This is a genomic window from Thiomonas sp. (assembly GCF_034007205.1).
In the GTDB taxonomy this organism is placed as follows: Bacteria; Pseudomonadota; Gammaproteobacteria; order Burkholderiales; family Burkholderiaceae_C; genus Thiomonas.
In genome coordinates this window covers 1-93,219 of record NZ_JAVERI010000014.1, presented here as the reverse complement: position 1 = coordinate 93,219, position 93,219 = coordinate 1, and the positions used below count along the sequence as shown (strand labels likewise).

88 protein-coding genes, 3 tRNA genes and 3 pseudogenes are annotated in these 93,219 nt (G+C 64.8%); 55 read left to right on the top strand and 39 right to left on the bottom strand.

Annotated elements, in window-relative coordinates:
* Window positions 1–229 (bottom strand): annotated as a pseudogene (locus RBR52_RS12205) (hypothetical protein); the annotation flags it as partial.
* 29 nt (window positions 230–258) lie between these two features.
* Here RBR52_RS12205 and RBR52_RS12200 point away from each other — a divergent pair.
* The 9 genes from RBR52_RS12200 (at window position 259) to rlmD (ending at window position 7,799) form a co-directional block, all read left to right on the top strand.
* Complete coding sequence (locus RBR52_RS12200) at window positions 259–402, top strand: hypothetical protein (RefSeq protein WP_177257309.1); 144 nt, start codon at window positions 259–261, stop codon at window positions 400–402.
* 849 nt (window positions 403–1,251) lie between these two features.
* A tRNA-Cys gene (locus tag RBR52_RS12195) sits at window positions 1,252–1,325 on the top strand.
* 22 nt (window positions 1,326–1,347) lie between these two features.
* Window positions 1,348–1,440: transfer RNA gene (locus RBR52_RS12190), tRNA-Leu, on the top strand.
* A 288-nt stretch (window positions 1,441–1,728) separates the two neighbouring features.
* A complete protein-coding gene (surE, locus tag RBR52_RS12185; protein WP_320377543.1) occupies window positions 1,729–2,484 on the top strand; it encodes a 5'/3'-nucleotidase SurE in 756 nt (251 codons plus the stop codon).
* A 143-nt stretch (window positions 2,485–2,627) separates the two neighbouring features.
* Window positions 2,628–3,344 (top strand): protein-L-isoaspartate(D-aspartate) O-methyltransferase, encoded by a 717-nt coding sequence (locus tag RBR52_RS12180; RefSeq protein ID WP_413818322.1) that lies wholly within the window; start codon window positions 2,628–2,630, stop codon window positions 3,342–3,344.
* A gap of 190 nt (window positions 3,345–3,534) precedes the next feature.
* Window positions 3,535–4,452 (top strand): peptidoglycan DD-metalloendopeptidase family protein, encoded by a 918-nt coding sequence (locus RBR52_RS12175; RefSeq protein ID WP_320377541.1) that lies wholly within the window; start codon window positions 3,535–3,537, stop codon window positions 4,450–4,452.
* 14 nt (window positions 4,453–4,466) lie between these two features.
* Window positions 4,467–5,522: an RNA polymerase sigma factor RpoS gene (rpoS, locus tag RBR52_RS12170; protein ID WP_320377540.1), complete on the top strand. Its 1,056-nt coding sequence runs from the start codon at window positions 4,467–4,469 to the stop codon at window positions 5,520–5,522.
* Window positions 5,523–5,538: 16 nt separating this feature from the next.
* Complete coding sequence (locus RBR52_RS12165; RefSeq protein ID WP_320377539.1) at window positions 5,539–6,336, top strand: 3'-5' exonuclease; 798 nt, start codon at window positions 5,539–5,541, stop codon at window positions 6,334–6,336.
* A 62-nt stretch (window positions 6,337–6,398) separates the two neighbouring features.
* On the top strand, window positions 6,399–7,799 hold the full coding sequence (gene rlmD, locus RBR52_RS12160; RefSeq protein ID WP_320377538.1) for a 23S rRNA (uracil(1939)-C(5))-methyltransferase RlmD: 1,401 nt from the start codon (window positions 6,399–6,401) through the stop codon (window positions 7,797–7,799).
* A 93-nt stretch (window positions 7,800–7,892) separates the two neighbouring features.
* On the opposite strand, the gene RBR52_RS12155 is transcribed toward rlmD, so the two are convergent.
* From RBR52_RS12155 to RBR52_RS12090, 14 genes are all read right to left on the bottom strand, one after another.
* Window positions 7,893–8,594 carry a Bax inhibitor-1/YccA family protein gene (locus RBR52_RS12155; RefSeq protein ID WP_320377537.1) on the bottom strand — a complete coding sequence of 234 codons (702 nt, stop codon included), beginning with the start codon at window positions 8,592–8,594 and terminating at the stop codon, window positions 7,893–7,895.
* 145 nt (window positions 8,595–8,739) lie between these two features.
* On the bottom strand, window positions 8,740–9,684 hold the full coding sequence (locus tag RBR52_RS12150) for a carbohydrate kinase family protein (protein ID WP_320377536.1): 945 nt from the start codon (window positions 9,682–9,684) through the stop codon (window positions 8,740–8,742).
* Between the two features lie 5 nt (window positions 9,685–9,689).
* Window positions 9,690–11,210 (bottom strand): lysine--tRNA ligase, encoded by a 1,521-nt coding sequence (lysS, locus tag RBR52_RS12145; RefSeq protein WP_320377535.1) that lies wholly within the window; start codon window positions 11,208–11,210, stop codon window positions 9,690–9,692.
* A 99-nt stretch (window positions 11,211–11,309) separates the two neighbouring features.
* Window positions 11,310–12,569 carry an MgtC/SapB family protein gene (locus tag RBR52_RS12140; RefSeq protein ID WP_320377534.1) on the bottom strand — a complete coding sequence of 420 codons (1,260 nt, stop codon included), beginning with the start codon at window positions 12,567–12,569 and terminating at the stop codon, window positions 11,310–11,312.
* 313 nt (window positions 12,570–12,882) lie between these two features.
* Window positions 12,883–13,320 (bottom strand): type IV pilin protein, encoded by a 438-nt coding sequence (locus RBR52_RS12135; protein WP_320377533.1) that lies wholly within the window; start codon window positions 13,318–13,320, stop codon window positions 12,883–12,885.
* Between the two features lie 4 nt (window positions 13,321–13,324).
* On the bottom strand, window positions 13,325–17,380 hold the full coding sequence (locus tag RBR52_RS12130) for a pilus assembly protein (RefSeq protein WP_320377532.1): 4,056 nt from the start codon (window positions 17,378–17,380) through the stop codon (window positions 13,325–13,327).
* A gap of 17 nt (window positions 17,381–17,397) precedes the next feature.
* Window positions 17,398–17,979, bottom strand: coding sequence for a PilX N-terminal domain-containing pilus assembly protein (locus RBR52_RS12125; protein WP_320377531.1), 582 nt, complete (start codon window positions 17,977–17,979; stop codon window positions 17,398–17,400).
* A gap of 29 nt (window positions 17,980–18,008) precedes the next feature.
* Window positions 18,009–18,767: a PilW family protein gene (locus RBR52_RS12120; protein WP_320377530.1), complete on the bottom strand. Its 759-nt coding sequence runs from the start codon at window positions 18,765–18,767 to the stop codon at window positions 18,009–18,011.
* On the bottom strand, window positions 18,764–19,303 hold the full coding sequence (pilV, locus tag RBR52_RS12115; RefSeq protein WP_320377529.1) for a type IV pilus modification protein PilV: 540 nt from the start codon (window positions 19,301–19,303) through the stop codon (window positions 18,764–18,766). Before pilV ends, RBR52_RS12120 begins: the two co-directional genes overlap by 4 nt.
* Entirely contained in the window at window positions 19,300–19,854 is a 555-nt protein-coding gene (locus tag RBR52_RS12110) for a GspH/FimT family pseudopilin (RefSeq protein WP_320377528.1), read from the bottom strand. Before RBR52_RS12110 ends, pilV begins: the two co-directional genes overlap by 4 nt.
* Window positions 19,855–19,972: 118 nt before the next feature.
* Entirely contained in the window at window positions 19,973–20,785 is an 813-nt protein-coding gene (locus RBR52_RS12105; RefSeq protein ID WP_320377527.1) for a UDP-2,3-diacylglucosamine diphosphatase, read from the bottom strand.
* Window positions 20,786–21,074: 289 nt separating this feature from the next.
* Window positions 21,075–21,566, bottom strand: a complete 492-nt coding sequence (locus tag RBR52_RS12100; RefSeq protein ID WP_320377525.1) for a peptidylprolyl isomerase — start codon at window positions 21,564–21,566, stop codon at window positions 21,075–21,077.
* Between the two features lie 22 nt (window positions 21,567–21,588).
* A complete protein-coding gene (locus RBR52_RS12095; RefSeq protein WP_320377523.1) occupies window positions 21,589–22,191 on the bottom strand; it encodes a peptidylprolyl isomerase in 603 nt (200 codons plus the stop codon).
* Window positions 22,192–22,506: 315 nt separating this feature from the next.
* On the bottom strand, window positions 22,507–23,121 hold the full coding sequence (locus RBR52_RS12090) for a tetratricopeptide repeat protein (RefSeq protein WP_320377522.1): 615 nt from the start codon (window positions 23,119–23,121) through the stop codon (window positions 22,507–22,509).
* Window positions 23,122–23,306: 185 nt separating this feature from the next.
* On the opposite strand from RBR52_RS12090, the gene cysS reads away from it, so the two are divergent.
* The 7 genes from cysS (at window position 23,307) to RBR52_RS12055 (ending at window position 30,315) form a co-directional block, all read left to right on the top strand.
* The gene (gene cysS, locus RBR52_RS12085; RefSeq protein ID WP_320377521.1) at window positions 23,307–24,689 is read left to right on the top strand and encodes a cysteine--tRNA ligase; all 1,383 of its coding nucleotides are present in this window, start codon (window positions 23,307–23,309) and stop codon (window positions 24,687–24,689) included.
* Window positions 24,689–25,354, top strand: a complete 666-nt coding sequence (locus RBR52_RS12080; protein ID WP_320377520.1) for a DNA-3-methyladenine glycosylase — start codon at window positions 24,689–24,691, stop codon at window positions 25,352–25,354. Before cysS ends, RBR52_RS12080 begins: the two co-directional genes overlap by 1 nt.
* 67 nt (window positions 25,355–25,421) lie before the next feature.
* Entirely contained in the window at window positions 25,422–26,399 is a 978-nt protein-coding gene (locus tag RBR52_RS12075; RefSeq protein ID WP_320377519.1) for an acetyl-CoA carboxylase carboxyltransferase subunit alpha, read from the top strand.
* A gap of 19 nt (window positions 26,400–26,418) precedes the next feature.
* Window positions 26,419–27,435 (top strand): tRNA lysidine(34) synthetase TilS, encoded by a 1,017-nt coding sequence (gene tilS, locus RBR52_RS12070; RefSeq protein WP_320377518.1) that lies wholly within the window; start codon window positions 26,419–26,421, stop codon window positions 27,433–27,435.
* An 87-nt stretch (window positions 27,436–27,522) separates the two neighbouring features.
* Window positions 27,523–28,776, top strand: coding sequence for an aspartate kinase (locus tag RBR52_RS12065; protein ID WP_320377517.1), 1,254 nt, complete (start codon window positions 27,523–27,525; stop codon window positions 28,774–28,776).
* 103 nt (window positions 28,777–28,879) lie between these two features.
* Window positions 28,880–28,970, top strand: a tRNA-Ser gene (locus RBR52_RS12060).
* Between the two features lie 373 nt (window positions 28,971–29,343).
* Window positions 29,344–30,315, top strand: a complete 972-nt coding sequence (locus RBR52_RS12055; protein ID WP_320377516.1) for a JmjC domain-containing protein — start codon at window positions 29,344–29,346, stop codon at window positions 30,313–30,315.
* Window positions 30,316–30,353: 38 nt separating this feature from the next.
* Here the strand turns inward: RBR52_RS12055 and RBR52_RS12050 are convergent, their stop codons facing one another.
* Window positions 30,354–31,763: a sigma-54 interaction domain-containing protein gene (locus tag RBR52_RS12050; RefSeq protein WP_320377515.1), complete on the bottom strand. Its 1,410-nt coding sequence runs from the start codon at window positions 31,761–31,763 to the stop codon at window positions 30,354–30,356.
* A gap of 207 nt (window positions 31,764–31,970) precedes the next feature.
* On the opposite strand from RBR52_RS12050, the gene RBR52_RS12045 reads away from it, so the two are divergent.
* Both RBR52_RS12045 and RBR52_RS12040 read left to right on the top strand, forming a co-directional pair.
* On the top strand, window positions 31,971–33,344 hold the full coding sequence (locus RBR52_RS12045; protein WP_320377514.1) for an NAD(P)-binding protein: 1,374 nt from the start codon (window positions 31,971–31,973) through the stop codon (window positions 33,342–33,344).
* 151 nt (window positions 33,345–33,495) lie between these two features.
* Complete coding sequence (locus RBR52_RS12040) at window positions 33,496–34,212, top strand: Rieske 2Fe-2S domain-containing protein (protein ID WP_320377513.1); 717 nt, start codon at window positions 33,496–33,498, stop codon at window positions 34,210–34,212.
* Between the two features lie 174 nt (window positions 34,213–34,386).
* Here the strand turns inward: RBR52_RS12040 and glp are convergent, their stop codons facing one another.
* From glp to murJ, 5 genes are all read right to left on the bottom strand, one after another.
* On the bottom strand, window positions 34,387–35,673 hold the full coding sequence (gene glp, locus RBR52_RS12035; RefSeq protein WP_320377512.1) for a gephyrin-like molybdotransferase Glp: 1,287 nt from the start codon (window positions 35,671–35,673) through the stop codon (window positions 34,387–34,389).
* Window positions 35,670–36,275 carry a molybdenum cofactor guanylyltransferase MobA gene (mobA, locus tag RBR52_RS12030; RefSeq protein WP_320377511.1) on the bottom strand — a complete coding sequence of 202 codons (606 nt, stop codon included), beginning with the start codon at window positions 36,273–36,275 and terminating at the stop codon, window positions 35,670–35,672. Before mobA ends, glp begins: the two co-directional genes overlap by 4 nt.
* A 1-nt stretch (window position 36,276) precedes the next feature.
* Window positions 36,277–36,630 carry a hypothetical protein gene (locus tag RBR52_RS12025; protein WP_320377510.1) on the bottom strand — a complete coding sequence of 118 codons (354 nt, stop codon included), beginning with the start codon at window positions 36,628–36,630 and terminating at the stop codon, window positions 36,277–36,279.
* Between the two features lie 10 nt (window positions 36,631–36,640).
* Window positions 36,641–37,027 (bottom strand): TraR/DksA family transcriptional regulator, encoded by a 387-nt coding sequence (locus RBR52_RS12020; protein WP_320377509.1) that lies wholly within the window; start codon window positions 37,025–37,027, stop codon window positions 36,641–36,643.
* A gap of 68 nt (window positions 37,028–37,095) precedes the next feature.
* On the bottom strand, window positions 37,096–38,634 hold the full coding sequence (murJ, locus tag RBR52_RS12015) for a murein biosynthesis integral membrane protein MurJ (RefSeq protein WP_320377508.1): 1,539 nt from the start codon (window positions 38,632–38,634) through the stop codon (window positions 37,096–37,098).
* Window positions 38,635–38,748: 114 nt separating this feature from the next.
* Between murJ and rpsT the strand changes: the two genes are divergently transcribed.
* Window positions 38,749–39,093: a 30S ribosomal protein S20 gene (rpsT, locus tag RBR52_RS12010; RefSeq protein WP_320377507.1), complete on the top strand. Its 345-nt coding sequence runs from the start codon at window positions 38,749–38,751 to the stop codon at window positions 39,091–39,093.
* 124 nt (window positions 39,094–39,217) lie between these two features.
* On the opposite strand, the gene RBR52_RS12005 is transcribed toward rpsT, so the two are convergent.
* A complete protein-coding gene (locus RBR52_RS12005; RefSeq protein WP_320377505.1) occupies window positions 39,218–39,619 on the bottom strand; it encodes a DUF3579 domain-containing protein in 402 nt (133 codons plus the stop codon).
* A gap of 232 nt (window positions 39,620–39,851) precedes the next feature.
* Between RBR52_RS12005 and RBR52_RS12000 the strand changes: the two genes are divergently transcribed.
* Window positions 39,852–41,039 (top strand): aspartate aminotransferase family protein, encoded by a 1,188-nt coding sequence (locus RBR52_RS12000; RefSeq protein ID WP_320377504.1) that lies wholly within the window; start codon window positions 39,852–39,854, stop codon window positions 41,037–41,039.
* Window positions 41,040–41,058: 19 nt separating this feature from the next.
* Complete coding sequence (argF, locus tag RBR52_RS11995; protein WP_320377503.1) at window positions 41,059–41,994, top strand: ornithine carbamoyltransferase; 936 nt, start codon at window positions 41,059–41,061, stop codon at window positions 41,992–41,994.
* 151 nt (window positions 41,995–42,145) lie between these two features.
* Here the strand turns inward: argF and RBR52_RS11990 are convergent, their stop codons facing one another.
* The 4 genes from RBR52_RS11990 to RBR52_RS11975 are packed head-to-tail and all read right to left on the bottom strand — an operon-like array spanning window position 42,146 to window position 45,118.
* Window positions 42,146–42,466: a putative signal transducing protein gene (locus RBR52_RS11990; protein WP_320377502.1), complete on the bottom strand. Its 321-nt coding sequence runs from the start codon at window positions 42,464–42,466 to the stop codon at window positions 42,146–42,148.
* Window positions 42,463–43,440: a ribosome small subunit-dependent GTPase A gene (rsgA, locus tag RBR52_RS11985; protein ID WP_320377501.1), complete on the bottom strand. Its 978-nt coding sequence runs from the start codon at window positions 43,438–43,440 to the stop codon at window positions 42,463–42,465. The genes RBR52_RS11990 and rsgA overlap by 4 nt, the downstream gene beginning before the upstream one ends.
* An 11-nt stretch (window positions 43,441–43,451) precedes the next feature.
* On the bottom strand, window positions 43,452–43,796 hold the full coding sequence (locus tag RBR52_RS11980; protein WP_320377500.1) for a 4a-hydroxytetrahydrobiopterin dehydratase: 345 nt from the start codon (window positions 43,794–43,796) through the stop codon (window positions 43,452–43,454).
* A gap of 11 nt (window positions 43,797–43,807) precedes the next feature.
* On the bottom strand, window positions 43,808–45,118 hold the full coding sequence (locus tag RBR52_RS11975) for a M48 family metallopeptidase (RefSeq protein ID WP_320377499.1): 1,311 nt from the start codon (window positions 45,116–45,118) through the stop codon (window positions 43,808–43,810).
* Between the two features lie 95 nt (window positions 45,119–45,213).
* On the opposite strand from RBR52_RS11975, the gene orn reads away from it, so the two are divergent.
* On the top strand, window positions 45,214–45,825 hold the full coding sequence (orn, locus tag RBR52_RS11970) for an oligoribonuclease (protein ID WP_320377498.1): 612 nt from the start codon (window positions 45,214–45,216) through the stop codon (window positions 45,823–45,825).
* Here orn and RBR52_RS11965 read toward each other — a convergent pair whose 3' ends face one another.
* On the bottom strand, window positions 45,826–46,524 hold the full coding sequence (locus tag RBR52_RS11965) for a class I SAM-dependent methyltransferase (protein WP_320377497.1): 699 nt from the start codon (window positions 46,522–46,524) through the stop codon (window positions 45,826–45,828). It abuts the gene before it with no gap.
* A gap of 72 nt (window positions 46,525–46,596) precedes the next feature.
* Entirely contained in the window at window positions 46,597–48,339 is a 1,743-nt protein-coding gene (locus RBR52_RS11960; RefSeq protein WP_320377496.1) for an AMP-binding protein, read from the bottom strand.
* 226 nt (window positions 48,340–48,565) lie between these two features.
* Between RBR52_RS11960 and RBR52_RS11955 the strand changes: the two genes are divergently transcribed.
* Window positions 48,566–50,026 carry an esterase-like activity of phytase family protein gene (locus tag RBR52_RS11955; RefSeq protein WP_320377495.1) on the top strand — a complete coding sequence of 487 codons (1,461 nt, stop codon included), beginning with the start codon at window positions 48,566–48,568 and terminating at the stop codon, window positions 50,024–50,026.
* A gap of 41 nt (window positions 50,027–50,067) precedes the next feature.
* Here RBR52_RS11955 and RBR52_RS11950 read toward each other — a convergent pair whose 3' ends face one another.
* On the bottom strand, window positions 50,068–50,922 hold the full coding sequence (locus tag RBR52_RS11950; RefSeq protein WP_320377494.1) for a symmetrical bis(5'-nucleosyl)-tetraphosphatase: 855 nt from the start codon (window positions 50,920–50,922) through the stop codon (window positions 50,068–50,070).
* 89 nt (window positions 50,923–51,011) lie between these two features.
* Here RBR52_RS11950 and RBR52_RS11945 point away from each other — a divergent pair, with 89 nt between their 5' ends.
* The 3 genes from RBR52_RS11945 to RBR52_RS11935 are packed head-to-tail and all read left to right on the top strand — an operon-like array spanning window position 51,012 to window position 54,734.
* The gene (locus RBR52_RS11945; RefSeq protein WP_320377493.1) at window positions 51,012–52,388 is read left to right on the top strand and encodes a phosphomannomutase/phosphoglucomutase; all 1,377 of its coding nucleotides are present in this window, start codon (window positions 51,012–51,014) and stop codon (window positions 52,386–52,388) included.
* 16 nt (window positions 52,389–52,404) lie between these two features.
* Window positions 52,405–53,424 (top strand): lipopolysaccharide heptosyltransferase I, encoded by a 1,020-nt coding sequence (gene waaC / locus RBR52_RS11940; RefSeq protein WP_320377492.1) that lies wholly within the window; start codon window positions 52,405–52,407, stop codon window positions 53,422–53,424.
* Complete coding sequence (locus RBR52_RS11935) at window positions 53,421–54,734, top strand: 3-deoxy-D-manno-octulosonic acid transferase (RefSeq protein WP_320377491.1); 1,314 nt, start codon at window positions 53,421–53,423, stop codon at window positions 54,732–54,734. The genes waaC and RBR52_RS11935 overlap by 4 nt, the downstream gene beginning before the upstream one ends.
* A 9-nt stretch (window positions 54,735–54,743) precedes the next feature.
* Here the strand turns inward: RBR52_RS11935 and RBR52_RS11930 are convergent, their stop codons facing one another.
* Both RBR52_RS11930 and RBR52_RS11925 read right to left on the bottom strand, forming a co-directional pair.
* Entirely contained in the window at window positions 54,744–55,088 is a 345-nt protein-coding gene (locus RBR52_RS11930; protein WP_320377490.1) for a rhodanese-like domain-containing protein, read from the bottom strand.
* A 20-nt stretch (window positions 55,089–55,108) separates the two neighbouring features.
* On the bottom strand, window positions 55,109–55,759 hold the full coding sequence (locus tag RBR52_RS11925; RefSeq protein ID WP_320377489.1) for a protein-L-isoaspartate O-methyltransferase: 651 nt from the start codon (window positions 55,757–55,759) through the stop codon (window positions 55,109–55,111).
* 197 nt (window positions 55,760–55,956) lie between these two features.
* On the opposite strand from RBR52_RS11925, the gene RBR52_RS11920 reads away from it, so the two are divergent.
* The 3 genes from RBR52_RS11920 to RBR52_RS11910 all read left to right on the top strand — a co-directional run bounded on the left by RBR52_RS11920 (window position 55,957) and on the right by RBR52_RS11910 (window position 59,506).
* Complete coding sequence (locus tag RBR52_RS11920) at window positions 55,957–57,234, top strand: Nramp family divalent metal transporter (protein WP_320377488.1); 1,278 nt, start codon at window positions 55,957–55,959, stop codon at window positions 57,232–57,234.
* A 121-nt stretch (window positions 57,235–57,355) separates the two neighbouring features.
* On the top strand, window positions 57,356–58,612 hold the full coding sequence (locus tag RBR52_RS11915; RefSeq protein WP_320377487.1) for a divalent metal cation transporter: 1,257 nt from the start codon (window positions 57,356–57,358) through the stop codon (window positions 58,610–58,612).
* A gap of 45 nt (window positions 58,613–58,657) precedes the next feature.
* Window positions 58,658–59,506 carry an undecaprenyl-diphosphate phosphatase gene (locus RBR52_RS11910; protein WP_320377486.1) on the top strand — a complete coding sequence of 283 codons (849 nt, stop codon included), beginning with the start codon at window positions 58,658–58,660 and terminating at the stop codon, window positions 59,504–59,506.
* A 7-nt stretch (window positions 59,507–59,513) separates the two neighbouring features.
* Here RBR52_RS11910 and trmB read toward each other — a convergent pair whose 3' ends face one another.
* A complete protein-coding gene (gene trmB / locus RBR52_RS11905; RefSeq protein WP_320377485.1) occupies window positions 59,514–60,224 on the bottom strand; it encodes a tRNA (guanosine(46)-N7)-methyltransferase TrmB in 711 nt (236 codons plus the stop codon).
* Window positions 60,225–60,472: 248 nt separating this feature from the next.
* On the opposite strand from trmB, the gene RBR52_RS11900 reads away from it, so the two are divergent.
* The 13 genes from RBR52_RS11900 to RBR52_RS11840 all read left to right on the top strand — a co-directional run bounded on the left by RBR52_RS11900 (window position 60,473) and on the right by RBR52_RS11840 (window position 75,984).
* Window positions 60,473–62,404, top strand: a complete 1,932-nt coding sequence (locus RBR52_RS11900) for a type IV pili methyl-accepting chemotaxis transducer N-terminal domain-containing protein (RefSeq protein ID WP_320377484.1) — start codon at window positions 60,473–60,475, stop codon at window positions 62,402–62,404.
* Complete coding sequence (locus tag RBR52_RS11895) at window positions 62,394–63,074, top strand: response regulator (RefSeq protein ID WP_320377483.1); 681 nt, start codon at window positions 62,394–62,396, stop codon at window positions 63,072–63,074. The genes RBR52_RS11900 and RBR52_RS11895 overlap by 11 nt, the downstream gene beginning before the upstream one ends.
* 22 nt (window positions 63,075–63,096) lie before the next feature.
* Window positions 63,097–63,501 carry a hypothetical protein gene (locus tag RBR52_RS11890; protein ID WP_320377482.1) on the top strand — a complete coding sequence of 135 codons (405 nt, stop codon included), beginning with the start codon at window positions 63,097–63,099 and terminating at the stop codon, window positions 63,499–63,501.
* A gap of 140 nt (window positions 63,502–63,641) precedes the next feature.
* The gene (locus tag RBR52_RS11885; protein ID WP_320377481.1) at window positions 63,642–64,961 is read left to right on the top strand and encodes a nitrate/nitrite transporter; all 1,320 of its coding nucleotides are present in this window, start codon (window positions 63,642–63,644) and stop codon (window positions 64,959–64,961) included.
* Between the two features lie 18 nt (window positions 64,962–64,979).
* Complete coding sequence (locus RBR52_RS11880) at window positions 64,980–66,365, top strand: NarK family nitrate/nitrite MFS transporter (protein ID WP_320377480.1); 1,386 nt, start codon at window positions 64,980–64,982, stop codon at window positions 66,363–66,365.
* 25 nt (window positions 66,366–66,390) lie between these two features.
* Window positions 66,391–70,203, top strand: coding sequence for a nitrate reductase subunit alpha (locus tag RBR52_RS11875; RefSeq protein WP_320377479.1), 3,813 nt, complete (start codon window positions 66,391–66,393; stop codon window positions 70,201–70,203).
* A gap of 185 nt (window positions 70,204–70,388) precedes the next feature.
* The gene (gene narH, locus RBR52_RS11870) at window positions 70,389–71,912 is read left to right on the top strand and encodes a nitrate reductase subunit beta (RefSeq protein ID WP_320377478.1); all 1,524 of its coding nucleotides are present in this window, start codon (window positions 70,389–70,391) and stop codon (window positions 71,910–71,912) included.
* Between the two features lie 2 nt (window positions 71,913–71,914).
* Window positions 71,915–72,667, top strand: coding sequence for a nitrate reductase molybdenum cofactor assembly chaperone (narJ, locus tag RBR52_RS11865; RefSeq protein ID WP_320377477.1), 753 nt, complete (start codon window positions 71,915–71,917; stop codon window positions 72,665–72,667).
* 4 nt (window positions 72,668–72,671) lie between these two features.
* Window positions 72,672–73,358 (top strand): respiratory nitrate reductase subunit gamma, encoded by a 687-nt coding sequence (gene narI, locus RBR52_RS11860; protein ID WP_320377476.1) that lies wholly within the window; start codon window positions 72,672–72,674, stop codon window positions 73,356–73,358.
* A gap of 21 nt (window positions 73,359–73,379) precedes the next feature.
* On the top strand, window positions 73,380–74,060 hold the full coding sequence (locus RBR52_RS11855) for a peptidylprolyl isomerase (protein WP_320377475.1): 681 nt from the start codon (window positions 73,380–73,382) through the stop codon (window positions 74,058–74,060).
* Between the two features lie 28 nt (window positions 74,061–74,088).
* The gene (locus RBR52_RS11850; RefSeq protein ID WP_320377474.1) at window positions 74,089–74,742 is read left to right on the top strand and encodes a nitroreductase family protein; all 654 of its coding nucleotides are present in this window, start codon (window positions 74,089–74,091) and stop codon (window positions 74,740–74,742) included.
* Complete coding sequence (locus RBR52_RS11845; protein WP_320377473.1) at window positions 74,732–75,418, top strand: carbonic anhydrase; 687 nt, start codon at window positions 74,732–74,734, stop codon at window positions 75,416–75,418. Before RBR52_RS11850 ends, RBR52_RS11845 begins: the two co-directional genes overlap by 11 nt.
* Window positions 75,415–75,984: a nitrate reductase associated protein gene (locus tag RBR52_RS11840; protein WP_320377472.1), complete on the top strand. Its 570-nt coding sequence runs from the start codon at window positions 75,415–75,417 to the stop codon at window positions 75,982–75,984. The genes RBR52_RS11845 and RBR52_RS11840 overlap by 4 nt, the downstream gene beginning before the upstream one ends.
* 148 nt (window positions 75,985–76,132) lie before the next feature.
* Here the strand turns inward: RBR52_RS11840 and RBR52_RS15450 are convergent, their stop codons facing one another.
* The 3 genes and pseudogenes from RBR52_RS15450 to RBR52_RS15440 form a co-directional block, all read right to left on the bottom strand.
* Window positions 76,133–76,345, bottom strand: a complete 213-nt coding sequence (locus RBR52_RS15450) for a hypothetical protein (protein WP_413818324.1) — start codon at window positions 76,343–76,345, stop codon at window positions 76,133–76,135.
* Window positions 76,342–76,722: a hypothetical protein gene (locus tag RBR52_RS15445; protein WP_413818323.1), complete on the bottom strand. Its 381-nt coding sequence runs from the start codon at window positions 76,720–76,722 to the stop codon at window positions 76,342–76,344. The genes RBR52_RS15450 and RBR52_RS15445 overlap by 4 nt, the downstream gene beginning before the upstream one ends.
* Window positions 76,723–76,747: 25 nt before the next feature.
* Window positions 76,748–76,825 (bottom strand): annotated as a pseudogene (locus RBR52_RS15440) (hypothetical protein); the annotation flags it as partial.
* Window positions 76,826–77,199: 374 nt separating this feature from the next.
* Here RBR52_RS15440 and RBR52_RS11830 point away from each other — a divergent pair.
* The 4 genes and pseudogenes from RBR52_RS11830 to RBR52_RS11815 form a co-directional block, all read left to right on the top strand.
* Entirely contained in the window at window positions 77,200–78,060 is an 861-nt protein-coding gene (locus RBR52_RS11830; protein WP_320377471.1) for a DUF2934 domain-containing protein, read from the top strand.
* Window positions 78,060–79,739 (top strand): ABC1 kinase family protein, encoded by a 1,680-nt coding sequence (locus tag RBR52_RS11825; RefSeq protein ID WP_320377470.1) that lies wholly within the window; start codon window positions 78,060–78,062, stop codon window positions 79,737–79,739. The genes RBR52_RS11830 and RBR52_RS11825 overlap by 1 nt, the downstream gene beginning before the upstream one ends.
* Before the next feature lie 4 nt (window positions 79,740–79,743).
* Window positions 79,744–80,760 (top strand): polyprenyl synthetase family protein, encoded by a 1,017-nt coding sequence (locus tag RBR52_RS11820; protein ID WP_320377469.1) that lies wholly within the window; start codon window positions 79,744–79,746, stop codon window positions 80,758–80,760.
* Between the two features lie 138 nt (window positions 80,761–80,898).
* A pseudogene (locus RBR52_RS11815) lies at window positions 80,899–81,060 on the top strand (transposase domain-containing protein); the annotation flags it as partial.
* A 106-nt stretch (window positions 81,061–81,166) separates the two neighbouring features.
* On the opposite strand, the gene RBR52_RS11810 reads toward RBR52_RS11815, so the two are convergent.
* From RBR52_RS11810 to RBR52_RS11795, 4 genes are all read right to left on the bottom strand, one after another.
* On the bottom strand, window positions 81,167–81,538 hold the full coding sequence (locus RBR52_RS11810) for a DUF3742 family protein (protein WP_320377468.1): 372 nt from the start codon (window positions 81,536–81,538) through the stop codon (window positions 81,167–81,169).
* A gap of 56 nt (window positions 81,539–81,594) precedes the next feature.
* Window positions 81,595–82,008, bottom strand: a complete 414-nt coding sequence (locus tag RBR52_RS11805) for a putative toxin-antitoxin system toxin component, PIN family (protein ID WP_320377467.1) — start codon at window positions 82,006–82,008, stop codon at window positions 81,595–81,597.
* A complete protein-coding gene (locus RBR52_RS11800) occupies window positions 82,008–82,226 on the bottom strand; it encodes an AbrB/MazE/SpoVT family DNA-binding domain-containing protein (RefSeq protein ID WP_320377466.1) in 219 nt (72 codons plus the stop codon). The genes RBR52_RS11805 and RBR52_RS11800 overlap by 1 nt, the downstream gene beginning before the upstream one ends.
* Before the next feature lie 291 nt (window positions 82,227–82,517).
* Window positions 82,518–82,877: a hypothetical protein gene (locus RBR52_RS11795; RefSeq protein WP_320377465.1), complete on the bottom strand. Its 360-nt coding sequence runs from the start codon at window positions 82,875–82,877 to the stop codon at window positions 82,518–82,520.
* 265 nt (window positions 82,878–83,142) lie between these two features.
* Between RBR52_RS11795 and RBR52_RS11790 the strand changes: the two genes are divergently transcribed.
* The 9 genes from RBR52_RS11790 (at window position 83,143) to RBR52_RS11750 (ending at window position 92,742) form a co-directional block, all read left to right on the top strand.
* Window positions 83,143–84,780, top strand: coding sequence for a Cas10/Cmr2 second palm domain-containing protein (locus RBR52_RS11790; protein WP_320377464.1), 1,638 nt, complete (start codon window positions 83,143–83,145; stop codon window positions 84,778–84,780).
* A complete protein-coding gene (locus RBR52_RS11785) occupies window positions 84,777–85,376 on the top strand; it encodes an RAMP superfamily CRISPR-associated protein (RefSeq protein WP_320377463.1) in 600 nt (199 codons plus the stop codon). The genes RBR52_RS11790 and RBR52_RS11785 overlap by 4 nt, the downstream gene beginning before the upstream one ends.
* On the top strand, window positions 85,373–86,920 hold the full coding sequence (locus RBR52_RS11780; protein WP_320377462.1) for a hypothetical protein: 1,548 nt from the start codon (window positions 85,373–85,375) through the stop codon (window positions 86,918–86,920). Before RBR52_RS11785 ends, RBR52_RS11780 begins: the two co-directional genes overlap by 4 nt.
* Before the next feature lie 3 nt (window positions 86,921–86,923).
* Window positions 86,924–88,423: an RAMP superfamily CRISPR-associated protein gene (locus RBR52_RS11775; RefSeq protein WP_320377461.1), complete on the top strand. Its 1,500-nt coding sequence runs from the start codon at window positions 86,924–86,926 to the stop codon at window positions 88,421–88,423.
* Window positions 88,420–88,956 (top strand): hypothetical protein, encoded by a 537-nt coding sequence (locus RBR52_RS11770; RefSeq protein WP_320377460.1) that lies wholly within the window; start codon window positions 88,420–88,422, stop codon window positions 88,954–88,956. The genes RBR52_RS11775 and RBR52_RS11770 overlap by 4 nt, the downstream gene beginning before the upstream one ends.
* 113 nt (window positions 88,957–89,069) lie before the next feature.
* Window positions 89,070–91,268, top strand: a complete 2,199-nt coding sequence (locus RBR52_RS11765) for a TIGR03986 family CRISPR-associated RAMP protein (RefSeq protein WP_320377459.1) — start codon at window positions 89,070–89,072, stop codon at window positions 91,266–91,268.
* 102 nt (window positions 91,269–91,370) lie between these two features.
* Entirely contained in the window at window positions 91,371–92,105 is a 735-nt protein-coding gene (locus tag RBR52_RS11760) for a hypothetical protein (RefSeq protein ID WP_320377458.1), read from the top strand.
* Window positions 92,106–92,177: 72 nt separating this feature from the next.
* Window positions 92,178–92,456: a type II toxin-antitoxin system RelB/DinJ family antitoxin gene (locus tag RBR52_RS11755; protein ID WP_320377457.1), complete on the top strand. Its 279-nt coding sequence runs from the start codon at window positions 92,178–92,180 to the stop codon at window positions 92,454–92,456.
* Window positions 92,428–92,742, top strand: coding sequence for a type II toxin-antitoxin system YafQ family toxin (locus tag RBR52_RS11750; protein WP_320377456.1), 315 nt, complete (start codon window positions 92,428–92,430; stop codon window positions 92,740–92,742). Before RBR52_RS11755 ends, RBR52_RS11750 begins: the two co-directional genes overlap by 29 nt.
* Window positions 92,743–93,219: the final 477 nt, after the last annotated feature.

Below are 93,219 nucleotides of genomic sequence, written 5' to 3'. Positions count from 1 at the left end.
CCCGCCCGAAGGGCAGCTCCCCATTGAGGATGCCGTCATAGATGCGTTCGGTGTACAGCCGCAGTTCGCCCCAGCGTGGGCAGTCCAGCGAAAGTGGCAGGTTCCGGGGCGACGAAATCGAGGCCAGGATCACCTGCTCGTACCGCAGCAGCCCGGTCCAGCGGATGGACGCTTCGATCGGGCGATAGAACACCTTTGATGTGGGTGCATCATTCTTGTTCTCTTGCATGCTCCGTCTCCTTCCAGGAGAAGAACTACATGGCCGACTCCTTTGCCGCCGACCTCATGGCCGGCGTGTTGTTGTCTGTGCAGGAAGCGAGCCCCAAGGGCGGCTTCGTCATTGGGCTTGAGTACCTCTTACCAGTCGGCGCTACTGGTAGCCGTCGTGTGCTCGATGTGTAAAAATTCATCGATTAGAAGGTCGAGCATCAGGACGCAGGCTCGACAGTGACGCTCACGCTATCAGGGTCGTAAGAAGTTGCGGCCCCTGCAAAACCGTCTGGGTATGGCCTGATATGCCAACGGTCTCAAGGGGTGCGAAGGGGATGGCAATCGTCATCCAACGTCCAGCCGGACGCAGCGAATGCGCTCCCGTCATGCTCATCCCGGCATCCTGATATATCCATAAAGAATCGCGCGCCGACGCACCATGGCTAGGGTGTGCGTTCTTCCGGCGTGGCTTGCGCAGATGGGCGCCGCGATGTGCGGTGCGCGCCTTTCCACCGTGGCATCCGAACTGCCCCGACATCGGAAGCCTGCTGCCTAGTCGGCATCGCGGTGAAGACGCAGAAGCAGAGAACGGGATATGGGTGGCTAGTTCGAGTCCACGCGGATGGCGATGTGCGGGGTGCGGGTCTGGTGCGCGGAGTGTGCGTCTCTGGACGTCGATGGATTTCTTTGGACGAACTTGTTGCCGGGGACGAAAAACAAGGCTACAATTGAGGTCTTCGCTGGCCACCTCGGCGAAGAAAGTGTTCGGGAAACAACGACTTACGCGCTTAGTAAACGTCTCGTTTCCCGCTCCAAATACCCCGCAAAAAAGGGAAGCCACGCTTCCCTTTTTTGTGCCCGGTGTGCATCGTCATGCGCCCAGCCATGCGTGGTCCAATAGTCCATTGACCCAATAGCAAACAAGGGCAAACAAGGCAAAGCAGGGCCTAACCCCAGGCAGGCTACGCCGGGGCGAGCGCTGCGGCGCCTAGCAGTTTTGCGTACGATCACCCCAGTCTTCGCGCAAAAGCCAAATCACCCGGCGGGGTGGCAGAGTGGTTATGCAGCGGCCTGCAAAGCCGTCTATGCCGGTTCGATTCCGACCCCCGCCTCCAAGTTCAGCATGCGCAACTGCCAGCCCGGATGGCGAAATGGGTAGACGCAGCGGACTTAAAATCCGCCGCTTTCCTGAAAAGGGGCGTGCGGGTTCGACCCCCGCTCCGGGCACCACGGTGCTATGCGGCCCTGCTGATGAAAAACAAGGCTCGTCAACCGATGGGCATGCTTTAGGGCCTGTTCACCCCATTTCTGCACCCGCGTTGCCCCCAGACGGGGCGTCTGGAGGCAACCCTGCGGGCCGGGGGTCTGGGCGGCGCACTGCCACGTTGCAGTCCGCTTGTGGTGGAGACCACCACGGGGCGCAGCCTGCGCCTCGCATTGCCTCCGCCCAGACCCCCGGCGCGGGTGCAGAAATGGGGTGAACAGGCCCTAGTCGCAATGACCCGATAAGATGCGGTCATGCGAATTCTCCTAGCCAACGATGACGGGTATCTGGCCCCCGGTCTTGCCGCGCTCTACGAGGGGCTGCGGGCGCACTGGGATGTGACGGTCATCGCGCCCGAGCAGAACGCGAGCGCGGCATCGAATGCGCTCACCCTGAACCGGCCGCTGTCGGTCTATACCGCCAGCAATGGTTTTCGGTATGTCAACGGTACGCCGTCGGATTGCGTGCATATCGCGCTGACGGGCCTGCTCGATTACCGCCCGGATCTGGTGGTGAGCGGGGTGAACAATGGGGCCAATCTCGGCGATGACACCATTTATTCAGGCACCGTGGCCGCCGCGACCGAGGGCTATTTGTTCGGCATTTCCGCCTTGGCCGTCTCGCTGACCGAAAAAGGCTGGAGGCATCTGGACACGGCGGTCGCGGTGGCGGTCGAAGTGGTGGCCAAGCTGGCCGAAGACCTGCCGCAACAGGCGCAGTTGCTGAACCTGAACGTCCCCAGCCGCCCTTTGAGTGAACTCGGCGGTGTGTATGTGACGCGCCTGGGCAAGCGGCATCCGAGCCAGCCCGTGGTGGTGCAGAAGAATCCTTACGGCGACACGATCTATTGGATCGGCGGAGCCGGCGCGGCGCTGGACCAGCAGGCGGGCACCGACTTCGACGCCATCGCACAAGGGTGCGCTTCGCTCACACCGCTGCAACTGGATTTGACGCACCATGCGCAGATTCAGACCTGTGCCGCCCGGTTCGAGAAGCGAGGCGATGCATGAGTGCGGGCAGCAAGTCACCGCAGCGCTTTGTGCACTGGCCTGCACGTCAGACGGTGGATGCCGCGCCGAATCAGGCGCCTTCAACCTCACCGCCGCTTAGGGGTGAGCAGGGGCGGGCGCGAACTGCTTCAATGCCCGCTTCAATGCCCATCTCTCGCGCAGTCCAAGCGCGCAGCGCAGCGCAGGGGCCATCGCGCTGCCTGCCGCGTCAGGCCGGGCTCGACTCGGACGCGGTGCGCCGCGGCATGGTCGACAAACTGCGGCAGTTTGGCGGCTTTGACGAGCGGGTGCTGCAGGCCTTGCAGGAGGTGCCGCGCCATCATTTCGTCGATCCGGGTCTGGCCGCCCAGGCCTATCTCGACAACGCACTGCCCATAGGCTATGAGCAAACCATCTCCAAGCCCTCGGTCGTGGCTCGCGGTCTGGATGCAGCGCTCAGGGCCCTGGCGCCGCGTGCCAATCTGGGCAAGGTGCTCGACATCGGCACAGGCTGTGGTTACGCCGCGGCTGTGACGGCGCGGATTGCCACAGAGGTCTACAGCGTCGAGCGCATTCGTGCCTTGCACGATCTGGCGCGCAACAATCTGCGCGCGCTGCGGGTGCCAAACCTGCGTTTGATTCTGGGCGACGGCATGCTGGGATGCCCGCAGGGCGCCCCGTTCGATGCGATTGTGTCGGGTGCTGCGGCGCTGACCTTGCCGCAGGCCTGGCTCGATCAGTTGGCGGTGGGCGGGGTGCTCATTGCGCCCATCGGCGATCCGCAGCAACTCCTGCTGTACCGCAAACGCTCCGCCACCAAGTTGGATGTGCTGCCGCTCGAAGGCGCCAGATTCGTCCCCTTAAAATCCGGTTTGACCTGAGAGGGTGCGAACCAATCCGCCATGACCGCTCATCTCGCCCAAAGCGTTCCCTGCAGCGTTGCAAATGCGCGCCGTGCCGACGGGCACGGCTGTGCTTTGCGCCTTGATGGAAACCCTTTGGACGCACTGCTCGACCACGCCGGATTCATTCACACCCTCTGAATCGACATCGCCCATTGACATTGTCACCATGCGGATTGCCCTGCTCGCTCTCATTCTTTCTGCCGCTGCCGTGCTGGGCGCCTGCTCTTCGGTGCCGCTGGCTCCCGTGCCGGTCGAGTCCAAGACCTTCCAGGATGTCGGCCCGGTCTATGCGCCGCCCGCACCTGCCACGGTGGCCGCGGCGCCCGCAGGCATCGCGACAGCCGCGTCGTCGTCCCTGGCTGGGCAGCCGGGGTATTACACGGTGCAGCCCGGTGATACCTTGCGGCGCATCGCCCTGCAGTACGGCACGACCTGGCAGAACCTGGCGCAATGGAACGATCTGAGTGATCCCAATGTGATCGAGGTCGGTCAGGTGCTGCGTGTCGTGCCGCCGCAGGGCGCAACACAGGCGGCCGGTGCGACGACGCCTGCCGCCTCGGCGCCGCCGGTCGCGGGTGCTGCGCAGAGCTTTGCCGTCACACCACAGGCGCCTGTGGCCTCGGCCACTGCTGCACCCCCGGCGCCCGTCGCCTCGGCAAGCCCGGCGCCCGCGGGTCCTGCGGTCATGGCCGGCAATCTGGCCACAGCGACGCATGATGGCATCACCTGGTCGTGGCCGGCCAGTGGCAAGATCATTCAGGGCTTCAATGGCACGACGAGCAAGGGCATCGACATCGCCGGCAATCTGGGCGACCCGGTCTACGCGGCGGCGGCGGGGCGGGTGGTGTATGCCGGCTCGGAGTTGCGCGGCTTCGGCAAGCTCATCATCATCAAGCACAACGCGGATTACATCAGCGTATACGCGCACAACAATGTCATGCTGGTAAAGGAAAACGAGGCGGTGAAGCGTGGTCAGAAAATCGCCGAAATGGGTTCGACTGATGCGCCGCGCGTCGAACTCCACTTCGAAATCCGGCTGCGCGGCAAGTCCGTCGATCCGATCGGGCTGCTGCCCAAGCAATAAGCCTGAACGCCTGCATGCCGCGCCATTCCAAGCAGGTTTCCGCTACGCCCGCCGAACAGGGGGCGTCTGCCTCAGCGCAGGCGGATCGCGCAGTTCGCCCCACTCGACAGGTCGACGCACAAACCGGGCAAGCCATCGCACAAGACAGCCCCGCTGCGCCCCCCGCGCAAGCTGCGCCGGCGCCGACAGGCCTGCCCTGTCCGCCCGCGTCGATCGGCGCCATCGACGACGAGTCGGGCGTCAGCGCCCTGCAGTCCTATCTCAACCATATCCGGGCCAAGCCGCTGTTGACTCCCGAAGAGGAATTCAATACGGCGACCCGCGCCAAAGCCGGGGATTTCGAGGCGCGTCAGGCGATGGTGGAGCACAACCTGCGGCTGGTGGTGAGCATCGCCAAGGCTTATGTCGGCCGCGGCGCGGCTCTGGGCGACTTGATCGAAGAGGGTAACCTCGGGCTGATTCATGCCATCGAGAAATTCGAGCCCGAACGCGGATTTCGTTTCTCCACCTATGCGAGCTGGTGGATTCGCCAGAGCATCGAACGTGCGCTGATGCTGCAGGTGCGCACCATCCGCCTGCCGGTGCATGTCATTCGTGAGCTCAATCAGGTGTTGCGGGCGCGCAAGCACCTGGAACAGGCGGCTGACTACCGCGGGCAATCCTCCGACGAGGATGTGGCCGCGCTTCTGGGGCGCAGTCCAGAGGAAGTCGCCGATCTGCTTGCCCTTGCCGAGCAGCCGATTTCGCTCGATGCCTTGCGCGAGACGCAAAACGGGGAGAGCTACGCTGACCAGTTCGCAGACCAGGATGCGCTGAGCATGGAAGAGCAGACGCAGATGCGCGAAATCGAGGCCCTGGTTGAATCCTGGGTGGGCGCGCTGTCCGAACGGGAGCGCGAAGTAATCGAAGCGCGCTTTGGCTTGCACGGACGCGAGCTGGAGACGCTGGAATCGCTGGCGCAGCGCTTGGGCCTCACGCGCGAGCGCGTGCGCCAGATCCAGCAGGAGGCCTTGCTCAAGCTCAAGGGACGTCTCGCTCGCAATGGCGTGGACCGGGGTTCAGTGCTTTAGAGACCTGCCACAGGCCATGATCCGCACCCCCATCGTCACCTTCGATATCGAAACCATCCCCGACCCTGCCGCCTTGCGCGCCGCAGGTCTGGCCGATGCCGATCTCGATGACCACGCCGCTGTGCTGCAGGCGCAGGCGCAGCGCCTGGAAAAGACGGGCAGCGATTTTCTCCCGATCCATTGTCAGCGCGTGCTGGTGATTTCGTGCACCTTTCGCCATCACGAAGGGCTGAAAATCCACTCCTTCGTCGATCGCGGCGGGCAGGAGGGCAGGGTGGTGCAGGGTTTTTTCAACATCATCGAAAAACATGCGCCCCAGCTCGTGTCGTGGAACGGCGGCGGCTTCGACCTGCCGGTGCTGCACTACCGCGGTCTGGTGCATGGCGTGACCGCACCCAAATACTGGGACATGGGCGAAGAGGATCGCGAGATGAAGTGGAACAACTACATCTCCCGCTATCACACCCGCCATCTCGACCTGATGGACCTGCTCGCGCTCTACCAGCCGCGCGCCAACGCGCCGATGGATGTGCTGGCCAAACTGTGCGGCTTTCCCGGCAAGCTGGGCATGGACGGCAGCAAGGTCTATGAGGCGTGGAGGGCCGGGCAGACGGGTGACATCCGCCGCTATTGCGAAACCGATGTCATGAACACCTACCTGCTGTATTGCCGCTATCAGCTCATGCGTGGGGCCCTGTCCGCGAATGAGTATGCCGACGAGATCGACCTGGTGCGGCATACCCTGGGCACCCTCGCGGCGCAGGAATCACATTGGCAGGAATACCTCGCTGCCTGGCCTGACCAACCTCTTTGAAAGAGCCTTCAAGGTTGTCATCACGCGGCTTTCATCTGTTGCGCATCTGTTCCAATAGGCGGATGGAACAACGACTCGAATGGTTGCAGATCGACAGCCTGGATCTGCAGGCCCGCGGCGTCGGGCGCAGCGAGAACGGCAAAGTGGTGTTCGTCGACTATGCGCTGCCCACAGAGCGGGTGCAGACGCGCATCACGCGCAGCAAGCGCAACTGGGAATCGGGTGAGGCCGTGGCCTGGGCCAACACGGCCAGCAGCCGGGTGACGCCGCGCTGCCCGCATTTTGGCGTCTGTGGGGGCTGCAGCATGCAGCATGTCGATCCCGCGGCGCAGTTGGCGTTCAAGCAGCGCATTCTCGAAGACGATTTCTGGCACTTGAGTCGCCTGAGGCCGCAAACCCTGCTGCGGCCCATTGCCGGGCCGAACTGGGGCTATCGCGCCCGCGCGCGGTTGACCGTGCGGCTGGTGCCGAAAAAGGGTGGAGTGCTGGTCGGCTTTCATGAAAAGGGCTCCAGCTATGTGGCGGACATGCGCAGTTGCGACATCTTGCCCAAGGCGGTTTCCGATTTGTTGCTGCCTTTGCGCGAGCTGATTGCGGGCCTGTCCCGACCTGAACGCGCGCCGCAGATCGAACTGGCGATGGGCGATCGGGTGACTGCGCTGGTGCTGCGACACCTGGAGCCCTTGACCGATGCCGATCGGCAGCGACTGCGCGACTTTGGCCGCAAGCACGGCGTGCAATGGTGGCTCCAGCCCAAGGGGCCCGATTCGGTGGTGCCGCTCGACGACGATGTCGAACCTCTGAGCTATGTCCTGCCGGAATTCGGCGTCGTCATGCCGTTTCGCCCCACCGATTTCACTCAGGTGAACCCGCAGATCAACCGCGTGATGGTGGCGCGGGCCTTGCGTCTGCTCGGTGCCCGGCGCACCGACCGGGTGATCGACTGGTTTTGCGGTCTGGGCAATTTCACCCTGCCGATCGCCACGCAGGCCCGGCAGGTGCTGGGCGTGGAGGGCAGCGCCACGCTGGTGGCCAGAGCGCTGGACAATGCCCTGTACAACGGCCTGCAGGACAGGGTCAGTTTCACCGCCCGCAACCTGTTCGAGATGAATGCGGACGATCTGCGCGCCTACGGCGAGGCCGACCTGTGGTTGGTGGACCCGCCGCGCGACGGCGCGCTGGCGCTGTGCAAGGCGCTGGCCGAGGCGGTGAATGGGCCGTTGCACGCTGATGAGAAACAGGCTGTGGAGAATTCACAGGCGATGCCCGAGCACGCCACGCTGCCCGAACCGTTCAGGCCCCCGCGCCGCATCGTTTATGTGTCCTGCAATCCGGCCACCCTGGCGCGCGATGCCGGTCTGCTGGTGCATCAGGCCGGATACACCCTGCGCGCCGCCGGGGTGATGAATATGTTTCCTCACACCGCGCATGTGGAATCGATGGCGGTGTTCGAGCGCGATTGAGTTTGACGCGCCCATGAACAAAACCTGCCCATAACAAAACCCACCCATAAAAAAGCCCGCATTCGCGGGCGTTTTGCAAGGGGCCAGCTTCGCTTACCGACGCCCGCCGCCGCTGAAAAAGCTCAGAATGGACAGCAGGTTGACGAACACGTTGTAGATGTCGAGGTAGATCGCCAGCGTGGCGGTGATGTAGTTGGTTTCACCGCCGTTGATGACGCGCTGCACATCGATCAGCATGAAGGCCGAAAAAATCACGATGGCCACGACCGAGAAGGTCAGCATCAGCGCGGGCAGTTGCAGCCAGATGTTGGCGATGCCCGCGAGGATGAGCAGGATGACGCCGACGAACAGCATTTTCGCCAGTCCCGACAGATCACGCTTGACCACATTGGCCAGCGTGGCCATGGCGCCGAAAATCACTGCCGTACCGCCGAAGGCCAGCATGATGAGCTGCGGGCCGTTGCCCATGCCCAGCACGAAGCCGAGCATCTGCGACAGCATCACGCCCATGAAGAAGGTGAACAGCAGCAGCAGGCCGACACCGGTGCTGGAATTCTTGGTGCGCTCGATGGCGAACATCAGGCCGAAGGCGCCGACCAGAAACACGATCATGGTCAGCCCGGGGCTTTGCATCATCGCCAGGTTCAGGCCGGTGGCCATGCCCAGCCAGGCGCCAAAAACCGTCGGGATGAGCGACAGGGCCAGCAGCGAATACGTCTGGCGCAGCACCTTGTTGCGCACTGAAACCGCGCCGCCGGGTTGGGCATAGAGGGTGTAATCGCGTTGTTCATTCATGGCAAAACTCCGTTCCTGGAAGTGGACGCTGTTGTTCAGACTAACACAGGCCAAATACGTTCCACCACGTGCATTTCAATCCCCCACGCATGAATTTGCAAGTCATGTGAGTGCGGTTTAAGCCCAGGTTCAGGCCGTCAGGCCGTCAGACCGGTTGCGGCGTGCTGCCGTAGGCGGTTTGCAGGCGTTCGAGCGCGCTCGCCAGGGTGATTTGGTGATTCTGCGGGCCGTGGACGGCGATTTTTTCCGCTCCGAGCACATTGCCCAGGCGCGCGCTGTCGGTCAGACTCCAGCCTTTGGATAGACCGAACAGCAAACCGGCGCGGAAGGCGTCGCCGCAACCCGTGGGGTCGAGCACTTGGTGGGCGGGTACGCCGGGAATGTCGATGACGCTGCCGCCCCCCTTCCAGATGCGGCAGCCGTGCTCGCCGCGGGTGACGACCACCCCGCGCACCTGGGAGGCGATGTGCTCCAGGCTCCAGCCGGTGCGCTCCACCAGCAGTTCGGCCTCGTAGTCGTTGACGGCCACCCAGCTCGCCTTGACGATGAAATCGCGCAGTTCGGCGCCGTCGAACAGCGGCATGCCCTGGCCCGGATCGAAGACGAAGGGAATGCCCGCCGCGGCAATCTGCGCCGCATGGTCGATCATGGCGGCGCGGCCGTCCGGTGCGACGATGGCCAGATCGACCCCGGCGTCCAGCGGCACCGGCAGCTCGTGCGCCCGGCCCATCGCCCCGGGATGGAAGGAGGTGATCTGGTTGTTGTCGCGGTCGGTGATGATGTGCGCCTGCGCGGTGAAACTGTCGGCCAGTTGGCCGACGTAAGTGCGCGGAATGTGCAGCGCGTCGAGACGGTCGAGATAGCTCTGACCGTCCGCCCCCAGCGCGCCGAGAATCAGCGGCTTCCCCCCCAGCAGCGCCAGGCTGTAGGCGATGTTGCCCGCGCAGCCGCCGAACTCGCGCCGCATCGTCGGCACCAGAAAACTGATGTTGAGAATGTGCACCTTGTCGGGCAGGATGTGCTCGGCAAAGCGGCCGTCGAAGGTGGTGATGGTGTCGAACGCGAGCGAACCGCAGATCAGGGTGGACATGAGGTTCAGCCTTCGAAGCGCAGCGCGGGGAAGAGAATGACGTCGCGGATGCTGGGCGCGTCGGTCAGCAGCATGACCAGCCGGTCGATGCCGATGCCGCAGCCGCCCGCAGGCGGCATGCCGTATTCGAGCGCGCGGATGTAGTCGGCGTCGAAATACATGGCTTCGTCGTCGCCGGCTTCCTTGGCCTGCACCTGTGACTGAAAACGGGCGGCCTGGTCTTCGGGGTCGTTGAGTTCGGAGAAGCCGTTGGCGATTTCACGTCCGGTGATGAACAGCTCGAAGCGCTCGGTCGTGTTCGCATCGGCATCGCAGGCGCGCGCCAGCGGCGACACTTCCAACGGGTAATCGACGATGAAGGTCGGCTCCCACAGCAGATGCTCGGCCACCTCCTCGAACAGCGCCAACTGCAAGGCGCCCAGCCCCATGCCCTTGAGCTTGTGCGTCGGCAGCTCGGTGCCCAGGCGGCGCAACTCGCCGCGCAAGAAACCGTCGTCGGCCAGTTGTTCGTCGGAGTAATCGGGGGCGTGTTTCTGGATGGCCTGCGTCAGGGTGAGCCGCGCAAACGGCGCGCTCAGATCCAGCGTGCGGCCCTGGTGCGTGAGCGTGGTCGTGCCGCAGGTGATTTGCGCGGTATTGCGGATCAGCGCCTCGGTGAAATCCATCTGGTCGCGGTAGGTCCACCAGGCGGCGTAAAACTCCATCATGGTGAACTCGGGGTTGTGCCGCGGGCTCAGACCCTCGTTGCGGAAATTGCGGTTGATCTCGAACACGCGCTCGAAGCCGCCGACCAACAGGCGCTTGAGGTACAACTCGGGGGCGATGCGCAGATACATCTGCTGATCGAGCGCGTTGTGATGGGTGACGAAGGGCTTGGCCGCGGCGCCGCCTGGAATGGGGTGGAGCATCGGCGTTTCCACCTCCATGAAGCCGGCGGCCAGCATTTCGCTGCGCAGCGTCGCAATCGCCTTGCTGCGCAGCGCGAAACGCTCGCGCGATTCGGGGGTGACGATCAGATCGACATAGCGCTGGCGGTAGCGCATTTCCACGTCTTCCAGGCCATGAAACTTGTCGGGCAGGGGACGCAGCGACTTGACCAGCAGCCGCACCTGCTCGGCGCGGATGGTCAGCTCGCCGGTGCGCGTCTTGAACAGCACGCCTTCGCAGCCGATCCAGTCGCCCAGATCCCAGTGCTTGAAAGCCGCGTGCGCTGCTTCGCCGGTGATGTCGTTGGAGACGTGGATCTGAATGCGCCCCGTTGCGTCCTGCAAGGTGGCGAAGCTGGCCTTGCCCATGATGCGCTTGAGCATCATGCGGCCCGCCACCCGCACGCGCACTCCCGCCGCTTCGAGCGCTTCGGGCTCGTCACCTCCGTGTTGCGCCTGCAGGCTCATGGCCTGATGCGCAGGTTTGAAATCGTTGGGATAGGCGGGCGCCGTACCGCGTAGCGCAGCGAGCTTGGCGCGGCGCTCGGCGATGAGGTGGCTATCGTCGGTGACGGGCGGGTGAGGGGCGTCGGTATTCATGCGGGATGGGGCTCGGGGCTGGCCACGATGTCGAAGGAGGGCGGACAGCGCAGGCGGCTCACGCGCCGCATCACGCTTTCCACGCCAAACCGACCGATTCTAGCCACCGCCCCAGGCGTTGCCGGTTCCGAGCCACAAGCCGAGCCAGAACAGGCCGATCAGAACGAATTGAGCCGCCACATTGGCCCAGCCAAACGCCCACTGCGCTCCGGCAAATCCGGCGACGATCTTGCTCACCGCGTTGGTCGTCAGGGCCAAGCCGATGGCGAGCAAGGCCTGCCAGGGCGAAAAAGCGCCGTTGGCCGCCATTTGCGCGGCAGAAGCAGCGGCTGCATGTGCATCGGCAAACCCCGCCATGCCCGTCGCCGCCAGCGCGGCATCGCTGCCCAGCATACGTCGCGCCCATTCGGCGGCCAGCAGCACGCCCGCCAGAACGGCGGCAAACAACAAAGCCTGCAGCGGTTGAAACGGACGGTGTGCCGCCAGCTCAGACGAAGTCGAATCTCCCGTAGCGCCAAGCCTCCGGCGCCAGGTCGCCCCTACAGCCAGCAACGCCCCCGCCCCGTACAGGCCGACTGCCGGCAGCAGGCCGGGAAGCAAAGCCGGTTCGAGCAATGCGACGAGCAGGCTCAACTCCACCACGGTGGCGACATTCGACAGCAAGGCCGCCCGCAGGCAATCGCCCTGCATGGCGACATTCAGGCGTGCGCGCTGCGCCATGCTGGCAATGGTGGCCGTGCTGGAGACAAATCCGCCAGCCAGCCCGGAAAGCGCCAGGCCCCGCTGGCTGCCGAAGGCGCGCACGGCGATATGCCCCATCGACTCAATCGCCATGACCAGCACGGCGAGCAGCCACAGGGTGTGGAGATTGAGCCCCGCCAGCCAGTCGATGGGCTGATCGGGCAGCAAAGGCAGCACGACCAGCGCCGCCGTGGCCAGCAGCAGGCCCGATTCCATCTCCTTCGCGCTCAACACATGGCGCGCGAATTCGTGCAGCATGGTTTTGGCCGCCAAAATACCGGCAACGACCACGCCCAAGCCAGCAGCCCAGCCGGGGGATTGCTGAGCGAGTGCGCCGATCAGCACGGTGAGCAGCAGGGCGAATTCGGTGGTCAACCCGGGGTCGCTCTGCCGGGTGTGCAGATAACCGGCCAGGGTCAGCAGGGCGAACGCGCCGATGCTCACCGCGACCGCGGCGGCGCCGATCGCTCCCGCGACCGCTCCGGCAAGCGCCGCCAGCACAAAGCTGCGCAGCCCTGCGGGCGATTCGGGCGGCTGGCTGCGCTCGCGCTCGATGCCGATCAGCAGACCGACGCCGAGCGCGGCGGCCCAGGGAAGGAGGGTTTCGAGAGGAAGCATCTAAAAAAACATCCTCTGCACGGGGGGAGGGATGGGGAGGGAAGGATCGAGGTGAATCAAATAGTTATCTCACCATCCTAACCTCGCCCGCAAGCGGGGGGAATTTTTCTGGTTCGACTCCTGGGAGCCTGTCGGACTTGAGGATCGCGGGCTGCAAATGGACGTTGGGACGTTGCGGCGCCCCGCGGCAGCGGCTTCGCCCCATAGCTTCGGCCATGGGGCTGCAAATCCGCCGCCACATGGCATCCACACCGCCCATTTTCGCTTTCCGCGCCCCAAGCCCGACAGGCTCCCAGGCGGGCGTGAGTGGGCATTATTTCCAGCAGTCGGCAGTCGAAGTGGTGTTTCCCGAATTGCCTTGCACACCCAGATTGTTCAGGGTGTAGGTGCCGCAAGCGTCGCCGGTTTGTGAGCCAGTGGGGACGGCTTGCAGGGAATAGGCGTTGCCGCCACTGACCACGCTGACCTGGTAATAAGGATCAGAACCGCTGGGTACAGTGACCGTGGCAGCCGAATAACCCAGAGAGGTCGCGACGGATGGATACGCGTTGTTCATCGTGTAATAGCGCTCCTCCCGGCTGGCCATTTCCATCAAGGTCGATTTGGCGACGCTGCGGTGTGATTTCATGACATATTGCCGGTAAGACGGAATGGCAACCGCGGCAATGATGGCCGCAATGGCCACCACGATCATCAGCTCGATCAAGGTGAAGCCAAAATGCCTCAGTTGCGGGGTCATCGGTTTGTTCATGGTGTTATCTCAGTTGTATCCAGGAGATTCGCCCGCCGGGGCCGGTGCCGCCCAGGGTTCTTTGCTGGTTGAAAACGATGCCGCCGCTTTGTTGATTGAGGATGGCGAAAGTTTTGCCTTGATCGCGGATGATGCCTACGCTGCCTGTGGCGCCCAGGCCGATGCCCATGATGGGCTGGCCTTCATAGTCAAGCTTGTTGTTTTTATCGGCGAAAAAGTTGATGCCTGTGTTGTTGACGGTGAAGAGTCCCCCACTTGCCGGGTTGAACGCCATGGTGAAGCCCGAGGCGGGCGTGATATTGCACATCAACCCAATCCCTGCGGAGGGAATGCTCGTGTTGAGTTGCAAGGCGCCGTTGAGCAGGACGGGGTTGTAAATCACGCGCTCACCCGACGCAGGCAGATCGACATACCAGCCGTATTGTGAACTGCTGACCTCGTTATTGCTCAGGCTGCGGTAAGACAGGCCATCCTGCGTGCCCAGATCGATGATCGTCTGCTGCTGCAGATTGCTCCGGCCCAGCGAGGCGGGCGTGGAGGCCCAGGCCGCATACTTGACCGACGACTTGCTATTCCAATTGGCCATATCGCCGTCCCAGATGCCATAGACCGTCTGCGTCTGCCGACCATCGAGGTCGGTCTGGGTCAGCGAAGAGCCGGTGCCGAACATCACCATCACGCGGGGGTCTCCCGAAGATTGCGGCACCGAGGCCACGGCGAGCTGGGTGGTGATGGGCTGCGCAGTGCCGCTGGCGTCCTTGGCGCTGTAGAGCGGCTGCGCAGGCGCAGTCCAAGCCGACGAGCTGGATCCGGTGACATCGACGCGCCACACATGGCCGTAAAGATCGGCGGCATACAGATAGTCGGCAATCCTGTCGCCGTCGAGATCTGCTGCGCTGACGTAGGCGACGCCGTTGGCTTTTTGATAGGTGTTGCCGTTGGCGTCCACTGCATCGACCGGTCCGGCGAGTTGGATTTTCTTGATTTGCCAATCGCCTGTGCTCGGATCGATCAGGGCGATGAAAATCGAGGCATTGCCCGAAGGGCTGTTGTAGCCGTTGCCTGCGATGACGGCCCATTTGCCGTCGTGCATGCGACGAATGATCGGCGTGCCGAAGGTGTCGCCCAGATCGTTGCTGCACGAACCGTCGGAGACGCCACACAATGCGTCGATATTGCCGGGGTTGACCTCGGCCTTGACCAGCGACGTGGGGTTGGAGGAAGAAAACTGCGATGGATCGGTGATGTCCAGCGCGTAAAAGCCGCGCCCACCCGCGCCCAGTCCGCCGACCAGCCAGGTGTGCCAGGCATTGTCAAAGAACAGGTCGCCCGTGCCCGGCGTGGCATTGACGTAATACTGGTGCACGTAATTGGGCGAGGCGTAGTTGCCTATGGTGCTGGCGAGCACCGAGGGGAAGTAGGCCAGCACTTCATGGCCGTCATTGTTTGCCGCATCGAAATCGCCGTTCGCATCATTACTCCCGGCGCGAAAACCGTGCACCAAACCGTCATTCGCGCCGACGTAAACGATATGTTCGCGCTGCGCTTGGGCGGTCTGGAAGCTGGCATAAGACGTTTCCGGGCCAGTGGTTCCACTGAGCAAGTCTTTGATGTTCGTGCCGTAACCATAGCTGGGCGCGCCGACCCACAAGGGGCTGGAATCGACGATGTCGCCCAGCACGCCGGTGCGCTTGCGATACGTGCTGCCTTCCAGGGTGCGGGAGCCCGCCAAATAGGCCGCAAGGTTGCTGTCCAGCCCGGTGGAGCTGGCGTCGAACACCGCGCCGGCGTTGTTGTGCCAGGTCAGCAGCACGCGGCTGGTCTGGGGCGTGACCTGTGGGCTGTTCTGCATCGACGGGCAGGCGCCGCCGGTGAGCACGCACGAGGCGTTCCAGTTGGCATACTGCCCCTGCGCCAGCCCGCCGTTGGTGGTGCGCACGATGGGGTAGGCCAGCAGCTCGCCCCACCAGCCGTTGGGGTGATAGAGCGCGGCGAAGGCCTGGGTCGTGGTCTTGTATTCGCCCGCCGGCTGGGCGCTGACCGCCGCCGAAGTGCTCGACGCCACGCGGTTGGCGATGTCGGACAGGGTGGTGGTCAGCGCGCTGGCAAACGCACTGGGGTCTGCGGCGCTGAGATAGCCGCCGCGGGTGTCCAGACCGGCGTGGGCCAGATCGTCGATGCGATACAAGGAGCCACTGCTCGGGTTGGGCCAGGCGGTCGTGCCAGCGAGCATCTGCGGCAGATCGCTGGTGCCGTTCACCCCCAGGCCCACGCCGAACATCACCATATGCTGCCAGAAGGCCGGGTCCTGGCTGTTGGTCGGCACGTCATTGGGCAAGCCGGTCTGGATGTCGTTTTTCCAGAATTTCATGGCATTATCGGCCAGGGTGTCGGAATACGTATCGGTATAGGGTGCCACTGCGGCATAGGTATAGCTCTGCCCGCCCGGGCCGGTAATCGTCGATCCCGCCGTGCCGTCCTGGTTGCCTGTGCCGCTGCCGTCGCCATTCCAGTCGCCATCGGTGGCGAAAAGCAGATAGTTCTGGCGGCAGCTCAGGTTTTGCAGCATCTCGGCTTCGCTGGTCACGCCCGCAGCATTGAGCGCAGTGCGTTCGGCATCCCGCGCTCCCCAGGGAGCGGATTGATTGGGCGCTTGAGATAGCCACTCGCCAATGTTGTACACCGCAATCCGCGACGGCGTGCCCTGAGTAGGAATAGGGGTTTGAAACAGGCGCTGAAGAAAATTCTGCCTGACGTCGAGGTTGAACTCATGGACGGTTGAATATTGAACCTTATCGGGTCCGTCCGCCATGTCGTTGAGCAGGGCGAAATTGACACGGAAATTCTCCGGCAGTTTCATGAAAGCCTGGCTGACCCCGGCGCGGGCGAGCAGAATATGCGAGCGGTCATATTGATACCAGTTGGCGAAATTCTGGATTTCCTGCGCATAAGTGCGCACGACCATGCTACCGTCGCCGTTGACATGCACATAGCAGGCCGCGGCATCGGCGCCGCAGGTGATGCTCTGCCCTTCGGGGTTGGTATAAGTGCCGCTGGTGGCGATATAGGTGCGATAGGGAGCAGGGCTGGCGGGCAGCGCGGGGGGCTGGGTGCAGGCGGTCAGGGTTGTGTTGCCGGTTGGATTGCCCGATGAATCATAGGTCGGGGTGGTGGCCGAATAGGAAGCGGCGGGGCAGATCTGGATGCGCTGGTAATTGTCGATTTCGCTCAGATTGCTGTCGCTGGGACTGGTGACGGGCTGGGAGCCGAAATAATTGAAATAAGTCGCGGGCCAGAAACCTGTGGTCTGTGCATATGTTTTCCGCCTAGTCGAAGCGATGGTGTTCGGGTAGCGGCCAGGCCACCAGCTATAGCCAGAGCCGGTGCGAACAAGCCACTGTGTACTGGCGTAACTGGCGCCGATATAGCCATTGTCAGCGGTGTTGTCGTTGGCATTATCGGAATCATTCCAGTGAATCAATGAGCGCCAGCCTTTGCCGGTGTCGTATGGATTCAGATAGGCCTTGTTGGGATCGGCATTGGGGAAAAGCCATAGTTTTTCTTCGTCGTTCCATTGGCAGGAGCCGAGATCGCTGGGGGGCATGCCGTTGGTGCCGCTTGGCGGATGACTGGGGTCTTCAGGATAGGCCGCGCAGGCCCAGGGGAGGTAGGTGACTGCCGGGTTGTAATAATTGGGATTGACTGCGGCTGCACGAAACTGCGCGGCATAGATATTGTCTGATTCAAAACCTGGAATGACGTCTTGATAATTCTGGATTCCATACACCACGGAAAATCCAATGGGGAACCCGTAGTTGAAGGATTCGATCGACCCGTTCGTTCCCAGATATTCCCATTGCATCGACCCCGAGTCGTCGAGCATGAAGGTGAGATTGGGCGCGATGCTCTTGAAAGAACTGGTCGGCGGGGCCTGCAGCAGGTCGAGCGGGGTCGCAGCGAGCGCGGCACCAGCGGAAAATGCCAGGCAGGACAGGGCGAGCAGACTGGATGTCAACCGCGATGAGGCCCAAACCGCAGGTTTTGATAAAAGGCGTTTCATGATGAAGCTCCCTGATTTCAATAAACACTGGTCAAATCCCTGGCGGTGGGATTAGCCCCGAGTGCATAAATGCTTTGCACGATGGCCACGGCACTGTCATTGCCTCCCCAGCCGATGGCGGTGAGGCGGTAGAGCGGGTTGCCCGTGCCGGCTTGATTGCCGATGGATTGAATGAACAGGCGCGGCAGGGCGTAAACCGTGTCGTTGCCTCCGGTCGTGCTGACCGTCAACGCCGCCTTGCCGCTGGGGGTGTAGGGGGTTCCGGCGGCTTGGGCCTGCAGATCGGTCATCAGGGCGTTCGCGTCGATTGGATAGACGCTCGTCTGCGTGCAGACCACCGGGGTATTGTTGGCGCCTCGGGTGGCCGCCGCGTCGGTGCAGTCTATCGGCGCGGGTGTATTGACGCTGAGCCAGTTTTGTCCAAACGTCAGCGTGTTTTGCGCAATGTCGAAGGCGCGCTGTTTTTCGCGCAGATTGCCGGCGATTTTTTCCTGCTCGCCACCGCCGCGAAACATGGCCACGGCGATCAGGGTGAGCACGACCATGAGGATCAGGCTGGCGATGAGCACAAAGCCGCTTTGCCGATGGGGTGCGGTCAAGGAGCGCATGGGGAATTGAAAGGGGAATTTCATGTCTGCCCCTGCCCGATGAGGTTGACAAAAAAGGTGAAGGGCAGTTCATCGGCCGCGCAGGGCGCCACGGCCGGCGCGGGCTGGTTCTTCTTGAGGGGATTGGCGAAGCACAGGGTGATGCGCAGGTTCTTCACCGCGTTCCAGCCGCCGTTGGCTGCGACGTTGTCGGCGGGGACGTAGCGATTGACGGACTTCGCGTCGCTGGCCGCGCCGAGCAAGGTATCGACGCCGTAAAGCAGGTGCATGCTGGTGACACCGTCCACAATGGGCTGCGCTGCGGCGCCATCAAGGGAGCATTGCAGTTCATCTTGGTCTGTATCGACAGAAAAGGCGTTGGTGTAGGTCACGGGAGCGTTTGTCGTATTGCTTCCTCCCTGGCAGTTGATCACGCTGTCTGTGACGTCGTTTGCCGGGGCGACAAAGCGGTTGGTGACCGAACTCGCCGTGGCGACAAGACCTTGCGCCGCGCTGCCAAATGGAGAAGGTGCGGAAGTAGTCGAAGCCGGCAGCATATCGGCGGCGGTGCTGGCTGTCGGATTGGGGTAATAACCGGACTGCTGGAGGGTTTTGCTCAGAATCGTGGCGGCCAGCAATTGGCGCTGCTGCAGGTCGGACAGGGCATTGCGCGTCTGCGAAGATTGCAGCATGGCGGCGAAAATCGCCGCCAGCCCAGAGAGCAGAAAAAGCGCGATGGCCAGCCCGACCAGGACTTCGACCAGGCCGAGGCCGCGTTGTTTGAAGGGACGTGCGTTCATGGCGTGACGGTCAGGACGTAATTCTGGGGTTCGGTGGCGGCTGTACTGGCGGTCGAGCCGGGGGCTGCGGCGCGGTTCTCGCTCCAATTCACCGTGACGCTGCAGGCGACGCTGCCGCCAACCGGGGCGGCGCATTGCACCGTGCCGTGACCGCCGGGCAGCACGCTGAGCGAGCGCCCCCACTGCTGCATCTGCCAGCCGGCCATTTGCGCCGGGGAGCAGGTGTTGGCCTCACAGTCGCCGGCGGTGAGGCCGGTCAGGCTGCCCTGGGCATCGACGGTGAGTTCGGTCGGGTTGCCAGGGTCGATGGAAAAATTTCCTGCCGCCTGCCAGTAAGCCGGGTTGGCGCGCATGAGGCTGACCATGCTGGCCGCCTGGAATGCGGCCAGACCCCGCAGCCGTGATTGGTTGCTTTGCATCACGCCCAAGGCCTGCATGCCGGCGATGCCCAGCAGTCCGATGGAAATGACCACGAGCGCGACCAGGGCCTCGATGAGGCTGAAACCGCCTTGTTTTTTCAAACGCGGGAGATTCATGGTTGTTTGCAGTTGGTGTCGTCGATCGCCGCGCTTTCGGCCATCATGTCGCTTCGCACCTTGCCGGTTTGCGAAATCACGATGCAGGGCGCTTCGGCGCCGCCAGTGTTGCGCAGCGCTATGGTTTGGAAGTTGGCAGTAAAGCCGTAGCGGTCGAAAGTGACGACAGTAGGCGGTTTATTGCTCGTCAGTGCGTCAGCGCTGCCGAATGCTTCCTGAAAGCTTTTCTGGATGCGCAGCGGCGTGCTGGCTGGGTCTGTGGGCTTGCCGATGAGCACTGCCCAGCCGCCTTGCCAGTCGGAGCCGCTGTTCAGGCATTGATAGTTCGCCCCTTGCTGCTGTGCCGGGCAGAGGGTGACGTTGACGCCGCGCTTGATCGCTTCGCTGCGGGCGAAGGCGAGGTCGCCAACCAGGGCATTGGCTTCCGCCGCGGTGCGGTTGGAGCGCAGGATGGACTGGTAGGAGGGCAAGCCAATGGCCGTGATCACGGCAACGAGCGCGATGACCACGAGCAGTTCGATGAGCGTCAGACCTTGTTCTGGGGTGGACATGGGATGGGCCGTTCAGGGTTTGATGCCAGTATGGAAGGGCTTCGAGCGCTCGCGGCGTTCCAGCCGACGAACGGTCGTTTTCAGCCGACGAACGGTAACGAAACGTTTGATTCGTTGATCAGACGCAACAGCGGGGGCTGACTTCGACGCCTCGCCCCTGGGCGATCAGCCAAAGCGCCTGGGCGCGAGCTTGGGCGCCGTGGGCGGCGTCACAGTCCCAGTCGGCGAGCACTTGCCGCAGCAGGCCGCTGCCCCAGTGGTTGCGCGGGCGGTGGGTGTGGCCGTGGATCATCCAGGCGCTGCCTGCTGCGGTGAGCCAGCGGCGGGCCTCGGCGGGATCGGCGTCGGCCCAGTTTTCGGGGCGGGCTTGCGCGGCGCTGCTGGCCGTGCGCAGGGCCAGCGCCTGCTGCGCGCGTGCGGCCAGCGGCCGGGCCAGCACTTGCCGCTGCCATGCGGCGTTGCGGACGGTGGCGCGGAATTGCTGGTAGGCGGTGTCGGCGGTGCACAGCAGGTCGCCGTGGGTGAGCACGATGCGCTGGCCTTGGAAGGTGAGCACCACGGGGTCGGGCAGGAGGTGCGCGCCGGTGGCTTGAGCGAACTGGCCGCCCAGCAGGAAGTCGCGGTTGCCGTGCTGGACGAACAGGGCGTGGCCGGAATCGGCAAAGTCGCGCAGCGCGGCGGCGATGTCCTGGGCGCAGGCGGCCTCATCCGGCGCCACGCCGAGCGCGGCAGGGTCGAGCAGATCGTCGCCGATCCAGGCTTCGAACAGGTCGCCGAGTATGAACAGGGCGTCGGCCTCTCGCGCCACGTCGGCCAGCCAGTCGATGAAGGTCTGCGTGGTGCGCGGGGCCTGTGCGCCCAGGTGCAGGTCGGAGACGAGGGCGATGCGCCGCCAGGCGGGCGGGGCGTTCAGGCTGGGGAAGTGCGACATCTATCTCTCTGCCCACGGCTTGAGGCGGGGCTGGCTGACAAGCCAGCCATTCGATGGGTTGGGGCGGGCCTCTCCCCCTCCCAACCTCCCCCAGCAAGTGGGGGAGGAGCAAACGACGCTGCGCAAGACAAAGGATGCCCCTCCCAACCTCCCCCAGCAAGTGGGGGAGGAGAAAACAGCGCGGCGTGATGCAATAGACATCCCTCCCAACCTCTTCCGCGAGCGAGGGAGTCTTTGCGCGTTTGCGCAGGCGTTACGGAGGGTTCAAAACGATTTTGTGACCGTCTTCTCAAACCTCGACTGCCTTGAGGATGACCACGTCTTCCTGCGGCACGTCGTCGTGGAAACCTTTGCGGCCGGTTTTCACGCCCTTGATTTTGTCGACCACGTCCTGCCCTTCGACCACTTTGCCGAACACGGCATAGCCCCAGCCCTGCGCCGTCGGGGCGGTGTGGTTGAGGAAGGCGTTGTCGGCGACGTTGATGAAGAATTGCGCGGTAGCCGAATGCGGATCGGAGGTGCGCGCCATCGCCAGGGTGTAGCGCTCGTTTTTCAGGCCGTTGTTGGCTTCGTTCTGAATCGGCGCGAGGGTGGGTTTTTGCTTCATGCCGGGCCCGAAGCCGCCGCCCTGAATCATGAAGCCGTCGATCACGCGGTGAAACACGGTGCCGTCGAAATGGCCCGAGCGCACATAGGCCAGGAAGTTTTCGCTCGACTTGGGGGCGTGCTCGGTATCGAGTTCGATGCGGATGTTGCCGTGGTTGGTTTGGAGTTCGACCATGATGGGCTTTCTGTTTTCAGGTTCAGTTGAGGAGTCTGGCGTCTTCGATGACGATGGGCTTGACGGGCACATTCTGGAACATGCCTTCAGTCTTGGTTGGCACGGCGACGATTTTGTCGATCACGCTCATGCCCGAAATCACCTTGCCGAACACGGCGTAGCCATAGCCGTCGGGCTTGGGATAGTCGAGGCTGGGATTGTCCACCACGTTGATGAAGAACTGCGAGGTGGCCGAGTTGGGGTCGGACGTGCGCGCCATGGCGATGGTGCCCTTGAGGTTGCGCAGGCCGTTCTGGCTCTCAAGCGGAATGGGCGCGCGGGTGGGTTTTTGCTGCATATCGGCGGTGAAGCCGCCGCCCTGCACCATGAAGCCGGGAATCACGCGGTGAAAAATGGTGCCCTTGTAGAAGCCGCTTTTCACATAGTCGAGAAAGTTGGCCACGGTCTTGGGCGCGCGGACCGGGTCGAGCTGCACCACGAAACGGCCCATGGTGGTGACGAATTCCACCTTGGGTGGTGCGGCAGGCGTCTCGGCGGCATGGGCCGCGGGCAGTGCGGCTGCCACAGCCAGGCCGAACGCGGCCAGCAGGGGGGCTGTCAGACGTACCAGACGCTGCCGGACCATGCGCAGTAAGCGGGAGGGATCGAGAGGGGCGGTTTGAGCGAGGTTGAAATGCATTATGAGAGGCTTCCTTGAAAAATGAGTTGCCATGGCGCGCGCCGGCACCGGACTGTGCCCGGTACTGATGGTAGAGCGGGCCGGAGGCGCGCCAGCTGCACTGTACTGCAGCCATTCTTTTCCCCGGGTATTGCAGGAAGGCCAGCGCCGGGGGCGATGGAGGGGTTGCGCGCAGGCGTCTGCGCGGCATTCGGCGCGGGCCCGGCTGGGTGGCGGGTTTTTCTGCGGCGACCGCCACCGGCTAGTGCAGTGTTCACTGCACTAGGGCGCGGGCGCAGCAGCGGGTTTGGACTCGGGTTTGACCGCAGGTTGAGCTTCCGTGACGGGCTGCGCCGGGGTCCCCTTCTTGGGCGTTCCAGCCGGATTCTTGCCCTGCTCGAACAATTCGCGGATCAGATTGAGCTTGACTCGGGCGCTGGCGTTTTCGTCCGGGGCGAGTTGCAGCGCCTTCTGGTAGGCCTGGCTGGCGAGTTTGACGTAAATATCGCCCAGATTGGCCAGCGCCGTGGCGTAGCTCGGGTTGGTGCGCAGGGCCATCTCCAGCGCGGCGCGGGCCTTTTCATAATGCCCTTGCTGGGCATAGAGCACGGCCAGATTGTTGTAGGGCTCGGGCAGTTCGGGGTATTGCTCGGTGAGCGACTGGAAGATCTGGATGGCCTGCGCGTCCTTTTTCTGCTCGGTCAGAATGACCCCCTTGAGAAACTGGTACTGTGGGTCTTGGGGTTTTTGCGCCAGCAGCGTGTCCACCTGAGCGAGCGCACTGTTCAGATCGCCCTTTTGCAGGCTCTGGCTGACACTGGCTGCGTCTGCCGCCCAGGCGGCGGGCGCACTCAGAACAGCGAGGGCGATCAGAGTGGCGAGAAGGCGATTTCGCATGATGGAGAGGAGAAAAAGGGGTGGATGCTGCTTGGGCGCTGCTTGGGCGGCGTCTCGGAATGCGACGACGGTATGGGCACGCAATGGGCGCAGTGCCCCGATTCGCATCAGGCCTGGGACCATCGGCTTGTGCTAAGTTTTTGATTTTATCCGGGAGCCCGGATCCGATCTCCCCGCCAAGCCCCATGACTGCGCTGCACCTCTATAACACCCTCACCCGCAAAAAAGAGCGCTTCGAGCCCATCGAGCCCGGCCATGTCCGCATGTATGTCTGCGGCATGACGGTGTACGACTACTGTCACATCGGGCACGCGCGGGTGATGGTGGTGTTCGATGTGCTGCAGCGCTGGCTCAAGGCGCAGGGCCTGCGCGTGACCTATGTGCGCAACATCACCGATATTGACGACAAGATCATCCGCCGCGCGCAGGAAAACGGCGAAACCATCCGCGCGCTGACCGACCGCTTCATCGCCGCCATGCACGAAGATGCCGACGCGCTGGGTGTGGAGCGGCCCACGCACGAGCCGCGCGCCACCGAATACGTGCCGCAGATGCTCGATCTGATCGGCAAGCTCAAGGCGCGTGGCCTCGCTTACCGCGATAGTGCGGGCGATGTGGACTTTCATGTGCGCGCGTTTCCCGGCTACGGCAAGCTGTCGGGCAAATCGCTCGACGAACTGCGCGCCGGCGAGCGCGTTCAGGTCGATGCCGCCAAACAAGATCCGCTGGATTTTGTGTTGTGGAAAGCGGCCAAACCCTCCGAACCAGACGAGGTGAAATGGCCCTCTGACGACGGCCCGGGCCGACCCGGCTGGCACATCGAATGCTCGGCCATGAGCCGTGCGCTGCTGGGCGAGACTTTCGACATCCACGGCGGCGGCGCCGATCTGCAGTTTCCCCATCACGAAAACGAAATCGCGCAGAGCGAGGGGGCGAGCGGCAAGCCGATGGCGCGGTTCTGGCTGCACAACGGCTTCGTGCGGGTCGATGGCGAGAAGATGTCCAAATCGCTGGGTAATTTTTTCACCATCCGCGACATCCTCCAGCATGTCGAGGCCGAAACCGTGCGGCTGTTCATCGTCCGCGCGCATTACCGCAGCCCGCTGAACTACAGCGACGAGCACCTGCAGGACGCCCACGCGGCGCTCACCCGGCTCTACACCGCGCTCGACCCGTTCGCCGATCTGCCCGCGCGCATCGACTGGAACCACCCGCGCGCGCAGGCCTTCGCCGCGGCGATGAACGACGACCTCAATACCCCCGAAGCCATGGCGGTGTTGTTCGAGCTGGCCACCGAGGTCAACAAGACGGGCGACGCCGAGCTGGCTGCGCTGCTCAAGGGGCTGGGCGGGGTGCTGGGCCTGTTGCAGCAGCGCCCGCGCGAATTCCTGCAAAGCAAGGCAGTGGCGGTCGATGCTGACTGGGTGGAACAACAGGTGCAGGCGCGCATCGCCGCCAAGCAGGCGCGCAACTTCGCCGAAGCCGACCGCATTCGCGCCGAACTCACGGCCAAGGGCATCGTGCTCGAAGACAAGCCGGGCGGGGTGACGGTGTGGAGGGCGGCTTGATGGCGCGCGCGCCGGCCTGGTCAGATACGGTTGTGCCCGCCAAACGGCCGGTCCAGCTCGATTGGGAGAAAGCTTGCGCGCATCTGCAGCGCACCGATCGCGTGATGCGCAAGCTCATCAAGACGCATGCGGGCAGCCGGCTGCAAAGCCGGGGCGACCCGTTCCAGACCCTGGCGCGCTCCATCATCGGCCAGCAGATTTCCGTCAAGGCCGCCCAAACCGTCTGGGATCGGTTCTGCGCGTCGGTTCCAGAAGTCACACCGGAGCAGCTTCTCGGTTTGAGCGACGACGCCCTGCGCGCCTGCGGGCTGTCTGGGCGCAAGGCGGGCTATGTGCGCGACCTCGCCACCAAGTTTCACGCCGGAGAAGTGCACCCGCACCTGTGGCACGACATGCCCGACGAGGCCATCGCCGCCGAGTTGCTCGGCATACGCGGCATCGGACGGTGGACGGCCGATATGTTCCTCATTTTCCACCTCATGCGGCCCGATGTGCTGCCGCTGGGCGATCTGGGTTTGATCAAGGGCGTGAGTCAGACCTATTTCGCCGGCGAACCCGTGACCCAGAGCGAAGTGCGCGAAGTGGCCGCAGCCTGGGCCCCTTGGCGCTCGGTGGGGACTTGGTATATTTGGCGCAGCCTGGACCCGTTGCCGGTCGAGTATTGAACATCTGCGCAACGAGTTGCACGCCCGCCGCCCGAGTGCTCCTGGGGGGATTTCTTTCGAGGTATCTATGAGTAAAAAAGTCTTTCTCGATTTTGAGCAACCAGTGGCCGAACTGGAAAACAAAATCGACGAACTGCGCTTTGTGCAGGACGAATCGGCCGTCGATATTTCCGAAGAGATCGGGCGTCTGCAGAAAAAAAGCCAGCAGCTCACCAAGGATCTGTACGCCAAGCTCACCCCCTGGCAGACCACGCAGATCGCCCGCCATCCGCAGCGACCCTACACCCTCGACTACGCCAGCCAGATCTTCACCGACTTTCACGAACTGCACGGCGACCGCGCCTTCGCCGACGATCAGTCCATCGTCGGCGGTCTGGCCCGGCTGGGCGGGCAGGCCTGCATGGTGATCGGCCACCAGAAAGGGCGCGACACCAAGGAGCGCGCGATGCGCAACTTCGGCATGCCCAAGCCCGAGGGCTATCGCAAGGCGCTGCGGCTGATGAAGCTGGCCGAAAAATTCCGCCTGCCCATCTTCACCTTCGTGGATACCCCCGGCGCCTACCCCGGGATCGATGCCGAGGAGCGCAGCCAGTCCGAGGCCATCGGCCGCAACATCTACGAGATGGCGCAGCTCGAAGTGCCCATCATTTCGACCATCATCGGCGAGGGCGGCTCGGGCGGGGCGCTGGCCATTGCGGTGTGCGACCAGTTGCTCATGCTGCAGTACGCGATTTATTCGGTGATTTCTCCCGAGGGCTGCGCCTCCATTCTGTGGAAGAGCGCAGAGAAAGCGCCCGAGGCCGCCGAAGCGCTGGGCCTGACCGCGCACCGCCTCAAGGCGCTCGGGCTGGTGGATAAGATCGTCAACGAGCCGGTGGGCGGGGCGCACCGCGACCCCGTGGCCATGGCCGCTTCGCTCAAGCGCGCCTTGGGCGAATCCTTGCGGCACTTCCAGCACACCAAGCCCGCCGATCTGGTCAAGCAGCGGCTGGAGCGCTTGCAGGGCTTCGGCAAGTTCGAAGACACCAAGACGGCGGGGCGTTGACCGTCCCGGTCGGTTGACCTTGTCGGCATCACAATCCGCGCCGTCTTTGCCGAACAACCCCGCGCTGGCCGCGCTGCGGCGTTTCGCGGCGCAACACCCCGGCTTCGCCCAGGCCGAGCGCATCGGCATCGCCTTCAGCGGCGGGGCCGATTCCACGGCCTTGCTGCTGGCAGCCCGCGATTTCTGGGGGGGCGAACGGCTTTGTGCCTTGCACGTCAATCACGGTCTGCAGACTGCAGCCGGGTCGTTCGCCCGACATTGCGCCCAAGTCTGCGACGACTTCGGTGTGGCCTATGCCCAGACCACTTTGCAACTGGAAGTGGCGCCTGGGGAGAGTGTGGAAGAAATCGCTCGCGAGGCGCGTTATAGGGCATTGGCCGCGCTGGCGCGCGAGCAGCGCTGCAACGTGGTGTTGCTGGCGCAGCATGGTGACGATCAGGTCGAAACGCTCCTGCTCGCCTTGTTGCGCGGGGCAGGGCCGCGCGGACTGGCGGCGATGCCCGCGCAGATGCAGCGCCACGGCTGCCACTTCGTTCGACCCTTGCTGGACTGCGGTGCTGCAGAACTGCGCGACTGGCTCAAAGCGCAAGGGGTGAGCTATCTCGACGATCCGATGAACGCCGATCCGGCGTATCGCCGCAGCCGCATTCGGCATGAACTCGTGCCGGCCATTGCCCGGCTCGAACCCGGCTATCGGCAGACGCTTGGGCGTAGTGCCGCTTTGTGCGCAGCCGCTGACGCGCAGATTCAATCGACGGCCGCACAGCACTTGCGCCTTTGCCTGCAACCCCAGGGACTGAATCTGGCCGCCTTGCGCGCTCTGGGCGCGGCGACCGCCAGCGAAGTCTTGCGGCTTTGGCTGCGGCAAAACGGGCAGCGCCTGGACCGTGCGCGCACCGACGAGCTGGTGCGACAGATTTTGCGCACGGAACGTGGGGCGCATCGCCTCGAACTGCGTCTGCCGGGCTGCATTCTTCAGCGTCAAGGGGCCTGTCTGCGCCTCAAATGGACAGAGGCCGCCGCAGACCCGGCCTAGAATGCAAGGTTTTCTGCATTGCGGCCTGCCGGTCTGGCGCATCATGCATCGGGCCAGACGGCTTTCGCCGCTCTCGAACGCACTCTCATGGCACTCATCGTCCAGAAATATGGCGGCACCTCGGTGGGGTCTGCCGAACGGATCAAAAACGTCGCCCGGCGCGTAGCCAAGTGGCACGAAGCAGGACATCAGGTCGTGGTGGTGGTCTCCGCGATGTCGGGCGAGACCAATCGCCTGATCGCTCTGGCCAAGGAAATCCAGCCCCTGCCCGACCCCCGCGAACTCGACGTCGTGGCTTCCACCGGCGAGCAAGTCACCATCGGCCTGCTGTCGATGGCGCTGCTGGCACTGGGGCACAAGGCTCGCAGCTACACCGGCGCGCAGGTCGCCATCCGCACCAACAGCGCGTTCACCAAGGCCCGCATCGAATCCATCGACGCCGACAGACTCAAGGCCGATCTCGCGCAGGGTGTCATTCCCGTCGTCGCCGGGTTCCAGGGCGTGGATGCCCCCGGCAACATCACCACCCTGGGCCGGGGCGGATCGGACACCTCGGGCGTGGCGCTTGCCGCGGCCCTGCAAGCCGACGAATGCCAGATCTACACCGATGTCGATGGCGTCTACACCACCGACCCGCGCATCGTCCCCGAAGCCCGCAGGCTCGACACCATCACCTTCGAGGAAATGCTGGAGATGGCCAGTCTGGGCTCCAAGGTGCTGCAGATCCGCTCGGTGGAATTCGCCGGCAAGTACAAGGTTCGCCTGCGCGTACTCTCCAGCCTGACCCCGTGGGACCTGCCGCTGGAGCAAGAGTCGCGCAGCGGCACACTCATCACCTTCGAGGAAGACGAAAACATGGAACAAGCCGTGGTGTCGGGCATCGCCTTTGCCCGCGACGAAGCCAAGATCATCGTGGTCGGCGTGCCCGATCGCCCAGGCATCGCCTATCAGATTCTCAGCGCCGTGGGCGAAGCCAACATCGAAGTCGACATGATTCTGCAGAACCAGAGCGTGGCGGGCTTCACCGACTTCACCTTCACCGTGGGCCGCGGCGACTATGCCCGCGCGCTCGACATCCTCAAATCCACCGTGCAGGCGCACATCGGCGCCAAGGAAATCCTCGGCGATCCCAAAGTGTGCAAGGTCTCCATCGTCGGCATGGGCATGCGCTCGCACGCCGGCGTGGCCAGCAAGATGTTCCGCACCCTGTCGGAAGAAGGCATCAACATCCAGATGATCTCCACCTCGGAAATCAAGGTGTCGGTGGTGATCGATGAAAAGTATATGGAGCTGGCCGTGCGCTCCCTGCACAAGGCTTTCGACCTGGACCAAAACGCCTGACAGGCCAGGATTTTCAGCAAGGTGGCGATGGCGGGTGAATGCGTGTAATAATTGCCGACTTTGCTTAGCGCATGGGCCTACAAGCCGTTTGCCGCAAGCAACTGGAGACGTGACCGAGAGGCCGAAGGTGCTCCCCTGCTAAGGGAGTATGCGCCAAAAGCGCATCAAGGGTTCGAATCCCTTCGTCTCCGCCAGAACACATGCCTAAGTGATTGATTAGCTTAGGCGTTTTTTATCCATGGCTGTTGCTCTGCGTGTTGCCGGTATTGCCTGCGTGTGGCTGCCATCGGCAAGCGGCTCAGCGACCACCGCTATATCGTGCCGGCTCGGGTCGACGCGTGCGACCCCATCTTCGGCACCAGGTAAGCAGCCACGCGACGCCTGAATTCGCCGCCGATCCTGGATGTTGACCACCCATTCAGGCGGGGTTTCCTGACAACTTCGGTTACTAATATTCAAGCGCTTGCAGATGTGTGCTGGTATCGGTCGCAGACTGCAAGCAAGGCATCCCCAATCACTCGGCGCAGCGTGGCAATGCGTGCTTCGGGTCAATGCGAGGAGACGTGCATGAATGTGACCGCACAGTCCCTGTCCGATCTCAGAGGGGGAGAGCAGGCGCCCCCGAGCGGCAACGTGGCAATCTGGCGGGCCGATGGTCAGCCTTTCGATCCGCTGCAGGTGGCGAAAATGCAGCATGGGCTCTGCGCGCATCCGTTGCTGCAGTTGCCGCGCCTGTGCCGACTGGCCTTATCTCTGGCCGGAACGCCGCATGTGAAATACGCCTTGCCCAACCGGAAGCCGGGCTCGGCTTTCCACACCCTGTCTGAGGTCGAGGCGAAGAAGAGCATTGCCTCGACCTTCGATCACATCGAACAGGCGGGCAACTGGGTGGCGCTTTACTTTCTCGAGGACGATCCCGAGTACGGCGCCTTGCTGCGCGAGACGCTCGACGGCATGAAGCCCCTGGTCGAAGCGCGCGATCCGGGCATGCACGGCTACAGTCTGTTCATGTTCATCGCCTCGCCGCCGACGGTCACGCCGTTTCACATCGACCGCGAGAACAATTTCAATGTGCAGATCATGGGGCGCAAGCATCTGCGCGTCTGGCAGGCGCATGACCGTGTTGCCGTGCCCGATGCCGCGATCGAGGACTACTTTGTTCACGACACGCTGCGGTCGTTGCGCTACCACGACGAACTCGATGCTCGGGCGCTCGACTTCGACATCGGCCCGGGCGAGGGCGTATACATCCCGAGTACCGCGGGCCACTATGTCACCACGGAGGAGGGCGACTGGGCGCGGCCTGACTACCGGGTGTCGGTCAGCGTGGCGATGACCTACTTCACCAAGGCAACGGTACGTCGCGCCCGCGCGCATCTGCTCAATGCATTTTTGCGCGGGCGGTTTTCCGCCTCACCCCAGTCGCCGGGGCGCTCGGCCCTGGTCGATCGGCTCAAGCAGCCGCTGGCTTGCGCGCTGTTGCTGTCGCGCCGGGCCTTGCTGGGACAGAACACGCCTCGGGGCATGCAAGGGCATTGACCCTCACAGCACGGCACATCCCATACGGATGCGGGTGCTCACTCGCTGCGCTGCGGGCGCCCCGATGACTGTGCGTCGCGCAGTTTGCGGTAGAGCGTGCGTTCGCTGATGCCCAGCGCCTGCGCCGCGCGGCCGCGGTGGCCGTGATGCGCGCTGAGAACGGCATGCAATTGTTCCGCGCTGAGCGTACCGATCCGCGAAGCACCGTCCGCCACGGGTTTTGAGCGGATGCCCTGTACCGGTGCATCATCGATCGCTGCGGGCAGCAGCAGATCGCAAGCGTCGATCCGGCCATTCACCGCGGTTGCGGCCGCGCGCGCCAGGATGTTGCGCAGCTCGCGCACATTGCCCGGGAAAGGATAGGCCACGAGCTGGCGCAGGGCTTCTGGCGTCAGCTCCCATCGGGTCGCGCCGCAGCCGCAGAGCGGCCTCAGGGTTTCGGTCTTGCCGTCCAGCAGCCCGACGGATGCGGTGTGATGCGGTCGCAGCGCCATGCGGGCAAGCAGATATCGGGCCAGGATGGGGATGTCTTCCGGTCGGTCGCGCAATGGGGGCAGGGTGATGCTGAACACCGACAGCCGGAAGTACAGATCGCTGCGAAAGCTCCCCTCCTGAACCATTCTTGCCAGCGACCGGTTCGTGGCGGCGACCACACGCACATCGGCGCGTCGCAGGGTATTGCTGCCGACGCGGCGGAACTCGCCGCTTTCCAGTGCGCGCAGCAGCTTGCATTGCTGCGGCAGGGTGAGTTCACCGATTTCATCGAGAAACAGGGTGCCGCCGTCGGCCAGCTCGAACAGGCCGGTCTTGCGGGCGGAAGCGCCGGTGAACGCGCCACCTTCGTGGCCGAAGAATTCCGACTCGAACAAGGCTTCTGGAATGGTCGTGCAGTCCAACACGATGAAGTCCCGTTCCGCGCGGGCCGATGCCTGATGCAGCGCCTGCGCCGCCAGTTCCTTGCCCGTGCCGCTTTCGCCTTCGATCAGCACCGGCTCATCGGTCTGCGCGGCGATGTCGAGATCGTGTCGCACCTGCAGCATGCGCGGTGAGAGTCCCTGCAGCAGCGCGTGCCCCGCCGCAGGCTGCACTGGGGCGGGCATGCGATGGATTTCCTTACCGAGCAGCCGATTGCCCTGGCCATCGTGGATGGGATAGCCCTTGAGACGTACATGCTCGGGCTGGCCCTGCGCGTCAAAGTGGACATGCACCGTCTCGTCGGGCTCCCCGCTGCGCATCACGTGCAGATGAGGGCAATGCTCGCCCTGCATATGGCAGGGCGTGGCCGAATGGTGCGAGAGCTCGTGGCATTTGCGGCCGGTGATGTCGTCCGTTTGCAAGCCATAGGCCACGCGGTAGGCGTGGTTGGCAGCGATGATGGTGTAGTTGCGGTCGATCAACACGAAGGGATGCTCGCGCGCATCGATCAGCGACTGGGCGTCGTAATCCATGGCTTTGTCTCCTCTGCCGCCGTGTTCGGCGGTCTGTGATATGCCAATTGTGTGACGTGTCAGGACGCTTTGGCAGAACCGGGCTGCCAAAGTCGTAACTAAATATTACCTATCAAATGAAATCAACGGGTTAGGTATTGGTGCGGATTTTGCTGAAAAGGCTTGCCACGCTTGACGTGGCCTGCCAAAACACCTATGGAGGATGACATGTACTCGGATTCACCGAACAAACCTGCAGCCAACCCCGCGCGGCGGCGTTTCATGCGCGATACCACGCTGGCGACTGCCGCCGCTGCAGCAGGTGCCGCAGGGCTGGGCGCCGTTCTGCCCCAGACGACCCAGGCCGCGCCGATGATCGGCGGCGGCGGCGGCTGGCTGCCGGTGCCCAAGGCCAAAGGGCCACGGGTGGTGGTTGTCGGCGGCGGCACCGCCGGACTGACCCTGGCCAAGTATCTGAAGAAGGAGAACCCGGGGTTCGACGTGCTGCTGCTGGAAAAGCGCAGCCAGTATCAGAGCTGCTTTTGCAGTAACCTTTGGTATCCCGACGTGGTCAACATGGAGTATCTGGCCAACCACAGCTATATCGACGCGGCGCAGAACAACGGCTACATCTACTACAACTGTACCGTCACCGGTGTGGACCGCGACGCCAAGCGGCTCTACACCAATATGGGCCAGGTGATGTATGACTTTCTCGCCATCTGCCCGGGCATCGACTACGACTTCACCCGCTTCGGTATCCCGGCCGACGACCTCGACACCCAGTTCGCCTGCCGCCAACGGTTTCCCGGAGGCTGGATCCAGCCGACCGAGCAGGTCGCGGTGCGCAACAAGATCCAGGGTTTCGCCGGCGGCACCTTCGTGGTCACCGTGCCGACGGGCAACTACCGCTGCCTGCCGTCGCCGTACGAGCGCACCTGTGTGATCGCCGGATGGATGAAAAAGAACCGTATTAAGGGCAAGGTGCTGCTGCTCGACCCCAACCCCGACATCGTCATCAAGGCCAAGGGCTTCCACGCTGCGTTCGACGAGCTGTACAAGGACTACGTCGTTTACCAGCCGTCGACCACCATCAAGGGGGTCGACCCGTTCAAGAAGGTGATCCACGGCGAGATCGACGATTACGCCTTCGACGACGCCACACTCTATCCCGGCGTGCAGGGAGCGTACATCATCCAGCAGATGGGACTGGTCAGCCCCGACAGCACGCAGCGCGAGGCGAACATCGATCCCTTCCACTACAACATCAAGGGCGACCCGTATGTGTACGTCAGCGGCGATGCGCGTCCGATGGGCTACTCCAAGAGCGCCAACACCGCCAACACCGAGGCGCACTACGTCGCCAAGGTGATCGCCTCGCGCGCCAAGGACAAGGACGCCAGAATTCCCTGGGAAAGCCCCGAGACCCTGTGCTATTCCATGGTGGACCTGCAGCCCAACAAGGCCATCTACGTGGACGCGCATTACAACCCCAAGACCTTCGGCTTCGCCAATGTGAAGGAGGACGATACCCGCAGCGTGGCCAACGCCGCGGCCTATCTGGCCTGGGGCAAGGGGCTCTACGCCGACATGTTCACCTGAACTTGTTGCAGACAGGTTCGCGGCTGACCTTGGCCTGCCGTCTGTTGGTCTGTTGTAGTGCATGCGGGGAGTCTTCTCCAAAGCGCCGCTTGCCTTTCTCAGGGGGTTCCTCCTCACCCCCGCTCTTTTTCATTCCAGGGAGTTTGCGCCGATGCAACGCCGACGCTTCATTCAAATCTGTTCCACCGCCGCGGCCGGTTGTGCGGCGCTCGACTTGTCCACCCTCACGCTGCCAGCCTGGGCCGCCGGCGTGCCCGATGTACCGCAGCCGCCGGTGTTGCTGACCGATGCGCAAGGCGCACCGATCAAGGCTTCCCAACTTGGCACCAGCGAGGCCTATGTCTTCAGCTATCCCTATGCCAGCACCCCGGCCTTCCTCATCCGCTTGCAAGTCGCTGCTCACTCCGCCAAGCTCACCGCTGACGGCCAGAGCTACGACTGGCCGGGCGGCGTCGGGCCTGACAAGGCCATCGTGGCCTACACCGCCATCTGCGCCCACCAACTGTCGTATCCGGAGAAAGACAGCAGCGTGATTTCCTACGATCCCAAGGCCACCCAGGTTTCGGACAAGCCCGGGATGATCGTCTGCTGCGCCCATCAGAGCGTGTACGATCCTTCCGAGGGCGCCAAGGTGATGAGCGGCCCGGCGCCGCATCCCCTGGCGGCCATCATCCTGAAGCACGACAGCCAGGCCGACACCCTGACGGCCACCGGCATGATCGGCCATCCGATGTTCGAGCACTTTTTCAAGCTCTACCGCCTGCAACTCATCCGCACCTATGGCGCGGCGCATTTCCAGGCCACTGCGCCGACGCAGGCCGCCGCCGTACCGCTGAGCCAGTACTCAGCCTACGTGGCGCATTGCTGAGCCGCGACCAGCGACAGTGTCTGCGCACTGTCGCGCGCGCGGCGAAGGGCCACGGCGCATGCTTGCACCGTGCCTCCTGAGCGATCTGACCAGCGACAATGCCTGCGCACTGTGGCGCGCCAAGAAAACTTGGGGCGGCCCGGCGTTTTCTTCAGAGGCCAGCTCAAAGCAGCGTCAAACCAGCCCCTCGAACAGCAGCACGTCCACCAGATCACCCGCCTGCACGGTGGTTTGCTCATGGTGCAGCACGATCAGCCCGTGCGCCTGCGACATGGAACTGAGCACGCCCGATCCCTGATTGCCGATGGCGCCGACCTGCCAGCGGCCGTCGGGCAGGGCGGTGAGCAGGCCGCGCTGATATTCGGTGCGGCCGGGTTTTTTGCGCAGGGTCTGCGCGCTGACGGCGCGCAGCATCGGCTGCGGCTGCGGGCTGGCGCCCATGAGGTGCAACAGGGCAGGGCGGACGAAGGCGTAGAAAGTCACCATCACCGCCACCGGATTGCCCGGCAGGCCGAACAGCCAGGCGCTGTGCGCTCCCGCGCGCAGCCTGCCGAAGGCCAGCGGGCGGCCCGGCCGCATGGCGATGCGCCAGAACACCACTTCGCCTAAAGTTTTCAGGGTGCTGCGCAGGTAGTCGGCCTCGCCTACGCTGACCCCGCCCGAGGTGACGACCACGTCGGCGCATTCGGTCGCCGTGCGCAGTGCAGCCTGCACCGCCTGCGGGCTGTCGGCCACCACGCCGAGGTCGATGACCTCGCAACCCAGTCGCTCCAGCATGCCCCACAGGGTGTAACGGTTGCTGTCGTAGACGCAGCCCGGATCGAGCGGCTCGCCGACCGAGCGCAGCTCATCCCCGCTGGAAAAAAAGGCCACGCGCAGCCTGCGCCGCACCGTGACTTCGGCCATGCCGAGCGAGGCGATGAGCCCCAGGTCGGCCGGGCGCAGCACCTTGCCTGCGGGCAGGGCGGCCTTGCCGCGTGCCAGGTCTTCGCCGCGCAGGCGGCGGTTGTCGCCGGGTCGCACCAGTCCGGGCGGAAGAACGACCCGGTCGCCCTCGACGCGGCAAAACTCCTGCGGCGCCACGGTATCGCATCCTGCGGGCATGACCGCGCCGGTCATGATGCGCACGGCGCTGCCCGCGGGGACTTCGCCGCTGAAGGCATGTCCGGCCAGCCCGCGTCCGGCGATGGACAGCACCGTGTCGCCCTGCGCGGCAAGGTCGGAACCGCGCAGGGCGTAGCCGTCCATGGCCGAGTTGTCGTGCGCGGGCACGTCGATCGGCGAGATGATGTCCTGCGCCAGCACCCGTCCGAGGGCCGCGCGCACGGCCAGGCGTTCGGCAGCCTGCACCGGCTGCACGCTGGCGTGAATGACGGCCAGCGCCGCGTCCACCCGCAGGGCATTGGGGTCATAGCCGCTGACGCAGGAGATGATGTGCTGCAGGTCGAACGACGAGGTCATGTCGGAACTTCCGCATCGAGACGCTGCAGGTCGTCCAGGGTGTTGATGTTCTCAAAAGCGTGCGCATCATCGAAGTCGACGATGGCCGTGGGATGCTGCGCCGTCCAAAGCTCGATCTTGCGGCCGCCGGACTGAAGATAGGCGCTCAGGTCATCGCGCAGGCTGGATTGCATCAGGCAGAACACCGGCTGCAGCCGCCCTGCCGCGCGGGGCAGGGCGATGCGCGCGCAAGCATCCAGCAGCGCCGCGCTCAGCCGTGCGGCCAGATCGAGGGGCAACAGCGGCGAGTCGCAGGGCGCGGTGAGCAGATACGGTGTGACGCACGCCTTGAGCCCTGCGAGAAAGCCGGCCAGCGGCCCCGAATAGTCGTGTGGCGCGGCATCGGTCACCACCGGCAGGCCCCAGCCGCGATAGACCTCGACATGGCGGTTGGCGTTGAGCAGTACCGCGCCGACCTGGGGTTCGAGTCGCCGCAGCACCTGCCGCGCCAGCGGCTGGCCGCGCCAGGGCTGCAGGCCTTTGTCCACACCGCCCATGCGGCTGCCACGGCCCCCCGCGAGAATCAGGCCGGTGATGTCGGCGGCGGCGATGGCGTGCGACATGTCAAAACCTCTCGCGCTCGCCCGGTTCGCGCATCTGCCGCGTGGCGTGGGATGCGTCTGACCAGCGCACCGGGCCTTTCATGATGGACACCACCAGACAGCCGATGCCCACGGTGAACACCAGGGTGGCGTCGAACAGGCTGATGCCGATGCAGAAAATATCGATCAGATCGCGGATGGGCTGCGGGTCGCCATCGACCAGACCGGGTTGATAGCCGGTCTTGATCCACGCGCCGACGATCCAGGGCAGCCCCACGCCGATGAAGTAGGCCGGAATCAGCCAGCGGGTGAGTGCTCTCTCCAAGCCGGGGGCGCCGAGCGGGGTGCGGGGAGGGATGACGGGGCTTGCACACATGCCGCCGATGCTACAGCCGCGCGCCGCCGGGCGTGTGATGCTGATGCTCGAAGCGCTGCTGACAGGCGGCGCAGCGCAGTACGGTGGGCTCGGCCAGCAGACGGGCGGGTTCGATGTCGGCGCCGCAGTCGATGCAGATGCCGAAGTCGGGCGTGTCCAGGCGCTGCAGCGCGCTGTCGATGGCGGCCAGCTCGCTGGCGTCGCGCGCAGTAGAGGCGATTTCCACCGCGTCCATGGCTTCGACCACGGCCTCGTCGTCGGTTTCCTCGCGGTGGCTGCGCACGGCCAGCGTGCCCTCGTCGCTGATCGACTCATCGCGCAGATCGGCCACCATCTGGGCGCGGCGCTGCTGCAGTTTTTCGCGCAGGGTGTTGCGCAGTTCGGCGCTCAGGCTCATGTCGTTCTCCTTTTTGGGTGCGTTTCGATGAATGATGCGCTCATGGTCGCCTGTTCTGGCACAGCCCATCACTCATCGCGCATGAATTGTCGCAGACGGAAACCGAGCAGTCGCAGCGTGGCGAAATACAGCGCGGCAGCCGCGGCGAGCAGCCCCAGCCCCATGCCCAGACGCAGCAGGTCGCCGTGCGCCCGATCCCACGGCAGCGCGATGGCGCCCCACAGCATCACCCCGCCCAGCGGCAACTGCGCCAGCGCCACCTTGAGCGCATATCGCCCCCAACCGGGCTGCGGCTGAAACAGGCCGCGGCGGCGCAGACCGCGAAACAGCAGGCTGGCGTTGAGCAGCGCGCCGATGGAGATGGCCAGCGCCAGCCCGGCATGCCCCAGCCAGGGCACGAACAGCAGGTTCATCAACTGGGTGAAAACCAGTACCACCAGGGCGATCTTCACCGGGGTGCGCAAGTCCTGCCGGGCGTAAAAGCCGGGGGCCAGGATCTTGATGCCGATCAGCGCCATCAGACCGATGCCGTAGGCCCGCAGCGCGCTGGTGGTGGCCAGCACGTCGGCCTGGTCGAAGCGGCCATAGTTGTAGAGCATGGACACCAGCGGCTGGGCGAAGATCAGCAGCGCGATGGCGCTGGGCAGCGCCAGCACCAGCGTCAGGCGCAGCCCCCAGTCGAGCAGCTTGCTGTATTTGGTCACGTCTTGCGTGGCGCTGGCGCGCGACAGGCTGGGCAGAAGCACCGAGCCGAGCGCGACGCCGAGAATGGCGGTGGGGAATTCCATCAGCCGGTCGGCATACGCCAGCCAGGACACGCTGCCCGCATGCAGATGCGAGGCGATCTGCGTGTTGATGACGATGGACACCTGCGCCACCGACACCGACAGGCTCGCCGGCAACATCTGCTTGACCACGCGGTGCACGCCTTCAGACCGCCAGGCCTTGAGAAAGCTCAGCCGAAATCGCGGCACCACGGCGTATTTGCGCAGCGCCGGCCATTGCACGGCCAATTGCGCCACCCCGCCGATCATCACCCCGATGGCCAGGGCGAAGATGGGCGGGTGCACCAGTCTGTGAAACGCCACCGCAGCGCCGATGATGGCCAGATTGAGCAGCGCCGGAGTCACCGCAGGGACGGCGAAGTGCTTCCAGGTATTGAGAATGCCCGCACTGAGCGCGACCAGGGAAATCAGCCCCGCATAGGGAAACATCAGCCGCGTCATCCACACCGCGGCGTCGAAAGCCTGCGGGTGCAGGCCCGAAGCGGTGAGCCAGACCAGCACGGGAGCGAGCAGCACCCCGGCCAGGCTGATGCCCGCGAGGATCCACAGCAGCGCGGTGGACACCTGATCGATGAGTTCCTGTGTCTGTTCTTCCGACTGGGTCTGCCGCGTCTGCGACAACAGGGGCACGAAGGCCTGCGAAAACGCGCCCTCGGCAAACATGCGGCGCAGCAGGTTGGGCAGGCGGAAAGCGACGTTGAATGCATCCGTCCAGGCGCTGGCGCCGAAATAGGTTGCCACCATGATTTCCCGCACCAGGCCGGTGATGCGCGAGGTGAGGGTGAGCAGGGAGATGGTCGAGGCGGCCTTGAGCAGATTCACCGGGCAGGATTATAGGAATGCGCTGGCGACCGCCCGAGGCGACGCTGGCGTCTCGGCAGTTTTTGTTTATAATGGCCGGTTTTCCGAGCAGGCAATACAGAAGGATTTCATATCATGGCAACCAAAGCCGCAGCCAAAAAGAAGAGCGTTCGCACCCCGTCGGGTCGCAAGCGTGCACGTCAATCCGTCAAGGCCAACGCCGCCAACACCGCGCTGCGTTCGCGTTTTCGCACGGCTGTGAAGTCGGTTCGCAAGGCCATCGCCGCGGGCGACCACGCCAAGGCCATGGAAGTGTTCAAGGCCAACGCCCCGGTGCTGGACTCGATTGCCGACAAGAGGATTTTTCACAAGAACACCGCTGCGCGCCACAAGAGCCGCCTGAACGCGGCGATCAAGGCGCTGGCTGTTTCCGCTACTTCCAGCACTTCTGTCAGCACTTCTTCCAGCGCACCGGCCTGATTGCCCTTGCCTGCTCGGGTCGGCCCCACACCGACCACAAAAAAGCCCGCGTCTGCGGGCTTTTTTGTGGTCTTTTATTGCGCCTCTTTCTGCAAGTCAGGGCAATGCGGGGCGAAAAACATCGTCAAGCAGTTTGAAACACGCGGGCCAGCGCTTCGCGCGCCGGTTGCAGATCTTCCACAGCGGCGTCTTCTTCGGCGGCTTGCGTCAGGCAGGCTTCGACCACGTCGAGCTGGTTGTCGCGGGCGAAGTTGAGCAGGAAATCAAACGCCATCGGCTCGATATCGCGCAGCGACTCGCTCACCACCAGGCAGCGCACGCCGTCCACCAGGGTGGGCACGCAATAGGGCGAGTAACCGAGGTGGGCTTCCTTGTGGCACAGACCGGCGGGGCGAAAGCGGGCCATCAGGCCGGCCAGACGCTCTGCCCAGTCGCTGGGACGAAAGGTGCGGCCTTCGCGGGTGATGCCGCGGATGAAAATTTGTCTGGGTTTGACCAGTTGCAGGGAGTTGGGAAGGGCGCTCATGGCTGAATCCTTGAAGAGGCAGTTTTGCTGCGGTGCCGCAATTATGCTGCAACGCGGTATTTCCGGGTAAACCCGAACGGTGATTCTGTGTTGCAGTTGCAACAAATACCCCGCCCTGTATGTGCCGTCGTTTGTCATCCTGCGCTCTCTATAATTTCAATTCGCCCCCGGTGGTGCAGCGCTTTTTAACAGTGCCCACCGGGTTTGCTTTTTTTGCAAAGGAGAAATGACCATGCCCTCTCATGTGATGAACACGTATGCGCGGCAACCCATCGCCCTGGAGCGCGGCGAGGGCGCGTGGGTCTGGGATACGCAGGGCAGGCGCTATCTGGATGCGCTGTCGGGCATTGCGGTCAACACCCTGGGTCACGCCCATCCGAGGCTGGTCGCGGCGCTCACCGACCAGGTGGGCAAGCTGATCCACACATCCAACCTTTATCAGATTCCCTTGCAGGAGCAGCTGGCAGACCGTTTGTGCGCTCTGGGCGGCATGGACAGCGCGTTTTTCTGCAACTCGGGGCTGGAAGCCAACGAGGCGGCGATCAAGCTGGCGCGCTTGCACGGCCACAACAAAGGCATAGCCCGCCCGGAGATCGTGGTGTTCGAGCGGGCTTTCCACGGGCGCTCGCTGGCCACGCTCTCGGCGACGGGCAATCCCAAGGTGCAAAAGGGATTCGAGCCGCTGGTCGAAGGTTTTGTGCGCGTGCCGCTGAACGATGCTTCGGCGCTGCAGGCCGTGGCCGATACGCATCCGGATGTCGTGGCCGTGTTCATCGAGGCGATTCAGGGCGAGGGCGGCATTCAACCGGCGCATGCCGATTTTCTGCGTGCGGCGCGCGCGCTGTGCGACCGCCACGGCTGGCTGCTGATGATCGACGAAGTGCAGTGCGGCATGGGGCGAACCGGTAAATGGTTTGCGCATCACTGGGCCGAGGTCAAGCCCGATGTGATCGCCATGGCCAAGGGGCTGGCTTCGGGCGTGCCGATCGGCGCCATTCTGGCGCACGGTGCGGCGGCCACCACATTCGGCCCCGGCCAGCATGGCACCACGTTCGGCGGCAATCCGCTGGCCTGCCGTGCCGCGCTGGAGACGCTGGCCGTGATCGAGGACGATGGCCTGCTGGCCAATGCGCACGCGCGCGGCGAGCAGATTCAACATGCCCTGCATCATGCGTTTGCCGGCCACGAAGGGGTGGTGGAAGTGCGCGGTCAGGGGTTGATGATCGGCATCGAACTCGACCGCCCGGCAGGTGCGCTGGTGGGGCGGATGCTGGAGCGCGGGGTGTTGCTCAACGTCACGCAGGAACGGGTCATCCGTGTGTTGCCGCCGCTGATCTTCACTCAGGAGCAGGCCGAGATGCTGGTGCAGGCCCTCGTACCCGCGGTGCTCGAATTTCTGCAGGATGCACCCGCGCCCTAAGACATTCCAGGAGGCCCCCATGAAAACGACGCTGCGGCACTATCTGCAATTCTCCGACCTCAGCCGCGAGGAGTACGACTATGTCTTCGCCCGCGCCGCGCTGATCAAGGCCAGGTTCAAGCGCTACGAGCCGCATCAGCCCCTGGTCGATCGCACCCTGGCGATGATTTTCGAGAAGCACTCCACTCGCACCCGCCTGAGCTTCGAGGCCGGCATGCACCAGCTCGGCGGCGCAGCCATCTACATCAACACCCGCGACAGTCAGCTCGGCCGTGGCGAACCCATCGAAGATGCGGCGCAGGTGTTCTCGCGCATGGTCGATCTGGTGATGATCCGCACGTATGGTCAGGAGATCGTCGAGCGTTTCGCCGCGTATTCGCGCGTGCCGGTGATCAACGGCCTGACCAACGAGTTCCATCCCTGCCAGATCCTGGCGGATGTGATGACCTTCATCGAGCATCGCGGCGCCATTCAAGGCAAGACGGTGGCCTGGATCGGCGACGCCAACAATATGTTCTACACCTGGCTACAGGCGGCTGAAGTGCTGGATTTCACCCTGCATTTCGCCGGGCCCAAGGGCTACGGCGTCGAGAAAAATCGGCCTGGCTACCCTCTGAGCGCGGCGCAGATCGCACATCTGCGCGAGTTCGACGATCCGCGGCAGGCCTGTGAGGGCGCGCATCTCATCACCACAGACGTTTGGACGAGCATGGGCTATGAGGCGGAAAAGCTGGCGCGCGAGCAGGCGTTCAAGGGCTTCATGGTCGATGCCGGGATGATGGCCCGCGCCCAGCCCGATGCGCTGTTCATGCACTGCCTGCCTGCACACCGCGGCGAGGAAGTGTCCGCCGAAGTCATCGACGGGCCGCAGAGCGTGGTGTGGGACGAGGCGGAGAACCGCCTGCACGGCCAGAAGGCGCTGATGGAATTCCTGCTGCTCGGCCGCCTGGATTGACACGTCCCACCTGACCGAGGCTGGGTGGCAGTAACGCCGTCCTAAGTCGCCTTTAAAGCCCGCCTGAGCATAATCTTGCTGCGGGCATCGTCGTCTGGCGATGCGCCGTTCGGGAGTTCAGGCATGGCGCTCACCCAACAAATCCCTCCTGTCAGAAAGATGAGGAATCCGGGCGGCTGTGGCCGCATTTCCAGCATTGGGCGAATTGCGGGCCGTGGCGTTCGCCGCAGTCCGGACAGGTCCAGAGCGCTCCGCGAATCGGCGTGCGCAATTCCTGCAGCAACTGTCTGGCGCGCGGCAGATCGCCGTCGTCCAGCACCCAGACCGCCGGATTGCATTGATCGGGCGGAATCTCCCCGGCGATGCTGGTGAGATGGCGCGAGAACACTTCGGCGCGCATCCCGGCGGTGTTGAGCGCATCGGCCCAGAGTGTGGCGATGACCAGGTTGGGCGCAATGTCCACCCGCTTCATCGCATGACGGCCGAGGTGAGTTCGGCATAGAGCGTGCGATACAGCGCAAGCCGCGCCGGGGTGATGGCTTGCGGGTCGGTGGTGAACACGCAGCCCGGCTCGTCACGGTGGGTGCAGTTCTGAAACCGGCACTGACCGTTGCGCGCGCGGATTTCCGGGAAGCCGTGCTGCAACTGCGATACCGAGAGATGGTGCAGGCCGAAGGACTGGAAGCCCGGCGAATCCATCAAGGCGCTGCCTTCAGGCAAACCGGGCAGGTCGTAGAGCCTGGTTGCCGTCGTCGTGTGTCTGCCTGCGGACAGGGCTTGCGAGATTTCCCGCGTGGACGCCTGCGCCTGCGGCGCCAGCAGATTCGTCAGGCTGGACTTGCCCACGCCCGAGGCGCCCAGCAGCAGCGTGGTCTGGCCACTGAGCAAGGGGGTGAGCGCGGCGAGAGCGGCTTGCGGCGCGGTGCGCACCGAGAGTTCGAGCACCTCGTAGCCCAGATCGCGGTACAGCACCATCTCGGCGCGTGCGGCTTCGGCCTGCGGCAGATCGCATTTGTTCAGCAGCAGCGTGACCGGGATGTCGGCGGCATCGGCGGCGATGAGCGCGCGGCCGATGAGACCGTGCTGGATGCCGGGATAGGTGGCGGTGACCAGCAGCACGCGGTCGAGGTTGGCGGCGAACATCTTGCTGCGCCACTGATCTTCGCGCCACAGCGCATTGCGCCGCGGCAGCACCTGCTCGATGGCCAGCGGAGGATGTCCCGGCGCGAGCACGACCCGATCGCCGCAGACCACCTCAGCGCGTTTGCCGCGCGGCACGCAGGCGAGCACGTCGCCGTTGTCGAGTTGCGCCAGATATTGCCGTCCAAAAGCGCCGACGATGCGCGCCGCAAGACCAGGCGCAGCGACCGAGGCTGCGGACGAGGAGGGCTTCGTGCTGCGCTTGCCCTTGGGACGTTGGGGATTGGGTTGTTCCGGCGCGTCCATGCAGGCGGTTTTCAGCGCGCAGCGCCCTGGGCATGGACCGCGTCGGCCTTGGCGGCGCAGATGAAGTCGTTGCGCGTGACGCCGCCCGCCGAATGAGTATTGAACGCCACGCTGCAGCGGTTGTATTGCACCAGCAGATCGGGGTGATGATCTTCGCGGTGCACCACCCAGGCCAGCGCATTGACGAAGGCCAGGGTCTGGTAGTAGTTGCCGAAGGTGTAGGTCTTGCGGATGCTGCCGTTGTCAAAAGTCCAGCCGCTCAGCAGCGCGAGATAGGGCGCCATCGCGGCAGCGTCGAGCCGGTGCGAGGGGCCGAGTTCCTGGCAGTGATCGCCCAGCAAGTCGTTGAGAGTCATGGCTGTTTCCTTCATGCGGTCGCCGTGGCGGTGGGTTGCGCTGCCTGGACAGGCGGCAAGGCGCCGAGCCGTTCAAGCCGCTGCAGCGCCGGCGGGTGGCTGTAGTAGAAGCGCACATAGACCGGGTCGGGAGTCAGCGTGCTGGCATTGTCGCGGTACAGGGTGACGAGGGCTTCGCCCAGGGCGCGGGCGTCGCTGTGCTGTGCCGCGTAGGCGTCGGCCTCGAACTCGTGCTTGCGCGAGATGGCCGCACCCAGAGGGCTGAAAAACACGCCGAACACCGGTAGCGCCAGGCTGAACAGAATCAGCGCGAGCGCATGGTTGGGGGCGAACAGATTGGGCATGACCCCCAGGCCGACATAGAACCACACCTGGTTCGACAGCCAGCCCAGCAGCGCAAAGCCCGCCAGACTGACGCCGAACATCATCCCCATGCGCTTGAGAATGTGACGGCGCTTGTAGTGCCCGACCTCGTGCGCGAGCACGCCTTCGATCTGCGCCGGGGTGAGCTGGTTCAGCAGGGTATCGAACAACACCACGCGCCGTGCCGCGCCCATGCCGGTGAAGTAGGCGTTGGCATGCGCGCTGCGGCGCGAGCCATCCATGACGTACAGGCCGGACAGCGCAAAGTCACAGCGCTGCATGAGCGCCTGCGCGCGGGTTTTCACCTCGCCGTCGGGCAGCGGCTGGAACTTGTTGAACAGCGGGGCGATGACCAGCGGATACACCCCCATCATCAGCAGGCTGAACGCCGTGAGCCCGGCCCAGGCCCACAGCCACCACCAACCGCCGGCGACCTGCATGATCCAGAGCACGAGCAAGGCCAGCGGCAACATCAGCACGGCGCCGACCAGGGTGTTCTTCAGCAGGTCCAGCGCATAGGAGCGCGGCGTCTGGCGGTTGAAGCCGAAGCGCGCTTCCAGGCCGAAGGTGCGCGCGACATCCCAGGGCAGATCGAGCAGCGATCCGATCACGGCGAAGGCGATCAGCAGCGCCAGTTGCCCGCCCAAAGCGGTGCCGAAAGTGGCGCTGACCCAGCCATTGAGCCCTTGCAGCCCGCCTTCGAGCGTCCACACCAGCACGATCAGGGCCGAGAACAAGGTGGTCCACAAACCGAAGCGCAGCTTGGCCACGGTGTAATCGGCGGCCTTCTGGTGGGCTTGCAGCGAAATGCTGTTGCGGAATGGCGCGGGCACGGCATCGCGGTGCGCCAGCACATGGCGCTGCTGGCGCTGGGCCAGCCAGAGCTTGAGCGCCGTGCCGCCGATCAGCGCGGCGGCGAACAGCGCGCTCCAGGCGAGGGAGAAATGTTGCGGGCTCATGCGAAAATCCTTGTCAACCTTGAATTTGCCGAGATTATCCCACCCGGCCTGTTCCTGCGATCAGCCGCCGCCATTTCCCTACTTGAATGCCTTCCATGTCCGATTCCGCCACGCCTGCCGCTTCCATCCTCGCCCGTCACGACGACAACCTCATCTGGGTCGACATGGAAATGACCGGGCTGAATCCCGACACCGATCGCATCATCGAAGTCGCCGTGGTCGTCACCGACCCGCAGCTCAGCGTGCGCGTGGAAGGCCCGGTGCTGGCCATCCATCAGAGCGATGCGGTGCTGGCCGGCATGGACGCCTGGAACCAGAACACCCACGGCAAATCCGGCCTGACCGAGCGGGTGCGCGCCAGCACGGTGGACGAAGCGCAGGCCAGCCGTGAGATCATCGCCTTCCTCAAGCAATACGTGCCCGCTGGCAAGTCGCCCATGTGCGGCAACACCATCTGCCAGGACCGCCGCTTCATGGCCCGCGGCATGCCCGAGCTGGAGGCCTATTTTCACTACCGCAATCTCGACGTCAGCACCCTCAAGGAACTGGCGCGGCGCTGGCGTCCCGAACTGGTGAGCGCGTTCAAGAAGCAGCAGGCGCACACCGCGCTGGCCGACATCCAGGAATCCATCGACGAACTGCTTCACTACCGCGAGCACTTCCTGCGCGTGCCGGTGGCCGGGATGGATCCGGAAGTGGCGGGTTGATCAAACCGCTTGCTTTTGCAGCAGGCGCACGTGTATCGGGCGAGTGAAGGATGCACCGTCGGCGCCGCAATATGGATCGAAGGCAGCCTTGACGCGCAGCCGCAAATCGTCGGTGATCTGATGATCGGCGAAGCTGGGGTAGAGCATGCGCTGCTCGAAGGATTCCCAGTCGGCGAAGTGTGCGGGCATGTCGAAACGCCGCTCGGCGGTCTGCTGCCATTGCCCGGTGAGCAGGGCCTGGTCGAGCGCCGCCTGCGCCGCGGCGCGTGCCGGACCTTCGTCGTTGTAGAGCTTGACGATGTCGTTGAGCGCGCCGGCATACACCGGCTCCGAGACGTAGAGCCAGCCGCCCGGCCGCAGCACGCGCCAGGTTTCCGCCAGCGCGGTTTGCATGGCATCCAGCGGGATGTGGTGCAGCGACTTGAGCATGAGCGCCAGATCGAATTGGCCAGCCTCTGACGGAATGGCCGTGGCACTCTCCTGCATGAAGCGCAGCCGTGGCTTAAGAGACTCTGGAAGCCGCGCCAGGTTTTTGGCATGCTGGACCGCATCGACCTCCAGCGCCAGCGCTTCGCAGCCCGGGCAGCGCTCCAGCAGCTCGGTGAGCAAGCGGGCGCTGCCGCAGCCCAGTTCGATGATCTTCAGGCCGTTGCCAAGCGGGACCAGTTCGGCCAGGACGTCGAGTTCGTTGTGGATCATGGCTTCGCCCTGTTCTTTGGAAGGCGGGATTTTAGGGACGAGATGTGATTTCTGAAGGAGGCGTCGGCGCACTCAGGCGGTGAAATCTTCTTCGTAGAACTCCAACTCGCCGCGCGTCCCTTGAGTGCGCGCCGATTCGAGCTTGCGCAGATCCACCCGGCGGATCTTGCCCGAAATGGTCTTGGGCAGGTCGAAGAACTCGATGCGGCGGATGCGTTTGAACGGCGCGGCGCGCTCGCGCACGAAGGCGAGGATGTCGCGGGCGAGTTCGGCGCTCGGGGTGTAGCCGACGCGGCAGGAGACGAAGGCCTTGGGGATGGTCAGGCGCAGCGGGTCGGGGCAGGGAACGACGGCGGCCTCGGCCACGGCCGGATGCTCGATCAGCAGGCTCTCCAGTTCGAACGGGCTGATGCGGTAGTCGGATGACTTGAACACATCGTCGGTGCGGCCGACGAAGGTGTAGTAGCCGTCGGCGTCGCGCTGCGCGACGTCGCCGGTGTGGTAGAGACCGTCGTGCAGCGCCTGCGCGGTCTTTTCAAAGTCGCCGGCGTATTCGACCAACAGTCCGGTAGGACGCGGATCGGTTTCGACGCAGACCTCGCCTTCTGCCGGGGGCCCCCAGGGCCGTGCTTCGCCCGGCCCGGCGTTTCCTTGCGCTGGGTTGCCGTCGATGTCGACCAGGCGGATGCGGTAGCCTGGCGTCGGCCGGCCCATGGCTCCGGGCTTGACCGGCTGCCCCGGCGAGTTGCCGATCAGCGCGCAGGTTTCGGTCTGGCCGTAGCCGTCGCGGATGGTGATTCCCCAGGCGGCGCGCACCCGCTCGATGACCTCGGGGTTGAGCGGCTCTCCCGCGCCGACGAGTTCGCGCAGCTTCACCGGGTAGCTCTTCAGATCTTCCTGGATGAGCATGCGCCACACCGTCGGCGGAGCGCACAGCGTGGTCACGCCGCAGCGCGCCAGGGTCTGCAGCGTGGCAGCCGCATTGAAACGGCTCTGGTTGAAGGCAAAGATGGTCGCGCCGGCGTTCCACGGTGCGAAGAAGCTGCTCCACGCATGCTTGGCCCAGCCTGGCGAACTGATGTTCCAGTGCACATCGCCCGGCTGCAGCCCGATCCAGTACATCGTGGCGAGGGTTCCGACCGGATAGCTCTGGTGGGTGTGCAGCACCAGCTTCGGCTTGGAGGTCGTTCCCGAGGTGAAGTACAGCAGCAGCGGGTCGGCGGCGCGGGTCGACGCGTCGGGCTGGAAGTCGGCGGATGCCGAGTCGGCCCCCGACAGCGCGGTCCAGCCCGCAGGCGCGTCGCCCGCGGTGAAACGCCCCGCGACCTGCGCCCACACCGCAGCGGGCAGTGCGGCGAACTTGGCGGCGTCGGCGGGCAGGCAGACGACATGCCGCACGCCGCCGCGGCCGATGCGGTCTTGCAGGTCGGTTGGCGTGAGCAGGGTGGTGGCGGGAATCATCACCGCGCCGAGCTTGATGCAGGCGAGCATGGCGTCCCACAGTTCAACGCAGTTGGGCAGCATCAGCAGCACGCGGTCGCCCCGGGCCACGCCACTTGCGCGCAGGAAGTTGGCCATGCGCGCCGAGCGCCGCGCCATGTCGGCAAAGCTGTGGCGGCACTCGCTGCCGTCTTCTTCGACGACCCACAGCGCAAGCGCCTCGTTGTCCTGGGCCATCGGGTCGAAATAGTCGAGCGCCCAGTTGAATTGATCGAGCGCCGGCCAGCGGAATTCAGCGTAGGCGCGGTCGTAGTCGGTGCGAAGGCGCAGCAGCAGGTCGCGCGCCTGCACAAAACCGGGATGAGCGGTTTGCATGGAAGTCTCCTGATGTTGATGTCGTTGTGCGACAACTTTAGCCCGTGCCATTCGGTCAGGCCAGCGGGAAAGCACAGAGATCAACCGTCAGGGCGGTGTCAGTTCCATGCGGCTCTTTCGCGCCACGCGCCGTTTTCTCGGAAAAATGAGCCGACATGCCTGGACATGGATCTGTAACAAATAAGCTCTAGATTGTTACGTTTTTGACAGACTGAGGAGTTCATCCATGCGTTTCATGTCCGGTTCCCTACGCTTGCTCGCGCTCTCGGCTGCTGCGGCGCTGTCCCTGACGGCGTGTGGCGGCAGCGACGGCGTCCCGCCGCCGTCCGCTGGCACTTACAGCATCGCCACCCACCTCGGGCAGCCGGTGGTGTTCAAAAACAATACGGGCTTTCAATCGCAGCCCTTTCAGATGACCATCGGTTATGGCAGCGCCGCCTTTCACGATCCGAAGGACGCCGCCAACGTGCTGTTCACCGCTTCCGATCGAGGGCCGAACATCGACTGTGAGGATGTGGGTGATTATCCGATCGACAACAAGGATTTTTGCGGCAATCTCGCAGGCAAGATTTTTCCCGATCCCGGCTTCGACCCGTCGATCTACAAGTTTCAGTTGGGGCAGTCTGGCGGGCAGAATGTCGCCACGCTGCTGGGCACCATTGCGCTCACCGACAAGAATGGCAAGCCGATCACCGGTCTGTCCAACGACCTGCCCGATCGCCCGAAGGATCTGACCAGGGTCGCGGCGACCGACAACTCGGTGGCCAATACCGAGAACGCCTACACCAGCGACCTGCAGCCGCTGCCGTTCAACCAGAACGGTCTCGATACCGAGGCGATGGCGCGGCTGCCCGATGGCAGCTTTTGGTTCGGCGAGGAGTATGCACCCAGCCTGGTGCACGTTTCCGCCTCCGGGCAGGTGCTCGAACGTGTAGTGCCTGCCGATAGCGGCGTGATCAACCCCATCACCGGCCAGAGCATGAGCGTGTGTGATGCGCTGAAAAACGGCACGGCCAACGCCGCCGCAGCAAGCTATTCCGTGAACTGTGCATTGCCGGCCATTCTCGACCTGCGCAGCCTGAATCGCGGCATCGAGAACATCGCCGTGTCGCCGGATGGCAGGACGCTGTATTTCGCGCTGCAGAGCCCGCTGGCCAACCCCTCGAAGGACGCCTACAAGATTTCGCGCAATGTGCGCATGGCCACCGTCTCGCTCAACCCGGACGGCAGCTTCGGCAAGGTGACCGGCGAATATGTCTACGTGCTCGATACGCCCGACACTTTTGCCCCGGACGTCTCGACCAAGCAGAACGATGTCAAGCTCTCCGAGATGAGCGTGACCCCCGCCGGCAAGCTCATCCAGCTCGAACGCATCAGCAAGGACACCAAGCTCTATCAGGTGGACTGGAGCCGGGCGACCAATCTGCTCGGCTCGAAGTGGGACGACCGCGCCACCCAGCCTTCGCTGGAGCAGCAGACCGATCTGGCCGCGGCGGGCGTCGTCCCGCTGAGCAAGACCCTGGTCTACAACACCGCAACGGACAACCCCGCGGCGACCAGCCCAGGCAAGGTCGAGGGACTGGCCTTCCTCGACGCCAGCCACTTCGTGCTGACCACCGACAACGACTTCGGCCTGGTCTCGCCGCAGACGTTCTTCTACGCGGCGAACCAGGCGATCGGGCAGTAAGTCCCGATCCACGGGCCGGGCGCCGACGCCGCGCCCGGCTCTCAGTCCGGCATGGGCTCCAGGCTGCGCGCGCAGGGAATCTGGGTGATGTCCAGCCAGCGCTGTCCCGCGGGCGGCAGCTTCGCGCCGCTGAGCGCGCCGCCCCACAGGCAGCCGCTGTCCAGGCACAGCGCGTTGTGCTCCCAGTGCAGGCCCAGGGTGGACCAGTGGCCGAAGGCGATCGGGGTCTGCGCCGTCTGGCGCTGCGGCAGGGCGAACCAGGGCAGGAGTTCGGCGCTCGCGCCATTGGCGCTGGCCTGCTTGTTGTGAAAGTCCAGCCGCCCCGCGTGCGGGCCTGCGGCCTGGAGAAAGCGGGCGCGGGTGAGGGTGTTGATCACGATGCGCAGACGGTCGAATCCGGTCAGGCTCTCGCTCCACTCGTCGGGCAGGTTGCCGAACATGACGCGCAGGAAATCGACGTAATCGGGCGCGCGCAGGCGACGCTCCACCTCGGCAGCGAGTTGCAGGGTTTTGTCCGCGGTCCACTGCGGCAGCACCCCGGCGTGCACCAGCAGCCATCCTTGCTCCATCAGCGCGAGCGGTCGGTGGCGCACCCAGTCGATCAGCGCTTGACGCCGCGGCGACTGGAGGATGTCGTCGAGCGTGTCGCTGCGGTGCGCCTTGCGCACGCCATGCGCCACTGCGAGCAGGTGCAGGTCATGGTTGCCCAGCAGGCATTGCGCGCTGTCGCCCAGCGCCATCAGCCGCTCGATGCTGGCCAGCGACTGCGCGCCGCGGTTGACCAGATCGCCCAGCACGATGAGACGGTCGTGCGCCGGATCGAAGCGCAGCGCGTCGAGCAGGGCTTCGAGAGCGTCGGCGCAGCCTTGCACATCGCCGATCAGGTAGGTTGCCAAGGCCTCTCCCTAGAATGCGTGAGTTACCCAACACATCATCGTAACGAGGCAAGTGGATGCTTGCGTGTCAACCCCTACCGGAGCCCTGCATGGCGCAGCTCGATCCCACGATTTTCAAGGCCTACGACATCCGCGGCATTGTCGGCAACACGCTGACCGAAGACGCCTGCCGTCTCATCGGCCAGGCTTTCGCCACGCTGGCGCGGCGCAATGGCGAGACGGCGGTGAACCTCAGCCGAGATGGACGTCTGTCCGGCCCGGCGCTGGCGCAGGCGCTGATCGAGGGCCTGCGCGCCGGGGGCGTGGACGTGATCGACCTGGGCATGAACGCGACGCCCATGCTGTATTACGCCTGCGCCACCACGCCGGTGGTCAGCGGCATCCAGATCACCGGCAGCCACAATCCCCCCGAGTACAACGGCCTGAAGATGGTGCTCGGCGGCAATGCCCTGTTCGGCGAGCAGATCCAGGCGCTGCGCGAGTTGACGCTGAGCGAAGACTTCGCCACGGGCACGGGCACGGTGCGCCAGGTCAGCATCGTGGACGACTACATCGGCCGCATCAAGGGCGACATCAAGCTGGAGCGGCCGATGAAGGTCGTGGTCGATGGCGGCAACGGCGTGTCGGGCGCATTTGCTCCGCAACTTCTGCGCAGCCTGGGCTGCACTGTGGTGGAACTGTTCTGCGAGGTGGATGGCACCTTCCCCAGTCATCACCCCGACCCGGCCGATCCGCACAATCTCGAAGACCTCATTCGCACCGTGCGCGAGACCGGCGCCGAACTCGGTCTGGCTTTCGATGGCGACGGCGACCGCCTCGGCGTGGTCACGCCCAGCGGCGCCATCATCTGGCCCGACCGGCAGCTCATGCTCTATGCCGCCGAGGTGCTGGAGCGCAACCCCGGCGCGCCCATTCTGTTCGACGTCAAATGCACCGCGCAACTGCCGGCCTGGGTGCGTCGGCATGGCGGCGAGCCGGTGATGGGGCGCACCGGGCATTCGCTGGTCAAGGCCAGGATGAAAGAGATCGACGCCCCGCTGGCCGGCGAGATGAGCGGCCACATCTTTTTCAAGGATCGCTGGTACGGCTTCGACGACGCCCAGTACGGCGCCGCGCGGCTGCTCGAAATCCTGTCGCGCGCGGATGACCCCGGCGCCGTGCTCGAAGCGCTGCCCGATTCGGTGTCCACGCCCGAACTCAAGCTCGACATGCCCGAGGGCGTCAACTTCACGCTGTGCGAGCGTCTGCAGCGCGAAGGCCGATTCCCGGGCGCTTCGCAGATCAGCACCATCGACGGCGTGCGTGCCGACTATGCCGACGGCTTCGGCCTGGCGCGACCCTCCAACACCACGCCCTGCGTGGTGCTGCGCTTCGAGGGGGTTGATGCCGCCGCGCTGGAGCGGGTGCAGGCCGAGTTCCGCGCGGCCCTGCTGGCGCTGGACCCGGCGCTGAAGCTGCCGTTCTGATCGGGCCTTTCGCATCTTGCGCGTCCTGATCGTCAAGACCAGCTCGATGGGCGATGTGGTGCATGCCCTGCCGGTGGTGCACGACATTCTGACCGCGCATCCCGGGGCGCAGATCGACTGGCTGGTCGAAGAGGCCTACGCCGACATCGTGCGCGCCCATCCCGGCGTGCGGCGCGTCATTCCGCTGTCGCTGAGGCGCTGGCGCAGGCAGTTCTGGCGTGCCGACATCCGGCAGGAGTGGATCGAGTGGAAGGCCGATCTGCGCGCCGAGACTTATGACGCCGTGATCGATCTGCAGGGGCTGGTGAAAAGCGCCCTCATCGCCCGGCTTGCACGCGGGCAGCTCTATGGGCTGTCGTGGGGCAGTGCGCGTGAGGCATTCGCACCTTTGTTCTACACCCATCGACAGAAGACCGCGCTGCATCGCACCGAAGCCGCCGTGCCGCGCTACCGGGCGCTGGTCGCTTGGGCGCTGGGCCACGAGCCGCAGGGCAAGCCGCAGTATGGTCTGAGCCTTCAGGCTCCGCGTCCCGCCTGGCTGAAGGGCGATTTGCCGTATGCCCTGCTGCTGAGCGCCACGGCCAAGGAGCGCAAGCTGTGGGAAGAGGCGCGCTGGATCGCCCTTGGGCGAGCCCTTGCCGCGCAGGGCTTGATCGGCGTGTTCGCCTGGGGCAATGAGGCCGAGCGCGCGCGCGCCGTGCGGCTGGCCGATGCGGTCAATTCCGCTTTGTCGACCAGCGACATGACGCGCGCCTGTGTGGCCCCCGCCGCGTTCGATCTGGCACAGTGGATGCGCGTGTTGCGCGCGGCCCAGGCGGTGGTCGGTGTCGATACCGGGCTGCTCTACCTCGCCGCTGCCGTGGGAACCCCCGCGGTGGCCCTCTACACCGGCTCGTCGCCGCACAGCGTGGACTTCGAGTCGGCCGGGCCGTGGCGCAGCCTGGGCGACTCCGGCCAGCAGCCTGCGGTGGCCGAGGTCTTGCAGGCGATGCGCGAGGTGCTGGCAACGGCTGCGGATAGCCCTTCCTCGGCATGAAACTGGCCTTGCCGGTATACGGCCTGCTCTGGCGGCTGGCCCTGCCCTTCGCGCTGCTGCGGCTGTGGTGGCGAGGCCGCGCCGAGCCGCTGTACCGCCAGCATTGGGGGGAGCGGCTGGGCTGGTTTGGACGCACGTCGGTCGCGGACGCGGTGGCGGCAAATGGGCCTCTGATCTGGGTGCATGCGGTCTCGCTGGGCGAAACCCGCGCGGCGGCGGCGCTGATCGAGGCGCTGCGCGAGCGCATTCCGCACATGCGACTTCTGCTCACGCACATGACGGCGACAGGCCGCGCCGCCGGAGCGGGTCTGCTGCAGTCCGGCGATGTGCAAGTCTGGCTGCCGTATGACCTGCCGGGGCCGATGCGCCGTTTTCTGCGCCGGTTTCAGCCGCGTGCAGCGGTGTTGATGGAAACCGAAGTGTGGCCGAATCTGGCCGAGCAATGCCGCCGCGCCGGGGTGCCGGTGCTGCTGGCCAACGCGCGACTGAGCGCGCGCAGCGCGAGCCGCTGGCAGCGTTGGCCGTCTTTGGCGCGCGTGGCCTGGGGAGGCTTGTTCGCCGCGGCGCAAACGCCTGAAGACGCGCAGCGCATTCAGGCGTTGGGTGCGGCGCAGGTGCAGAGTCTGGGCAATCTGAAGTTCGACATGCGCCCCGACCCTGCGCTGCTGCAGCGCGGCGCGCAGTGGAAGTCGGCTGCTGCGCGCCCGGTGCTGTTGCTGGCGTCCACACGCGAGCAGGGCGGGAAAAGCGAGGAGGCGCTGCTGCTGGCTGCGCTGCCAGCCAAGCTGGCGCAGCGCGCGCTGCTGGTGTGGGTGCCGCGTCATCCGCAGCGCTTCGATGCGGTCGCGCAACTCCTGGCGGATCGGGGGTATGCGGTGCAGCGCCGCAGCGCCACAGCGCCGACGCAGAATACCGCCGTCTGGCTGGGCGACTCGCTGGGTGAGATGGCGGCTTACTACGCCATGTCTGACGCGGCGTTCATCGGCGGCAGCCTGCTGCCCTTGGGCGGGCAGAATCTGATCGAAGCCTGCGCCTGCGGCTGTCCGGTGGTGCTGGGGCCATCGCAGTTCAACTTCGCGTCAGCGGCGCAGGCGGCGCTCGAAGCAGGCGCTGCGGTCCAGGCTACCGATGCGTCTGAGGTGTGGGCGGCTTTTGCCCGTTGGCTCGACGATTCGGCTGCGCGTCAACGCGCGGGGCAAAACGCCTTCGCTTTCGCAGCGGCGCATCAGGGTTCGGCGCAGCGGCAGGCGGATTGGATCGTGGAGATCGCGGGGGATGCGCTTCGGCAGCGCCCGGACGCGGGTCAGTAAATCCGCGGGTCAGTAAATCGGTACCGACGGGTCGATCTCGCGCGACCAGGCGGTCATGCCGCCGTTGAGGTTGTACAGCTCGCCAAAGCCGTTCTGCTCCAGAAAGCGGGCGATCATCATGCTGCGGTTGCCGCTGCGGCAGATCACCACCAGCGGTTTGCCTGGGTCGAGCTCGTTCTGCCGCAGGGGCACGATGCTCATGGGGATGTGTATGACGGGGCAATGCGGATGCTTGATCGCCGCCATCTGGAATTCCCAGGGCTCGCGCACATCGAGGAATTGCCATTCGGTGATCGGCGCGGTGGCGGCCTCGATCTTGTCGGCCAGTTCGCGCACGCTGAGTTGCTTGATCATCAGGGAGTCCTTTTTCGGATTCAGAATTGGAAGCGCGAGGGCTCGGGGAAGTGCTCCAGCCGCGCGGCCACGGTGTCGAACAGATCGCGGGTGAGGAAGTCAGCGGCCGTGGCGCGGGTGACGATCTGCGCCCGCATCACCGGCTCGTCGCCGACGATGGCCGCCAGACGTCCGCCCGGCTTGAGGCGCTGCAGCAGGTCTTGCGGAATCTGCGCCACCGAGCCGGAGAGCACGATCACGTCGAATTCAGCGCTTTTGGTGTAGTGCGCGCCATCGGCCTGTTCGACGGTGACGTTGCTCATGCCCGCGCGCTGCAGATTGGCGCGCGCCATCGCCACCAGTTCTTCGTGAATGTCCAGGGTTTGCACCGCGGCGGCGCGGTGGCCGAGCAGGGCGGCCATGAAGCCGCTGCCCGCGCCCACTTCGAGCACCCACTCATCCTTGCGCACGGCGAGTTCCTGCAGGATGCGCGCCTCGACCTTGGGCGCCAGCATGTTTTGCCCGCAGGGCAGGGGAATTTCCAGATCCATGAAGGCCAGGCCGCGATAGGCCGCGGGGACGAAGTCTTCGCGGCGCACGCTGCCCAGTAGTTCGAGAATGCCGGCATCCAGCACATTCCAGGGACGGATTTGCTGCTCGATCATGTTGAAACGGGCTTGCTCGAGGTTCATCGTTTCTCCGCTGCAGGGTCAAGGAGCAAAGAGTTTAATTTGTCATGCAAAGCCGAGGCGCGCGTGGCATCTCGTTCGAGCAAATTTCGCCTCCGCCGCCTCATTGTCATGGGCTAATGGCGCCATATACAAATACAATTAACAATATATTGCAATTGGTATAAATTATTGATAAGACGTTCAGCCCGGATATAGACATGTCGTATGCCTCCACCCTCGATCAGCGCACCGCGCAGGCCGCTCACATCGCCCTGAGCGGCGCACGGGGCGGACGCGGGCTGTGGCGTACATTGCCCTTCATCGGCCCGGCCGTGGTGGCTTCGGTCGCGTATGTCGATCCGGGCAACTTCGCCACCAATATCCAGGCTGGCGCCCAGCACGGCTACACGCTGTTGTGGGTGGTGCTTTGGGCCAATCTGGCGGCTATTCTGGTGCAGGGGCTTTCGGCCAAGCTCGGCATTGCCACCGGGCGCAATCTGCCCGAGCTGATTCGCGAGCGTTTTCCGCGCAAGCTGGTGTGGTTTTACTGGGTGCAGGCGGAGATCGTGGCGATGATGACCGATTTGGCCGAGTTTCTCGGCGCGGCGCTGGCCTTGCATCTGCTGTTCGGTCTGCCGATGGGGGTGGCGGTGCTGGCGGCGTTTGTCGTGGTCATGGGCATTCTGACGCTGGAGCGCAGGGGGTTTCGTCCGCTGGAACTGGTGGTGGCGGCGTTGGTCGGCGTCATAGCGCTGGGCTATGGCTTGCAGCTCGTGTTGAGCCGGCCCGCCTTGCTGCCCATCTTCGAGGGCATGCTCACGCCGGGTTTCGGCGGCAGTGCCGATGCGGTGTATCTGGCCGTGGGCATACTGGGGGCGACCGTGATGCCGCATGTCATCTATCTGCATTCCAGCCTGACGCAGCGGCGCATTCAGGTGCCGCCCGAGCGCCGGGCGCTGCTGATGCGCTTTGCCTGGAAGGACGTGGTGTTGGCGATGGGGCTGGCCGGCCTGATCAATATGGCCATGCTGGCGGTGGCCGCCGCCACCTTTCACCAGCAGGGCCGTGCGGCCGGCGATCTGAGCGAGGCCTATCGCACCCTCATGCCGATGCTGGGCGCGGGGGCGGCCACGGCGTTCGCCCTGGCGCTGCTGGCCAGCGGTATTTCCAGCAGTGTGGTGGGCACGATGGCGGGGCAGGTGGTGATGCAGGGACTGGTGGGTTTCACCGTGCCGCTGTGGGTGCGCCGCCTCGTCACCAGCCTGCCGGCGGTGATCGTGGTGATGCTCGGTGTCGATCCGACGAGCACGCTGGTGTTTTCGCAGGTGGTGCTGTCGTTCGGCATTCCCTTCGCTCTGGTGCCCTTGCTGCTTTTCACTTCCAACCGGGGCTTGATGGGCGAACTGGTCAATCGGCCGGCCGTGCGCTGGGTCGGCTGGGCGGTGACGGCGCTGATCATTGCGCTCAATGCCTTGCTGTTGTGGAAGCTGGTTTGACGCCGACACCGGATCAGCGAGAGTGTGAGCGGATGTAAATACGATTGAATTACAAATAAAAATATATAGCATTTGCGGCATGAGCCTTCGCTACCGCGCGGGCAGATGAAAGGCCGGTGCCATGTCCGCAAGTTCCACCCTGCCGCCAGCCGGGCCGCCCGCGCTGTCCCGGCTGGGCATTTTTCTGGCCGTGCTTGGCCCGGGGCTGGTGGTCATGCTCGCCGACACCGACGTCGGCAGCGTGATCACCGCGGCGCAGAGCGGGGCGCAGTGGGGCTATCAACTGCTCAGCCTGCAGCTCGTGCTCATTCCCATTCTGTATGTGGTGCAGGAGCTCACGGTGAGGCTGGGCATTTTCACCGGCAAGGGGCATGGCGAGCTCATCCGCGAAACCTTCGGCGCGCGCTGGGCCTGGGTGTCGGTGGCGGGCCTGGCGGTGGCTTCGGTCGGGGCCATCATCACCGAGTTTTCCGGGGTGGCGGGAGTCGGCGCGCTGTTCGGCGTGCCGCGCGGCTGGAGTCTCGGTCTCGCTGCGGTCTTTCTGCTGGCGGTGGTGTGGACGGGGTCTTACCGCCGGGTGGAGCGCGTGGCGATTGCGCTGGGGTTGTTCGAACTGGTGTTCGTCTGGGTGGCGTTTCGCGCCCCGATCGACGGCGCTCAGGTGTTGCAGGGACTGGGCCAGGTGCCGGTGCAGCATCCGGCGTACTGGTATCTGGTGGCGGCCAATATCGGCGCGGTCATCATGCCGTGGATGGTGTTCTATCAACAATCCGTCGTGGCCGACAAGGGGATCAGGCCGCAGCAGTATGCCGCCGCCCGCTGGGATACGGCCGTGGGCGCGGTGCTTACCCAGCTCATCATGGCGGCGGTGTTGATGGTCACGGCGGCCGTGCTGTGGGCCGGACATCGCAACGCGCCGCTCGATACCGTGGGGCAGATCGCGCAGGCACTCATCCCGACCCTGGGCGAAACGCTGGGGCGCACCGTATTCGGCCTGGGCATCCTGGGCGCGGCCATGGTGGCGGCCATCGTCGTGGCGCTGGCTGCCGCCTGGGGGTTTGGCGAAGTCACCGGCTACAAACATTCGCTGGAACTGCATCCGACGCAGGCGCCGTGGTTCTACACCGTGTTCAGCGCGGGGGTGATCGGCGGGGCGCTGGTGGTGGCTTTCGTCCCCGATCTGGTGGCGCTGTCCATCGGGGTGGAGGTGATGAACGCCTTGATGCTGCCGCTGGTGCTGGGTTTTCTGGTGGCGCTGGCCACCAAGGCGCTGCCGAACGCGCATCGGCTGCGTGGGGCTTATTTCTGGGTGGTCCTTGGCGTGGTCGTGCTGACCGCCGGTTTAGGGGTGTATGGGGGCTTGAGCAGCCTGGGTTGACGCAAAGTTTGCGGATAATCGCAAGCTTTTGTCACAAGGCTCAGCATGGACGCGCATTCCGCCTTCGTCGTGGTGATTCTCGGCCTGGTCGAGGGCATCACCGAATTTCTGCCGATTTCCTCCACCGGCCACCTCATTCTCGCCGCGAGCCTGCTCGGCTGGGTGAGCGACAAGGCCAAGGTGTTCGAGATCGCGATTCAAAGCGGCGCCATACTGGCGGTGATGTGGCATTACCGCGTGCGCATCGGCCAAGTGCTCACCGGGCTGGCCGCCGCCGAGCCCGCGCGGCGCGACATGGCCTGGCGCTTTGCCATCAACGTGCTCATCGGCTTCGTTCCGGCGGCGATTCTGGGCTTGCTGTTTGCCAGCGGCATCAAGCGCTGGTTGTTCGCCCCCGTGCCGGTGGCGCTGGCCTTCATTGCGGGCGCGCTGGTGATTTTCTGGGCGGAAGCCTGGCAGAAGCGATCCTCTCAACATGTGCGCGTCCACCATGTGGACGACATGCGCGCGGTCGATGCGCTGAAGGTCGGCATCGCGCAGGCGTTTGCGCTCATTCCCGGCACCAGCCGTTCGGGCGCCTCGATCATCGGCGGCATGCTGTTCGGCCTCAGCCGGGCTGCCGCCACCGAGTTCTCCTTTTTCCTCGCCATTCCCACCCTGCTGGCTGCCACCGTGTACGACCTCTACAAACACCGCGCGCTGCTCAGCCTGAGCGACGTACCCACCTTCGGCCTGGGCATGGCGGTGGCGTTCGTCTCTGCGCTGATCGTGGTGCGCTGGCTGCTGCGCTATGTTGGCGGGCACAGCTTCGTGCCCTTCGCCTGGTATCGGCTGGTGTTCGGCGCGCTGGTGCTGGTCACGGCCTGGGGCGGCTGGGTGAACTGGTCGGGCTGAGCACGACTTACTTTGCGGTGAACATCAGATCCCACACGCCGTGGCCGAGCTTGAGGCCGCGGCGCTCGAACTTGCTCGCCGGGCGCCAGACGGGGCGCGGGGCGTAGTCGGTGGCCGTGTTCGTCAGCCCGGGCTCGGCGCGCAGGACTTCGAGCATGTGCTCGGCGTAGGGCTGCCAGTCGGTCGCGCAGTGCAGATAGCCGCCGGGGTGCAGTCGGCTGACGGCCAGGCGGACGAATTCAGGCTGGATCAGGCGGCGCTTGTGGTGCCGCTTTTTCGGCCACGGATCGGGAAAGTAGATGTGCATTCCGTCGAGGCTGTGCGGCGCGATCATGTACCGCAGCACCTGCACCGCGTCATGCTGCACGATGCGCAGATTGGTCAGCTTCGCGGCGTCGATGCGTTGCAGCAGCGCGCCCACACCGGGCGGGTGCACTTCCACGCCGATGAAGTCGGTCTCGGGGCGTGATGCGGCGATCTGCGCCGTGGCGTCGCCCATGCCGAAGCCGATCTCCAGCACCCGCGGCGCGACGCGGCCGAACACGGCTGACCAGTCGGTGAGGGCGTCGGCATAAGGCACGATCCAGCGTGGCCCCAGTTCCGCCAGCGCGCGAGTCTGCGCCTGCGTGGTGCGCCCGGCGCGCAGCACGAAGCTGCGGATGCCGCGGCGCCGGGGCGCGTCGTCGGCGTCGGTTTCACAAGCGTGGTCGGGCGTCATGACGAAAACCGGCGTAAACGAAAAAAAGGGCAGAGGCGGGAAAAGGCGTCATCAAATGGAAAGACGAATACTGCGATCCAGCAGCCTGCCAGATCGGCGAGGCCGAAAGTCTACTGCGGTCATTTCCGGCCACAGGGTTGTCGCTGAGCACGCGCGGAGGTCATGTCACCTGGCTGCGGCAGCCACTCTTTCAAAGGGTATCGGCCATGGGTCGGATAATCTTCGGACACTGTGATCTGCAAACCGCCATGTCCCATCGACGCTGGACGCTGACCAACCGGATCGGTCTTTACGCCGCCGTGGTGCTGCTGCTTTCGCTGGGGGCCATCGGCGTCACGCTTTGGGCGTCGTGGAATCTGCAGGGCGGCGCCGCTGCGGTCAACGAGGCGGGTCGTCTGCGGATGCTGACTTACCGCATGACCCTGATGGCCGAGCGCGGCGATATCGCCGCCGTGGCGCAGAGTGCGGCGCAGATGCAGGCCAGCCTCGATCTGCTGCGCCGCGGCGACCCGTCGCGCCCGCTGTTCGTGCCCTGGAATGACGCGGTCAAGCAGCGCTACGACGCCGTGCTGGCGCAATGGCGCGCATTGCAACCGCGCTGGCTGCATGCGGCGGCGGACCAACGGGTTTCGCCGCCGGTTGCCGCGCACTTCGTCGCCACCATCGACGCATTCGTCACCTCGATCGAAAAGCGGCTGGATTTCTGGACCTCGCTGCTGTACACCCTGCAGTTCGCCATGGCCGCGATGATGGTGCTGGGCGCGCTGCTGCTGTTCTACGCGGCCTACCTGTTCGTGCTCGATCCGGTGCGGCGGCTCTCGCTTGGGGTCGAGGCGATCGAGGCCGGGAACTACAGCGCGCGCGTCGATATTGCGACCAACGACGAATTCGGCGACCTGGCCCAGGCCTTCAATGGCATGGCGGCGCAACTCGGGGGCGTGCATGCCGAGCTGGAGCAGCGCGTGCGGCAAAAGACGGCGGCGCTGAGCGCCGAACAACAGCGACTCGCGGCGCTGTATGAGGTCAGTGCGCTGGTGTCGAAGGCGCAGAGCCTGGACGAGCTGTCGCAGTCTTTCGTGCAGGTCGTGCGGCGCATCGCCGGAGCGGATGCCGCGGCCCTGCGCTGGACCGACGAATCGGCGCGCCGCTACCTGCTGCTGGCCTCCGATGGTCTGCCCGCGGCGCTGGCCGAGGAGGAACAGTGTCTGATGTCCGACACCTGCTTCTGCGGGCAGGCGCAGCATCACGACGGCCCGAAGGTCGTGCAGCTTCACCGGCGTCAGCCCGAGGGTCTGACGCCGGCAGGTCATGCGGCTTGCGAGCGTCTGGGCTATGCCACGCTGTTGAGCATACCCGTGCGGGTGCAGCAGCGGCTGCTCGGCGAGATCGATCTGTTCTTCCACACCGAGCAAACCCCCGATGACGCGCAGCATGCCCTGCTCGACACCCTCGCCGGTCATCTGGCCGCGGCGATGGAAAGCCTGCGCAGCGCCGCGCTGGAGCGTGAGGCCGCGGTATCGCGGGAGCGGGCCTTTCTCGCCCGCGAGCTGCACGATTCCATCGCGCAATCGCTGGCCTTCATGAAAATCCAGCTCCAACTGTTGCGCACTGCGCTGCAGGCGGGCAAGGTCGAGAAAATCGAACAGATCGTGGGTGAGCTCGATGTGGGCATGAAGGAAAGCCTGGCCGATGTGCGCGAGCTGCTGCTGCATTTCCGTACCCGCACGCAGGAGCAGGACATCGAGCCCGCGCTGCGCAGCACGGTGCAGAAGTTCGAGCTGCAGAGCGGGCTGCCCGTCGATCTGGTGTTTCACGGGCATGGACAGCCGCTCGACCCCGACGTGCAGATCCAGGTGCTGCACATCGTGCAGGAGGCGCTGTCCAACATCCGCAAACATGCCAGGGCCACGCAGGCTCGCCTGGTGGTGGACAGCCTGCCGCGCTGGCGCTTTGTCGTCTCGGACGATGGTCGTGGCTATGATGCTTCGGTAATGGCCCAGGATGGACAGGCTCATGTGGGTCAGCAGATCATGCGAGAACGCGCCGCCGCCATCGGCGGTCAACTGAGCATCGACGCCCGTCCGGACTACGGCGTGCGCGTCACCCTGGAACTGCCGGAATTCCCGGCAGCGTCCGGGCGCGCCACACCGATCACCGAGACCGCCCCGCATGCCACCTGACATCCGCATTCTGCTGGTCGACGACCATGCCCTGTTTCGCCGCGGCCTGGTGGCCTTGCTCGGCGAAGAGCCTGCCATGCAGGTTGTCGGCCAGGCGGGCGATGCGGGCGAAGCCATCCGGCTGGCCGCGCAGTTGCAGCCCGACATTGTTCTGCTCGACAACCACCTGCCGGGCGTGCGCGGCGTCGACGCCGTGGAAAGCCTGCGGCAGGCATCCCCGGCAAGCCGCGTGCTGATGCTGACTGTCAGCGAGGAGGCGGCCGACCTGGGCGCGGCGCTGCGCGCCGGAGCGAGCGGTTATCTGCTCAAGACCTGCGAGGCTGACGAATTGATTGGAAGCATCCGGCGCGCGCGGCGCGGCGAAGTCGTCATCGGCCCCGACATGGCCGCGAAACTGGCGCAAGCCTTCATCGTTCCGGAGTTGGCGGTTGGTCTCGCGAAAGAACAACCTCCGGTGGGCGCGGAGACGGAGAAATCGCCGCTCAGCCCGCGCGAGCGCCAGATCGCTGCCGCCATCGCCCGCGGCGCAAGCAACAAGGTCATCGCACGCGAACTCGACATCGCCGAAACCACGGTGAAGGTGCATGTGCAGAGTATCTTGCGCAAGCTCGACCTCGCTTCGCGGGTGCAGATTGCGGTCTATGCCAGCGAACATGGACTGTCGGGCTGATCTCCCTCTTCAGGGCTACACCATGCAAATCGCCGATTTCGCGGATTTCCTGCAAGCTGCCAAGCAACAGCCGCAGCCGCAACGCCTGTACTTTGTCTTTGCCACCATCGAACTGCCGGAAGACGCCAGTCCGGCGCAGCGCACCCGCCATGCGGCGGGCGGTGGCGGCGCGCTCGTTCCCGTCATGGCCGTGGACAAATCGCCGCACGATCTGCCGGACTTCGAGACCCTGGCCGAAGAGTCCAGATACACCGGCACGCCCTGGGACATGGTGTTTGTCACCACACAGACATTACCGAACGATAAGCTGCCCGACGACGCTCAGGTGGAGCAGACCCTGACCGAATTGATCGAGAGCATTCGCCTGGGTCAGATCGACCATTTTTTGACTTTCGACAAAGTCGGACGTATGGTGCGCCTGATCTGAATCCGCTGCACCGGGTATCCCTCGTTCTTTCGGAGTAGTTCGACAGAACAGGGCGTCCGACGCCTGGCTCCGTCTTCGAGTCGATACCGCAAAAGGTCGACGGCTCCTAGAGTCTTGCTTGTCAATCAAGGAGATTCATCATGAGCGCGACTGAGCAGCAACACAAGCGCGACGCCTGGTCGGTGCTGATCGTCAGCACCTGGGCGTTCACGGTGTGTTTCATGGTGTGGATGATGTTTGCCGTCATCGGCATCCCCATCAAGAAAACCCTCGGCCTGAGTGCCACCGAATTCGGCCTGCTCACCGCCATGCCGGTGCTCAGCGGTTCGCTGATCCGCGTGCCGCTGGGCATCTGGACCGACCGCTACGGCGGGCGCATCGTGTTTGCCGCCATCATGGCGGCCACCGTCATCCCCATCTGGATGCTGTCTTATGCCACGCAGTACTGGCAGTACCTGACCATCGGCCTGTTCATCGGACTGGCAGGCGGCTCGTTCTCGGTCGGCACGCCGTATGTGGCGCGCTGGTTCCCGAAGGAACGCCAGGGTCTGGCGATGGGCATTTTCGGCGCGGGCAACTCCGGCGCCGCGGTCAACAAATTCGTCGCCCCGGCCCTGGTCGTGGCTTTCGGCTGGACCATGGTGCCGCATGTGTATGCCGCGGTCATGCTGGGCACGGTGATCCTGTTCTGGGTGTTCAGCCGCCACGACCCCAGCCACGTGGTGCAGGGCCAGACGAGCTTCATCGAGCAGTTGAAGGCGCTGCGCGACCCCGGTGTGCTCAAGTACAGCCAGTACTACAGCATCGTGTTCGGCGGCTATGTCGCGCTGTCGCTGTGGATGGTGCAGTACTACGTCGGCGAATACAAGCTCAGCCTGCCCGTCGCCGCGCTGCTGGCCGCCGCGTTCTCGCTGCCCGGCGGCGTGCTGCGCGCGGTCGGCGGCTGGCTGTCCGACAAATTCGGCGCGCACAGCGTGACCTGGTGGGTGCTGTGGGTGAGCTGGGTGGCGCTGTTCCTGCTGTCCTACCCGCAGACACAGTTCACGGTGCAGACCACGGGCGGCCCGGCGACCTTCCACATCGGTCTGAACGTCTACGCCTTCACCACGCTGATGTTCATCCTCGGCATCGCCTTCGCCTTCGGCAAGGCGAGCGTGTTCAAGTACATCGCCGACGACTATCCGGCCAATATCGGCACGGTCTCGGGCATCGTCGGGCTGGCAGGTGGCATGGGCGGCTTTCTGCTTCCCATCCTGTTCGGCGCGCTGCTCGACCTCACCGGAATTCGCTCTTCGGCCTTCATGTTGATGTATGGCGTGGTCTCGGTGTCGCTGGTGTGGATGTTCTTCACCGAGGTTCGCCGCACCGACGTGTTCAAGTCGGCTTCGCTATCGCCCAACCCCAAAGCATCTGGAGGCGGCCTGTCGCAAGGCCAGCCCGCCGCTGCCGATCGTCATTGACACCCCAGGAGAAACGATATGTCCAGTCATGTCATCCAACATTGGAACCCGGAAGACCCGGCGTTCTGGAAAAGCGAAGGACAGATGATTGCGCAGCGCAATCTCTGGATTTCCATTCCGGCCCTGACCCTCGCCTTCGCGGTGTGGATGGTGTGGTCGGTGGTGGTGGTCAAGCTGCCGCAGGTGGGGTTCAAGTTCTCGACCAATCAGTTGTTCTGGCTGGCGGCGCTGCCCGGGCTGTTCGGCGCCACGCTGCGCATTTTCTATTCCTTCATGGTGCCGATCTTCGGCGGCAGGCGCTGGACGGCGATCTCCACCGCTTCGCTGCTGCTGCCCGCACTGGGCATCTACTACGCGGTGCAGAACCCTTCGACCCCGTATGAGATCTTCGTCATCCTGGCGCTGCTCAGCGGCTTCGGCGGCGGCAACTTCGCCTCGTCGATGGCCAACATCAACTTCTTCTTCCCTAAGGCGCAGAAAGGACTGGCACTGGGGCTGAACGCCGGGCTGGGCAATCTGGGCGTGTCCATCGTGCAGTTCATCGTGCCACTGGTCATCACTGCTGCGGTGTACGGCGTGCTCAGCGGAGATCCGCAAACGGCCGTGGTCGGCGACAAGACCACCCAGCTCTGGCTGCAGAACGCCGGATTCGTCTGGGTGCCGTTCATCATCGCCTCCACCCTGGCGGCCTGGTTCGGCATGAACGATCTGGCTGAGGCCAAGGCGTCCTTTGCCGATCAGGCCGTGATTTTCAAGCGCTCGCATACCTGGCTGATGAGCCTGCTCTACACCGGCACCTTCGGCTCGTTCATCGGCTATTCGGCGGGATTTCCGCTGCTGATCAAGTCGCAGTTTCCGGGAATCGACCCGCTCGACTACGCCTGGCTCGGGCCTTTCGTCGGCGCGCTCATTCGCCCGGTGGGCGGCTGGCTGGCCGACAAGGTCGGCGGCGCCCGCGTGACCTTCTGGAATTTCATCCTCATGGCGCTGGGTGTCGTGGCCGTGCTGTATTTCCTGCCGCAAGGCGGTGTGGGCGGCAACTTCACCGGCTTTCTCGCCGCGTTCATGCTGCTGTTCGCCACCACGGGCGTCGGCAACGGCTCGACCTTCCGCATGATTCCGGTGATCTTCCTCACCGATCGCAAGCGCGCCGCTGCCGGGCAGGGCGCCGCAGCGCAGGAGCAGGCGGTGAAAGACGCCAACAAGGAGGCAGCGGCCGTGATCGGCTTCACCTCGGCGGTTGCTGCCTACGGCGCCTTTTTCATCCCCAAGAGCTATGGCACGTCAATCTCCATGACCGGCGGGCCGCAGGCCGCGCTGTACGGATTCATCGCCTTTTATGTGCTGTGCGTGCTGGTGACCTGGTGGAACTACAGCCGCAAGAACGCCCCGATGCCCTGCTGACCCCCCTGAACCAACGGAGACCACAATGAGCCACTTTCTCGACCGCCTGACCCACTTCACCCAATCCCGGCCCAAATTTGCCGATGGACATGGCGAAGTCACCACCGAAGACCGTACCTGGGAAGACGCCTACCGCGGCCGCTGGCAACACGACAAGATCGTGCGCTCGACGCACGGCGCCAACTGCACCGGATCGTGCTCGTGGAAGATCTATGTGAAGGGCGGCATCGTCACCTGGGAGACGCAGCAGACCGACTACCCGCGCACCCGCCCCGACATGCCCAACCACGAGCCGCGCGGCTGTCAGCGCGGCGCTTCGGCAAGCTGGTATCTGTATTCTGCCAACCGGGTGAAGTATCCGATGGTGCGCGGCCGGCTGATGAAAATGTGGCGCGAGGCGCGCAAGACTCTCGACCCGGTGGACGCCTGGGCCAGCATCGTGCAGGACAAGGCCAAGCGCAGCCAGTACCAGAAACTGCGCGGCATGGGCGGCTTCGTGCGCGCGCACTGGGATGACGTGAACGAGATGATCGCCGCCGCCAACGTCTACACCATCAAGACGTATGGGCCGGACCGCATCTACGGCTTCTCGCCGATTCCGGCCATGTCCATGGTGTCGTATGCCGCAGGCGCGCGCTACCTCAACCTCATCGGCGCGGTGCCGGGCAGCTTCTACGACTGGTACTGCGACCTGCCGCCTGCCTCGCCGCAGGTATGGGGCGAGCAGACCGACGTGCTCGAATCGGCCGAATGGTTCAACGCCAACTACATCATGGCCTGGGGGTCGAATGTGCCGCAGACCCGCACCCCAGATGCGCACTTCTACACCGAGGCACGCTACCGTGGCGCCAAGACGGTGGCGGTCTCGCCCGACTACTCCGAGGTCGCCAAGCTCAGCGACGAATGGGTGCACCCCAAGCAGGGCACCGATTCCGCCTTGGGAATGGCCATGGGCCATGTGATGCTGCGCGAATTCCACTTCGGCGAGCACAAGTCGGACTACTTCATCGACTATTGCCGCAAGTACACCGACATGCCGCTGCTGGTGCGGCTGGAGGAGCGCGAGATCGCCGGGGGCCGCAGAGTGCTGGCGGCGGACCGCTATGTGCGCGCCAGCGACTTCGCCGACCGGCTCGGCCAGGCCAACAACCCGGAATGGAAGACCGTGGCGCTCAAGGCCGACGGCCAGATCGCGCTGCCGCATGGCTCGGTCGGCTATCGCTGGGGTGAACAGGGCGAGATGGTCGGCAAGTGGAACCTGGAAGCGCGCGACGCCCGCGATGGCGCCGACCTGCAGCTCGCACTCAGCCTGATCGACATGAAGGACGGCGTCGCCGAGGTCGGTTTTCCCTACTTCGGCGGTGTGCCTGCGGAGCATCACCCCGGCAATGTGCAGGACGACGTGCTGGTGCGCAAGGTGCCGTATCGCGTGCTTGAACTCGTCGATGCCGAAGGCCGGGCGCAGAGCGTGAAGGTGGCGTCGGTCTATGACCTGATGGCCGCGCATTACGGCATCGACCGCGGCCTGGGCGACGAACCCAACCCCTGCGCGAAAAGCTATGCCGACAACGTGCCCTACACCCCGGCGTGGCAGCAGCCCATCACGGGAGTGCCCGCCGATGTGGTGGAGCGCATCGCCCGCGAGTTTGCGACCAATGCGCACAAGACCCATGGAACCTCGATGGTCATCCTGGGCGCTGGGCTGAACCACTGGTACCACATGGACATGCATTACCGCGCCATCATGAACATGCTGATGATGTGCGGCTGCATCGGCGTGCCGGGCGGCGGCTGGGCGCATTACGTCGGGCAGGAGGCGCTACGCCCGCAACCGGGCTGGACCGTGCTGACATTTGCGCTCGATTGGGCCAAACCGCCGCGCCAGATGAATTCCACCAGCTTCTTCTACGCGCATACCGACCAGTGGCGCTACGAAAAGCTGGGCGTCGATGAAATTCTCTCGCCTCTGGCCGATCCCAAGGAATTCGGCGGCAGCATGATCGACTACAACGTGCGCGCCGAGCGCATGGGCTGGCTGCCGTCGGCGCCGCAGTTGGAGAGCAACCCGCTGCACCTGGCGCGCGAGGCGCGCAGCGCCGGGATGGACGCGAAGGACTATGTGGTCAAGGGTCTGAAGGACGGCAGCCTGCGCATGAGCTGCGAAGACCCGGATAACCCGGTGAACTGGCCGCGCAATATGTTCGTCTGGCGCTCCAACCTGCTGGGCTCTTCGGGCAAGGGGTCGGAATACTTTCTCAAGCACCTGCTGGGCGCGCAGAACGGCGTGCTCGAAACCGAACTCAGCGCCGCCGATGACCGCCCGCACGAGGTCAAGTGGCACGAGCAGGCGCCCGAAGGCAAGCTCGACCTGTTGGTGACGCTGGACTTCCGCATGAGCACCACCTGCCTGTTTTCCGACATCACCCTGCCGGCTGCGACCTGGTATGAGAAGAACGACCTCAATACCACCGACATGCACATCTTCATTCACCCGCTGTCGGCTGCGGTCGATCCCTCTTGGGAGGCGCGTTCGGACTGGGAGATTTTCAAGGGTTTCGCGCACAGATTCTCCGAGGTCTGCGTCGGCCATCTGGGGGTCGAGCAGGACGTGGTGCTCACCCCGATGATGCACGACACGCCAGCCGAGCTTGGCCAGGCCACCGCCGTGCATGAGTGGAAGAAGGGCGAATGCGAACTGATCCCCGGCAAGACGGCGCCGCAGATCACCGTGGTCGAACACGACTATCCCAACACCTTCAAGCGCTACACCTCGCTGGGGCCGTTGATGGACAAACCCAACGGCGGTCACGGGCATGGCATTTCTTGGGATGCGCGTGAGGAGGTGCAGGCCTTGGCAGAGCTCAACGGTACGGTGGTCGAGGAAGGGGCCACCAAAGACCGCCCGCGAATCATGACCGACATCGACGCCTGCGAAACGGTGATGATGCTGGCCCCCGAGACCAACGGCCATGTGGCGGTCAAGGCGTGGGCGGCGCTGTCGAAGATCACCGGGCGCGACCATACCCATCTGGCGCTGCCAAGAGAGCATGAAAAGATCCGTTTCCGCGACATCCAGGCGCAGCCGCGCAAGGTCATCACCTCGCCGACCTGGTCGGGCATCATCGATGAGAAGATTTGCTACAACGGAAGCTACACCAACGTCCACGAATACATTCCGTGGCGCACCTTGAGCGGCCGCCAGCAGTTCTACCAGGATCATGCGTGGATGCGGGCCTTTGGCGAGGGTTTTGCCGGCTACCGTCCTCCGGTCAACCTCAAGGCCGTGCAGCCGGTGCTGGGCAAGTTCGGCAACGGCAACAAGGAAATCGTGCTGAACTGGATCACCCCGCACCAGAAATGGGGCTTTCACACGACCTACACCGAAAACCTCGTCATGCTCACCCTCAGCCGTGGCGGGCCCTGCGTGTGGATTTCGGAGGATGACGCCAAGGAGGCAGGCATCGTCGACAACGACTGGATCGAGGTGTTCAACGCCAACGGCGCCATTGCGGCGCGCGCCGTGGTCAGCCAGCGGGTCAAGCCCGGCATGGCGATGATGTACCACGCACAGGAGCGCATCGTGAACACCCCGGCTTCCGAGGTCACCAAGGCGCGCGGCGGCATCCACAACGCGGTCACTCGCATCGTCACCAAACCCACGCACATGATCGGCGGCTACGCCCAGCTCGCCTACGGCTTCAACTACTACGGCACGGTTGGCGCCAATCGCGACGAGTTCTGCATCGTGCGCAAGATGGACAAGGTGGAGTGGATGGACGAACCCGCGGGACCGGCCTACAGCCACGAGCGCCCGCACCACATCGAACCGCAAGCCTGAGAGGGTGTGAACAATCCGCCATGACCGCTCATCACGTCCAAACACCCCCATTCGGCGTTGCAAATGCGCGCCGTGCCGACGGGCACGGCTGTGCTTTGCGTCTTGACTGGGGGCGTTTGGACGCGCTGCTCGGTCACGCCGGATTCATTCACACCCTCTGACCCCACGCCAACAGGAGAAATCTCATGAAAGTTCGCGCCCAGATCGGCATGGTGCTCAACCTCGACAAATGCATCGGCTGCCACACCTGCTCCGTGACCTGCAAACAGGTCTGGACCACACGCCCCGGCATGGAATACGCCTGGTTCAACAACGTCGAATCCAAGCCCGGCATCGGCTACCCCAAGGAATGGGAAAACCAGGACAAATGGAAAGGCGGCTGGACCCGCACCACGGGCGGCAAGCTGCAGCCGCGCCAGGGCTCGCGCCTGTCCATCCTGATGAAAATCTTTGCCAACCCCAACCTGCCCGAAATCGACGCCTATTACGAGCCCTTCACCTTCGACTACGAGCATCTGCACAAGGCGCCCGAGCTCAAGGCCGCGCCCACCGCGCGCCCGCGCAGCCTGATCAGCGGGATGCGCATGGAAAAAATCGAATGGGGGCCGAACTGGGAAGAGATTCTCGGCGGCGAGTTCGCCAAACGCAGCCGCGATGCCAATTTCGACGGCATGCAAAAGGACATTTACGGCGAGTTCGAAAAGACCTTCATGATGTATCTGCCGCGGCTGTGCGAGCACTGCCTGAACCCGGCCTGCGTCGCCTCCTGCCCTTCGGGGGCGATCTACAAGCGCGAGGAAGACGGCATCGTGCTGATCGACCAGGACAAGTGCCGCGGCTGGCGCATGTGCATCTCGGCCTGCCCGTACAAGAAGATCTACTACAACTGGGAAAGCGGCAAGTCGGAGAAGTGCATCTTCTGCTATCCGCGCATCGAAGCCGGCCAGCCGACCGTGTGCTCGGAGACCTGCGTGGGCCGCATCCGCTATCTGGGCGTGCTGCTGTACGACGCCGACGGCATCGAACAAGCCGCCAGCGTGGCCGATGAAAAGGATCTGTACGAAGCGCAGCTCGGCATCTTCCTCGATCCGCACGACCCGCAGGTCATCAATCAGGCGCGGCGCGACGGCGTGCCCGACGCCTGGCTCGATGCGGCCAAGCGTTCGCCGGTCTACAAGATGGCGATGGAGTGGAAGATCGCGCTGCCGCTGCACCCGGAATATCGCACCCTGCCGATGGTCTGGTATGTGCCGCCGCTCTCGCCCATCCAGACCGCGGTGCAGAGCGGCATGGTGAGCGACAACGGCGCGCTGCCCGATGTGTCGCAACTGCGCATTCCGCTGCAATACCTCGCCAATCTGCTGACTGCCGGCGACATCGCCCCGGTGCAGCGCGCGCTCGAACGCATGCTGGCGATGCGCGCCTATATGCGCGGCAAACATGTGGACGGAGCGGCCAACGTCGCCGCCATCGAACAGGTCGGCATGCCCGCAGACAAGGTGGAGGACATGTACCGCATCCTGGGCATCGCCAATTACGAAGACCGCTTCGTCATCCCGACCGCCCACCGCGAATACGCCGAGAACGCCTTCGACCTCAAGGGCTCCTGCGGCTTCACCTTCGGCAACGGCTGCTCGGACGGCGAATCCGCGCCCTCGCTGTTCAGCGGCAAGAAGCGTCGCACCTTTGCCATCAAAGCGGAGATGTAATCATGCACGACCTATCCCGACAATTACGCGCACTGGCGCTGCTGCTCGACTACCCGGGCGAGGCGATGCAGGCGCATCTGGCTGAAATTGGCGACGTTCTCGGCCCGCTGGAACCCGGCCATTCGGCCGCGCGCGAATCGCTGCAAGGCCTGATCGACCACATGGCCGCCGCCGATCTGATGGACCTGCAGGCCGAGTTCGTCGACACCTTCGACCGTGGCCGCAGCACCTCGCTCAATCTGTTCGAGCAAGTGCATGGTGACTCGCGCGATCGCGGCCAGGCCATGGTCGACCTGCTGGCGCAATACCAGGAAGTCGGCCTCGATCTGCAGGCCAAGGAGCTGCCCGATTACCTGCCGGTCTATCTCGAATATTGCTCGGTTCTCGACCCGAGCGCGGCGCGTGAAGCGCTGGAAGAGGTCGCGCTCCTGGTGGCGCATCTCACTGCCGCGCTCGACCGTCGGGAATCGCCCTGGGTGGCCGTGACGGCCGCAGTCTGCCGCCTCTCGGGTGCGAACGACTGGCGGGACTTGGTGGAACAGCAGTCGGGTCAGCAGGCGGGTCCGCCCACCCCCGGGCCACGCGATATCCACAAGGAAGGTCTGCCCGCCGACTGGACCCCCGCCGGACTCGATGCGGTCTGGGCCGACGAGCCGGTGGACTTTCTCGGCGCCTGCAATCCGCAAGCAAAGCCTTCCGTGCAGACCGTGCAGTTCATTCCGCGCGCTGCGCAACCCCAATCCACAGGAGTCTGACATCATGAACTGGAACGACTTTTTCTTCGGCGTCTATCCGTACATCGCCGGCACCATCTTTCTGGGGGTCAGCCTGGTGCGCTTCGACCGCGATCAATACCTGTGGCGCAGCGAATCGAGCCAGATGCTGCGCACCGGCACGCTGCGCTGGGGATCGAACCTGTTTCACGTCGGCATCATCGGCCTGTTCTTCGGCCACCTCTTCGGCCTGCTCACGCCCCTGGCGTTTTTTGAGGCGTTGGGGCTGGAGCCGCATGCCAAGCAGATCATCGCCATGGTCACCGGCGGCGCGCTGGGTGTGCTGATTTTCATCGGCCTGGTGCTGCTCATCTGGCGCCGCATCAGCGACCCGCGCATCGCCGCCAATACCAAGCCGATGGACTGGGTGACGCTGCTGTGGCTGCTCGCCACCCTGCTGCTGGGTCTGTCGACCATCATCGAGTCGGCGCAGCATACCGACGGGGTGGAGATGCTCGCGCTCATGTCCTGGGCCAAGCACATCGTCACCTTCCAGGGTGTCACTGCTGCGGGATATATCGAACAGGCTTCCTGGATTTTCAAAGTGCACATCTTCTTCGGCCTCACCCTGTTCCTGATCTTCCCCTTCACTCGCCTGGTGCACATCTGGAGCGGCTTCGCTTCCGTGGCCTATCTGGTTCGCCCCTGGCAACTGGTTCGCAGCAAGCGCTGAGAACTGAGCACGGAGACTCGAATGAACACCCCCATTTCCGCACCAGAATTGCAAGTCGAGGCGGTGCTGGACCGCCTGCGCCAGCGCGCCGCCGAACTCGGCATTCAGGCCGATGACGATGAAGCCCTGCTCGAAGCCGTGCTGCAGCACGATGTGCAGATTCCGGAACCGGGCTTGGCGGAATGCCAGCGGTATTACGCCCAGCATGCCGACGCCCTGCGCCAGGGGGATATGGTCGAGGCCGACCACATTCTGTTCGCCGTCACGCCGACCACGCCCATCGACGCACTGCGCACCAAGGCCGAGGACACGCTCTACGCCCTGATGGCCGACGCCAGCGGATTTGCCGAGATGGCGCGTGGCCTGTCCAACTGCCCGTCGGCGCAGGTGGGCGGCAATCTGGGCCAGCTCACCGCCGAGCAATGCGTGCCCGAGTTCTGGCAGGCGCTGATGGAGCACGGCGAGCCGGGCCTGCTGCCGCGTCTGGTGCGCAGCCGTTTCGGCCTGCACATCGTGCGCATCGCCCGCATCGCAAAGGGGCAGTTGCCGCCGTTCGAGGCCGTGCAGGCGCAGATCGCGCAGACGCTCAGGCAGCAATCGCTGGTCAGGGCGTTGCAGCTCTATGCCGAAGACCTGGGACAGCATGTTGCGCCGGCAGAAGGCTCCGTGCCAGCCGTGGCCTGCCCCAGCCCGCAACACTGAACGGCGCGAAAGCAGTCGGAGTCACGCCATGTCTGCAGTTTCGATGCACTCCTCGCCAGCGTCGGGCGCGGTTGCGCGCACGGTTTATGCCGAGCTCACCGCAACGCTGATCCACACCCGGCAGCAGCTCGCGCCCAAGCGCCTGTTCGCACCGGGCCCGGATGCACAGCAGATTCACGCCTATTTCCAGGCCGCAGCCGCAGCGCCGGATCATGGGCAGATTCTTCCCTGGCGCTTCATCGTCGTGCCGGCAGCAAGCCGCGCCGCGCTGGGCGAGGTTTTCGCTCAGGCCCTGCGCGAGCGCGACGCCGGCGCCAGTGACAGGGAACTGGCCGAGGCGCGCGACAAGGCGCATCGCGCGCCATTCGTCGCCTTGGCGGTGGTGCGGGATGCCACGGACGATCACCCCGAAATTCCCTTGCCCGAAAGGCTGGTTTCCCTGGGTTGCGCAATTCAGAACCTGCTGCTTTGCGCCCATGCCGACGGCTTCGGTTCCGGCCTGGTCAGCGGTCAGGCCCTGCAGACCCAAGGCATGCGACGGCTGTTTTCCTTGGCGCACGACGAACAGGCCGTGTGCTTCGTCGCCATCGGTACCGCAGATCGGCGCAAGCCCATCCGCCCACGGCCCGATCCGGCGCTGTTCGTCTCCGAGCTGAACCCCGAGAACGCCCATGCCCGATGAACTGCTTTCCCGCCTGCGGCGCTTTCACACCGATGCCTTTCCCGCCTATCGGGCGACCTTTCAATCGCTCGTGGTTCAGGGACAGCACCCCACCACGCTGTTCATCGGTTGCTCGGATTCGCGCGTGGTGCCCTACCTGCTCACCGGTGCGGGGCCGGGTGAACTATTCCTTGTGCGCAATGTCGGGGGCTTTGTGCCGCCATTCGATGGCAGTGCCGGCTACCACGGCACGGCGGCGGCCATCGAATTTGCCGTCCTCAGTCTGAGCGTGCAGCGCATCGTGGTCTGTGGTCACAGTCACTGCGGCGCCATCCGTGCGCTCTACGGTGAATCCCCGGCCGAGGCCCACAACCTGAAATCCTGGCTGGGGCTGGGAAAGGAGGCCATGCTGCCTGTCGCCGACCCTGGGCCTGAGGTCCTGCGCCGCACAGAACAGCGCGCGGTCGTTTTACAACTCGAACGCCTGATGGACTACCCGATGGTGCGTCGGCGTGTCGAGCAACACAGCCTCAGCCTGCATGGTTGGCACTATGTGATCGAAGAGGGGCAGGTGCATGTGTTCGATGTGCTCAGCGGACGCTTCATCCCGTCCACCGAATCGGCCCATAGCGGGACGGGCCCCTATGCCGACGCCCCCGCCGATGATGGCCAGCGGAGCGCTTTTTACGCCACATGAATGCCGCAGATATCGAAGACGCGGTGCGCCTGTCCGTTCCGGCGCAACTCGGCAACTTGCCGCCAGCAGCAGACGTTGGTTCGCTGCTGTTCAAGTTCGAGTCGGACTATGCAAAGACCTTGTGCTGCATGCCCATGATCGTGCGCTACAAGCTCGATGCGTGCCGCATCAAACTCTCGCTGCAAGACTGGCAAAGCCTCGATCAGGCCACGCGCAAAAGGCTCATTGCCGAGGGCGTCGATCCGATCGGAGGGACGAGACGCTATCGGCACCTGCTCGCGCAGGCCATCGTCCACCAGGCCAAGTCCCGGCTGGTGAGAATGCCTGCAAACCAGGAAGACGTGGAATGGAATCGTTTGCGCATGCCTGACCGCGTGCGCCAAAACGCGCTGGACAGGGGTCTGCGGCTTGACGGCCCGCGTGCCTGGTCGGAACTCGACGCGCTGCAACGCTTCACCCTGTTCAAACTGACCCGGCCCGGGCACAAGAACCGCAACTTCCCTCTCGCCCTGCGGGAGTTCGGCCTGTGCGCGCAGGCAATCCATGGCGAAAGAAAAGACCCATAACCAGCCTCTGGACTGGTTCTGGCCTATGCCACAGCATGTAGCTCTACGCGCCTCGGCGCGCAACCTACGATGTTGGGGACCGGCCATCTGCCCTGTCGATGGCGACCATGATGCTAGTATGGTGCGTCAATTAGAAGTGTTCTTGTTCTTATTCAATGTGGGGCGAGCTCGGGTTGGCGTAGTTATCCACGATCAGGTGCAGGGCCTTGTTCCTGGGTGTTTTGCGATCGATGGTCTTCAGAAACCGCAGCCACTCCTGGTGGCGATGGAGTGGATCGGTCATCGACAGCACTTCGCCGGTGAGCAGGTTCAGTGCCGCGAACAGGGTCGTTACGCCGTTGCGTTTGTCGTCGTGAGTCATCGTTGTGCTGCGCCCGCGCTTGAGCGGCACACCGGGCTGCGTGCGGTCGAGCGCCTGAATCTGCGTCTTCTCATCGCAGCACAGCACCAGCGCGTCGCGTGCTCGGGCGGATCGAGGTACAGACCGACGATGTCCTCGAGTTTCTCGATGAAGCGCGGGTCGTTGGACAGCTTGAAGGACTCGACCCGATGCGGCTTGAGCCCCTGGGCGCGCCGGATGCGGGCAACGGTAGAGGCGCTGATCCCCAGGCGGGCGGCCAAGGAGCGCGTACTCCAGTGCGTCGCTCCTTCGGGCGTCTCCTCGATCGTGAAGCGCACCACCTGTTCCACGTTGGCGGTTTTTGCGCGCCGTGCGCGGGCGCCCAGGGCGCGTGGCATCTTGCAGCAGACCGTCTACGCCAGCGCTGAGAAAACGGGCTCGCCAGCGTGCGGCAACGCGGCGGTCCGTGCCCAGCTTCTGGGCGATGTCCTTGTCCGACATGCCGTCGGCCGCCAGCAGCACGATGCGAGCGCGCATCTGCGCTCGCGCTTCAACCCGCTTGCGCTTGGAAAGAATCTGCAGGCGTCGATCCTCCTCAGCACTCAACTCGACTGATTTGGCAACTCGCATGGCACCGAACTCCTGAATAGCTGAACGTCAGTATACCGTATAAGATTTATTATTTATGATGCATTACACTAGAATATCAATATAATCAGGATGCTCCTGAAGCGAAGTATTGGCAGGCCACATAGGCGAACTGCTGCGACGGGGGCTGGCCGCGGACGATGGGGATCCCGGACAGTCTCATACCGATACCCGGTCCCGTATATGCTGGATTTTTTACACCCTTACCTTGAAAAGGAACAGTGACCATGGCCAAATCCACCTCCGCCCGGACTGCGACGCCGGAATCCATTGCCCAGAAGAACCCGCCCGTCACCGCAGAGGAACGCTATCGAATGATCGCCGAGGCCGCCTATTTCCGCGCGGAAAAGCGCGGCTTCACGGGCGGCGACCTGGCTGAGGACTGGCTTGAGGCCGAGGCCGGGATCGACCGGATGCTCCGGGAACAAGGGCGCCTGCCCGCGATGACGCCAGAGGAAATCGAGCAACGCGTACAAGGCGCTCTCGCCGCCGATCCGGCGGTGATCGCCGCCCAGGTGCGCGCCATCACGCTCGATGCGCTCACGCGCGGTCACCTCGACACCGACGCACTCAAACGCGTAACGGCGGCCGTGGTCAAAGGCGCCCGTGAAGGCGCCGCGCCGCTCGGGGAACAGGGCGGGCAAGCGCTGAAAGAGGCGATGCGCGGTCTGGACGAGGCGCTGGCCGGGGCGGCGGAGGCCGCCCAACTGGCCATTCAGGAAGCCGCGGGGCGCACCGGCGAGTTCTCCCGGCAGGGGCTGAAGCGGGCGGCGGACGATCTCGCCACGCTGCAGACGCTGTTCGTCGAAACGCTGCAGGATGCCGCGCAGAGCGCCAAGGGTACCGTCCAGACCACCTTCACCGAGCTGGCCGAACATGCCCGCAGCAGCGGCTCGGCCGTCGGCCAACGTACCCGGATCGCGCTCGATCAACTGACCCAGGCCGTCACTTCGGGTGCGCGCGAACAGGCCCAGAAAGGGGCGGAAGTCGTGCGCCATGAAGTCGCGCTGCTTGCCGGTCTGGCCGCCGGCGTGCTCGAGGGCATCGCTGCCCGCCTGAAATCGAAGGATACCGACAAGGACGCTTGATGCTGTGGCAAGCGATCGGCACCGTCCGCGACCTGGGGCGCTTGCATGACATCGCCTCCGTCCTGATCCGTTATGGCTTCGGCGATGTGGTGCGGCGGATCGGCATGGCGGGCGCGCTGGAACGTGCCGGCCGTGCCCTGCACTGGCACGAGCCGGAGGAGTTGGCGCGGCTGGAGCCGCCGGCGCGCGTGCGCCGGGCGCTGGAGGAGCTCGGGCCGAGCTTCGTCAAGCTGGGCCAGATCCTCGCCACCCGCGTCGATCTGTTTCCGGCGGAATGGATCGCCGAGTTCGGCAAGCTGCAGGACGGCGCGCCCGCCGTCCCCTTCGCCGAGCTGCTGCCGCAGTTGACGGAGGACCTGGGCGAGCCGCCCGAGGCCGTCTTTGCGCACCTGGAACCGCAGGCGCTGGCGGCGGCCTCGCTCGCCCAGGTGCATCGCGCCCGGCTGGCGGACGGCACGGCGGTCATCCTCAAGGTGCGGCGCCCCGGCATCCGGCCGGTCGTCGAGGCCGACCTGCGCCTGCTGGCGCGGCTGGCCGAGATCGTCGAGGCGCAAGCGCCCGAGTTGCGCCGCTACCGGCCGCGGGAGGTGGTGCGCCAGTTCACCCTGTCGCTGCGCCGCGAGCTGGATTTTTCCGCCGAGGGCCGCAGCGCCGAGCGCATCGCCGCCAACTTCGCCGCCCACCCCGAGATCGTCGTGCCGCGCATCCACTGGCCATGGACCGGCGAGCGCCTCAATGTGCAGGACTACATCGAGGGCATTCCCGGCCGCGACCTGGCCGCGGTGGAAGCGGCCGGCCTCGACCGCAGGCTGTTGGCCCGTCGCGGCGCGCAGGCCGTGCTCAAGATGATGCTCGAGGACGGTTTCTTCCATGCCGACCCGCACCCCGGCAACGTCTTCTACCTGCCGGACAACCGCATCGCCTTCATCGACTTCGGCATGACCGGGCGCCTCTCCGAGGAGCGCCGGTATCAGTTGGCCGCGCTGCTGCACGGTCTCGTCAGCCATGATGCCGGGAAGGTGGCCGAGGTGCTGCTGGACTGGAGCGGCGGCGCCGAGGTCGACAGCGAGACCTTGCAGCCCGAGATCGACGCCTTCGTCGACCAGTATCACGGCGTGCCGCTCAAGAACCTCGATCTGGGCGCCATGCTCTCCGATCTCGTCGCCATCCTGCGCGAACATGGCCTCGCCCTGCCGCCCGACCTGGCGCTGCTGATCAGGGCCTTCATCGCGCTGGAAGGCATGGGGCGCCAGCTCGACCCCGACTTCGACATGGCGGGCGAGGCCGCGTCCTTTCTCGAACAGGTATTGCTCGCCCACGCCGCGCCCGATGCCCTGGTTCGGCGCGGCTGGCGCAGCCTGGGCAGCGCGCTCGCCCTCCTCACCGGACTGCCGCAGGACCTTCGCCAACTGCTCCGCGCCGCCCGGCGCGGCAAACTGCACGTGGAGGTCGATGTTCTGCCGCTCAAACAATTCGGCGAACGTCTCGACCGCGCCGCCAGCCGCCTGGCGATCAGCATCGTCACCGCGGCGCTGATCATCGGCTCGGCCATCGTCATGACCGTCGAGCGCGAGCCCGCCTTGCCGGGCCTGCCCTCCTTCGGGCTGCTCGGCTTCATCGCCGCCGTCATCGGCGGCCTCTGGGTGTTGTTGTCCATCTGGCGCGGCGACAAAGGCTGAGAATATGGCCCAGCCCGCGCTCGAAACCGTTTCGAACCCGCTCGCGCATCGGGTCGGTCTGGCCTCGGGCTGCGGTTCTGCGCCGTCTGGCGCAGGTATGTTGCGCACCATCGAACACGATGGCGTCGAAATCGCCAGCGCAGCACGGCCGAGCAACTGGCCCGCAGGGCAGCAAGGCCAACCCATGACTGACAGGCATCCCATGAACTTTACCGAGAGTGTAATGACCGGCGTCCGCGCTGCCGTGGCGGACGCACTGACCTGCGAGGCCGCGCCCGTCCAGCTTGCCTTGCGCCTGTTGCTGTCGGGCCGGCAGATGCCGATCCGGGCGCTGGTGACCTGCGCCTTCCATTCCGGGCAGCCGGGCATCAGCGCCGGTACCGCGCTTGATCTGATCCACCTCAGCCTGCAGCAATTGCATGTCCACGTCGATGCGACGAGCGGCGCATCCGCGCTGCTCGGCAACGCGGCCACCGTGCTGGCGGGGGACTATCTGACCACGGGCGCCTTCCGCTTGCTGGTGCGCTGCGCCGACCAGCAAGTCCTGGCCCTGGTTGCCGATGCGGTCAACCGGGCGGCCGAGCTGGAGGCTGCCAACCTGAACCATGCACGGTTCACTGGCGACGATCCAGCGCGATGGTTGCGGACCCGTCAACGCTTGGCGGCGCCGCTGGGCGAGGCGGCCGGCGCCACGGGGGCCGCGCTCGCGGGCTACCCGGCTCCTCTCGCCGATGTCGCGCGGCGCTACGGAGAAACCCTCGTTGCGAGCTACGTGTTGCTTCAAGAAGCCGACGCCATCGACCGCTTCGAGGCACGCGCGGCCCTCGCGCGTTCGGCGCTCGACCTGTGCCGCCAGGCCACGCAGGAGGCGCACACCCTCGCGATGGCCGCAGGAAACGGCCGTCCGCTTGAACTGGCTGAATTGATCGCGGCAAGCATCCAAGCAGCGGCGTCCGCGGAGCCGCCTGTCGGCATCCTATCCGACGCTATGAAAATTCAATCGGAAAAACCCACCCGATGAAAAGAAAGAACCGGCTGTTCGCAGTAGCCAGTAACAGCAGTAAATCCAATGGGTTAGAGTCCCGTCTGGGGGCAATACTGTTGAGATATTTTCGGTTATGTCACGATTCGCCCATCAAGACCACGATGAGCGCACACGATGGCGAGAACGCGTAAGGCACTGCCTGAGAAGGTTGACGTTGCGCATCTGATCAGCACTGGCGTTTTGGCAAGCGTCTGTCCGCGCTCGCTGATTGACGACGTGCTGGAGCGCACCGGCAAGGCCAGCCAGCGCGAACGGTTGCTGCCTGCGCCTCGCATTGCCTCCGCCCAGACCCCCGACGCGGCTGCAGAAATGGCGTGAACAGGTGGCAGGGGGGCGGCTTGATGATCGGTGCGGCCAAGCAGAAATAGTTCCAACCGCCGGTTCAATCGTCTTCGAATCGTGGATCTGGGTCATCGCTGTAGTTGATGGTGTCGTAGGCAAGGCTTTCGCGATGATCCAACTCCTCGGCCTTGCGTCCGAGGAAATCATCGTCGCCTTGCGGCGCTTGCTCCGCCATCCTGGCTGCCACAAAGAGAGCGACCAGCAACAGCGCCGTCCAGACCGCGATGTACAGCAACACCCCAAGGGTCGCCAGCTTGACCCCCCAGATCAGCACCGCTGCACCGCCCGCCGGCACTCCTTGCGCCATCAGCCATTGATGCACCCGACGCTCCGCGCGCAGGCAACCGCCCCATACACCGCCCAGCCAGCGGCCGAGTCGCGCTGCGGTGGTCATGCGTGCGGTGTGCTTCATGGTTGGCTACCTCATGGTCGTTCCACGGTCGTTGGGCAAGGCCGTGCCGGTTTCCTTCATGCCTGCCGCGCCGCGAATGCTTCGGCGGTCATGATCAAGCCGGGAAAGTCCTCTCGCATGGCGAGAATGTCCGCATCCCCCGTGATCAACGCATCCGCCTTGCCGACATGCGCGAGCACCAGGAACACCTGGTCCTTCTCGTCGCGGCAGACCGGCAGGTCTGGCCATGGCGCAGGCAGTTCCACCACATCGGCGTAGGGCAGGAAGTCCGCCAGCAACTCCTGCTGTTCCAAGGTCGACAGCTTGAACTTGGGATAGGCCAGGACGCGCAGGAGTTCACTGGCCGTCTCCCGGCAGACCAGCGGCTGCAACTGCTGGTGTTGCCAGGCGTGGCGTATCCAGGCCAGGCGTCCGGCGCTGAAGGTCAGCGCCGACAGCACGATGTTGGTGTCGAGCACGACCCTGCGCATCAGCGCCGCGCCCAGGCCACGGCATCCTCGACGTCCTGCTCGGTGATCCCGAGTTGCTCCAGCTTCTCGCGCACGGCCTGGGCCTTCTGGACGCGCACGGGGGTCAGGACGATCCGGCCACTCTCGACGGTCACGTCGAAGTACTCCGCCGCATCCACGCCGGACACGGCCGCCTTGGGCAGCGTGATCTGATTTTTCGAAGTGAGCTTGGCAAGCATGGGAGGCCTCCGTAAGTTTCAAAGGAAATATTACTTCCTTACTTCATTCTCGACAAGCGATGCCTTCGGGCGCAGGGGTTTCAGGGCCTGCTGCGCTTTCAGCGCCGGTTGAAACGGCCCGATCCGGTGAAAACACAGTGCTTGTTCCGCCCTGATCCTGGAGCGCACGGGCGCCCTTTAGGGAAAGCGCCGGATAGTTGCCGAGGGTGATGCGCTCACGCTTGCCAAACCACCAATAGCGAAAGCTCGCGCATTGTTTGGGCCACTTTTTGTACCAGTTTTGACCGGCTGTCAGTGGATCTCGCTGGACGTCACTGGAACGGATTTTCTGGAAAAGCCGAACCGTGACAATGACTTGCAACACTCCATGTATGTCCTTGGAACGCCCTGGAAAGTTGAAGTGGAGCGCGAATCGGACTGCATGGCGTCGAGCGCGAGCAAGAGTACCTTGCGCATCGCGTTGAGGTCGCGCATCTTCGGGTCGATCTGCGCGGCCTGCGCCTGCGCCGCACGCTGCATCGCGGCGTGCCATTGCTCCAGACGCTTGCGGGCGCGGTCGATCTTGCCGACCAGGGTGTTGAACGTCTTTTGCGGTTTGCTCAGCGGCTTGCCGCAGACAGGGGGCTGGAGGGTGATGGCGGAGACGGACATGGGCGCTATCAGTCGAAGGTTGGGTTGTGCTGGCGGCGAACCGGGCGCCGCGGGCAAGCCGGTGCTCATCTTACGCAAACCGCTTGCCATCGGCGTTCGGCGCGGCGATGGGGCGGTAGATCCCCGCTGGGTCTGCAAACTTGCAAAGTGAATTTCTGTGGATTGGAACGGGTTACTATCGCGCTAGACAAAACCTGCGCGATGCGTGGCTGTCGTCTCCGGTAACCGTCAGATATGACAAAATATATCAATTCAGGGGAGCTTTATGCACTGCCTCGTTTTTGAAGTGAAGTCGATTCAGTCGTTCATCTTCGCCTCGGGGCGGTTGAGGGATGCCATCGGCGGCAGCGAGCTCATCGATCTGCTGACCAACGCGGAGCAGCCGAATGACAACCTGCTCGACGCGGTGCTGACGGCTTCGCAGACGAAAGGTCAGATCGAGTTCTCCCGGCGCGCAGGCGGGGCGTTCTACGCCTTTGCCAAGGACGGTACGGCGCTCGACCGGTTTGCTGCGCTCTGGAGCCTGGTCCTGCAACACGAGGCGCCCGGACTGGGGTTCGTCTTCGGCAGGGGCGAAGGCAAAGACCTGCCCGAAGCGTTCGGAAAAGCACGCAATGATGCGCGCAGCCAAACCCACCGGGAGCGTGCGCAACATCCCTTGCCAGCCCCGGTGGCCGAGCGGGCGCGACGCACGGGGCGTGTGGCGGTGAGCCGCGACGGGAAGGACGGCGCGATCGACGCGGCCACGAAACGCAACAAAACATTCGCCGATCTCAGCCACGCCGGTTTCATCGACCGCAACTCGCCCGAGGAGGCGCAGCTCACCTGGCGCGACTGGCCGCGCAACCTGGAATCGGACGCGCAAGAGGAGGGTGCTTTTCCGTTTGCCTCCGGTGCGCGCGACCTGGCGCTCATCCATGCCGACGGCAACGGCATGGGGCAGGTGCTGATCCGCATCGCCGAGGCAGTGAGAAACCAGCCGGAGGAGTTCCTGAACATCTACCAGACGCTCTCCAAGGCCATCGACGCCAGCACGCAGGCGGGTGCCCAGAAAGCCGTGCGCGAGGTGTTGCTGCCTGCACGACAGAAGGGAGAGTTGCTCGCAGCGCGCCCCATCCTGCTCGGCGGAGACGATGTCATCGTGCTGGTGCGCGCCGATCTCGCGCTGGCCTATGTGCAGGCCTTCGCCCGGGCGTTCGAAGAACAAAGCCGAACCTCGCTCGAAGGTTTGGCGAAGTTGGGCGTCGAAGGGTTGCCCGAAAAACTCACCATCGGTTTCGGCCTGGCCATCATCGGCGCGAATCAGCCGTTTTCGATGGCGGTCAGCCTATCCGAATCCATCATGGATCAGGCCAAGAAGCAGGCCAAAAACGTGGCGAAGGAGGGCGGACTGGCCCCGTCCTCGGTGGCGTTTTACCGCATCACCTCGGCTTTGTTCGACGATTACGACGCCTTGGTCGAACGCGAGATGACGCACCGCGAGGGCAAACAGCGCTACGTCCACACCCTGGGGACTTACGCCGTGCTCGACGAGGGGCAGGGCGGTCTGCCCAGGCTATTCGACCTGGAGAGACTGGTTTCCTTGCTGCAGGCGCCGGACATGGCGCGCGGGCCGGTACGCGGCCTGCTCAACCTGCTGCAACTCGACCCGGCGCAGGCCCGCACGGGCTGGCGGCGATGGCGGCAGCGCATGCGTGACACGCAGCCGCACCGCCTCGCAGAGTTCGACGATTGCCTGCGCGCGCTGATCCCAGGCTACGACGCGCAGCAAGCCCCGCTTCCCTACGCGAAAAACGGCGACGATGCATTCGTCAGCCCGCTGGGCGATGCGCTGGACCTGCTCGCGGTGCATCACAAATCGATTGACCAGATCAAGAACCCGGCACAGGAGGACGCGGCGTGAGCGCTCACATTTTGCACATTCATCTGCAAGGCTACTGGCATTGCGGCACCGGTCGCGGCCTTGGCGCCGCAATCGATGCTGCGGCCTGGCGCGACGGCGACGATCTGCCCGCCGTGCCGGGCCGCCACCTCAAGGGCCTGCTGCGCGACGCGCTGGAACAGGCGCGCGACTGGGGCTGGAGCGGCCATGCCGACGGCAGCCTGCTGCGCACCCTGTTCGGCGAGCGCACCGAGGAGGACAGGGCGGGCGTTCCTCCCGGCTCAGGGCTGATCCGCGTCAGCGATGCCCGTCTGCCGCAGGCGCTGTGCGACTGGCTGCGCCATGAAGACCGCCGGTCGCAGCGCGCCGCGCTGTTTTGCGTGCTGCAGTCCACAGCGGTGAATGAGCGCACCGGCAGCGCCGAAGACCGCAGTCTGCGCGGCATCGAGGTGGTCGTGCCGCTCGATCTGCAGGCCCACATCGAGCCGCTGCCCGGCGCACAGCCGCCTGCCGACTGGGCCGAGCGCTTGCGCGAAGTCCTGCCTCTCGTGCCTGCCATCGGCGGACATCGCACCCGCGGCCTCGGCCGCGCCCTGCTGACGCTGGAGTCCGCATGAACGCCCTGTATCAAGCCCTGTCGATCACCCTGCTGGACGATTGCGTGTTCAGCGAAAGCGCCGCGACCGAAGGCGCTCACGACACCCTCGACCGCGTTCCCGGCTCGGCGCTGCTCGGCGCCGCGGCGGCGCAGCTCTATGCCGCGCTCTCGCCCGAAGACGCCTACGCCGCCTTCCACAGTGGGCGACTGCGCTTTGGCGACGGCCTGCCCGAAGCCGAAGGCGAGATCGCGTGGCCCATGCCCCTGCCTTGGCATCACCCCAAGAACGACAAACCCAAATCCAGGGAGCGGCTTGACGCGGACCGCCTCCACAACTTCCTGCACGTCGACAAGATCGAGTCTGCCGAAGGGAAGGGCCAGCAGGGCGAGCAGCAGGCCAAGCCGCTGCGCGAAGGCTATGTCACCGCCTCGGGCCTGTGGGTCAAACCCGCGCGCAACTACCGCATGAAAACCGCCATCAGCGCCGAGACCGGGCGCGCCGCCGAGGCGCAACTGTTCGGCTACAGCGCCCTGGCGCGCGGCCAGCGCTTCGTGGCGCAAATCGAAGCCGACGCCGATTTCGACCCCGCGCTTTTCGCCCGGGTGATCGAAGCGCTGCAAGGGAAGGCGGTGCTGGGCCGCTCGCGCTCGGCGGAATATGGCCGGGTGCGCATCGACAAAACCGAAGTGCCGCAGCGCAACCCGCAGCACGGCCCCGCCCAGGGCCAGACACTGACCCTCTGGCTGCTGTCCGATTTCGCCCCCTGCGATGCGCACGGTCAGCCCACCCTGATGCTCCAACCGCAGTCGCTCGGCCTGCCCGACGGCGCCCGGATCAAGTGGGACAAGACCTTCACCCGCCCACGCCGTTACAGCCCGTGGAACGCCAGACGCCACGGCTTCGACGCCGAGCGTCAGGTGCTGAAAGCTGGCGGGGTGATGCAGATCGAACTGCCCGACGGAGCGGATGCGCAGGCCGTCGCCGCGACTCTCGGCCAGGGCATCGGTCTGCACCGCGAGGCCGGTCTCGGGCAGGTGTGGGTCAATCCGCCGCTGCTGGCGGGCGAACACCCGGCATTCGCCGCAGCGCCGCAGGGCGCGGTGGCTGCCGGCGCTGGCGCCGAGCCAGATCATCCGCTGATCCGCTGGCTCAAGCAGCAGACCGACACCACTGGCGACTCGGTCGAGGACCGAGTCAACAAAGCCGCCAGTGCCTACGCCGCCGCCATCGAATCCGCCCGGCGCGCCAAGGGCTATCCTGACTTCGCCACCGACTTCTACCCCTCGCGCTCGCAATGGGGCGGGGTGCTCGAAGTCGCGCGCAGCAAGCGCGGCGCCGAGCTTTACACCACGCTGTTCGACAAAGATCGCGGCGTCATTCGCTCCAGCGGCAAGGGCTGGGATCTGGAAATTCCGCCCGCTGCCGGGCAGACCGGCTGGCTCAAGCTGGCCGACTGGCTCAAACCCCATTTGTCCGAGGAAGGCGGCCAGACCTGCAAGGCGATCTTCGTGCAGAAGCTCGCCCGACGTCTGATGGATCAACCCGCAAAACGCAAGGTCTGAATCATGAGCGAACCTTTTCTCCGCCCCCATTCCCAGGTGCAGGTCGCCCGGCTGGTGCTCGAAGCCCTCACCCCGCTGTCGATCAGCACCGGCAGCCCCGACGGTGTGTTCGACAGCGCACTGGTGCGAGACGCCAACGGCCTTCCCGCGCTGCCCGCCACCAGCACCGCCGGGGTGCTGCGCAGCCTGTGGACGCAGCAATACGGCAGCGAATCGGCAGACGAACTGTTCGGTTTCCAGAAACAAGACCAGGGCCGGGCCTCGCGCCTGCACATCGGCTGGGGCCATCTGCTCGACAGTCAGGGCCGCGCCGCCGTCGGCCTGCTGCTCGGCACTGATGCCGCACGTCTGCAAAACGACCCGCTGTGGGCCGACGTGCTCGCGCAGCGGGACGCCCCCGTGCACCGTAACCGCGTACGCCTCACCCATCGCGGCGCCGCCGCCGACACCGGCAAATTCGACCGCAGCGTGCTGCCCGCGGGCCATCGCTTCGCGCTTGAGCTGCGGCTGCACGCCGCCGCAGACGACGCGGGCCCCACCTGGGGCGATCTGCTCGCGCTGTTCGCCCATCCTGGTTTTCGCCTCGGCGGCGGCACCCGCGCCGGGCTGGGGCGGATGCGCTGCATCGGCCTGCACACCGCGCATTTCGACCTGCGTCAGCCCGCGCAGGCGCAGGCGCTGGGCAGGCTGGGCGCAGACCCTTCGTTCACGCAAGGGCTCACCGCCCAGCCTGTATCCCAGGCGCCCGCCGCCGAATGGCTCGCCGCCGCCCTCACCCTCGACGCCCGCGACCTGTGGCGCATCGGCCAGGGCGACGTGGCGCTCCCCAGTAAAGAAGCTGCCGACAAGGTTCCCGATCTGCTGCCCGTCACCGAGCGCCGGGTGCGCTGGTCGGGCGCAGCAGGGCAGATCAGCCCGCAGCGCGAACTGCTGCTGCCCGCCTCATCGCTCAAGGGCGTGCTGGCGCACCGCATGGCGTTTCACGCCCGCCGGTTTTCCGGCGCCTGGGCGGGCCAGGCGTGCGACCGCGACAAGGACGGCCAGCCCGTCGCGCCCGCCGAAGTGCGCGCCCTGTTCGGCGAGATCAAGGACAAGGCCAGGGCAGGGCAGGGCGAGCAGGGCTGGGCCGGCTGCCTGTTCATCGACGACGCCTACCTGCCCATCCGGGAGTCTGCGCGGCTGATGCACAACAGCATCGACCGGTTCACCGGCGGGGTGCGCGAGCACATGCTGTTCGAAGAGCAGAACGTCTTCGGCGGTCAGGCGCAGGTGCATCTGGCGCTCGATCTTCGCCGTCTGCACCTCATGGCCGCTGAATTCTCGACCTCCGTCGCCGCAGTGCAACGTGCCTTCGAAGCCGCATTGAAAGACCTTTGCGAAGGCCGTCTGGCGCTGGGCGCCCGCTCCACCTCGGGCAATGGCTTTTTCCGCGCCAGCCTGCCCGAAGCCTTCACCCGCCCCTGGCCGGAACAATTCAGCGCAACCCAAGCGGAGGCCGCATGAACCCTGCCGACCTGTCCCAACTTCTGGCCGATTACCAGGCGCTGCGCGCCGGTGATCAGCGCAAAAAGCGCGAAGACAAAGACAAAGACAAAGACAGCGATCTTCCGGAAATGCAGCCCGCCGGTCTGCAGCAGCAGCGCCAGACTTTCGACCAGCCCGACGCGCTCTGGGCCGCCTTCGCCGCCCATGCTCCGCAGCAGGGCTGGCTGCAGTTTCAATCGCACCAACTCACCTTCCGCGACGATCTGCCAGCCCCGGCAGCCGAATGGGGCGCGCTATTGCAGGCCGAGGCCGTGGCCGAAGGCGGCCTGAGCCTGTCGGTGCACCGCAGACCGCAGGGCGGGTGGGTGTTGACCGAATCCCGGCACCTCCAGGCGGGCGATCTGCTCTGCGACCAAGTGCGCCATCTCGTGCACGCTGCCGCCGACACCCTGGCCTACCGCCGCTACTGGCGGCTCGACGCCGAACTCGGCGCCGTGCAGACCGCCGCCTGTTTCATCGGCTTCAAGTCCATTCACGATCAGGGAGCCTGACCATGCCCACACCCCACGCATCCCAGAATCATCGAAACAACTCGCGCTCTGCTCCGCACGGGCATGGCAGACCGGGCGGGCAAGGCCATCATAAGAGCGAAGGACAGTCCACCATGGCCTACATCTCCGCCCCCTACAACTTCGTCCCCCTGTCCGAGCGGATTTTCATTCCCTCTTGGGGGCAGGACGTCTCGCACGACATCCCGTTTCAGGACGGTTTCAGCGGCGAACTGCACTACACCCTCGTCGCCCACACCCCTCTGCTCGTCGGCGGCAGGCAGGCCAAGGCCGACAAGGAGCGACCCGGCGAGGTCAAGCCCTTTCAGTTGCCCGACGGCCGCTATGCCCTGCCCGGCTCCAGTCTCAAGGGCCTACTGCGCAGCGTGGTCGAGATCGCCGGGTTCGGGCGCATGGGCAAGGTCGATGAGGTCAGGCCGGGGCTGCGCGACATTTCCAAGGCCAACACCGTGTACGCCCAGCGTGTGCGCGACAAGGTGCATACCGGTTTCCTGCGCCGACGTGACGACGGCAGCCATGAAATCGTCCCCTGCCTGATGGTGCGGCTGCATCACCGCAGCCTCGAAACCGCGCTCGGCGTGCCCGCGCCGATCTTTGCCGCACGGCAGAGCGTCGGGAAAAAATACGAAACGTGGCAGCGCCTGTGCGCAGAGCGCCAGATCGACCCCGCCCAGATCCGCTTCGAGCTCGGTCAGCCCGATGCCGCCCGCCTGTTCCAGGGCAGCCTCGTCGGCACCCCGGTGTTCACCGGCCAGATTTCCGACAGCACCAAGGACAAGGGCAAGCAACGCGATTTCATCTTCTATTCGCCCAGACCGCAGCAGGCCATCGCCGTGCCGCCTTCCGCCTGGCGCGACTTCCTGCGCATTCACGGCGACGAGGACGGCAAGGCCGACATGTCCTGGCCCGGCTACTGGAAGGCGCAATACCGCGCCGGGCGGGAGGTGCCGGTGTTCTACCTGCAAGACGGCGGCCTGCTGCGCATCGGTCTGGCCTATATGCCCAAGCTGGCGGGCGACTTCTCCACTTACGACATGATTTGCCACGCCAACCCCGGCCATCTCCACGCCCCCGGCGCCGCGCACGGCTACGACCTCGCCGACCTGCTGTTCGGCGCCATCAACGGCGAAAACCAGGCCGACGCGCTGCGCGGGCGCGTGAGCTTCGAGACTGCCGTGGCGCAGGGCAAGCCGCAGCCCACGAAGCACGGCCCCACCATCCTCAACGGCCCTAAGCCGAGCTACTTCCCCAACTACATCACCCAGCCCGGCGCCGACCCGAATACCTGGCGGCTCAGGAATGGTCAGCCCTACGCCACCTACATCCAGACCGGCAGTTCCAAAGCCCCGACGCTGCGCGGCTTCAAGCGTTACCCGGTTCGACCAGATGCCAAGGTGCAGCCCCTCACCGACGAACAGAGCGATAACAAAAAAGTGCAGATCGTGCTGCACACCCTGCCGCCGCAAACCCGGTTCGACGGGCGCATCGTGTTCCACAACCTCAAGCCCGAAGAACTCGGCGCGCTGCTCTGGGCGCTGACCTGGGGCGATGACTCTGCCAAGCGCCACAGCCTGGGCATGGGCAAGCCCTTCGGCTTCGGTCAGGCGCACGTCGAGCTGAACGCCGCGCGCTGCCGCCTCATTCCCAACGACCCGGCGCAGCCCGAGACCCCGCTCAGCGATGAACGCCGGGCGCAACTGCTGCGGCAATTCGGCCAGCAGATGAACGCCGCCGTGCCCGACTGGGAGCGCAGCCCGCAAATGCTCAATCTGCTGGCGATGGCCGACCCCGGCGCGGCGAAGCAACTGCCCAGGGGCATGGAACTGCGCCACATGAAGCTCGAAGCCAAACAAAGAATCAACGAGTTTCAGGTCGCCAAGCAGGCGCAACATGTGCTGGCCGACTACGCCGTCGCCACCGGTGCGCAGAATGCGGGCGACTGGCGTCCAACGCAGGGAAAGGCGCACGCCGAATGTTCCCGGCCGGGTGCGGCAGCTGCCGCTTCGCCTGGCAATCCCAAGTCACCCGAACCGTCCGCCGTGTCCGAGCAGAAAACGGTGTGGAACAACGCCCGTCTCACTTGGAACAAGGGCAGCCAAACCCTGGAAGCCGTGGCGCCCGATGGAAAAAGAGCGCAGGAAACACGAGACACCGCCAAAAAACTCATCGCCGCACTGCCCCCCGAGCAGGGGCAGAGGCTGGACAAAAAGGGCGAACTCAAGGGCGTGACAGTCGAAGTCAAGGGCATGGGCAATCGCTTCGTCATCCAGCGGCTCATCAAAGGCGCGGGCTGAACCGCCCGACGCCCCTGCAAACTTGCCGTGGGCCGCATGCCGCCCGCCGCGTGAAAACATGAAGACCTTTCCTCTTCATGACCACACAAGGCAGACCACGACATGCAAGCGCACACCCAACACCTCGTCCAGCAGATCACCTGGATCATCGTCATCGTCTCCAGCCTCTGGGTGCTCGCCGACGCCCGGGCCATCGGCATCCGCAAGGGGCAGGTGCGCGGCCTGGGCAATCTCAGCCCGGCGGGATGGTTCATCGCCTGCCTGCTGCTGTGGTTTCCCGCTTTTCCCTACTACCTGTACAAGCGGCGCGAGTTCCGGCGCATCAACGGCCAAAGGCCGATACCGACGCGCGGGGTGGAAAGCCCCCAGCCCGCCCTCGCTGCGGCGGCATCGCAACCGACAGCAGCGGCAACGCCCGCTGCGCCCGCACCTGTGGCCTGGGCGCAACCGGCCCGTCTGAGCGGCGCGCAAGCCGTCGTCTGGGGCGTGGTGCTGCTCGTGCTCGGCCTGGGGCTGGGCGGCTGGGGCGCCTGGCGCAGCTACCAAGACATCGACACCTGGCAGCAGGCCCGAGCACAGCTTCAGGAAATGAGCCGGCTCACCCCCGACAAAATCGCCCAGGCCAAGCAGGAAGCCGCGCACAGCGACAACCCTTTCACCCAGTTCTCCAGCGCCTTCATGTCACCCGAAGTGGTGGAGATCGCCAAGGCCAACGCCCAGAGCGAGATGCAGGGCGCCAACAACCGCCTGCTCACCGATCTGCCCGCGGCGATTGTGGGGTTGATGCTCGTTCTGGGCGGCCACCGGCTTCTGGGCCGAGGGCGCGGGCGGGCGTGAAGGGCGATGTGCGAAATCGCATTGACCGTATCGCATACGAGATACATAATGGCAAAAACGGGAGATCGAAGCATGGCCCATTCCACGATGTTGCACGTCCGGGTGGACGACGAAATCAAGACGCAAGCCAGCGAAACACTGGCCGCCATGGGGCTGACGGTGTCTGACGCCGTGCGCATTCTGCTCAAGCGCGTGGTGAACGATCAGGCTTTCCCGCTGGAGTTGAAAGCGCCCAATGCCCAGACACGTGCGGCGATGGAAGAGGCACGCGCCATGACCCAGGCGCGCGCCGCCCGCTTTGACACGGTCGCCGCCCTGATCGATGACCTCGACAAAGCCCGCCAGCAGTAAGCGGGTCATGCCGCCCAGGGCATGCGACTACACCAAACGCTTCCTCAACACTGAACGTCTTGCGCGCTCAGGCCGCTTCGACCTCAGGCGGCTGAAGGAGATGCTGCTGCTCATTGGCAACGATGCCGCGCTGGGCCCCGAGTGGCTGGACCATGCGCTCATGGGAGATTGGGCCGACCATCGCGAATGTCATGTCGGCGGCGACTTCCTGCTGATCTACCGGATCGAGGGCGACACCCTCATTTTTGTGCGGGCGGGCACACACGCCGAACTGTTCCAGCATTGATGCCGATTCGCCCCGGGAGGCATTCCCCAACGCCATTTCGCGGACGTGACGGCGCTACCAGCCGATTCCTGTCCACAACGATCACTGACATGGGTCGCCGCTAACGAGAGGCTGCAAACTTGCGCCATCCGCATCTCTCACCGAAGCGCCCTACATTGAGAACCGAGCCCAGCTCGACCCGCAGCGCCGTCTGTCCAAACGAGGCAGCGGCGCGGGCCGCGACGTGCTGCAGGAGCCTCTCCCTGGTGGGAGACCTGCGGGCCGCGCCGCCCGGCGGGAAGAGGACTGCCGCAGACGCGAGCGCGCCTGTGGCCCCTGTGTCCGACGGAGGGAGGCCGCCCGCCGGAGCCGAGTTCAGCCGGACAAAGACCCCCCGCGTCCGACGGGGCGCTGAACGCAGGACGCCGTTGCGCGCTCAGCCGAACCGCCAGAGAGTTCAGCTCCGCAGACGGCCCAGCCCGTTGCAGCGCCAGCGCA

Excerpts from the sequence above, each read along its gene's own strand:
- RBR52_RS12165 (WP_320377539.1), top strand. The coding sequence starts at position 5,539 with ATGATCCGCACCCCCATCGTCACCTTCGATATCGAAACCATCCCCGAC.
- RBR52_RS12180 (WP_413818322.1), top strand. The coding sequence starts at position 2,628 with ATGCCCATCTCTCGCGCAGTCCAAGCGCGCAGCGCAGCGCAGGGGCCA.
- RBR52_RS11845 (WP_320377473.1), top strand. The coding sequence starts at position 74,732 with ATGCCCGATGAACTGCTTTCCCGCCTGCGGCGCTTTCACACCGATGCC.
- RBR52_RS12090 (WP_320377522.1), bottom strand. The coding sequence starts at position 23,121 with ATGCGAAATCGCCTTCTCGCCACTCTGATCGCCCTCGCTGTTCTGAGT.
- RBR52_RS11750 (WP_320377456.1), top strand. The coding sequence starts at position 92,428 with ATGACCTCGACAAAGCCCGCCAGCAGTAAGCGGGTCATGCCGCCCAGG.
- RBR52_RS12050 (WP_320377515.1), bottom strand. The coding sequence starts at position 31,763 with ATGGATTACGACGCCCAGTCGCTGATCGATGCGCGCGAGCATCCCTTC.
- RBR52_RS12120 (WP_320377530.1), bottom strand. The coding sequence starts at position 18,767 with ATGAACGCACGTCCCTTCAAACAACGCGGCCTCGGCCTGGTCGAAGTC.
- RBR52_RS12175 (WP_320377541.1), top strand. The coding sequence starts at position 3,535 with ATGCGGATTGCCCTGCTCGCTCTCATTCTTTCTGCCGCTGCCGTGCTG.
- RBR52_RS12065 (WP_320377517.1), top strand. The coding sequence starts at position 27,523 with ATGGCACTCATCGTCCAGAAATATGGCGGCACCTCGGTGGGGTCTGCC.
- RBR52_RS11925 (WP_320377489.1), bottom strand. The coding sequence starts at position 55,759 with ATGAACCTCGAGCAAGCCCGTTTCAACATGATCGAGCAGCAAATCCGT.
- RBR52_RS12040 (WP_320377513.1), top strand. The coding sequence starts at position 33,496 with ATGCAACGCCGACGCTTCATTCAAATCTGTTCCACCGCCGCGGCCGGT.
- RBR52_RS11900 (WP_320377484.1), top strand. The coding sequence starts at position 60,473 with ATGTCCCATCGACGCTGGACGCTGACCAACCGGATCGGTCTTTACGCC.
- RBR52_RS11960 (WP_320377496.1), bottom strand. The coding sequence starts at position 48,339 with ATGCAAACCGCTCATCCCGGTTTTGTGCAGGCGCGCGACCTGCTGCTG.
- RBR52_RS12025 (WP_320377510.1), bottom strand. The coding sequence starts at position 36,630 with ATGTGTGCAAGCCCCGTCATCCCTCCCCGCACCCCGCTCGGCGCCCCC.
- RBR52_RS11875 (WP_320377479.1), top strand. The coding sequence starts at position 66,391 with ATGAGCCACTTTCTCGACCGCCTGACCCACTTCACCCAATCCCGGCCC.
- RBR52_RS12100 (WP_320377525.1), bottom strand. The coding sequence starts at position 21,566 with ATGGTCGAACTCCAAACCAACCACGGCAACATCCGCATCGAACTCGAT.
- RBR52_RS11880 (WP_320377480.1), top strand. The coding sequence starts at position 64,980 with ATGTCCAGTCATGTCATCCAACATTGGAACCCGGAAGACCCGGCGTTC.
- RBR52_RS11855 (WP_320377475.1), top strand. The coding sequence starts at position 73,380 with ATGAACACCCCCATTTCCGCACCAGAATTGCAAGTCGAGGCGGTGCTG.
- RBR52_RS11980 (WP_320377500.1), bottom strand. The coding sequence starts at position 43,796 with ATGACTCTCAACGACTTGCTGGGCGATCACTGCCAGGAACTCGGCCCC.
- RBR52_RS12095 (WP_320377523.1), bottom strand. The coding sequence starts at position 22,191 with ATGGTCCGGCAGCGTCTGGTACGTCTGACAGCCCCCCTGCTGGCCGCG.
- trmB (WP_320377485.1), bottom strand. The coding sequence starts at position 60,224 with ATGACGCCCGACCACGCTTGTGAAACCGACGCCGACGACGCGCCCCGG.
- RBR52_RS11780 (WP_320377462.1), top strand. The coding sequence starts at position 85,373 with ATGAACGCCCTGTATCAAGCCCTGTCGATCACCCTGCTGGACGATTGC.
- RBR52_RS11830 (WP_320377471.1), top strand. The coding sequence starts at position 77,200 with ATGGCCAAATCCACCTCCGCCCGGACTGCGACGCCGGAATCCATTGCC.
- lysS (WP_320377535.1), bottom strand. The coding sequence starts at position 11,210 with ATGAATACCGACGCCCCTCACCCGCCCGTCACCGACGATAGCCACCTC.
- cysS (WP_320377521.1), top strand. The coding sequence starts at position 23,307 with ATGACTGCGCTGCACCTCTATAACACCCTCACCCGCAAAAAAGAGCGC.
- RBR52_RS11885 (WP_320377481.1), top strand. The coding sequence starts at position 63,642 with ATGAGCGCGACTGAGCAGCAACACAAGCGCGACGCCTGGTCGGTGCTG.
- RBR52_RS12080 (WP_320377520.1), top strand. The coding sequence starts at position 24,689 with ATGGCGCGCGCGCCGGCCTGGTCAGATACGGTTGTGCCCGCCAAACGG.
- RBR52_RS12155 (WP_320377537.1), bottom strand. The coding sequence starts at position 8,594 with ATGAATGAACAACGCGATTACACCCTCTATGCCCAACCCGGCGGCGCG.
- RBR52_RS11910 (WP_320377486.1), top strand. The coding sequence starts at position 58,658 with ATGGACGCGCATTCCGCCTTCGTCGTGGTGATTCTCGGCCTGGTCGAG.
- RBR52_RS12135 (WP_320377533.1), bottom strand. The coding sequence starts at position 13,320 with ATGAACAAACCGATGACCCCGCAACTGAGGCATTTTGGCTTCACCTTG.
- rsgA (WP_320377501.1), bottom strand. The coding sequence starts at position 43,440 with ATGGACGCGCCGGAACAACCCAATCCCCAACGTCCCAAGGGCAAGCGC.
- RBR52_RS12200 (WP_177257309.1), top strand. The coding sequence starts at position 259 with ATGGCCGACTCCTTTGCCGCCGACCTCATGGCCGGCGTGTTGTTGTCT.
- RBR52_RS11760 (WP_320377458.1), top strand. The coding sequence starts at position 91,371 with ATGCAAGCGCACACCCAACACCTCGTCCAGCAGATCACCTGGATCATC.
- RBR52_RS11810 (WP_320377468.1), bottom strand. The coding sequence starts at position 81,538 with ATGAAGCACACCGCACGCATGACCACCGCAGCGCGACTCGGCCGCTGG.
- narI (WP_320377476.1), top strand. The coding sequence starts at position 72,672 with ATGAACTGGAACGACTTTTTCTTCGGCGTCTATCCGTACATCGCCGGC.
- RBR52_RS11790 (WP_320377464.1), top strand. The coding sequence starts at position 83,143 with ATGCACTGCCTCGTTTTTGAAGTGAAGTCGATTCAGTCGTTCATCTTC.
- RBR52_RS11795 (WP_320377465.1), bottom strand. The coding sequence starts at position 82,877 with ATGTCCGTCTCCGCCATCACCCTCCAGCCCCCTGTCTGCGGCAAGCCG.
- glp (WP_320377512.1), bottom strand. The coding sequence starts at position 35,673 with ATGACCTCGTCGTTCGACCTGCAGCACATCATCTCCTGCGTCAGCGGC.
- RBR52_RS11755 (WP_320377457.1), top strand. The coding sequence starts at position 92,178 with ATGGCCCATTCCACGATGTTGCACGTCCGGGTGGACGACGAAATCAAG.
- RBR52_RS11805 (WP_320377467.1), bottom strand. The coding sequence starts at position 82,008 with ATGCGCAGGGTCGTGCTCGACACCAACATCGTGCTGTCGGCGCTGACC.
- RBR52_RS12150 (WP_320377536.1), bottom strand. The coding sequence starts at position 9,684 with ATGTCCACCCTGATCTGCGGTTCGCTCGCGTTCGACACCATCACCACC.
- RBR52_RS11975 (WP_320377499.1), bottom strand. The coding sequence starts at position 45,118 with ATGAGCCCGCAACATTTCTCCCTCGCCTGGAGCGCGCTGTTCGCCGCC.
- RBR52_RS11895 (WP_320377483.1), top strand. The coding sequence starts at position 62,394 with ATGCCACCTGACATCCGCATTCTGCTGGTCGACGACCATGCCCTGTTT.
- RBR52_RS11775 (WP_320377461.1), top strand. The coding sequence starts at position 86,924 with ATGAGCGAACCTTTTCTCCGCCCCCATTCCCAGGTGCAGGTCGCCCGG.
- orn (WP_320377498.1), top strand. The coding sequence starts at position 45,214 with ATGTCCGATTCCGCCACGCCTGCCGCTTCCATCCTCGCCCGTCACGAC.
- RBR52_RS12000 (WP_320377504.1), top strand. The coding sequence starts at position 39,852 with ATGCCCTCTCATGTGATGAACACGTATGCGCGGCAACCCATCGCCCTG.
- RBR52_RS15445 (WP_413818323.1), bottom strand. The coding sequence starts at position 76,722 with ATGCCACGCGCCCTGGGCGCCCGCGCACGGCGCGCAAAAACCGCCAAC.
- surE (WP_320377543.1), top strand. The coding sequence starts at position 1,729 with ATGCGAATTCTCCTAGCCAACGATGACGGGTATCTGGCCCCCGGTCTT.
- RBR52_RS12020 (WP_320377509.1), bottom strand. The coding sequence starts at position 37,027 with ATGAGCCTGAGCGCCGAACTGCGCAACACCCTGCGCGAAAAACTGCAG.
- RBR52_RS11800 (WP_320377466.1), bottom strand. The coding sequence starts at position 82,226 with ATGCTTGCCAAGCTCACTTCGAAAAATCAGATCACGCTGCCCAAGGCG.
- RBR52_RS11825 (WP_320377470.1), top strand. The coding sequence starts at position 78,060 with ATGCTGTGGCAAGCGATCGGCACCGTCCGCGACCTGGGGCGCTTGCAT.
- RBR52_RS12075 (WP_320377519.1), top strand. The coding sequence starts at position 25,422 with ATGAGTAAAAAAGTCTTTCTCGATTTTGAGCAACCAGTGGCCGAACTG.
- RBR52_RS11770 (WP_320377460.1), top strand. The coding sequence starts at position 88,420 with ATGAACCCTGCCGACCTGTCCCAACTTCTGGCCGATTACCAGGCGCTG.
- RBR52_RS11850 (WP_320377474.1), top strand. The coding sequence starts at position 74,089 with ATGTCTGCAGTTTCGATGCACTCCTCGCCAGCGTCGGGCGCGGTTGCG.
- RBR52_RS12045 (WP_320377514.1), top strand. The coding sequence starts at position 31,971 with ATGTACTCGGATTCACCGAACAAACCTGCAGCCAACCCCGCGCGGCGG.
- RBR52_RS11920 (WP_320377488.1), top strand. The coding sequence starts at position 55,957 with ATGTCGTATGCCTCCACCCTCGATCAGCGCACCGCGCAGGCCGCTCAC.
- RBR52_RS11990 (WP_320377502.1), bottom strand. The coding sequence starts at position 42,466 with ATGAAGCGGGTGGACATTGCGCCCAACCTGGTCATCGCCACACTCTGG.
- rlmD (WP_320377538.1), top strand. The coding sequence starts at position 6,399 with ATGGAACAACGACTCGAATGGTTGCAGATCGACAGCCTGGATCTGCAG.
- narH (WP_320377478.1), top strand. The coding sequence starts at position 70,389 with ATGAAAGTTCGCGCCCAGATCGGCATGGTGCTCAACCTCGACAAATGC.
- RBR52_RS11965 (WP_320377497.1), bottom strand. The coding sequence starts at position 46,524 with ATGATCCACAACGAACTCGACGTCCTGGCCGAACTGGTCCCGCTTGGC.
- narJ (WP_320377477.1), top strand. The coding sequence starts at position 71,915 with ATGCACGACCTATCCCGACAATTACGCGCACTGGCGCTGCTGCTCGAC.
- RBR52_RS11820 (WP_320377469.1), top strand. The coding sequence starts at position 79,744 with ATGGCCCAGCCCGCGCTCGAAACCGTTTCGAACCCGCTCGCGCATCGG.
- RBR52_RS12130 (WP_320377532.1), bottom strand. The coding sequence starts at position 17,380 with ATGAAACGCCTTTTATCAAAACCTGCGGTTTGGGCCTCATCGCGGTTG.
- argF (WP_320377503.1), top strand. The coding sequence starts at position 41,059 with ATGAAAACGACGCTGCGGCACTATCTGCAATTCTCCGACCTCAGCCGC.
- RBR52_RS12105 (WP_320377527.1), bottom strand. The coding sequence starts at position 20,785 with ATGTCGCACTTCCCCAGCCTGAACGCCCCGCCCGCCTGGCGGCGCATC.
- RBR52_RS12005 (WP_320377505.1), bottom strand. The coding sequence starts at position 39,619 with ATGAGCGCCCTTCCCAACTCCCTGCAACTGGTCAAACCCAGACAAATT.
- RBR52_RS15450 (WP_413818324.1), bottom strand. The coding sequence starts at position 76,345 with ATGACTCACGACGACAAACGCAACGGCGTAACGACCCTGTTCGCGGCA.
- RBR52_RS11765 (WP_320377459.1), top strand. The coding sequence starts at position 89,070 with ATGGCCTACATCTCCGCCCCCTACAACTTCGTCCCCCTGTCCGAGCGG.
- RBR52_RS11915 (WP_320377487.1), top strand. The coding sequence starts at position 57,356 with ATGTCCGCAAGTTCCACCCTGCCGCCAGCCGGGCCGCCCGCGCTGTCC.
- RBR52_RS12110 (WP_320377528.1), bottom strand. The coding sequence starts at position 19,854 with ATGTCCACCCCAGAACAAGGTCTGACGCTCATCGAACTGCTCGTGGTC.
- RBR52_RS11840 (WP_320377472.1), top strand. The coding sequence starts at position 75,415 with ATGAATGCCGCAGATATCGAAGACGCGGTGCGCCTGTCCGTTCCGGCG.
- RBR52_RS12055 (WP_320377516.1), top strand. The coding sequence starts at position 29,344 with ATGAATGTGACCGCACAGTCCCTGTCCGATCTCAGAGGGGGAGAGCAG.
- rpoS (WP_320377540.1), top strand. The coding sequence starts at position 4,467 with ATGCCGCGCCATTCCAAGCAGGTTTCCGCTACGCCCGCCGAACAGGGG.
- RBR52_RS11935 (WP_320377491.1), top strand. The coding sequence starts at position 53,421 with ATGAAACTGGCCTTGCCGGTATACGGCCTGCTCTGGCGGCTGGCCCTG.
- RBR52_RS11955 (WP_320377495.1), top strand. The coding sequence starts at position 48,566 with ATGCGTTTCATGTCCGGTTCCCTACGCTTGCTCGCGCTCTCGGCTGCT.
- pilV (WP_320377529.1), bottom strand. The coding sequence starts at position 19,303 with ATGAATCTCCCGCGTTTGAAAAAACAAGGCGGTTTCAGCCTCATCGAG.
- RBR52_RS12140 (WP_320377534.1), bottom strand. The coding sequence starts at position 12,569 with ATGCTTCCTCTCGAAACCCTCCTTCCCTGGGCCGCCGCGCTCGGCGTC.
- RBR52_RS11930 (WP_320377490.1), bottom strand. The coding sequence starts at position 55,088 with ATGATCAAGCAACTCAGCGTGCGCGAACTGGCCGACAAGATCGAGGCC.
- RBR52_RS11945 (WP_320377493.1), top strand. The coding sequence starts at position 51,012 with ATGGCGCAGCTCGATCCCACGATTTTCAAGGCCTACGACATCCGCGGC.
- RBR52_RS11890 (WP_320377482.1), top strand. The coding sequence starts at position 63,097 with ATGCAAATCGCCGATTTCGCGGATTTCCTGCAAGCTGCCAAGCAACAG.
- rpsT (WP_320377507.1), top strand. The coding sequence starts at position 38,749 with ATGGCAACCAAAGCCGCAGCCAAAAAGAAGAGCGTTCGCACCCCGTCG.
- mobA (WP_320377511.1), bottom strand. The coding sequence starts at position 36,275 with ATGTCGCACGCCATCGCCGCCGCCGACATCACCGGCCTGATTCTCGCG.